Raw genomic sequence first — 115,343 nt, forward strand, 5'->3', positions numbered from 1 at the left:
CTTTGTGACAGGAGTCGCAGCGCATTCGGTCGCCCGTGATTTTCCCGGATGCGTAAATCTATGAGCCTTGTCGCGGTTAACAATCCCTAAAAAACCTTACTATTCCAGGTAATACATATTGGCTAAGGAGCAGTGAAATGCGTGTGAACAACAGTTTAACCCCGCAAGATCTCAAGGCTTATGGTATCAATGACGTTCAGGATATCGTTTACAATCCAGACTACGACACGCTTTTCCAGGAAGAACTTGATCCAAACCTGGAAGGTTATGAACGTGGCGTGTTAACGAATCTGGGCGCCGTTGCCGTTGATACCGGTATCTTTACCGGACGTTCGCCAAAGGATAAGTACATTGTCCGTGACGACACCACGCGCGACACACTCTGGTGGTCCGACAAAGGTAAAGGTAAGAACGACAACAAACCGCTCTCCCAGGAAACCTGGCAGCATCTGAAAGGATTAGTCACCCAGCAACTTTCCGGCAAGCGCCTGTTTATCATTGATGCTTTCTGCGGCGCTAACGCCGATACCCGTCTTTCCGTGCGCTTCATTACCGAAGTTGCCTGGCAGGCGCATTTTGTCAAAAACATGTTCATCCGCCCAAGCGACGAAGAGCTGGTTGATTTCAAACCTGATTTCATCGTGATGAACGGCGCTAAATGCACCAACCCGCAGTGGAAAGAGCAGGGTCTGAACTCCGAAAACTTTGTGGCTTTCAACCTGACTGAACGTATCCAGTTGATTGGTGGCACCTGGTACGGCGGCGAAATGAAAAAAGGTATGTTCTCCGTGATGAACTACCTGCTGCCGCTGAAAGGCATTGCCTCCATGCACTGCTCGGCAAACGTCGGGGAAAAAGGCGATGTGGCAGTCTTCTTTGGCCTGTCCGGCACCGGTAAAACCACGCTGTCCACCGACCCGAAACGTCGCCTGATTGGCGATGACGAACACGGCTGGGATGACGACGGCGTGTTTAACTTCGAAGGCGGTTGCTACGCGAAGACCATCAAACTGTCTAAAGATGCCGAGCCGGAAATCTACAACGCGATCCGTCGTGACGCGCTGCTGGAAAACGTCACCGTGCGCGAAGATGGTTCCATCGATTTCGATGATGGTTCAAAAACTGAGAACACCCGTGTTTCCTACCCGATTTATCACATCGATAATATCGTGAAGCCAGTGTCCAAAGCGGGTCACGCCACCAAAGTGATCTTCCTGACTGCTGACGCATTTGGCGTACTGCCGCCGGTTTCTCGCCTGACGGCAGACCAAACGCAGTACCACTTCCTGTCTGGCTTCACCGCCAAACTGGCCGGTACCGAACGCGGCGTCACCGAACCGACCCCGACCTTCTCTGCCTGCTTCGGCGCAGCGTTCCTGTCTCTGCACCCTACGCAGTACGCAGAAGTGCTGGTGAAACGTATGCAGGCGGCAGGTGCGCAGGCGTATCTGGTTAACACTGGCTGGAACGGTACCGGCAAGCGTATCTCTATCAAAGATACCCGTGCGATTATCGACGCCATCCTGAACGGTTCGCTGGATGACGCGGAAACGTTCCGTCTGCCGATGTTTGACCTGGCTATCCCGACCGAGCTGCCGGGCGTGGACACTCGCATTCTCGATCCGCGTAATACCTACGCGTCTCCGGAGCAGTGGCAGGAAAAAGCCAACGCACTGGCGAAACTGTTTATCGAGAACTTCGAGAAATACACCGACACCCCTGCGGGTGAAGCGCTGGTTAGCGCCGGACCGAAGCTGTAACGAAAAGTGCCGGATGGCGGTTTCGCCTTATCCGGCCTACAGCAACAAAAAGGGAGGCATTTCGCCTCCCTTTGTTATGCGTCTTTCGTATTGCCCGGCGCGCGTGTGAAGGGAACCGGAAGCCATGCACGAATCGACAGCCCACCACGTTCACTGGTACCAATCTCCAGCATCCCGTTATGGTTATCAATAATACGCTGCACAATCGCCAGACCCAGGCCCGTGCCGCTGGTACTGCGCGCGCTGTCGCCACGGACAAACGGCTGGAACAAGTGCTTGCGCTGCTCCGGCTTGATGCCAGGACCATCATCTTCTACCTGAAACCAGGCACGATGTTGCTCCATTCCGCTACTGACCTTAATCCAGCCGTTGCCGTAGCGGGCGGCGTTAACCACCATATTGGCAACCGCACGCTTGATCGACAGCGGGTGCATCTTCACCTGAATGCTGCCCGGCAGCAGTGCAGTTTCGATTTCACGTTCATAGCCGCTTTCTGCCGCAACCACTTCACCCAGCACCGAGTTCAGATCCGCCATCTCCATTGGCATCTCCTGACCGGTACGCAGGTAATCGATAAACTGCTCGATGATGGCGTTACACTCTTCGATATCCTTATTGATGGACTCCGCAAGATAACCATCCTCTTCGCCCATCATTTCCGTCGCCAGACGAATACGCGTCAACGGGGTACGTAAATCGTGGCTCACACCCGCCATTAACAGCGTACGGTCATCGGCCAGCTGCTTCACACCTGCGGCCATATGGTTAAAGGCTCGGGTTACGGAGCGCACCTCTGAGGCGCCATACTCACGCAACGGCGGCGGAATGATACCTTTCCCCACCTGCAACGCCGCATGTTCAAGATCCACCAATGGTCGGTTCTGGATACGGATAAACAGCCACGCCCCACCGATAGCCAGCAGCATAATCGCCAGCGTATAGCGGAACAGCGGTGAGAAATCGCCCTGATGAATTTCCGTAAGCGGCACGCGTACCCAGATATTGGGCGACAGCCAGGTTTTCAGCCACACGACCGGCGAGCTTTTGTTGACCTCAACGCGGACTTCCGTTGGGCCACCCAACTGCTGCGCCATCTGATGGCTTAAGAATTCATAGTGTTGCGCCCAACGCAGTCCGGCTTCTTCAGCGGCCTCGTTGGAATAGAGGGAAATACCCAGCTCACGATAAATTTCCCGGCGGAATGCGGGCGGCACCACCAGTTGCGTACCGTCCTCCAGTTGCAGTTTATCGGTCATCAGCATACGAACTTCGTACGCCAGGACCTTATTAAACTGCTGGAGGCTCGGCAGAATCGCGAAGTTCAGCACAACCAGGTAAGTCGTCACCAGGCTGGCAAACAGCAAGGTGACGATGAGCAATAACGTGCGGGCAAACGAACTTCGTGGCGAGAAGCGCATTCGCCTCATGCTTTAGAACCGTCCGGAACAAAGACGTAGCCCAGACCCCATACGGTCTGAATGTAGCGTGGATGCGCCGGATCTTCTTCCACCATACGACGCAGACGGGAAATCTGAACGTCGATAGAACGTTCCATCGCAGAATACTCACGACCACGGGCGAGGTTCATCAGCTTGTCGCGGGACAGCGGCTCGCGCGGGTGGCTTACCAGCGCTTTCAGTACCGCAAATTCCCCGCTGGTGAGCGGCATCGGCTCATCTTCGCGGAACATTTCACGCGTACCGAGGTTCAGTTTGAACTTACCAAAAGCGATAACCGCTTCTTCCTGAGAAGGTGCGCCCGGCAGTTCATTCGCCTGACGACGCAGGACAGCACGAATACGTGCCAGCAGCTCACGCGGGTTAAACGGTTTCGGGATGTAATCGTCGGCGCCGATTTCCAGCCCTACGATACGGTCAACTTCTTCACCCTTCGCTGTGACCATAATGATCGGCATTGGGTTGCTCTGGCTGCGCAGGCGACGGCAAATAGACAGGCCATCTTCTCCCGGCAGCATTAAATCCAGTACCATCAGGTGGAAGGACTCACGGGTCAGCAGACGATCCATCTGCTCAGCGTTTGCGACGCTTCGAACCTGGAAGCCCTGCTCGGTCAGATAACGCTCCAGAAGCGCACGCAAGCGCATGTCGTCATCGACCACCAGAATCTTATAGTTCTCTTGCATTGTTATTACTCCCAAAGGTTCGCAACAATTTAAGTGTATATTCTTAAGAAAGCTAACGTGACTCACCAGCGAATTCTGGTATGAATTCCAGGCTAAATTGTTACAAAGCATATTAAACAGCAGCTTAAGTATACAATGTTTCTCGCAATACATTATTTATTCTGTTGATATGCTCACGTAATACTAATTGTGCGCATCATCACAGAGTCGAAGGTAAAACAATAAGATGAAAACGCCCCTGATAACCCGTGAAGGGTATGAAAAACTTAAACAAGAGCTGAATTATCTCTGGCGTGAAGAGCGCCCGGAAGTCACCAAAAAAGTTACCTGGGCCGCAAGTCTGGGTGACCGCAGCGAAAATGCCGACTACCAGTATAATAAAAAGCGCCTGCGTGAGATCGACCGTCGCGTCCGTTATTTGACCAAGTGCATGGAGAATCTGAAAATCGTCGACTACTCCCCGCAGCAGGAAGGCAAAGTATTCTTTGGCGCGTGGGTCGAGATTGAAAATGACGATGGCGACATCCGCAAATTCCGTATTGTTGGCTACGATGAGATCTTCGGTCGTAAAGATTACATCTCAATCGACTCGCCGATGGCGCGGGCGCTGCTGAAAAAAGAGGTCGGCGATCTCGCGGTAGTAAACACCCCAGGAGGCGAAGCCAGCTGGTACGTGAACGAGATTGAATACGTGAAGTGAGACCGGAACAATCCGAAGCCCCGGCAGATGGCTGGCATTTTTGCCAGTCAATCCGTATAACTATCCCCTGATTTTTTATCCTATAGACGAAGCTATCCATGATGAATGATTCTTTCTGCCGCATTATCGCAGGTGAAATTCAGGCTCGTGCTGAACAGGTAGAAGCTGCCGTTCGCCTGCTTGACGAAGGGAACACCGTGCCGTTTATCGCACGATATCGTAAGGAAATCACCGGCGGTCTGGACGATACGCAACTGCGTAATCTGGAAACCCGTCTGGGATATCTGCGTGAACTGGAAGACCGCCGTCAGGCAATCCTGAAATCTATCGGCGAGCAAGGCAAACTGACCGACGATCTGGCGAAAGCGATCAACGGCACATTAAGTAAGACCGAACTCGAAGATCTCTATCTGCCGTACAAACCTAAGCGCCGCACCCGTGGGCAGATCGCCATTGAGGCCGGACTGGAGCCGCTGGCAGACCTGTTGTGGAACGAACCATCCCACGACCCGGAAACGGAAGCCGCAAAATATCTCAACGCCGAAAACGGCGTGGCGGATACCAAAGCCGCCCTCGACGGCGCACGCTACATTCTGATGGAGCGATTCGCAGAAGACGCCGCGCTGCTGGCGAAAGTGCGTGATTATCTGTGGAAAAACGCCCACCTGGTCGCCACCGTGGTAAGCGGTAAAGAAGAGGAAGGCGCTAAGTTCCGCGACTACTTCGATCACCACGAGCCGATTTCTACAGTACCATCCCACCGTGCGCTGGCCATGTTCCGTGGTCGTAACGAAGGCGTGTTGCAACTTTCACTGAATGCCGATCCGCAATTCGATGAGCCACCAAAAGAGAGCCACGGCGAGCAGATTATCCAGGATCACCTGGGACTGCGCCTGAACAACGCCCCCGCCGACAGCTGGCGTAAAGGCGTGGTTAGCTGGACCTGGCGCATCAAAGTGCTGATGCACCTTGAAACCGAGCTGATGGGTACCGTGCGCGAACGTGCGGAAGACGAAGCAATTAACGTCTTTGCTCGTAACCTGCATGACCTGCTGATGGCCGCTCCGGCCGGACTGCGCGCCACTATGGGCCTCGATCCGGGTCTGCGTACCGGTGTGAAAGTGGCTGTGGTTGACGGTACCGGTAAGCTGGTCGCGACCGATACCATTTATCCGCATACCGGTCAGGCTGCCAAAGCCGCCGTTGCCGTTGCGATGCTGTGTGAAAAACACAACGTTGAACTGGTGGCGATTGGTAACGGGACAGCGTCGCGCGAAACCGAGCGTTTCTTCCTCGACGTGCAGAAGCAGTTCCCGCAAGTGACCGCACAGAAAGTGATCGTTAGTGAAGCCGGAGCGTCGGTTTACTCCGCATCCGAACTGGCGGCGCTGGAGTTCCCGGACCTCGACGTATCTCTGCGTGGCGCGGTGTCTATCGCCCGTCGTCTGCAGGATCCGCTGGCTGAGCTGGTGAAAATCGATCCTAAATCTATCGGCGTGGGCCAGTATCAGCACGACGTAAGCCAGACTCAGTTGGCGCGTAAGCTGGATGCGGTGGTGGAAGACTGCGTGAACGCCGTCGGCGTTGATCTGAATACCGCCTCCGTACCGCTGCTGACCCGCGTTGCCGGCCTGACACGCATGATGGCGCAAAATATCGTTGCCTGGCGCGATGAGAACGGTCAATTCCAGAACCGTCAGCAACTGCTAAAAGTCAGCCGTCTGGGGCCTAAAGCCTTTGAACAGTGCGCGGGCTTCCTGCGTATCAACCACGGCGATAACCCGCTGGATGCCTCTACCGTTCACCCGGAAGCTTATCCGGTTGTGGAACGCATTCTGGCCGCTACCGAGCAATCATTGCGTGACCTGATGGGTAACAGCAGCGAACTACGTAATCTGAAAGCCGCTGATTTTACCGACGAACGCTTCGGGGTACCAACCGTCACCGACATCATCAAAGAGCTGGAAAAGCCGGGCCGCGATCCGCGTCCTGAATTTAAAACCGCGCAGTTTGCCGATGGTGTAGAAACCATGAACGATCTGCTGCCGGGAATGATTCTGGAAGGGGCAGTCACCAACGTCACCAACTTCGGCGCGTTTGTTGATATCGGCGTTCATCAGGATGGCCTGGTGCATATCTCTTCGCTGTCGAATAAGTTTGTCGAAGATCCACACACCGTGGTGAAAGCGGGCGACATTGTGAAGGTGAAAGTGCTGGAAGTGGACCTGCAACGTAAGCGTATCGCGCTGACCATGCGTCTGGACGAGCAGCCGGGTGAAACTAATGCGCGTCGCGGCGGCGGGAATAACGATCGTACTCAGGGCAATCGCCCGGCACCAAAAGCGGCGAAACCGCGTGGCCGTGAGGCACAGCCTGCGGGCAACAGCGCGATGATGGATGCGCTGGCGGCGGCAATGGGTAAAAAACGCTAAGTTTAAACCGTGTGCCGGATGGTGGTGTAAACGCCCTGTCCGGCCAGGCATACACAATTAATTTGTAGGCCGGATAAGACGCGTAAGCATCGCCATCCGGCATATTTAATCTATTTCCCGCTTTGCACCACAATATATTTATCACTTCATTAACAGATGAAACCTTAATTAAACATTAAGATCCCCAATAATTACTTCCACAAATCCTTCGTTCCCAACCAGAATAAATATTGAGGAATATCAAAATTGGCTCAAATTATTATCCAATTGTACATTCCGTCACATTTATTCTATTGATGATAGAAACCATTCTCATTATCATTGATTTGTTGATTATTTACTCTTTCCTTACGTTGGCTAATCATCTGGTCTCATGCCGCCCTGTCGCCCCATGAGGTAATCATCCAGTTAGCGAGATATAAGTAGGTCCCTATGCAATTCACTCCTGACAGTGCGTGGAAAATTACCGGTTTTGCTCGTGAAATCAGCCCGGCTTATCGTCAGAAACTGTTGTCACTTGGCATGCTACCCGGCTCCTCCTTCAACGTGGTACGCGTCGCCCCGCTCGGCGATCCTATCCATATCGAAACGCGTCGCGTAAGTCTGGTATTGCGTAAGAAGGATTTGGCGTTATTAGAAGTGGAAGCGGTTTCCTGTTAATACAGTGAGTCTATAAAAATGAAAAAACTAACCATTGGTTTAATTGGTAATCCTAATTCCGGCAAGACAACTTTATTCAACCAGCTCACCGGCGCGCGCCAGCGTGTAGGCAACTGGGCTGGCGTTACCGTTGAGCGTAAAGAAGGCCATTTCGCCACGACGGACCATCAGGTCACGCTGGTCGATTTACCCGGCACCTATTCTCTGACGACAATCTCATCCCAAACCTCTCTCGATGAGCAGATCGCCTGCCACTATATTTTAAGCGGCGACGCGGATCTGTTGATCAACGTGGTCGATGCTTCAAACCTTGAACGCAACCTCTACCTGACGTTGCAATTGCTTGAGCTGGGTATTCCCTGCATCGTAGCCCTGAACATGCTGGATATTGCTGAGAAACAGCAAATCCGTATCGATATCGACGCCCTCTCCGCTCGTCTTGGCTGCCCGGTAGTTCCGCTGGTCTCCACCCGCGCCCGCGGCATTGAAGCACTGAAGCTGGCGATCGATCGCTACAAAGAAAACGACACCGTCGAGCTGGTCCATTATGCCCAGCCGCTGCTGCAAGAAGCTGATTCCCTCGCCGACGCGATGGCCAAAGATATGCCGCTGAAACAGCGCCGCTGGCTGGGCCTGCAGATGCTGGAAGGCGATATTTACAGCCGCGCTTACGCCGGTGATGCAGCACAAAACCTGGATGCTGCTGTTGCTCGCCTGAGCGAGACAATGGACGACCCGGCGCTACATATTGCCGATGCCCGTTACCAGTGCATTGCCGCTATCTGCGATACCGTCAGTAATACCCTGACGGCAGAACCAAGCCGTTTCACCACCGCGGTAGATAAAATTATCCTCAACCGCTTCCTCGGTCTGCCGATTTTCCTGTTCGTGATGTACCTGATGTTCCTGCTCGCCATCAACATTGGCGGCGCGCTGCAGCCGTTGTTTGATGTTGGCTCTGTAGCGCTCTTTATCCATGGCATTCAGTGGATTGGCTATACGCTGCATTTCCCGGACTGGCTGACCATTTTCCTGGCCCAGGGCCTTGGCGGCGGGATTAACACCGTGCTGCCGCTGGTACCGCAAATCGGCATGATGTACCTGTTCCTCTCTTTCCTTGAAGACTCCGGCTACATGGCGCGCGCCGCGTTTGTGATGGACCGTCTAATGCAGGCGCTGGGACTGCCGGGCAAATCATTTGTCCCGCTGATCGTCGGCTTTGGCTGTAACGTACCGTCAGTGATGGGCGCACGTACACTGGACGCCCCGCGTGAGCGTCTGATGACCATCATGATGGCACCGTTTATGTCCTGTGGCGCACGTCTGGCGATTTTCGCCGTCTTTGCCGCCGCGTTCTTTGGTCAGAACGGCGCGCTGGCGGTCTTCTCACTGTACGTACTGGGTATCGTTATGGCGGTGTTGACCGGCCTGATGCTCAAACACACCATCATGCGTGGCGAAGCAACGCCGTTCGTGATGGAGCTGCCGGTATACCACGTACCGCACATTAAGAGTCTGATCATTCAAACCTGGCAACGTCTGAAAGGCTTCGTTCTGCGTGCAGGTAAAGTCATCATCATCGTCAGCATTTTCCTCAGCGCGTTTAACAGCTTCTCGCTGAGCGGAAAAATCGTCGACAACATCAACGACTCTGCTCTGGCTTCCGTTAGCCGCGTCATTACCCCAGTCTTCAAGCCAATTGGCGTGCACGAAGATAACTGGCAGGCAACCGTAGGTCTGTTCACCGGCGCGATGGCGAAAGAAGTGGTTGTCGGTACGCTGAACACGCTCTATACCGCAGAAAACATTCAGGAAGAAGAGTTCAACCCGGCAGATTTCCACCTCGGTGACGAGCTGCTCGGTGCGGTGGATGAAACCTGGCAAAGCCTGAAAGACACCTTCAGCCTGAGCGTGCTGGCTAACCCTATCGAAGCCAGCAAGGGCGACGGTGAAATGGCTACGGGTGCAATGGGCGTGATGGGCGAGAAATTTGGCAGCGCCGCCGCCGCGTACAGCTACCTGATTTTTGTCCTGCTGTATGTACCGTGCATTTCCGTGATGGGCGCTATCGCACGTGAATCCAGCCGTGGCTGGATGAGCTTCTCGATTCTGTGGGGCCTGAATATCGCCTACTCTCTGTCGACGCTGTTTTATCAGACGGTCAGCTACAAAGAGCACCCGACCTACAGCCTGGTGTGCATTTTAGCGGTCATCCTGTTTAACATAGTGTTGCTGGGGCTGCTGCGTCGGGCTCGTAGCCGCGTGGACCTCGCACTGCTGGCAACCAACAGAACGGCGAGTTCCTGCTGTTCCAGCACGACTGGCGATTGCCACTAAGGTTATCGACAATGGCATCACTTATTCAGGTTCGTGATTTATTGGCTTTGCGGGGGCGCATGGAGGCGACACAAATTAGCCACACGCTGCATACCCCGCAGCCCATGATTGACGCCATGCTGAATCAGTTAGAAAAGATGGGCAAAGCGGTGCGGATTCAGGAAGATGCCGACGGGTGTCTATCCGGAAGCTGCAAAAGTTGCCCGGAAGGTAAAGCCTGCCTGCGCGAGTGGTGGGCTTTACGCTAATCAGATGCTCTTTGCCGGATGGCGCTACGCTTATCCTGCCTACACAAAGCCACAGCCCCCGAGCCGGATAACGCGTTTACGCTGATATCCGGCTTTTTTGCGTAATGGATTCCACATAAGGATCTCTGTTTCAGCAAAAAAGATCTATCTTCCAGCCTCTTTGCAAAAACTATGCGATTTTAAAACGCTGCAACTGGAATCAGGCAGCTTTATTGAGGACGATTTGCGCGCATACTACTCTGATGTGCTGTGGTCGTTAAAAACATGCGAAGGCGATGGCTATATTTACACCATCATTGAGCATCAGAGCACCGCTGATAGCCATATGGCATTTCGGCTTATGCGTTATGCCATTGCGGTAATGCACCGTCATTTAGCTGCGGGCCACAAAAAACTCCCGCTGGTTATACCCATGCTTTTTTATCATGGCACAGCAAGCCCATACCCCTACTCACTTTGTTGGCTGGACGAGTTTGATGACCCGGAGTCCGCCAGACAATTTTATAGCACCCCGTTTCCACTGATCGATATCACCGTTATGCCTGATGACGAGATTATGCAGCATCGCCGGATGGCGCTTTTGGAGCTCATCCAAAAGCATATTCGTAAACGCGATTTGATGGGACTGGTAGAAAAACTGGCCATCCTGCTTGTTAAAGGACACGCTAATGACAACCAGTTGAAAGCCTTGTTTAATTATTTAATTCAGGCCGGTGACACCACACATTTTGGCGAGTTTCTTCATGAAGTCGCCGAACGTTTACCCCAACATAAGGAAAAGTTGATGACTATCGCCGAAAGATTACGACAGGAAGGGCATTTAAATGGTCTTCAGGAAGGCCATAGGAAAGGGCTAAAAGAGGGGTTACAAGAGGGGTTACAAACGGGTCTGCAACAGGGTAAACGAGAGGAAGCCTTACGTATTGCATCAACCATGCAAGCTGATGGTATAGACCCACTGACCATCTTCAGAATTACTGGCCTGACCGCTGGGGATCTGGCTACGCGTAGCCATTAATCTCAGGCCCGGCGAGCATGGCACCACCGGGCAACGCAACGGATTTATAGCCGCTGTTTTAACGCCAGCAGCGCTGCGCAAAACTCGGCTGGATGCGAAATAAACGGCGCATGCGCCGATTTGGCAAACACCAAAGACTCGCTCTGCGGCCACAGTGCATCCAGCATCGGGACGACTTTGCGCGGAACCAGCCCGTCAAGATAGCCGTACAACCGCAGGAAAGGCATTTCCACCGCGCACAGCGGTTCTCGCAGATCGACCGTTTTCAGAATCTCCAGCCCGCCATTGAGCACCTCGACGTCCGGCATGGATAAAGCCAGCACCGTTTTCTTTAACGCTCGCGCATCCTGACGCGCAGTTTCTGTGCCCATCGTTTGCAACGCCAGAAAACGCTCCACCGTACGCTGGAAATCTTCGCTCAGCTGCTGCTGGAAGCCTGCCAGCACTTCTGGCTTGATACCCGGCCACTCATCCCGCGCGCTAAAGCAAGGGGAAGACGCGACGGTCACCAGCGCCTGAACGCGCTCAGGATGCGTTAACGCGACCTGGCTCGCGACCAGCCCACCAAGACTCCAGCCGAGCCAGATAGCTTTCTCCGGGGCCTGTTTCAATACCCGCTCAGCCATCTCTTCCAGCGACATTGCACCGAAACCCTGGCTACGACCAAATCCCGGTAAGTCGACAAGATGCAGCGTAAAATGCGAGCTCAGTTCCTCGCTTATGCAATGCCACACTTGCGCATTCAGTCCCCATCCGTGCAGCAGCACAAGATGGCAATTTCCCGAACCCTGGGTCTGCCACCAGATGTCATTCATCAGTTATTGTTCTCTTTTAGCCTGAAAGGATGCATCTATGCTAACAGTACCGGGATTGTGCTGGCTATGCCGAATGCCCCTGACGTTAGGGCATTGGGGGATCTGCTCTGTCTGTACGCGGGCAACGCGTCAACACGTCAGCCTGTGCCCTCAATGTGGACTCCCTGCCGCTCATACCGTCATTCCCTGTGGGCGCTGCCTGCAAAAACCACCGCCGTGGCAACGACTGGTCACCGTCAGCGACTATGCTCCACCGTTGAGCGGGCTTATCCACCAGCTCAAGTTTTCGCGACGCAGCGAAACAGCCTCAGCTCTTTCGCGTTTGCTGTTGCTGGAGGTATTACAAGCTCGGCGTGTCTGCGGTCTTCCTCTACCGGACAGGCTGGTCAGCGTCTCGCTATGGCAACGCCGACACTGGCGCAGAGGGTTTAATCAGAGCGATTTATTGTGCCGTCCGCTGGCGCGCTGGCTGGGTTGCGACTGGGACAGCCGGACCATCTCACGAATTCGGGCAACCGCCACACAGCACCATCTCAGTGCCCGATTACGTAAACGTAACCTGAAAAATGCCTTTCGCCTTGAATTGCCAGTGCAGGGACTCCATATGGTTATTGTGGATGATGTCGTCACTACCGGAAGTACCGTCGCGGAAATCGCGCAGCTGCTTTTACGCAACGGCGCGGCGACTGTCCAGGTATGGTGCCTGTGTCGAACCTTGTAGAGCCTCGATGATGGGCGTATTATAACCAAGTAAAATAGTCAACTATTAGGCCATTACTATGATCCATATTTCCGATGCTGCACAAGCGCACTTTGCCAAACTGCTGGCAAATCAGGAAGAAGGGACACAAATCCGCGTATTTGTGATTAATCCCGGCACGCCTAACGCTGAATGCGGCGTTTCTTATTGTCCGCCGGACGCCGTGGAAGCAACCGACACCGCCATTAAATTTGACCTGCTGACCGCATATGTTGATGAACTGAGCGCACCATATCTGGAAGATGCAGAAATCGATTTCGTTACCGACCAGTTAGGCTCCCAGCTGACCCTGAAAGCACCAAACGCCAAAATGCGTAAAGTTGCCGATGATGCGCCGCTGATGGAACGCGTGGAGTACATGCTGCAATCGCAGATTAACCCACAGCTGGCAGGCCACGGTGGTCGTGTCTCCCTGATGGAGATCACCGATGAGGGCTACGCCATTCTGCAGTTTGGCGGCGGCTGTAACGGCTGTTCAATGGTAGATGTAACGCTGAAAGAAGGGATCGAGAAGCAGCTGCTGGCTGAATTCCCTGAACTGAAAGGCGTTCGCGATTTAACCGAACACCAGCGCGGCGAGCACTCTTACTACTAACGCCCGCACCTGTAGAGTATCCGTAGGCCCGATATGACGCACCCGCGTCGCTATCGGGCATTGCGGCTGAATTGCAGCATAAACGCTGTATCCGACCTACGGGCCTGCATTTCTTCGCATTTATCCCGCAACAATTCCCCGCATAATTTGACCGGCCTCTCATAATTTAAATTTTGCCTACCCAGGTGATTTTCAAGCGCTGCATGTTACCCGTATCATTCGCATCAGCACCTAACACACACATAATAGCCAACTAAACTGATTAGTTTTGCAGGCAACCAGCATTGGTGCTGAGAATACTCTGTTCCCGGTCGGGACAATCGGAATTTGTCATCTAAACACTGACGTTACCCATAACAAAGTAAAGGCCAGGTAAATCATGCCATTAGTCATCGTTGCTATCGGTGTAATCTTGTTACTCCTCCTGATGATCCGTTTCAAAATGAACGGCTTCATCGCTCTCGTCCTGGTGGCGCTTGCTGTCGGATTGATGCAAGGGATGCCACTGGATAAAGTCATCGGTTCGATTAAAGCCGGCGTCGGCGGAACCCTTGGCAGCCTCGCCCTGATTATGGGTTTTGGCGCCATGCTGGGCAAAATGCTGGCGGACTGTGGCGGCGCACAGCGCATCGCAACCACGCTGATTGCTAAATTCGGCAAAAAACACATTCAGTGGGCGGTGGTATTAACCGGCTTCACCGTCGGTTTTGCCCTGTTCTACGAAGTCGGCTTCGTGCTGATGCTGCCGCTGGTATTCACCATTGCCGCAGCTGCTAACATCCCACTGCTGTACGTTGGTGTGCCAATGGCTGCTGCGCTGTCCGTTACTCACGGCTTCCTGCCGCCGCACCCGGGTCCAACCGCGATTGCCACCATTTTCCACGCAGATATGGGTAAAACCCTGCTGTTTGGTACGATTCTGGCAATCCCGACCGTTATTCTCGCCGGTCCGGTATACGCGCGTTTCCTGAAAGGCATTGATAAGCCAATCCCGGAAGGTCTGTACAGCGCAAAAACCTTCACTGAAGAAGAGATGCCAGGCTTTGGCGTCAGCGTCTGGACCTCTCTGGTCCCGGTTATCCTGATGGCAATGCGCGCCGTGGCGGAGATGATTCTGCCGAAAGGTCATGCTTTCCTGACGGTTGCTGAATTCCTCGGCGACCCGGTCATGGCAACACTGATTGCAGTGCTGATTGCGATGTTCACTTTTGGTCTGAACCGTGGGCGTTCAATGGATCAGATTAACGACACGCTGGTGTCCTCTATCAAAATCATCGCGATGATGCTGTTGATCATCGGCGGTGGCGGAGCCTTCAAACAGGTCCTGGTTGATAGCGGCGTGGACAAATACATCGCTTCAATGATGCACGGCTCTAACGTGTCTCCACTGTTGATGGCATGGTCTATCGCTGCGGTACTGCGTATCGCACTGGGTTCCGCGACCGTTGCAGCGATCACCGCTGGTGGGATTGCGGCACCGCTGATTGCAACGACCGGCGTAAGCCCTGAGCTGATGGTTATTGCGGTTGGTTCCGGTTCCGTCATCTTCTCCCACGTGAACGACCCTGGATTCTGGCTGTTCAAGGAGTACTTCAACCTGACCATCGGTGAAACCATCAAGTCATGGTCAATGTTGGAAACCATTATCTCCGTCTGCGGTCTGGTAGGGTGTCTGCTGCTGGGTATGGTCGTCTGATAAAACAGTGCCTGATGGTGCTATGCTTATCAGGCCTACGTGCTACGAGCCATCACCATAAAAAAGCCGGGGAAATCCCCGGCTTTTTTACTTCTTCTTCGCGGCCGCTTTTCGGCGCTTATCCAAATCCTTAATCAGCTTATTCACGCCTTCATCGGCAAACATCTGCTCCAGCGTGGCGGTGAGTTTTCGCCGCCAGTTTTTGTACTCGTCGCTGGTCCCCGGAATGTTGACCGGCTCAGCCATGTCCAGCCAGTCTTCCGGCTGCAGGCCCAGCAGCGCACTGTTGCTGTCAGCAATGTAGCGTTGCATGCCGCGATTCAGAATCGGCGTCATCGACATCAGGGACGCCTTGTGACCGGCACGTTTTGGCAGGCAGCCGTATTTGTGCAGCGCATCCAGCAGCCCCTGTTTCGCCAGTTCTCGGTCCTGATACAACCCACGCAGCACGACTTCATCCGGGTACAGGCCCAGTGCTTTACCCAGCGTCAGATCGCCGCTATCCCAATAACCTTTAAGCGTAGGAAGGTCATGCGTCGCCGCGACTGCCATTGATTGTTCCGGGTACGCTTTCGGCGCACGGAAATTTTTCTCATGGTCATTCTCAAAATAAAGCACTTTGTAGGAGTAGACGCCGCTGTCACGCAACTTGCTGACGATCTCCACCGGCACAGTACCCAGATCTTCACCAATCACCATGCAGTGGTGACGTTTACTTTCCAGCGCCAGAATTGACAGCAGATCGTCAACCGGATAATGCACGTAGGCACCGTGATCGGCAGTTTCTCCGTAAGGGATCCACCACAAACGCAGCATCGACATAACATGGTCAATACGCAGCGCGCCGCAGTTTTGCATATTGGCGCGCAGCAGTTCGATAAACGGTTCGTAAGCACGTGCCGTGATGATGTGCGGATCCATCGGCGGCAGTCCCCAGTTTTGCCCAAGCGGACCGAGAATATCCGGTGGCGCGCCAACCGAAGCTTTCAGGCAATACAACTCGCGGTCACACCAGGTTTCCGCCCCGCCTTCGGCCACGCCAACGGCCAGGTCGCGATACAGTCCAATTGGCATTGCAAACCCCTGGCTGGTTTTCCAGCAGTCAGCAAACTGGGTATACGCCAGCCATTGCAACCACAGGTAGAAATCTACGTCATCACGATGTTCTTCGCAGAAGCGTTTTACCTCTGGCGAGTCCACTGACTGGAAAGCTTCTGGCCACACCGGCCAGCCCCAGCGCAATGCGTCCTCTTTCACCTGATGCGCATGCAGTGCATCAAAGGCTGCCTGCCAGTAGAGGCTATCCCCTTCCTGAGCCACAAACTGGCGAAATGCCGCCATCTGCTCATCATCACGCGCAGAGAAGCTTTTCCACGCCATACGTAGCGCCGTCATCTTCAGTGCGGTAACAGCAGAATAATCAACCCACTCGGCATCGCGCGCGCGTTGCAGAGCTTGCTGAGTCGCAGGTTTCTGCCACCACGCCTGCGCCTCTTTACTCAGACGGAAATCATCAACTGCGTTCACATCAATATAAATAATGTTCAGCCAGCGACGTGACGACGGGCTGTACGGGCTGGCGCTCTCCGGATTCGCCGGATACAGCGCGTGAATCGGATTAAGCCCGATAAACGCGCCGCCGCGTTGCGCCACATCCACCAGCATGGTGCGGAGATCGCCAAAATCGCCGATCCCCCAGTTCTTTTCCGATCGCAGGGTGTAGAGCTGAACACATGCCCCCCACAGCTTCTGCCCGGCTAACAACGCCTGCGGTTCGTAGCAGCGCTTTGGTGCCACGATGATACGACAATGGGTACGCAGCTCGCCCTGGGTCAGGGTCAACGTGTGATACCCCTCCGGCAGCTTCGCCGGAAGGTTAAAAGATTTACCGCCGACGGCATGCCCTTTGTGCTGCACGCCCTCTTCGGTGGTCAGCAGCCAGTTAAACTCTCCGCTTCCCTCAACCGCCAGCGGCATTTTCTTGCCAGCGGTATAGACCATGACGTTCGGCACCGGGGTTACCGCCACCTGAGTGGCAGCGGTGGTGCGATGCATGGCGTCAAGCAAACGCCGTTTGGTTTCGGCACCAATAGACTGCGGTTTACCGTGGGCATTAATGTAATTGGGGCTGATCCCCGCCGCCAGCGCGGCATTATCCAGACGTTTGCTTTCCATCGCGATTCCTTAACGTTTCGCCTGCCAGATACGAGCCTGATAATCGCGGATGGAGCGATCCGAGCTGAACATGCCGCAACGCGCGGTATTCAGAATCGCCGCCCGGGTCCAGGCGTCCTGGTCACGATACAACACGTCAACCTGCTTCTGAGCTTCAACGTAGGCCGCGAAGTCCGCCATCACCAGATACGGATCGCCGCCCTGCTTGCCGATACTGTGCAGCATCTGGTCAAAGGCATGCTTGTCGCCGTCGCTGTATTTCCCGCTTTCCAGCTCTTTCAGGACAGCATCCAGCACTTTGTCTTTTTTACGCCATTTCACCGGATCGTAGCCTTTGGCTTTGAGCGCCTTCACCTCTTCCACGGTATGACCAAAGATGAAGATATTCTCGTCACCCACCTTCTCAGCGATTTCGACGTTTGCGCCATCCAGCGTACCAACGGTTAACGCGCCGTTCAGCGCCAGCTTCATGTTACCGGTGCCGGAAGCCTCTTTCCCTGCGGTTGAAATTTGCTCAGAAATATCCGCCGCCGGGATCAGCATTTCCGCCGCCGAGACACAATAATCCGGCAGGAAGACGACCTTCAGCTTGTCGCCAACTTTCGGGTCGTTATTGATGGTTTGCGCAACCTTGTTGATGGCGAAGATGATATTTTTCGCCAGGTAGTAACCCGGTGCGGCTTTTGCACCAAACAGGAATACGCGCGGCACGCGATCGGCCTGCGGGTTCTCACGGATTTCTTTGTACAACGCCAGAATATGCAGCAGGTTCAGGTGCTGGCGCTTGTACTCATGCAGACGTTTAATCTGAATATCAAAGATAGCGTTAGTCGTTATTTCAATACCGGTACGCGCTTTAATAAACTTCACCAGGCGCTCTTTGTTCGCCAGTTTGATGTCACGATACTGCTGGCGGAACTTCGCGTCGTCGGCGTATTTCTCCAGGTTGATCAACTGGTCGAGATCGTTAGCCCACTCTTTTTTCAGCGATTTATCCAGCAGCGCGGCAAGCGCCGGGTTGCACTGCTTAATCCAGCGGCGCGGAGTAATCCCGTTGGTGACGTTATGGAATTTGTTCGGCCAGAGCTGGTGATATTCCGGGAACAGATCTTTTACCACCAGATCGGAGTGCAGCGCCGCCACGCCGTTAACCGCAAAACCGCTGACCACACACAGGTTAGCCATACGCACCTGTTTGTTGTGCACCACTGCCAGTTTCGCCCAGACTTCAGCGTCACCCGGCCAGGTTTTATCGACCAACGTCTTAAAGCGGTCGTTAATCTCTTTGATAATTTGCATATGACGCGGCAGCAGTGCTTTCACCAGTTTCTCATCCCAGCACTCTAACGCTTCCGGCATCAGGGTGTGGTTGGTGTAAGCGAAGGTCTTGCTGGTAATCGCCCACGCATCATCCCAGCTCATCTGGTGCTCATCAATCAGCACGCGCAGCAGTTCAGGGATGGCGATAGTCGGGTGAGTATCGTTAAGTTGAATGACTTCGTAATCAGCCAGTTCGTGCAGCTTACGCCCTACCAGATGATGACGACGCAGAATGTCGGCTACGGAGCAGGCGCACTGGAAGTACTGCTGCATCAGGCGCAACTTTTTACCCGCGGTGTGATTATCGTTTGGGTACAGCACTTTCGTCAGTTTTTCGGCGTCGATGCCCTGCTGCTCTGCGCGCAGGAAATCGCCGTCATTAAATTTGGTCAGGTTAAACGGGTGCGCATGGCTGGCCTGCCACAGACGCAGCGGTTGCGCTACGCCGTTACGGTAGCCGAGAACCGGCAGATCCCAGGCCTGGCCGGTGATGATAAACCCTGGCTCCCAGTGCCCTTCTTTTGTGACCTTGCCGCCAATACCGACCTGCACATCCAGCGCCTCGTTGTGACGGAACCACGGGTAGCTGCCGCGATGCCAGTCATCCGGGGCTTCCATCTGTTGCCCATCGGCAAACGACTGACGGAACAGGCCGTACTGGTAGTTGAGGCCGTAGCCCGTCGCCGACTGGCCGACTGTCGCCATCGAGTCAAGGAAGCAGGCCGCCAGGCGTCCCAGTCCACCGTTACCCAACGCCGGATCGATCTCTTCTTCCAGCAGGTCAGTCAGGTTGACATCATGCGTTTTCAGCTCATCACTCACCGCCTGATACCAGCCAAGGTTGAGTAAGTTGTTGCCGGTCAAACGACCAATCAAAAACTCCATCGAGATGTAGTTAACATGACGCTGATTTTTTGCCGGTTTCGCCGCAGGCTGGGCGCTGAGTAACTCAGCCAACGCCCCACTCACTGCCTGCCACCACTGGCGCGACGTCATTTCTTGAGCCGACAGTAAACCGAAGCGCTGCCACTGACGCGTCAGGGCAGCCTGAAATTGATCTTTGTTGAAAGTAGGCTGTGACATAGGGGTTCCAGATCCTTAGGTAATAAAACAACGTTATCGCTAGTTTGCCTGGCTCGTTGTTGACATTCCTCATCCTGGCACGGATTAGGGAGGGAGGAGGAGCGGGGATGAGCATAAAAGTGTGATCGCTGCCACTTAAAGGGAGCGTAATCACCCGTAAATTCGCGCAATCCCCACATAACGCCCCTGTAGCGCCCAACAGACGGCGCATTAATAACAAGGGATACATCGACAATATCAAATAGTGGAGTGACGATGGGAAACAATATGTAAACAGAGAAATAGTTTCTAACCTGAAATATCTGTGCCGGATAAGATGATTCATATAGAACTTTTAAGTCGGCCACAAAATTCGGTGATTTTAATTAGCTGTTCGAGTAACCCTCTAAAAAAGAGATTTTTTCGACACAGTTAAAATAACGACGGATCCAGTCGCCACGCCTGTTGCGACTCTTTAAAGCATTTATTGCAATAGATGTATAGATTTGTGACATAGTGCAAAATCAGACACACAAAAAGTCCGCTTAGCTTGCATAAAACACCAATCTGGCCGACCTTATATCTATTAATTACGAAGCGCAAAAAAAATCATTCTTCCCCATTTTCACACAGTGAAGTGACTAACTTATGTTGATTCCGTCTAAATTAAGTCGTCCGGTTCGACTCGACCATACGGTGGTTCGTGAGCGCCTGTTGGCTAAACTTTCCGGCGCGAACAATTTCAGGCTTGCCCTGATAACAAGTCCTGCTGGTTATGGAAAAACGACGCTGGTTTCACAATGGGCGGCAGGGAAAAATGATTTAGGCTGGTACTCTCTGGATGAGGGCGATAATCAGCAAGAGCGCTTTGCCAGCTATCTGATCGCCGCTATCCAACAGGCAACAGGTGGACACTGCACCACCAGCGAAGCAATGGTGCAAAAACGTCAGTACGCCAGCCTGACATCACTGTTTGCCCAGCTATTTATCGAACTGGCCGAGTGGCACCGCCCGCTCTACCTGGTGGTGGATGATTATCATCTGATCTCTAATCCGGCCATTCACGAAGCGATGCGTTTCTTCCTGCGTCATCAGCCTGAGAACCTCACGTTGGTCGTGCTGTCGCGCAACCTGCCGCAGTTGGGTATTGCCAACCTGCGGGTACGCGATCAACTGCTGGAGATAGGCAGCCAACAGTTAGCCTTTAACCATCAGGAAGCCAAACAATTTTTCGATCGACGTTTGTCCTCCCCTATCGAAGCGGCAGAAAGCAGCCGGATGTGCGATGACGTTGCTGGCTGGGCCACTGCGTTACAACTGATCGCCCTTTCCGCCCGTCAGAACAATCATTCCGCGCACCAGTCGGCACGACGCCTTGCGGGGATCAACGCCAGCCATTTGTCCGATTATCTGGTTGATGAAGTGCTGGACAGCGTTGACCTCGGCACCCGTCACTTCCTGCTGAAAAGCGCCATTCTGCGTTCCATGAACGATGCGCTGATCGTCCGCGTTACCGGGGAAGAAAACGGCCAGATGCGGCTGGAAGAAATTGAGCGCCAGGGGTTATTCCTGCAACGGATGGACGACGTTGGCGAGTGGTTCAGCTATCACCCGCTGTTTGGCAGCTTTTTACGCCAGCGCTGCCAATGGGAGCTGGCGAACGAACTGCCCGAAATACACCGCGCCGCCGCCGAAAGCTGGATGGCGCAAGGCTTCCCCAGCGAAGCTATCCACCACGCGCTGGCGGCCGGCGACGCCCATATGTTGCGCGATATCCTGCTTAATCATGCGTGGGGACTGTTTAACCATAGCGAACTGACGTTACTGGAAGAGTCGCTGAAAGCCCTGCCGTGGGAAAGCCTGCTGGAAAATCCGCGTTTGGTTCTTTTACAAGCCTGGCTGATGCAAAGCCAGCACCGCTACGGAGAGGTTAACACCCTGCTGGCGCGCGCAGAGCAGGAAATGAAAGGCGACATGGAACCGACGCTGCACGCTGAATTTAACGCTCTACGCGCACAGGTAGCGATTAATGATGGAAATCCTGACGAAGCCGAACGCCTGGCGAAACTGGCGTTGGATGAGTTACCCATCGCCTGGTTCTATAGCCGTATCGTCGCTACCTCGGTGCACGGCGAAGTCCTGCACTGTAAGGGCGATCTCACGCGCTCTCTGGCGTTGATGCAGCAAACCGAGCAAATGGCGCGTCATCATGACGTCTGGCATTACGCGCTGTGGAGTCTTATCCAGCAAAGCGAAATTTTGTTTGCCCAGGGCTTTTTACAGGCCGCCTGGGAAACTCAGGAAAAAGCGTTCCAGCTGATCAAAGAGCAGCACCTGGAACAGCTGCCGATGCACGAATTCCTGGTACGTATTCGCGCGCAGCTACTGTGGGCATGGGCACGTCTGGATGAATCAGAAGCTTCTGCCCGTAGCGGTATTGAACTGCTTTCCACTTTCCAGCCGCAGCAACAGCTACAGTGTCTGGCGCTGCTGGTTCAGTGTTCACTGGCACGGGGCGATCTCGATAACGCTCGCAGCCTGCTCAACCGTCTGGAAAACCTGTTGGGCAACGGTCACTATCACAGCGACTGGATCTCAAATGCCGATAAGGTGCGGGTGATTTACTGGCAAATGGTGGGTGACAAAAACTCGGCCGCCAACTGGCTGCGCCACACGCCGAAACCGGAATTCGCCAATAACCACTTCCTGCAAAGCCAGTGGCGCAACATCGCTCGCGCACAAATCCTGCTCGGCGAGTTTGAACCGGCTGAAATTGTACTGGAAGAGTTGAATGAAAATGCGCGCAATCTGCGCCTGATGAGCGATCTGAACCGTAACCTGCTGCTGCTTAATCAGCTCTACTGGCAGGCAGGGCGCAAAAATGACGCCCAGCGTGTGTTACTCGACGCCCTACAGCTGGCGAACCGCACCGGGTTTATCAGCCACTTTGTTATCGAAGGCGAAGCCATGGCGCAACAACTGCGTCAGCTGATTCAGCTTAATACCTTACCGGAGCTCGATCAGCACCGCGCCCAGCGCATTTTGCGTGAGATTAACCAGCACCACCGCCATAAATTCGCCCACTTCGATGAAGGGTTCGTTGAGCGTCTGCTTACTCACCCGGAAGTGCCGGAGCTTATCCGCACCAGCCCGCTGACCCAGCGCGAATGGCAGGTTCTGGGACTGATTTATTCGGGTTACAGCAACGAGCAGATCGCCGGAGAGCTGGCCGTCGCGGCCACGACCATCAAGACGCACATCCGCAATTTGTACCAAAAACTTGGCGTCGCACATCGCCAGGATGCGGTGCAACATGCGCAGAAGCTGCTGAAGATGATGGGGTACGGCGTTTAGTTAATGCCTGATACGCAACGCTTATCAGGCCTGGAATTACCTTAGCACAGCTCTAACTGGATATGATGGTCAGCAATCACCTGCATCACGCCAGCAGGCGGCAGCGTGTCGGTATACACCGCATCCACCATGCTGATGCTGCCCATATTCACCATCGCGTTACGCCCAAACTTCGAGTGGTCCACCACCAGCATCACATGCCGTGAATTCTCAATGATCGCGCGTTTGGTGCGAACTTCGTGATAATCAAACTCCAGCAGAGAACCATCGCTGTCGATGCCGCTGATCCCTAAGATGCCGAAGTCCAGACGGAACTGAGAAATAAAGTCGAGGGTCGCTTCACCCATAATACCGCCGTCGCGGCTACGTAGTTCACCACCGGCGAGGATTATGCGGAAATCCTCTTTCGCCATTAGCGTATTCGCCACATTGAGGTTGTTGGTCACAATGCGTAAATTGCTGTGATTAAGCAGCGCGTGGGCCACCGCTTCCGGCGTGGTTCCAATATCAATAAACAGCGTTGAGCCGTTCGGGATCTGCGTGGCAACTTTGCGGGCAATGCGCTCTTTTTCCGCCGTCTGCGTCGCTTTACGGTCATGCCACGGGGTGTTGACCGAGCTGGATGGCAGCGCCGCGCCGCCGTGATGGCGCAAAATCATGTTCTGATCGGCCAGATCGTTAAGATCGCGGCGAATCGTCTGCGGGCTAACGGAGAAATGCTCCACCAGCTCTTCAGTACTGACGTATCCCTGTTTTTTTACCAGCTCGATGATCGCGTCATGTCGTTGTGTTTGCTTCATTGTTGTTCCCTGAAATTTTGCCGGATGCGCTGTCGCTTATCCGACCTACAAATTGGTCCAAACGCACATCGCCTTCCGGCACCACAAAACTTGAATCAAGTTCGTTTCCGTACATTTATAGTATCGGCAAACGCCATTGCCAGACCCACGGCCAACCCGGCGATATGAGCGCCATTCGCCATCGACATGCCGAATAGATCAAACCAGCCGGCAACAATCCAGATCAAAGCAAAGATAATCAAACCACGCTGCAGGAAAATACCGCTTTGCGGATCGCGCTCACCGCGCAACCACACGTAGCCCATCAGCGCATAAACCACGCCAGACAGGCCACCAAACCACGGACCGCTAAATTTCTGCTGAACATAGCCGCTCAACAGGGCGCTGATCACGGTAATAACAATCAGCTTTCCACTGCCCAGACGCTTTTCAACCGCACCGCCGAGATACCACCACCACAGCAGGTTGAACAGAATATGCATCAGCGAGAAGTGCATAAAAGCGTGGGTGAAATAACGCCAGAATTCAAATTTCAGCGAAGGGTCAAACGGCCATGCCAGCCAGAGCATCACCGCCTGGTCGCCCAGCACGTTCATCGCGATAAACACCAGCACACACGCGGCCATCACCAGCCAGGTTACCGGGCCTGCGCGTTCGCGCAATGTGGCCAGGAATGGATAACGCTGGTAGCGCAGACCGCTGTCGGTCTGGCCCGACTGCCAGCTTGCCGCGAGGTAGCGCGGATCGCCCGGATTCTCCAGAAATCGCGCCAGTTCAGCATGCACGCGCTCGGCCTGGGACTCATCCGCCAGCCAGACATCCGTTTGCTGATGTTGTTGAATCGTCAGGATAACGCCCTGTGTCGCCATATAATCAACAAATGCCTGCGCCACGCGGGGGTTAGCAAAAGAGGTAATCATCAACATGGTTGCTGTCGCTTATTCCACACAAAAGAGGACAGTATATATACCCTTCTTACTTCGAGCTGCATCTTTGTTGGCTTTCCTCGCTCACTTCGGTCACGTACTATTCGTACGCTCCCGGAGATTCGCTGCGTCGCCGTCGCGATGCAACTCGAATTAATTTGGGTATAGCCTTACGAACCGTATGTCACTTCTGCCGGAAAATGTCGATGCCAGGCGTCGAAGCCGCCATCAACGCTGTAAACCGCGTCATAGCCCTGCTGAAGAAGATATTGCGCCGCGCCTTTACTGCTGTTGCCGTGATAACACATCACCAATACGGCGGTGTCGAAATCATGCTCGCGCATAAATGTCCCCAGCGTGTCGTTCGTCAGATGAAACGCCTGCGGGGCATGACCCATGGCATAGCTTTGCGGATCACGGATATCCACTAATACCGCGCTCCCCTGATGCAGCTTCTGATGCGCTTCTTCGACATTAATACATTCAAACTGATCCATTGCTCTCTCTTCTTTATATGGCAGGTGACGCTTTTCGGACATGTTACTGCTTAGTGTACGTCCCGACGGCAGTTAAACGCCATAATGTTATATGTATCACTGTAAATTGTTTATCCGATGTTACCAATGGCGCGATTCTTTGCTATTATGCTCGATAACGAACATTAATGAGCTATAACGAAAGTGCGAGAGGCCAGCATGGAAACCAAAGATCTGATTGTGATAGGTGGAGGCATCAACGGTGCCGGTATCGCGGCAGATGCCGCTGGACGCGGTTTATCCGTGCTGATGCTGGAAGCGCAGGATTTAGCCTGTGCCACCTCTTCCGCTAGCTCCAAACTCATCCACGGTGGCCTGCGCTACCTGGAACACTACGAATTTCGTCTGGTAAGCGAAGCGCTGGCCGAACGTGAAGTGCTGTTGAAAATGGCACCGCATATCGCCTTCCCGATGCGCTTTCGTCTGCCCCACCGCCCGCACCTGCGTCCGGCGTGGATGATCCGCATTGGTTTGTTTATGTACGATCATCTGGGCAAACGCACCAGTTTGCCAAGTTCTACAGGTTTGCGTTTTGGCGCAGATTCCGTAATGAAACCTGAGATTGTGCGCGGTTTCGAATATTCTGACTGCTGGGTAGACGATGCACGGCTGGTTTTGGCAAACGCCCAAATGGTCGTACGCAAAGGCGGAGAAGTATTAACCCGCACTCGCGCCACCTCTGCTCGCCGTGAAAACGGTTTGTGGATTGTTGAAGCTGAAGATATCGATACCGGCAAAAAACACACCTGGCAGGCGCGTGGCCTGGTCAACGCCACCGGTCCGTGGGTGAAAGAGTTCTTCGACGACGGTATGCACCTGCCATCGCCGTACGGTATTCGCCTGATCAAAGGCAGCCACATCGTAGTGCCGCGCGTACATACCCAGAAGCAAGCTTATATTCTGCAAAACGAAGATAAACGCATTGTGTTTGTTATCCCATGGATGGACGAATTCTCGATCATCGGGACGACAGACGTTGAATACAAAGGCGATCCGAAAGCGGTGAAAATTGATGAAAGCGAGATCAATTACCTGCTGAAGGTTTACAACGCGCACTTTAAGAAGCAGCTGGGCCGTGATGATATCGTCTGGACTTACTCGGGCGTGCGTCCGCTGTGCGATGACGAGTCTGACTCACCGCAGGCGATCACCCGTGATTACACGCTGGATATCCACGACGAAAACGGCAAAGCGCCGCTGCTGTCGGTCTTTGGCGGTAAGCTGACGACCTATCGTAAGCTGGCTGAGCACGCGATGGAAAAACTGGCATCGTACTATCAGGGAATTGGTCCGGCGTGGACGAAAGAGTGCATTCTGCCAGGCGGTGACATTGGCGGCGATCGCGAAGATTACGCGGCCAAACTGCGCCGTCGCTACCCGTTCCTGACCGAGTCGCTGGCACGCCATTATTCTCGCACCTACGGCAGCAACACCGAATGGGTCATCGGCGAAGCCACCTCGCTTGCCGAGTTAGGTGAAGACTTTGGCCATGAGTTTTATGAGGCCGAGCTGAAATATCTGGTCGATCACGAATGGGTTCGTCGTGCGGAAGATGCGTTGTGGCGTCGCACGAAAGAAGGTATGTGGCTGAACGCTGAGCAGCAGTCGCGCATGACCCAGTGGCTGGCGGAGTATATCGAGAAACACCAGCTGTCGCTGGCCTCCTGATAAAAATGCCGGATGGCGGTTAGCGCCTTATCCGGCCTACAAGAGTGCATAAACGTAGGCCGGGCAAGCGAAGCGCCCCCGGCATCGTGTGTTACAAGCGCACCGAATGTGTTACAAGCGCACCGAATCGATATGCCAGATATTTTCGGCGTACTCTTTGATCGTCCTGTCCGACGAGAAGTAGCCCATGTTGGCGATATTAATCATCGACCTGGTGGTCCACTCTTCCGGATGACGATAAAGTTCGTCTACCTTATCCTGGCAATCAACGTAGCTGCGATAATCCGCCAGAACCTGATAATGGTCGCCAAAGTTGATCAGCGAATCCACCAGGTCGCGATAGCGTCCCGGCTCCTCAGGGCTGAACACCCCGCTGCCAATCTGCGTTAGCACCTGGTGCAGCTCTTCGTCTTTCTCGTAATACTCACGCGGCTTGTAGCCCTGGCTGCGTAAAGCCTCGACCTCTTCCGCCGTATTACCAAAGATAAAGATATTTTCTGCGCCCACATGCTCCAGCATCTCAACGTTGGCACCGTCCAGCGTCCCGATGGTCAGCGCACCGTTGAGAGCAAATTTCATATTACTGGTACCGGAGGCTTCGGTCCCGGCCAGAGAAATCTGCTCAGACAGGTCGGCAGCAGGAATAATCACCTGCGCCAGGCTGACGCTATAGTTGGGGATAAACACCACTTTCAGCTTGTCGCCAATTTGCGGATCGTTGTTGATCACTTTGGCGACGTCGTTGATCAGGTGAATGATATGTTTCGCCATGTAATAAGCGGAAGCCGCTTTACCGGCGAAGATATTCACACGCGGCACCCACTCAGCGTCAGGATCGGCCTTAATACGGTTGTAGCGGGTGATCACATGCAGCACGTTCATCAACTGCCGTTTGTATTCGTGAATACGCTTGATCTGCACATCAAACAGCGATTTCGGGTTCACCACCACGTTCAACTGCTGGGCAATGAGCGTAGCCAGACGCTTTTTATTCTCCAGCTTCGCACGGCGTACCGCCTGATTTACCAGCGGGTAATCGCAGTGCTGCTCAAGCTCGCTGAGCTGGCTGAGATCGGTTCGCCAGGTGCGGCCAATATTCTCATCCAGCACTTCAGAGAGCGACGGGTTAGCCAGCGCCAGCCAACGGCGCGGCGTCACGCCGTTGGTGACGTTGCAGAAGCGAGTCGGGAAAATCTTCGCAAAATCAGCAAACAGCGACTGCACCATCAGGTTGGAGTGCAGCTCGGAAACGCCGTTAACCTTGTGGCTCACCACCACCGCCAGCCACGCCATACGCACGCGACGGCCGTTAGACTCATCAATAATCGACGTCCGCCCCAACAGAGCGGTATCGTTCGGATACTGTTCCTGCAACGTCTTCAGGAAGTAGTCGTTGATCTCAAAGATGATTTGCAGATGGCGCGGAAGAATTTTGCCCAGCATATCGACAGGCCAGGTCTCCAGCGCTTCGCTCATCAAGGTGTGATTGGTATACGAGAAGACCTGGCAGCAGACCTCAAACGCATCGTCCCAGCTGAACTTATGCTCATCGATCAGCAGTCGCATCAGCTCAGGGATCGACAGCACCGGATGGGTGTCGTTGAGGTGAATGGCGATTTTATCCGCCAGGTTGTCGTAGGTTTTGTGCAGCTGGTAATGGCGGCTCAGGATGTCCTGCACCGTGGAGGAGACCAGGAAATACTCCTGGCGTAAACGCAGCTCGCGTCCTGAATAGGTGGAGTCATCCGGGTACAGTACGCGGGAAACGTTCTCGGAGTGGTTTTTATCTTCCACCGCCGCAAAATAGTCGCCCTGGTTAAATTTACCGAGATTAATCTCGCTACTGGCCTGGGCATTCCACAGGCGCAGCGTGTTGGTGGCGTCGGTGTCGTAACCGGGGATAATCTGATCGTAAGCGACCGCGAGGATCTCTTCGGTTTCTATCCAGCGCGTTTTCTTGCCTTCCTGCTGAATACGCCCGCCAAAGCGCACTTTGTAGCGCGTATTGTGGCGTTTGAATTCCCACGGGTTACCGTATTCCAGCCAGTAGTCCGGCGACTCTTTCTGTCGGCCATCAACAATGTTCTGTTTGAACATGCCGTAGTCATAACGAATACCGTAGCCGCGTCCCGGCAGACCCAGCGTTGCCAGAGAGTCCAGGAAGCAGGCAGCCAGACGTCCTAGACCACCGTTGCCAAGACCCGGGTCGTTTTCTTCGTCGATCAGATCTTCAAGATCCAACCCCATACCTTCCAGCGCATTTTTGACATCGTCATAAATACCCAACGATAACAGTGCATTGGAAAGCGTGCGGCCAATCAGAAACTCCATAGACAGGTAATAGACCTGGCGAGTTTCCTGGGATAATTGCGCACGGTTAGAACGCAGCCAGCGCTCCACGAGACGATCGCGCACCGCGAACAACGTGGCGTTCAGCCACTCATGTTTATTGGCAATGACCGGGTCCTTACCAATCGTGAACATCAGCTTATAGGCAATAGAATGCTTAAGTGCCTCTACGCTGAGTGTGGGCGATGCATAAGTAAATGGAGCATTCATATAGGTGATTCCTGGATATCTATTTCAAGCGATAGTAAAGCTCACGGTATGACTTCGCCGCGACTTGCCAGCTAAAATCCATAGTCATGGCCTGACGTTGTACAAACCGCCACAGCGAAGGCCGGGACCACAATACGAAAGCACGCCGGATCGCGCGTAACAGCGACCAGGCATTACTATCTTCAAATACAAACCCACTGGCGATACCGTCCGCCAGGTTTTCTAGCGAACTGTCAGAGACTGTATCAGCCAGCCCACCGGTGCGCCGCACCAGCGGCAGCGTACCGTACTTCAGTCCATACAACTGCGTTAAGCCACATGGCTCAAAACGGCTGGGAACCAATATCACATCGGCCCCACCCATGATGCGGTGCGAGAAGGCTTCGTGATAACCGATCTGCACACCCACCTGTCCCGGATGTTCCGCCGCCGCGGCGAGGAATCCTTCCTGTAATACCGGATCGCCCGCGCCTAGCAATGCCAGCTGTCCACCCTGCTCTAACAACCCCGGCAGCGCTTCCAGCACCAGATCCAGCCCTTTTTGACTGGTCAGACGGCTGACTACCGCAAACAGCGGCGCTTTATCGTTGACCTTAAGTCCCATCGCTATCTGAAGCTGACGTTTGTTTTCCGCCTTCTCCTCCAGCGAGTCGCGCGTATATCGCGATGCCAGCAGCAGATCGGTTTCCGGGCTCCAGATTTTTTCATCAACGCCGTTCAGCACGCCGGAAAGACGTCCTTCACGATGGCGTTGCTGCAACAGACCTTCCATCCCGTAGGCAAACTGCGGCTCGGTAATTTCCCGCGCGTAGGTTGGACTCACCGCCGTAATGTGGTCGGCGTAGTACAACCCTGCCTTCAGAAACGAAATCTGCCCGTTAAACTCCAGTCCGTGCACATTAAAGAACGACCATGGCAATTGGATGTCATCCATATGCTTTGCATAAAACATGCCTTGATACGCCAGGTTGTGGACGGTGAACACCGATTTCGCCGGATGGCCGCGCGCCGCCAGATACGCCGGGGCCAGACCTGCATGCCAGTCGTGCGCATGCACCACGTCCGGGCGCCAGAATGGGTCAAGGCCACAGGCCATTTCACAGCCAACCCAACCCAGCAATGCAAAACGCTGTACGTTATCGGTATACGCAAACAGGTTAGTGTCGTGATACGGGCTACCGGGGCGGTCATAGAGATGCGGCGCGTCAATCAGGTAAATACCCACGCCGTTAAAATGCCCGAACAGCAGCGTGATACGTCCGGCGAAGGTATCCCGACGCGTCACGACCTGCGCATCGGGAATGCCGCGACGAATATCAGGAAACGCCGGGAGCAACACGCGGGCATCCACGCCATCGGCAATTTGCGCGGCTGGTAACGCCCCAATAACATCCGCCAGTCCCCCGGTTTTTAACAGGGGGAACATCTCTGAACAAACGTGTAAAACCTGCATTATCGCTCCTGTTTGATCTGCAGTTTGCGCAGCATTTCACGCGTGACCAGTACAATACCTTCCTCTGAACGGTAGAAACGACGTGCATCTTCTTCCGCGTTTTCACCAATTATCATGCCTTCGGGAATAACGCAGGCACGGTCGATAATGCAACGACGTAAGCGGCACGAACGTCCCACCCACACTTCAGGTAACAACACTGCCGAATCAATGTTACAGAATGAATTCACCCGCACTCGTGGGAACAGAACGGACTGCACCACCACTGAACCCGAAATAATGCATCCGCCAGAAACCAGCGAGTTCAGCGTCATTCCGTGGCTGCCGGAACGGTCCTGAACAAATTTTGCCGGTGGCAGCGATTCCATATGCGTACGGATTGGCCAGTCCTGGTCGTACATGTCCAGTTCAGGCGTCACTGAAGCCAGATCGAGGTTCGCCTTCCAGTAGGCTTCCAGCGTCCCCACGTCACGCCAGTACGGTTCGGATTCCGGGTCAGACTGTACGCAGGACAACGGGAATGGGTGTGCATACGCCATGCCAGCTTCGGTGATTTTCGGGATAATGTCTTTACCGAAATCGTGACTGGAGTTTTCATCGAGATCATCTTCCGCCAGCAATTCATACAGATAATCGGCGTTGAAAACGTAGATCCCCATACTGGCAAGAGATTTGGTCGGGTCGCCTGGCATAGCCGGCGGGTTGGCGGGTTTCTCTACGAACTCGATAATTTTATCGGTGTCGTCCACGTCCATCACGCCAAACGCGCTGGCCTCTTCAATAGGCACTGGCATACAGGCCACGGTGCAACGCGCGCCTTTCTCGACGTGGTCGATCAGCATGCGTGAGTAGTCCTGCTTGTAGATATGATCGCCCGCGAGGATCACCACATATTCCGCTTTATAGCGTCGAATGATGTCCAGGTTTTGGGTCACCGCATCCGCCGTACCGCGATACCAGTTTTCACCCTGCATTCTCTGCTGGGCAGGCAGCAGATCGACGAACTCGTTCATCTCTTCGCTAAAGAACGACCAGCCACGCTGAATATGCTGGACCAGCGTGTGGGACTGGTACTGGGTGATCACGCCAATACGGCGGATCCCGGAGTTAATACAGTTGGATAAGGCAAAATCGATAATGCGGAACTTACCGCCAAAGTGCACGGCAGGTTTGGCACGTTTGTTGGTTAAATCTTTTAAGCGGGTACCGCGGCCACCGGCCAGGATCAGGGCAACAGATTTTAATGGCAGCTGGCGCGCCAACATTACACGATCGTTCTTCTCTAAACTCACCATGACTAACTCCTTTTTTATCTTCTCTGGAACACACACAGTCCGTGCGCAGGTCCCTGCCAGACAGCCGTAAGCACCGGATTATCCTCTCCGGCAAATGGGGGAACGGCACACCATTCCCCTTCAGGTAAAACGATATCTGTCACCTCAAGCGTGGCATTTATTGCAATCAGAAAACGGTCTGAAAGCAGGATTTGCATCTGCCTCGGGCCGTTTTGCCACTCATCCGCACTTAAGGGTTGTGCGTACTTATTCAGCCAACGAACATTGCCATCGCCCTCTTCCCACCAGCGATCGTCCGTTAATGCAGGAATTTGCTGACGAAGATGGATCAGGGCAGCGGTAAATGTGGTTAGCCCGCTGTTTGCCTGCTGCCAGTCCAGCCAGGTCAGGGCGTTATCCTGGCAGTAAGCGTTATTGTTGCCGTGCTGGCTATGACCATGCTCATCGCCCGCCAGCAACATCGGCGTCCCCTGGGAGAGCAACAGCGTGGTTAACAGCGCATGAATGCTGTCGCGCCGCCGCTCAATCAGGTCCAGCGTGCCGCCTAATCCTTCTTTACCATGATTGTCGCTGTAGTTATTGCTAGTGCCGTCGCGATTTTCCTCACCATTCGCTTCATTGTGCTTATTTGTGAAGCACACACAGTCGCGTAGCGTAAAACCGTCGTGCGCAGTCACCAGATTGACCGTCGCGCTGGGTTGGCGACCATTGCGTTTAAACACGTCGCTGGATGCGGCAAAACGCCCGGCAAACTCGCCCAACGAGAGATTACGCTGGAGCCAGAAGCGTCGCGTCGCATCGCGGAAATGGTCATTCCACTCGGCAAACGGCGGAGGGAAATTCCCCACCTGGTACCCGCCTTCACCAATATCCCACGGCTCCGCAATCAGCTTAACGCGTGAGAGCAGCGGACAGTTTTGGATCGCGGTAAACAGCGGCGCATCCTGACGAAACGCAGGTGTACGCCCCATGACGGAAGCCAAATCAAAACGAAAACCATCCACATGACAGGTTTCAACCCAGTAACGCAGGCATTCACATGCGTATTCCACAACGCCCGGATGACTCAGATTGAGGGTGTTCCCACAACCGGTCCAGTTGTAGTAATCACCATCGTCCCTGATCCAATAATAGCTACGGTTATCAATTCCGCGCAGCGAGAAGACGGGCCCTTCGAGATCCAGCTCGGCGCTGTGGTTCAAAACGATATCGAGAATGACCTCAATCCCCGCTTTGTGCAGCGCTTTTACCGCATCGCGAAACTCATCAAGCGCACTCTCCGGCGAACAGGCATAGGCCGGATGCAGCGCGAACATCGCTACCGGGTTGTAGCCCCAGTAGTTCGACAGCCCCAGCCGCTGAAGCCGTGGTTCGCTGGCAAAATGCGCCACCGGCAGCAGCTCCAGCGCGGTAATGCCGAGGCGCTTGAAGTAATCGATCATCACTGGATGGCCCAGCGCTTTGTAGGTTCCGCGAATCTCTTCCGGCAGGTCAGGATGCAAATACGTCAACCCTTTGACATGCGCTTCGTAAATCACGGTATTGCCCCACGGCGTGCGCGGCGGGGCATCATCCTCCCAGTCATAATGATCGGACACCACCACGCCCTTCAGCGCGATGGTGGCATTATCATGATGATCCGGTTCATTTAGTCCGCCGTGCAGCAGCGGGTTATCTTTTAACTCGCCATCCACCCGACGGGCGCAAGGGTCAAGCAGCAGCTTGGCTGGATTAAACCGATGGCCCTGCTGCGGTTGCCATGGGCCATGGACGCGATAGCCATAGCGCAGACCGGGCCGGGCGTTGGCCAGATAGCCGTGCCAGACATCACCGCTACGCCCCGGCAGGTCATAGCGAAGTTCGCACCCTTGCTCATCGAATACGCATAATTCAACGCGTTCAGCATGGGCCGAAAAGAGTGTGAAATTGACGCCATGGCCGTCATACGTTGCACCATGGGGGGTGGCGTTGCCGGTTGCCAGTTGCGTCATTACCCCTCCCGAACCAGCCAGATCGTGGCCAACGGCGGCAACGTGAGGCTCAGTGAGTGCTGACGACCATGACTGGCGATTTCATCGCTGTGCACCGCACCACCGTTGCCGGTATTGCTGCCGTGGTAATGCATCGAGTCAGTATTGAGGATCTCACGCCATTTGCCTGGCTGGTTGATACCGAAGCGATAGCCATGGCGGGGCACAGGCGTAAAGTTACTGACCACGATGATTTCATTGCCGACCTTGTCACGACGGACGAACGCCAGCACCGAACGTTCGTTGTCATCCACCACCAGCCACTCAAAGCCATAAGCGTCAAAGTCGAGCTCGTGCAGCGCTTTGTGATGCCGGTAGGTGTGGTTCAGATCGCGCACCAGTCGTTGTACGCCGTGGTGCCAGTTATCGCCGCCTTCCAGCAGATGCCAGTCGAGGCTGGCGTCATGGTTCCACTCACGTCCCTGCGCAAACTCGTTGCCCATAAACAGCAGTTTCTTGCCCGGGAAGGCCCACATCCAGCCGTAGTAGGCGCGCAGGTTGGCAAACTTCTGCCATGCGTCTCCCGGCATGCGGTCGAGAATGGATTTTTTACCGTGTACCACTTCATCGTGCGACAGCGGCAGGACAAAGTTTTCGGTGTAGTTGTACAGCATGCCGAAGGTCAGCTTGTCGTGATGGTGCTGGCGATGAATCGGATCCAGCTTCATGTAGTCCAGCGTGTCGTGCATCCAGCCCAGGTTCCACTTATACCAGAACCCTAAACCGCCCATGTCCTGCGGTCTGGAGACGCCAGCAAAATCGGTGGACTCTTCCGCCATGCTCACCGCACCCGGCACCTGTTCGCCAAGAATGCGGTTGGTATTGCGCAAAAATTCAATGGCTTCGAGGTTTTCACGACCGCCAAATTCGTTCGGGATCCATTCCCCTTCTTTACGGCTGTAGTCGCGATAAATCATCGACGCCACGGCATCCACGCGCAGCGCGTCGATCCCAAAACGTTCAATCCAGTACAGGGCATTACCCACCAGGTAGTTGCTGACTTCACGGCGACCGTAGTTGTAAATCAGCGTGTTCCAGTCCTGGTGATACCCTTCGCGCGGGTCGCTGTGCTCATACAGATTGGTGCCATCAAACTCTGCCAAACCAAAGTCGTCCGATGGGAAATGGCCCGGCACCCAGTCGAGAATGACGTTCAGCCCCGCCTGATGCGCGGCATTCACGAAATAGCGGAAATCATCGCGCGTCCCGAAGCGACGGGTCGGCGCATACATGCCAGTAGGTTGGTAGCCCCAGCTACCGTCGAACGGATGCTCGTTAATTGGCAACAGTTCGAGGTGGGTAAAACCCATCCACTTGGCGTAAGGCACCAGCTGATCCGCCAGTTCGCGGTAGCTCAGCCAGAAGTTGTTATCGGTATGGCGACGCCATGAACCCAGATGTACTTCATAGATAGAGATCGGCGCATCAAACTGGTTGGCTTTTTTACGCTCCTCGCTTTGCACTACTTTTTCCGGCAGACCGCAAATAAGTGACGCGGTTTCCGGGCGCATTTGCGCTTCGAAGGCGTAAGGGTCCGCTTTGATTCGCAGCTTACCGTTCGCATCGATCATCTCGTATTTATACAGCTGACCATTATGCGCACCGGGGATAAACAGCTCCCAGATACCGCTTTCTTTACGCAGGCGCATCGGGTGGCGACGGCCATCCCAGTAGTTGAACTGACCAACCACTGAAACACGCTGGGCGTTGGGTGCCCAGACGGAGAAACGCGTACCGGTGACGCCATCCATGGTATCCGCATGCGCACCCAGCGTTTCGTAAGGTCGCAGATGCGTACCTTCAGATAACAGCCATGCATCCATATCCTGGATCAGCGGACCAAAACGATAGGGGTCATCAATCAGGTTCTGCTGTCCATGCCAGACAACGGCCAGCTGATAGCGAAAGAAATTTTTACGGCGGGGAAGTACTGCACAGAAAAAACCGCGAGAGTCGAGGCAATCCAGCTTGCCGACTTTGCGTCCGGTTTTGGGTTCGATCACCCACACTTCGGTGGCGTCAGGTAATAGGGCGCGGACTTCAAGTCCAGCATCAGTTTGGTGCATACCGAGTACGGAAAAAGGATCCGCAAAATGGCCTGCAATTAGCGCATTAATCACGTCTCTATCGATACGAACGGACATGGTTGTCATCCTGTTTTATGGTGTCACCCCTTCCAACTGATTTTCGACATCAGGTAGTGACACTTTTTTTGACCTGAACGGCGCAGCACAATTGTGCATCCTCTCTGCGTCGTCCCACCTTCAGGCAACAACTTAATACCTCCGGTACTAAGTCACCCTTAAAGAATAGCCAATGCTTTATCTTACTCCTGGTAAAAAATGAAACATCTGCGCTTACTCCTGTATTACGCAAAAAAAGGGGTGATTCCTCACCCCTTGATCGTTAACAAACTATTACGCCAATTGGCGCAGCATACGGCGCAATGGCTCCGCAGCCCCCCACAGCAACTGGTCGCCCACGGTAAAGGCTGACAGGAACTCCGGTCCCATATTCAGCTTACGCAGACGGCCTACTGGCGTGGTCAGCGTGCCGGTAACGGCCGCCGGGGTTAACTCACGCATGGTGATATCCCGATCGTTTGGTACAACTTTGGCCCACGGATTGTGCGCCGCCAGCAGTTCTTCCACGGTCGGAATAGACACATCTTTTTTCAGTTTAATGGTGAACGCCTGGCTGTGGCAGCGCAGCGCGCCGACGCGCACGCACAGACCATCAACCGGGATCACGGAAGACGTGTTGAGAATTTTGTTGGTTTCCGCCTGTCCCTTCCACTCTTCACGGCTCTGACCGTTATCGAGCTGTTTGTCGATCCACGGAATCAGGCTACCGGCCAGCGGTACGCCAAAGTTATCAACCGGCAGTTCACCGCTACGGGACAGGGTCGTCACTTTACGTTCGATGTCGAGAATAGCAGAGGAAGGGGTCGCCAGTTCATCGGCCACATGGCCATACAAATGACCCATCTGGGACAGCAGTTCGCGCATATGACGCGCGCCGCCGCCGGAAGCCGCCTGATAGGTCGCCACGGAAACCCAGTCGACCAGGTCATTGGCAAACAGACCACCAAGGGACATCAGCATCAGGCTAACGGTACAGTTGCCACCGACAAAGGTCTTAATACCTTTGTTCAGGCCGTCGGTGATGACATCCTGGTTAACCGGATCGAGAATAATGATGGCATCGTCTTTCATACGCAGCGAAGAGGCTGCGTCAATCCAGTAACCCTGCCAACCGCTTTCACGAAGCTTTGGATAGATTTCGTTGGTATAATCGCCGCCCTGACAGGTCACGATGATATCGAGCGCCTTCAGCGCATCCAGATCAAAAGCGTCCTGAAGTGTGCCGGTCGCGGTGCCACCGAACGTCGGTGCCGCCTGCCCGAGCTGGGAAGTAGAAAAGAAAACAGGGCGAATGGCGTCGAAGTCACGCTCCTCAACCATGCGTTGCATGAGAACAGAGCCGACCATACCGCGCCAGCCGATAAAACCAACATTTTTCATAGCGTTTTTTTCCTGCAGAGATGTGTGCTGTGTATGCTAACCAGTATCCTACTGGCCTATCCTTCACCATACAAAAAGCAGCCAAAGTCGCAAGTGAAATTAATCAATGATAGCGAAGCCATCAGTAATGCGACTTATCCCGCTGCGCAAGCAAGCAGAAAGTCCGCGGTAATTATCAGGGAATTTGAGTTATGAATGAAATCATTTCAGCGGCAGTTTTATTGATCCTGATTATGGATCCGCTCGGAAATCTGCCCATTTTCATGTCCGTATTGAAACATACCGAACCAAAACGTCGCCGCGCGATTATGATTCGCGAGCTGTTTATTGCGCTGTTGGTGATGCTGATCTTCCTGTTTGCGGGCGAGAAAATTCTGGCCTTTCTTAACCTGCGTGCAGAAACCGTATCGATCTCCGGGGGCATCATTTTGTTCCTGATCGCCATTAAGATGATTTTCCCCAGCGCCACCGGGAATAGCACCGGGCTTCCGGCTGGTGAAGAGCCGTTTATCGTACCGCTGGCGATTCCGCTGGTAGCCGGTCCGACAATCCTGGCCTCATTAATGCTGTTGTCGCATCAGTATCCGAACCAGATGGGGCATCTGGTGATTGCGCTGCTGATCGCCTGGGGAGGTACATTCGTGATTTTGCTGCAGTCTTCGCTGTTTTTACGCCTGCTGGGCGAGAAAGGGGTTAACGCGCTGGAGCGCCTGATGGGGCTGATTCTGGTAATGATGGCAACCCAGATGTTCCTCGACGGCGTGCGGATGTGGATGAAGGGGTAACAGAATTTTCATTGATTTTGTAGGCCCGGTAAGCGCTAGCGCCACCGGGCAATACCATCAGCTCAACAGCTGGAAGGCAATCATACCAACAATCGCGCCGACCGTACCGAGGATGGTTTCCATCATCGTCCAGGTCTTCAGCGTTTGCGCTTCGGTCGCGCCGGTAAATTTACCGAACAACCAGAAACCGGCGTCATTAACGTGACTGACCACGATAGACCCGCCCGCGATACAGATAGACAGTGCCGCCATCTGAGCACCGGAGTAGTTCAATTGCTCAATCACTGGCATCACCAGACCGACCGCCGTTAAGCAGGCTACTGTCGCTGAACCCTGAATGATACGCACCGCCGCCGCCAGCACGAAGCAGGTGATGGCAATCGGCAGGCCCATACCGGTTAACGCTTCGCCCAGCGCCGGACCGACGCCGGAATCTACCAGCACCTGTTTGAACACACCGCCCGCACCAATCACCAGCAGAATAATCCCCGCCGGTTGCAGCGCATGGCCGCAGATTTCCATCACGCGGTCTTTTGGCATGCCCTGGCGCACCGCCAGACCGTAAATCGCCACCAGACAGGCAACCAGAATCGCGGTAAACGGATGACCGATAAACTCGAACCATTCGTAGGTTGAAGAACCGACCGGAACAAAGCGTGCGGCGATGGTTTTCAGACCAACCAGCACCAGCGGCAGCAGGATAAGCGATAAGCTGAAACCAAAGGAGGGCATTTTGCCTTCACCCAGATGCGGCTCGGTAATGTCTTCCGGTACGTGCAGCTCAACGTAACGGCTGATGAAATTACCCCACAGCGGTCCGGCGATAATCATGCCCGGAATCGCGGCGCACAGGCCAATCAGGATCATCCAGCCAAAGTCGGCGTGCATCTGAGAGGCCAGCAGCATCGGCGCAGGCCCCGGCAGCAGGAACGCTGCGGCAGCCGCCACGCCCGCGAACAGTGGAATGACCAGCTTCACAAGGTTAGTACCGGTGTGGCGCGCCATTGAGAACGCCACGCTAATCAGCAGCACAATCGCCACCTCAAAGAACAACGGTAGTGCGCAAATCAGGCCGGCCAGGCCAATCGCATAATGCGCACGGCTGTGACCGAAAGATTTCAGCATCTTGACGGCAATCTGATCGACCGCGCCGGTCTCATGCAAAATCTTGCCAAACATCGCCCCCAGCGCCACCACAATCGCCAGGAAACCGAGCGTGCCTCCCATCCCTTTTTCCATGGTCGCCGCGATTTTATCGAGCGGCATACCGGAAAAGAGACCTGCACCAATGGATACCACCATCAAAGCAACGAAGGCGTGCATACGCGCCTTCATCACTAAAAACAGCAGTAACAAAACGGATCCTACTGCTGTTAAAACAAGCGTTAATGTGCTCACTACTTACTGCCCTGGTTAATAACCTCAATGGTGCTGGCGACCACACCGTCCAGTGGTTGATCGATATCGACCACCAGTACATCGTTTTCATTCGCACCCGGTTCTTCCAGCGCTTCAAACTGGGTAACCAGCATCTGCGTTTTGAAGAAGTGGCCTTTACGCGCCTTCAGACGGCTTTCGATAACGTCAAAATCCCCTTTCAGATAGATGAAAGAGAGGTTCGGGTTACCGTCGCGCAACTGGTCGCGGTAGACTTTTTTCAAGGCAGAACAGACGATCAGCGAAACCTTGTTGGTACGCTGCATCGCAAAAGCGGCGTCATTCAGCGCCTGTAACCACGGTTTACGGTCGTCATCGTTGAGTGGCTCACCGGAAGCCATTTTCATGATGTTGCTGCGCGGATGGAGAAAATCGCCATCAAGAAACGCGGCCTGCAGTTGATGCGCCACTTCGCTGGCGACAGCAGATTTACCGCTGCCCGATACGCCCATCAGAACGTAAACGTGGTGATCATGATTAGTCGTGCTCAAAGCGTTGCCCCCACTGGTACAAGAATCAGGAAATTGTTACGGGTAACTGTTATCGGTAACATTGTCCAGCCGGATAAATAGAGAAGCAATATCCATTCGTGCTCGAAGTGTATAAGTGTGAGCTACTTCAAAGTTGTTGGCTTAAATAGATCCGCCCGGTGACAAGGTGAAACCTAAATCTAACATTTTAGGCGTGACTGCTTCACCGCGAATGCGCGCCAGCAGGCGTTCTGCACCAATGCTGCCCATCCGTTCACGCGGCGTGAGCACACTCGCCAGACGCGGCTCCATCACCTGCCCGATGTCGTGACCGTGGAATCCGGCAATCGCCATGTCATCCGGGATTTTCAGCCCTAAACGCTGACATTCGAAGGCCGCCCCTACCGCCAGGTCATCGTTGGTACAGAAAATGCCGTCGAGCTGCGGGTATTCGCGCCGCGCCTGACGGATGAGTTCAATACCGGAGGAGTAGGAAGAAGACTGCTCGACCATCACGCTGTACGGCACCAGGTTGGCATCGCGCATTGCCTGCTCGTAGCCCCTCTGTTTGATGATCGTACGTTCATCAAGACGTGCGCCAAGATAGGCAACATGACGATGCCCGCGGGCGATGATAGCGGCAGTCATCTGGCGCGCGGCTTCGAAGTTGTCGAAACCGACGGCGATATCCAGACACGGAGACTGGCTGTCCATTAGTTCAACCACCGGGATACCAGCAACCTCAATCATTTTCAGCGTACGGGGCGTATGGCTACGTTCGGTGAGGATCAGACCATCGATATTCCACGACAGCATCGATTCCAGACGCTCTTGTTCCATTTCAGGCTTATAGCCGTAGTGCGCGAGCATAGTTTGATAACCATGGGCGTCAGTGACGGCCTCAATGCCGCGTAGCACTTCAGCAAAAACCTGGTTAGTGAGAGACGGTAACAGTACGCCGATAGCGCGGCTGGTGGCGTTAGAAAGGATATCAGGAGCGCGATTGGGAATATAACCCAGCTCATCAAGTGCAGCGGCAATTTTGCCCCGCAGCGCCACGGAGACCTGCTCCGGGTTACGCAAAAAGCGACTGACCGTCATTTTGGTCACGCCCACGCGGTCGGCTACATCCTGAAGTACGGGTCTTTTCTTTTTCATCGTCCTGAAGCGTTAAAAAGGGATAGATTCCCCCAGTTTACCACGGACGCATGGAATTAATGACAAACGATGAAAAGCCGGATGGCAACGCTTTCGCGTCTTATCCGGCCTACAAAGGGTTACAGCACGTTATACTGGCGGCAGGTCAAACAACAACACTTCGCTGTCGCTGTCGGCATGAATCGAAATTGCCTGTTCATCCCAGATTGCCAGACCGTCGCTGGTGGTCGCTTTGGTCCCGTTAATCGTCACGTTACCTTTTACGACCTGGATCCAGACGCGGCGTTCGGCAGCAATTTGATGCACCGACTGCTCATCTTTGACCAGCGCCCAACGGTACAGCTCCATATCCTGGTACACTTTCAGCGAGCCATCACGGGCATCCGGCGACAACACCAGTTGTTTACCCTGAGCGGCATCGAAACGGCGCTGTTCATAGCGCGGCGTAATACCGTTTTCCTGCGGCATGATCCAGATCTGATACAGATGCAGCTTCTCAGTATTGCTCGGGTTGTACTCCGAGTGACGGATCCCCGTCCCGGCGCTCATGATCTGGAACTCACCAGCCGGAACCTGCTCTTTGTTGCCCATGCTGTCCTGATGCTCCACCGCACCTTCCAGCACGTAGGTCAGGATTTCCATGTCTTTATGGGGGTGAGTACCAAATCCCTGACCTGCGTCGATCACGTCATCGTTAATCACGCGCAGTGCCGAGAACCCCATAAAGTTCGGGTCATAGTAGTTGGCAAAAGAGAAGGTATGCCAGGAATCAAGCCAGCCATGATTAGCGTGGCCACGGTCGTTAGCTTTGCGTAAGTAGATCATTGTGTTCACCCCCAGATGTTTTCGATGGAGTAAGTGTGGACTCAATCCGCCTGGGATCATAGAGGGTGAAAATTGACTCCTCTGTTCAAAAAATATGAACAAACCCAGAGGAGTCTGTGCAGGCTATTTGGCAAGGGCTATCGTGGCAGGCGTTGCCTGTTCAAAGGCGCGTTCGAGGATCTCCAGGTTGGTAAGAACTTCAGATTCCTTGACGTAATTAGGCGTACCGGTGGTCAGCGTCTGGTACAGCGCATCATACACGCGACCGTAATCGCCCACTTCCGGATTTACCTCTTCTTTTACCGTGATGCCGTCATCGTTGACGTACTCCAGCACCCCAACAGAATCGTCAGCGGCGAAACCTGGCTCACCCGGCATGATATTGGCCTTCAGGCTGGTTTCCTGCTGGTCGATGCCGTATTTCACAAACGAGCCTTTGGTGCCATGCACGATAAACTTCGGATAGTCGATTTTCACCAGATGACTGGTTTTAACAATGGCTTTCAGGTCGCCGTAAAACAGCTGCGCTTCAAAGGTATCGTCCGGGTTCGCTTTGTTGCGCAGGCTGCGGATGTCGTAGGCCACATGATCGGGGCGTCCGAACAACGAGATAATCTGATCCATGGTGTGTACGCCCAGACCATAAAACGCGCCGTCCTGCGGCAGTCCCGGCTTGGTTTCTGCTTCAGGACGGTAGTAATCGAAATGGCTTTCAACCTCAACAATCTTGCCGAGCTTGCCGCTCTCAATGGCTTTTTTCGCGGTGAGGAAGCAGGAGTCAAAACGGCGGTTCTGATACGGTGTAACGGTCAGCCCTTTGCTTTGCGCCAGTTCAAACAACTCTGTTGCTTGCGCAAGTGTCGGCGTGAAGGGTTTCTCAACCAGCACATTCTTACCCGCTTCCAGCACGCGTTTAGCGTATTCAAAATGGCTGTCAGCATGGGTACAGACGATCACCAGTTTCACCTGCGGATCGTTTAAGATCTCGTCGAGGTCGCTGGTGAAGTGAATATGTGAATACTGCGGCGCCTGCTCTTCCGGCTTGGCGTGGCGGCGGAAAATGTGCGCGACGTGCCAGCTATTTTTGCGGTTAAGGACGTACGGCAAATGGTAGCGGGTGGTGCTTTTACCAAAACCAATAAATGCGCAGTGTAAGGTCATGAGACGATCCTTTTGAAGGTGATTGTCTACACCATAGCGCAAAGCGGCTGGAGACTGAATCCATCCTGTCATCGTGCCGGATGCGGCGTTGCCTTATCCGGCCTACAAAACCCAGGTCTCAGCTGTAGGCCGGATAAGCGTAAGCGCCATCCGGCATCACTCGCCCTACTCAGGGACAAAATGACAAGTAAGCCAGGCAGAAACAAAACCCAAAAAAAAGCCAGCGCAAGGCTGGCTAAAGTAATACTGGAAGCAATGTGAGCAATGTCGTGCTTTCAGGTTCTCCGTAGGGGTTCCCCTGAACGCAGAGCAATAATAATCATTCTCATTCGCACTTGTCTACTTCTTTTTGCAAAAAAATGCAGTTGACGGATTTTTCTTTCTCAGCGAGTGTAAATACACAATTAACCCTGCAGGAGATAAGGAATGAGTGAGATAGTGATACGCCACGCTGAACCAAAAGATTACGACGCAATTCGTCAGATCCACGCCCAGCCGGAGGTGTACCACAACACGCTACAGGTTCCTCATCCTTCCCTCGAAATGTGGCAAGCGCGGCTAACCGAGCAAGCCGGGGTTAAACAACTGGTTGCCTGCATTGACGATATCGTCGTGGGGCATCTCTGTATTGAGGTCGCGCAGCGCCCACGCCGCAGCCACGTAGCCGATTTTGGTATCTGCGTGGATGCCCGGTGGCACAACCGCGGTGTTGCCAGCGCGCTGATTCGCACAATGATCAACATGTGCGACAACTGGCTACGCGTCGATCGTATTGAGCTGACCGTATTTGTTGATAATGAGCCTGCCGTGGCGGTGTATAAGAAATACGGCTTTGAAATCGAAGGTACCGGTAAGAAATACGGCCTGCGCAATGGTGAGTATGTTGATGCCTACTTTATGGCGCGCGTGAAATAAATTTAAGGGCGAGTCATATCGCCCTGCTTATTGAAAGGACGCAATAGTGAAAAAGTTGTTTCCCCTGGTTTTGCTGGCCTCGCTCTCCCCTGCTTTTGCCACTACCGTACAAAATCTCGATTCCGTACCCAGTGCCATCCAACATCCGGAAGGCAAACAGATTTTTGCTGAGCAAATGGCGGGAGCAACCCCTGCGAAAGGATTTGGCGAGCTTCCTCAGGGCTTATCTGAAAAGCAGTGGATTGCCTGGGTTGCACCGAATGAAGAGCCTGACAACCTGATCCTGAGCGGTGCTAAACCTTGGGGAAAAGACGGTAAATATATTGGCATTGCCTGTTTTGCCGATAATAAGGCTAACGCTGAGCAAGCAAAAAAATACGCGGATAACACCTGCCCGGAAAACTACAGCAACGGGCGCGCTAATAAATTGTATCTCGGCGTTTTTTCCTGGCAGAACCCACAGCTAACGCCGATTGCACGCTCAGAAAAACCGTTAAACCAGCTCTCAGAGTGGAATAAAGCCGCTGAAAAAGAGAGTGATGATGAGTCCGTCAGACCACTGGCATATTATACAAAGCTGGATCTGGCACCGTACCGGATAGCACCTGATACCCTGGCATTTGGGGTGCGGGGTGGATACTCCGATGCCTACTCCGGCGGCGGCGCATTTTATGAAGTGCTTGAACTCTACACCATCAAAGACAGCAAGATAATCAACGTGTATTCCGACCTTGTTTATCAATATACAGACATCGCCGGAGACTGGAATAAAGACGGCACAAGGCAGCACGACATCAGCGAAAGTAAGTACATTCTCAAAATGCGCTCGGCAAAGACGCACGGATTTTATGATTTAGAACGCGTTAACCTGCAGGATAAAAGCAGCCAAATATTCCGCTGGTCCGAATCACTGCAGGGATATGCGCCATAACCAACCCGTCAGGCCTACACCGCTTAGAACGCTGTAGGCCATTCTCTTTTATATCCCACCGAAAAATTCAGGAACGGAAGCGCCATCCAGTCCTGGCATAGAGTTGTTGATTACGGCTTATCGTCTCCCCCCACCGTCATGTTCAGTCCTGGCAACCACCTGAATTATATGGTTATTCAACTTTCTATCTTCATCGCTATTTTTAGTAACTTTAATAATATTAATATTACATTTTTGTTTTTTTTTGGTTTCTGCCATCACTTTATGGTGACAATCACAACAATATACTTCCCCTGGGACTAACTTAACCACGGTGAGGTAAAAAATGAAATTTGAACGCCATCATAGAATATTGAAAGAAATCAGTATTTCGGGAGTTGTAAAAGTTTCAAATCTGGCGAAAAGTCTCAAGGTAACAAAGGAAACTATTCGCTCAGATCTCAATGAGCTTGCCGGACAGGGATATCTCACTCGCTGTCATGGTGGTGCATTTATTACCCTTGACTCTCTTGATAACGTTGCAAAAAACGAAATTGCTTATGTGCTGGAAAAATATGAATCAGCGCAGAAAATAAAAAAAGGTCTCTCTGCCATGAAGAATAATGTATGTGTTATTGGCTCGTTCAATGTTGATATTATCAGTTACCTACCGAGGCTACCCTCGACAGGCGAATCATTACTTGCCGATAAATTTATTTTTTCGCCCGGTGGTAAAGGATGCAATCAGGCATTAGCAGCAAGCTATGCCGATTCTGATGTGCATTTTATTACTAAAGTAGGGTCAGACCATTTCAGTGATTACGCCATTAATTTTATAAACTCATCAAAAATCCATAAAAGCGTTATCTATCAGACCAGAGAAACACAAACAGGTACAGCGACTATTATGGTGAATGGAGATACCGGGGATAACGTCATCGCTATCTATCCCGGTGCTAACATGACAATTTCACCTGATGAAATCACCATACAAAAAGAAGCCATCGTTCATTCAGATATTGTTCTCGTCCAACTGGAGACAAATTACGAGGCACTTCAACAAACCATTCGTCTCGCACAGAAAAATGATATCCCGGTCATTATCAATCCAGCGCCATATAATGAAATGGTTAATACCATCATTGATGATATCGATTATATCACGCCAAATGAAACCGAAGCTGGCCTGCTGGCAAATATGTCCGTCAACGATATTGAATCAGCCAAATGTGCAGCGAAGATTATTCATCAAAAAGGTGTCAAAAATACCATTATCACATTGGGTAGCAAAGGTTCTCTCGCTTATGACGGAACGCAATTCATCTATTCTCCGGCATTTCCGGCCGTTGTAAAAAATACGGCTGGGGCTGGCGATGCCTTCAATGGCGCACTCGCGTCTGGCCTTGCTAAAGGAAAATCACTGGCATCTGCATTGTGCTACGCCAGCGCATTCGCCTCGCTTGCTGTTGAAACACCCAATGCCTCTGACATGCCAGAAAACGAATCCGTTCTTCATCGCATTCAGGGCTCACATTACAAACAAACTATCTCTACACACTAAATCAAGGAGCAGACTATGAACAATACGCAGAAAAAACTAAAGGTGCTCTTTATTGGAGAATCCTGGCATATTCACATGATTCATTCAAAAGGCTATGACAGTTTTACCTCGAGTAAATATGAAGAAGGTGCTACATGGTTGCTGGAATGCTTAAAGAAAGGTGGCGTAGAAATTGATTATATGCCGGCTCACACCGTGCAAATTGCATTTCCAGAGAGCATTGATGAACTAAACCGTTATGATGTCATTGTCATTAGCGATATCGGTAGCAATACGTTCCTGTTGCAAAACGAGACGTTCTATCAGCTAAAAATAAAGCCCAATGCTCTGGAATCAATTAAAGAGTATGTCAAAAATGGTGGTGGATTACTCATGATTGGCGGCTATCTGTCATTTATGGGTATTGAGGCTAAGGCTAATTACAAGAACACCATTCTTGCCGAGGTTTTGCCAGTTATTATGCTTGACGGCGATGACCGGGTAGAAAAACCAGAGGGTATCTACGCTGAGGCTATCTCCCCTGAACATCCTGTCGTTAACGGATTCTCAGACTACCCGGTATTTCTTGGATACAACCAGGTTGTCGCCAGAGAAAATGCCGATGTCGTTTTAACAATAAATAATGACCCGCTGTTAGTGTTCGGTGAATACCAACAGGGTAAAACCGCCTGCTTCATGAGCGACTGTTCGCCGCACTGGGGAACACAGCAATTTATGTCCTGGCCGTTTTATACCGACCTGTGGGTTAACACGCTTCAATTCATCGCCAGAAAATAAAAAACAATGGAGTAACGAAAGTTACTCCTTTTATAAAATTTAAGGATTGATGTATGAACAAAAATAAGTACTCAACTCCCTTACTGATGCTTGCAACTATCTTAGCCGGTATGCTTTCCCCAATGCAGTCTGCCGTTAATGGGCAATTGGGACACTGGTTGCAAGATGGTAATGCTTGCGCAGTAATCTCGTTCGCCAGCGGTCTGGTTGTCATGTTTTTCATTATTATTGCGCGTAAAGAAACACGCCAGCAATTCGCGTCGATCCCGATGCTGATTAAAAAGAGAAAAATCCCGCTGTGGAATTGGTTTGCCGGATTATGTGGAGCGATGGTTGTATTTTCGGAAGGGGCATCAGCCAGCGCGTTGGGCGTTGCCACGTTTCAAACTGCATTAATTTCCGCCCTGCTCCTTTCCGGCCTACTGTGCGACCGTTTTGGTGTCGGTGTGGATGAGAAGAAATACTTCACGCCATGGCGCGTTGCTGGCGCATTGTTCGCGGTTATTGCCACGATTTTTGTCGTGTCGCCACAGTGGCATTCAACCTCCTTTATTCTGCTCGCCATCCTCCCATTTTTGGCAGGATTACTCGCTGGCTGGCAGCCTGCTGGAAATGCCAAAGTCGCCGAGGCAACGGGCTCCATGCTGGTTTCCATTACCTGGAACTTCATTGTCGGCTTTTGTGTGCTGGGTGCTGCACTGGCGATACGTGTCGCATTAGGCCATGTCACCGTCCAGTTACCCGATACGTGGTGGATGTATCTCGGTGGCCCGCTGGGTCTGCTGTCCATCGGGCTGATGGCGATTCTGGTCAGAGGCTTAGGTCTGCTGATGCTGGGTGTAGCGTCTACCGCAGGCCAGTTGCTTGGGTCGGTATTGATTGATGAATTGATCCCATCCTTAGGCAATACGGTCTATCTGGTCACTATCATCGGCACGTTGTTCGCGTTAGTGGGCGCAATTGTTACCACCATTCCTGAATACAGAGCATCCAAAATGGCGCAAAAAATGGAGGTGTCAGGATGAAAGGTTTCCTGCAAACCGTGACAGGCCCAGTGGCGCAAACTGATATGGGTCTAACGCTCCCGCATGAGCATCTGTTTAACGATCTGTCATCTGTTGTTGATGAACCACATTATACTTTTTCACAACAACTGGTAGGGAAAAAAGTCAGTGCTGACCTTCAGTGGGGACTGAAACACGATCCATACTGCTGCGCCGATAACATGGACAGAAAAGAGATTGATGATGTCATCTTTGAAATCAATAATTTTATGTCACTGGGAGGCAGGACTATTGTCGACGCGACGGGTTCTGAGTCTATCGGCCGGGACGCTTCATCGTTACGGGAGGTGGCAATAAAAACCGGTTTGAATATCGTTGCTTCATCAGGACCTTATCTGGAGAAGTTTGAAAGCGCCAGGATCCATAAACCTGTCGATTTATTAGCCGCACTAATTGATAAGGAACTGAATCAGGGGATTGGCGAGACGGATATTCGCGCCGGTATGATCGGTGAAATTGGCGTATCACCCGCATTTACCCAAGCGGAGCGTAACAGTCTGCGGGCAGCGTCTCTGGCACAACGTAATAATCCCCATACGGCGATGAATATCCATATGCCAGGGTGGCTGCGACTGGGTGATGAGGTACTGGATATTGTCCTTGAAGAGATGAACGTCTCTCCGGCAAAAGTTTCGCTGGCACACTCGGACCCATCAGGAAAAGATGTTGCCTATCAACGTAAAATGCTCGACCGCGGCGTGTGGCTTGAATTTGACATGATTGGTCTGGACATTACCTTCCCTAAAGAAGGTATCGCCCCTGGCGTTCAGGAGACCGCTGATGCGGTAGCACATCTGATTGAACTGGGTTACGCCGATCAGATAGTTTTAAGCCATGATGTTTTTCTCAAACAGATGTGGGCAAAAAATGGGGGGAACGGTTGGGGATTTGTCCCGAATGTTTTCCTCGCCTATCTGGCTGCCCGTGGAGTAGACAACGATACTCTGCGCAGGCTCTGTATTGATAATCCAGCGCGGTTGCTCACGGCATAGCCAACAAAACGCCCGGTGCCTGACACCGGGCTATTAATCAAAAATCAGTACCCCGCCGTTAAATCATCCACGGAACGCGGGTCAGACGCGCCATACAGTGCGCCATCCGGTCCAACCATAATGCTCTGGGTGCTACCCATCGCCTCTTTCAGCGCCACTTTCTGTCCTTTTTGCTCCAGCAGCTTGATTGTATCCGGGCTGAAGCCCTTCTCGATGCGCAGTTCATCCGGTAACCATTGATGATGGAAGCGCGGCGCGTTAGTCGCTTCGGCGACGTTCATCCCGAAATCAATGCTATTGACTACCATTTGCAGCACGGTAGTGATAATTCGGCTTCCGCCAGGGCTGCCGGTAACCAGCCAGGTTTTCCCGTCTTTTACCACGATAGTCGGCGACATTGATGACAGCGGACGCTTCTTCGGCCCAACCGCGTTGGCATCACCGCCCACCAGTCCATAAACGTTTGGTACACCCGGCTTAGCGGAGAAATCATCCATTTCGTTATTGAGCAGAATACCGGTGTTGCCCGCCACGATGCCAGTTCCGAAGGTGGTATTCAGGGTATAGGTCACCGCCACGGCATTGCCGTCTTTATCTACCACCGAGAAGTGAGTGGTCTGGTTGCTTTCATACGGGGCGAGCTTGCCAGGTTTGATCTGACTGGAAGGCTTAGCCTTGTTGATATCAATCTGATCGGCAAGCGTTTTAGCATAGGCTTTGTTGGTCAGCGCTTGCCATGGCACTTTCACAAAATCCGGGTCCCCCAGATACTCTGAACGGTCGGCGTAAGCATATTTTTCCGCTTCAGCCATGACCTGCATGGCATCGGCACTGCCAAACCCGTACTTCTTCATGTCGAAGTTTTCGAGAATATTGAGGATCTGCACGATGTGAATACCACCAGAGGACGGCGGTGGCATGGAGAAGACCTGATACCCGCGATAGTCACCGCTAATCGGCGTACGCTCCACGGCTTTATAGCTGGCTAAATCCTCTTTGGTCATCAGCCCGCCGTTCTTCTGCATTTCCCCGGCTATCTGATCGGCAATCGCCCCTATATAAAACGCATCCGGGCCATTCTCGGCAATCATTTCCAGGCTCTTCGCCAGATTCTTTTGCACCAGCTTGTCGCCTTTTTTCAGCGGCTCGCCGTCCTTCCAGAAAATAGCTTTGCTGTTCTCGTGATTGGGGATCACTTCGCTGCCATAGGTTTTCAGATCGTCGGCCAGCGCGTCATTAACCACAAAGCCCTCTTCCGCCAGCTTCATCGCCGGGCGCACCACTTTGTTCAGCGGCATCGTGCCGTATTTCTCCAGCGCCAGCGAGAAACCCGCCACGGTACCCGGCGTACCGGATGCCAGATGCGACGTCAGCGACTTTTTCGCATCGGCGTTGCCCTGTTCATCAAGGAACATGTCGCGGGTCGCGCCAGCGGGAGCCATTTCACGAAAATCGATCGCTGTGGTGTTACCGTCTTTGGTACGCAGCAGCATAAAACCACCGCCGCCCAGATTGCCCGCCTGGGGATGCGTCACCGCCAGCGCATAGCCAACGGCCACGGCGGCATCGACGGCATTCCCGCCCTGTTTAAGAATGTCCACCCCAACCTGGGTAGCTAAAGCATCCACGGAGGCCACCATCCCTTGCTTAGCGCGTACGGGATGGAACACATCTTCCTCGACTCCGTAAGATACCGGCGGTGGCGCAGCCGGCGCGGCAGCAACGCTAAAACAACTTCCTGAGAGCAGAGCAGCAATGGCTACCCGGCGTAAAAACGTCGGTTTTATCATCGTTATTCTCCAGATGTATGGGGGTCGGCCCCCACTAAGCCTGGTGCATAACTCTGAAATAATCATCGTAACGGCGAGAAAGGAGTAAACTTAAGAGATCCCCGAGAGGAGAAAAGCGATGAAACGACTCTTACTTTTAGCCATGCTGTTGCCGTTTGCAGGCTTTGCACAGCCCATCAACACCATGAATAACCCGAACCAACCCGGTTATCAGATCCCGAGCCAGCAGCGTATGCAAACCCAAATGCAAACGCAGCAAATTCAGCAGAAAGGGATGCTCAACCAACAGTTGCAAACGCAGACGCGTATGCAGCAACAGCATATGGAAAATCAAATCAACACCAACTCCCAGCGAGTCCTTCAGTCTCAGCCTGGTGAGCTGAATTCCGGTCAGCAGCAAATGCTGCCCAACAGCAACGGCGGGATGTTGAGTGGAACTCGTAACCCGGACAGCGCGCTGAATAAGCAACATATGCTGTCGGAGAAAAAGAATGGCGACATGCTGAAGCCCTCCAGCACGCCGCAGCCTAACGTTCCGTTAAAAACGATTGGGCCTTAAAAAGGTTGGAAATCCGGACCAATCGTATCAATAGCATCGGTACAGATGCAGTCCACTCCCCAGCGCAGCAGTTCCGCCGCGCGCTGGGGTCGGTTGACGGTATACACCAGAATACGTAGCCCAGCGTCGCGCAGCGCATCCACGCGCGCCTCATCCAGCAGCTTATGATTAAGATGAATAGAGACGCAGCCAAGCCGTGTGGTCAGCTCGCGCCAGTCCTCGCGCCATTCATCCAGCAGCAAGCCTATCGGCAGTTCAGGCACCGCCTGCTGCGCCGCTTCAAGCGCATCAATTTCAAAGGATGACAACAGTGGTGGCGTCATTCCCGCCCACAGTTCCCGCGCAGCCAGCGCCACGACTTTGCCGGTTAGTGTTCCGGAGCCGGTTGTAGGTTTAATTTCAATATTTGCCATCATTCCGTGCTGACGGCAGCGCTCGGCCACTTGCGACAGCAGTGGCAGCGGTTCACCTTTAAACTCACCGCTAAACCAGCCTCCGGCGTCCACGCGCAATAAATCCTGCCAGTTCAGATCGCCGGCCACGCCCCAGCCATTGCTGGTTCGCTCCAGGTTGTCGTCATGCAGCAAGAAGATCTCACCGTCTTTCGACAATTTAGCGTCAAACTCGATCATGGTATGCCCATATCGCGCCCCCACGTCGATCGCCGCCAGGGTGTTTTCCGGGGCCAGCTTACCGCCGCCACGATGGGCGACAATATGGGGGTAAGGCCAGTTACTCATACGCGTTGTCCTGTTTCGCCATCAAAAAGATGCAGATGATTTTCTGGCAGATGCAGCCACAGCGTGCTGCCTGCCGTCGGGCGATGCTGATGCGCCAGTCGCACCACCAGCTTTTGCTCACCCCAGCGTCCGTGTGCAAGGTTGTCTGCACCCAGCATTTCCAGTGTATCAACAACCAACGGCACGCCGCCTTCGGCCTGCGAGCTTAGCGTAATATGCTCTGGGCGGATACCCAACGTCATGTTACGCCCAATAGACTCTCTCGCGCTTCTGCCGATGGGTAACGTCATGCCGCCCTCCAGTTCGAAATGGGTGCCCGCAGCGCTGATGCGCCCGTCCAGCAGGTTCATCGCCGGGCTGCCGATAAAGCTCGCCACAAAGCGGCTGGCAGGTTTTTCATACACCTCAACCGGCGTACCTACCTGCTCGGCAATGCCTTTGTTCATCACCATCACCCGTTGGGCGAGGGTCATCGCTTCAACCTGGTCGTGCGTCACGTATAGCGAAGTGGTTTTCAGGCGGCGATGCAGATGTTGTAACTCCAGACGCATCTGTACGCGCAGCTTGGCATCAAGGTTAGAAAGCGGCTCATCGAAGAGGAATACCGCTGGGTCGCGCACAATCGCTCGCCCCATCGCCACGCGCTGACGCTGGCCACCGGAAAGTTCGCGCGGACGACGTTTGAGCAATTCACCCAGCTCAAGAATACGCGCCGCCTCATTTACCCGCTCAGCAATGTGCTCCTTACCCATCCCGCGGATTTTCAGCCCCCAGGCCATGTTTTCTTCCACGCTCATATGCGGGTAGAGCGCGTAGTTTTGAAAGACCATCGCAATACCGCGATCCTTCGGCTCCATCTCGGTGACGCGTTTATTATCAATCCAGATATCGCCGCCGCTCACCCGCTCCAGCCCGGCGACCATCCGCAGCAGCGTAGACTTTCCGCAGCCGGATGGGCCAACCATCACGATAAATTCCCCGTCCGCGACGTCCAGCGTCAGCGGTTTAATTACCTGGGTTTTGCCGTCCCAGCTTTTGGTTACTGCTTGTAGTTTTAAACCAGCCATTTTTATTTCTCACTATCGACCAGACCGCGTACGAAGGCGCGCTGCATGGCTAACACGATGATTACCGGAGGGATGAGCGTCAGCAGCATGGCGGCCATTACCTGGTTCCACTGCGTGGTACCTTCACCGGTGGCGATCATGCCTTTGATACCCGCTACCGCAGTGCCCAAATTGACGTCGGTAATAATTAACAACGGCCACAGATACTGGTTCCAGCCGTAGATAAAGGTAATAACAAACAGCGCCGCCAGATTGGTTTTTGACAGCGGTAGTACGATATCGCGGAAAAAACGCATCGGTGATGCGCCGTCAATACGCGCTGCCTCAACCAGTTCATCCGGCAGGGTCATAAAGAACTGTCGGAACAGGAAGGTCGCAGTAGCCGATGCCATCAACGGCAGCGTCAGACCCGCGTAGCTGTCGAGCATTTTCAGGTTGGCGATAACCTCCACCGTCGGAAAGATTCGCACCTCAACCGGCAGCATCAGGGTGATAAAAATCATCCAGAAGAACAGATTGCGCAGCGGAAAGCGGAACCAGACGATGGCGAATGCGGAGAGCATGGATACGGTGATTTTCCCTACCGTAATACTGAACGCCATGATGAAGCTGTTAAGCATCATCAACCAGAACGGCGCGCTGTTGACGCCGACACCATTGACCCAGATGAATTTCATGTTCTCCAGCAGCTGCGTGCCGGGAACCAGCGTCATCGGCGTTTCAAACACCGCTTTGTTGTCCAGCGTCGCCGCGACAAACGCGACGTACAGCGGAAACAGGATCACCATGATCCCCATAATCAACATGGCATGGCTGAATATTGTCAGCCCACGACGGTTCTCAATCATTGGTAACGCACCTTACTTTCCACATAGCGGAACTGCACCACCGTCAAAATAATAACCAGGAACATCAGCACCACCGATTGCGCGGCCGAGGCGGAGAGATCCAACCCAACAAAGCCTTCGCGATAGATCTTATAAATCAACGTCGTGGTCGCCTGTACCGGTCCACCCGCCGTGGCGGCATCGATCACCGGGAAGGTATCAAAGAAGGCGTAAACCAGATTCACCACCAGCAGAAAGAAGCTGACTGGGGCTATCAGCGGCAGCGCCAGCTTAAAGAAGCGACGAACCGGCCCCGCGCCATCAATCGCAGCGGCTTCGATCAGCGACCGCGGGATAGACTGCAGTGCGGCAAAGAAGAACAGGAAGTTGTAACTAATCTGCTTCCAGACCGACGCGAACACCACCAGGAACATGGCCTGACCGCTGTTTTGCGCATGGTTCCAGTCATAGCCAAACTCACCGAGAAAATGGGTAATCAACCCACGTCCTGGGTTAAAAAGAAAGATCCACAATACGGCGGCGACGGCGGGCGCGACGGCGTAAGGCAACAGCATCAGCGTCTGGTAGAAACGGCTGCCGCGCACCACGTAATTCACCAGCGCCGCAAAAAATAACGACACCAGCAGACCGCTTACCGTGACTAACGTACTGAACTTAATGGTGGTCCAGAATGAGTCGAGGTAGTACGGGTCATGAAACAGCGCGACAAAGTTTTCCAGTCCGACAAACTGGCTGGAAAGACCAAACGGATCAACGGATTGTAGCGAGTACCACAGCGCTTCACCGGCAGGCCAGATAAAGAAAATAACGGTGATAACCAGCTGCGGAGCCACCAACAAATAGGGAAGCCAGCGCGAGCGGAATACCGGACGGGATGAAGACATGTAGGTTCTTTTCCTGGAAGGTGCCGGATGGCGGTGCAAGCACTTTATCCGGCCTACAAACTACGGACTTGTAGGCCTGATTAGCGCAGCGCCATCAGGCACTTATACACTTAAGACTTGGTCGATTGCTCAAAGCGACGCAGTAACTGATTGCCACGCTCAACAGCGGCATCCAGTGCCTGCTGCGGGGTTTTCTTCCCGGTCCAGACGCTTTCCAGCTCTTCATCCACAATGGTGCGGATCTGCGGCATATTGCCCAGACGCAGTCCTTTGGTGAACGGCAACGGCGGCTTGTTCAGCATCTGGCGGGTGGCGATATCTGCCCCAGGATTCTTCTCATAGAAGCCCTGCTCACGGGTCAGGTCGTAGGCAGCGGTGGTGATCGGCAGATAGCCGGTCTTCTGGTGCCATTCGGCAGCAATTTCAGGCTTCGCCAGGAAGTTGAGGAACTGCGCCACGCCTTCGTAGGTTGCTTTGTCTTTACCCTGCATAACCCACAGGCTGGCCCCACCGATAATCGCGTTCTGCGGTGCGCCCTTCACATCGGCATCGTACGGCATCATCCCGACACCATAGTTAAATTTAGCGTAGTGACGGATGTCGGCCAGAGACCCGGAAGAGGCGGTGGTAATGGCACAATCCCCGTTATAAAACTTCTCTGTGGATTCGTCCTTACGACCGAAGTAGCTGAAATCACCTTTTTTGTTCAGCTCTTCCAGCAGAGCGATATGTTTCACTTGTTCCGGTTTATTGAACTCCAGCACCGCGTCAGTACCGTCAAAGCCGTTGTTTTTGGTTGCTACCGGCAGACCGTTCCAGGCGCTGAAGTTTTCAATCTGAATCCATCCCTGCCAGCCGCTGGCGTAACCGCACTTCATGCCTGCGGCTTTCAGCTTCGCGGTGTACTCCGCCAGATCCTGCCAGGTTTTCGGCGGCTGCTCAGGGTCTAAACCGGCTTTTTTGAAGGCATCTTTGTTGTAGTACAGCACCGGAGTGGAGCTGTTAAATGGCTGGGAGAGCAAGTGTCCACTTTTAGAGTCGGTGTAGTAACCGGAAACCGTCGGTACGAACTGAGACTCATCGAAGTTAATGCCAGCCTCTTTGAATACTTCATAGACCGGTTTAATGGCTTTCGAGGCCATCATTGTTGCCGTACCCACTTCATAAACCTGCAGCAGAGCAGGCGCGTTTCCGGTACGGAAAGCGGCAATTCCTGCACTCAGGCTCTGCTCGTAGTTGCCTTTGTACTGCGGAACAATTTTGTAGTCGGGATTGGCTGCATTAAAACGTTGCGCCAGTGAATCAACTTCTTTACCCAGTTCGCCTTCCATTGAGTGCCAGAACGGGATAGTGGTAACCGCCAGTGCCTGACCTGCAAATGCCAGGCTAAGTGCCAGTCCTAAAGCTGTATGTCGTAACGATATCATCGGTTATCTCTCTTGTTGTGCCGGATGCGCGATATCACGCGTTTTATGCTCGCGGGGGTAACATGACATGCTCGAATGACAGAAAAATAACTTTTTTATTACAAAAAAAAGATAGTAAGGCGACAAACAGATGGCAAGGCGGTGACTGTGCTAAGGAAGGAAAGTGGGAGCTGTGACACGTACAGCGAAAGTGCCTACGAACCGCCGGAAGGCGATGCTAACGCATCTTATCCGGCCTACAAAGGCTTCCGCCGGGGTTATCCACGCAGGCGGGAGGCTATTTGTTCCAGCGTCAACTGGCCCGCAGCCGCTTCAACCGTCATGGCGACGAAATCCGGGTTTGCAGGCAAAGCTATCCCGTTACGCTTTAAAAACAGTAACGTAATAAACAAAGCGGTACGTTTGTTACCATCATTAAAAATATGCCCACGTGAGATAGCCAGTAAATGCATTGCGGCAAGCAACCACACGCCGGTCACACCTTCGTATTCAATTTGATTTAACACCCGATACATCAGCGCTTCAGCACGACCTGGATCAGGCATGCCCGCAACGCCAGGCGTTACACGTAGCAGCCTGTCGTGAAACTGGATTATCTCTTCCGCTGAGATAATTTGTAGAGTCATTTATCAGCCAGCTCCCTGATTTCATTACCATGTACCATCATGATATCGGCAAATTCATCATCAAGTCTTGCGGTCTGATAGCGTTCGAACTCTTCCGCGCTGATGATTACGGCAGGCTTATGACCACGACGTGTAATAGTGACAGGAACGCCGGTGACAGCGCTCTCCAGTACTTCCGCCAGATTTTGTCGGGCTTCGCTATAGTTCATGGTACGCATCAAAACCTCCTCACATGTACAACTCAATTGTACATCTAATATGTACAAAAAAGAAGCATCACTCAGGTTGTGCGAACATAAACACCGGTAAAATTAATCTCTGCGCCAGCGTCGTTCATATTCATTCTGTAAACGCTGCTGCTCTCGTCGCTCACGTTCACGCTGGATATCTGATTTATCCTCTTCCCAGCCAGGGCATACCGAGCTGGTAAACACTTCGCAGGGCGAATCAGATTGCGCTAACGGGTTGTCCGGCTTCTCTTCCCAGATAGCGGGGTCGCGGGGGTCGAACGTTTGCGGTATTGAGGCCAGTGTATTGAATGAAAGCGTCAATAACAGACTTCCAATCATCATGCAGGTGCCTGAACGTATCATCCTTTCTCCATGTTCATTTTTATTATTGATAACTATTCTCAATAATAACATAGAGCAATAAAAAGGGGCCACAGCGGCCCCTTGTCTATTCAAGGAATGATTAACCGCCCAGATACGCGCTACGCACCGCTTCGTTAGCCAGTAACGCATCACCGGTGTCTTCCAGCACCACATGACCGTTTTCCAGCACGTAGCCGCGATCGGCGAGCTTCAGCGCCTGGTTGGCGTTCTGTTCGACGAGGAAGATGGTCATCCCCTGCTCGCGCAGCTGTTCGATGGTGTTAAAAATCTGCTGGATGATAATCGGCGCCAACCCTAGCGACGGCTCATCAAGCAGCAGCAGCCTCGGCTGGCTCATCAGCGCACGGCCTATCGCCAGCATCTGCTGTTCACCGCCGGACATCGTTCCCGCACGCTGAATACGACGCTCATGCAGACGGGGAAACAGGTCATACACCCATTTGATGCGTTCCTGAAACTGGTCTTTTTCGGCAAAGAAGCCGCCCATAGCCAGGTTCTCTTCCACCGTCATGCGGGAAAACACGCGACGCCCTTCCGGCACAATCGCTACCGCTTCGCGCATGATTTTCGCCGTCTGCCAGTCGGTAATGTCTTTACCATCAAAGACGATTCGCCCGCTGGTCGCTCGCGGGTCGCCACACAATGTGCCGAGCAGCGTGGTTTTTCCCGCGCCGTTGGCACCGATAAGCGTCACGATTTCACCCTGGTTGATATACAAGCTGACGTCGTGCAGCGCCTGTATCTTGCCGTAGTGGGCGTTGACTTTGTCGAACGATAACATCGCCTTATCCATATTAATCCTCGCCTCCATTATGCTTCACCTAAATAGGCGCGGATAACATCCGGGTTATTACGAATCTGTTCCGGCGTCCCATTCGCCAGCGGCGTGCCCTGGTTCACCACGTAAATACGGTCGGAAATCCCCATCACCAGCTTCATATCGTGCTCAATCAACAAAATGGTGGTGTTGTGATGGTTACGCAGTTCAGCTATCAGCTCGTCCAGCTCTTTGGTCTCTTTCGGGTTGAGGCCCGCGGCGGGTTCGTCGAGCATCAGGATTTCCGGCTGGGTCACCATACAGCGGGCAATTTCCAGACGGCGCTGGTCGCCGTAGGCCAGGTTACTGGCCTGACGGTTGGCATGCTCCAGCAAGCCAATACGCTCCAGCCAGGTGGCGGCACGATCTAACGCTTCACTCTGCGCACGACGGAACGACGGAGTTTTCAACAGGCCGGAGAAGACGCCGGTTTTCAGTTGCTGATGTTGCGCCACCAGCAGGTTTTCAATCACCGTCATTTCGCGAAACAGACGCACGTGCTGGAAAGTACGTACCACGCCCATACGCGCGATTTGCTGACCCGGCAGCCCTTCCAGGTGCTGGTCGCGCAGCTTAATCGTCCCGCCTGTCGGTTTATAAAAACCGGTCAGGCAGTTGAAGACCGTGGTTTTCCCCGCGCCGTTCGGGCCGATTAACGAGACTATCTCCTGCGGTCGCAGTTCCAGTTCAACGTTGTTTACCGCCAGCAGACCGCCGAAGCGCATCATCAGGCCGTTAACGGATAATAATGGCTGACTCATGCCTGCTCTCCTTTTGCTTCCCCGTTTTTCAGCTTCAACTGTGGACGGGTCATCGGCAACAAGCCCTGCGGACGCCAGATCATCATCAGTACCATTAAACCACCCAGCATTAACATGCTGTATTCGTTGAAATCACGCATCAGCTCGCGTGACACTACCAGCAGGATGGCCGCGAGGATCACCGCAAACTGTGAGCCCATTCCGCCCAATACCACAATCGCCAGCACAAAGGCCGACTCGGCAAAGGTAAAGGATTCCGGGCTGACGAAGCCCTGGCGCGCGGCAAACAGCGTACCAGCAAAACCGGCAAACGCGGCGCTGATGGTAAAGGCGGTCAGCTTGATGCGCGTGGGGTTAAGGCCCAGAGAACGACAAGCAATTTCATCTTCACGCAGCGCTTCCCACGCACGGCCCAACGGCATACGCAACAGACGGTTAATAACAAACAGCGAGAAGACCACCAGCAGCAGCGCCACCAGATAGAGGAAAATGACGCGGTCAGACGGATCGTACTTGACGTTAAAGAAGTTGCTGAAGGTATCCCAGCCGCCTTCACGGGCGGTACGGCTGAACTCCAGACCGAAAAAGGTCGGTTTCGGGATCTGGCTAATACCGTTTGGACCACCGGTTACTTCGGTGTTGTTGAGCAGCAGAATACGGACGATTTCGCCGAAGCCTAAGGTCACAATCGCCAGATAATCACCGCGCAGGCGCAGTACCGGGAAGCCAAGCAGGAAGCCCGCAGCAGCTGAAACCAGCCCCGCCAGCGGCAGACAGGTCCAGAAGCCCAGACCGTAATAGTGGTTCAGCAGCGCGAAGGTGTAAGCGCCGATGGCATAGAAGCCGCCGTAGCCCAGCACCAGCAGGCCGGAAAGCCCCACCACCACGTTTAAGCCGAGGCCGAGGATGATATAAATCATCGTCAGCGTGGCGATATCCACCGTACCGCGCGACACCATAAACGGCCACGCCACGGCAATCACCAGCAGCGCCACCAGGAACAGCTTCTGTTTAACGGTGGAGCCGTCAATCGCCGGCAGAATAAATTTCGGTCCAGAGACGCTCTTCAGGCCTTTCTGGAAGGCTGGACGCAACAGCTGGAAGAGAAAGACCACACCAGTGCCGATAAACACCCACTGCCAGCGGATATCCGCGGCGGTATCGACCACCAGTTTGGTGCCGTCAAGCTCCAGTTGGACACCCATAAAGACGCCCGCCAGGACGAAGAACATAGCGGCAGAGAGCAGCGCCATTGCAAAATGCATCGGTTTCATACTTTCTCTACCTCCGGGCGACCCAGAATACCGGTTGGCATCACCAGCAGCACCAGAATCAGCAGCGCGAATGAAACCACGTCTTTGTATTCAGTACTCAGATAAGCAGAGGAGAGCGCTTCCGCGACGCCCAGAATCAGGCCGCCGATCATCGCCCCAGGGATGCTACCGATTCCGCCCAGTACCGCCGCGGTAAAGGCTTTCATCCCGGCCATAAAGCCGATGTACGGGTTAATTACGCCGTAGAACTGACCGAGCAGCACGCCCGCTACCGCCGCCATAGCCGCACCAATCACAAAGGTCAGCGCAATCACGCGGTCGGTGTTAATCCCGAGCAGGCTGGCCATTTTCAGGTCTTCAGCGCAGGCGCGACAGGCGCGGCCCATACGCGAATAGCGGATGAAAATCGTCAGCGCCAGCATCGCCAGGAAGGTTACAATCCAGATAACCGCCTGCATGGTGGTGATGGAAGCAGAGAAGTTTTCGCTACTGCCGACAGTCCACTGGCCATTAAACAGGCTGGGCAGCGCCACGTCGCGCGAACCTTCCGTCAGGCTGACGTAGTTTTGCAGGAAGATCGACATCCCGATAGCGGAAATCAGCGCGATCAGACGCTTGGAGCTGCGCACGGGCCGATACGCCACACGTTCAATGCTCCAGCCGTAGGCGCTGGCAATCACAATCGCGCCGACGAAGCCCGCCGCGACCAGTAGCCAACTGGAATCAATGCCCATCATCATTAGCGCTGCGATGATCATAAAGGAGACATAGCTGCCGATCATATACACCTCGCCGTGGGCGAAGTTGATCATGCCGATAATGCCGTACACCATCGTGTAACCGATGGCGATCAGCGCGTAGGTGCTTCCCAGCGTGACGCCGTTAAACATCTGCTGCAAGAAATAGAGGAACTGCTCGGACATAAGGTAACCTTTCTTAACCCGCCCGTTTTGCACGGGCGGTGGGATAACTCGTCTTCAGGTATTACTTCGCAACGGTCGATGAACCGTCTGCGTGCCACTGGAAGACACCAAACTCAAATCCCTTCAAATCGCCTTTTTCGTCCCATTTCAGCGGCCCAATCACGGTATCAGCCCCGTGTGCTTTCAGATCTTTCACCAGGTCCAACGGATCTTTGCTACCGCTGCGATCCATCGCTGTCGCCAATGACTGGACGGCTGCATAAGTGATCCACACGTACGGACCGGTTGGATCTTTCTTGTCAGCTTTGAGCGCATCGACGATAGCCTTATTCGCCGGATCCTGGTCATAGCGTTTTGGCATAGTTACCAGCATGCCTTCAGCAGCATCACCGGCAATGTTAGACAGCGACGCATTGCCGACGCCCTCTGGTCCCATAAACTGGGTTTTCAGCCCGACGGAACGCGCCTGGCGCAGCATTTGCCCCATTTCCGGGTAGTAGCCGCCATAATAAACAAAGTCGATATTTTCTTTTTTCAGGCGGGCGATCAGCGCAGAAAAATCTTTTTCTCCGGCGGTAATCCCGTCAAAGAAAACGATGTTGCCTTTGCCCGCTTTCAGGCTGTCCTGCACTGAACGCGCCAGGCCTTCACCGTATTGCTGTTTATCGTGAATGATGGCGATACGCTGCGGCTTTACCTTCTCCAGAATGTATTTCGCGGCGGTCGGCCCCTGAGAGGAGTCCAGACCCGCTGTACGCATGATGTGTGCGTAACCGCGCTGGGTCAGTTCCGGGTTAGTGGCACCCGGAGAAATCATCAGAATGCCTTCATCTTCATAAATATCTGATGCGGGCTGCGTGGAAGATGAGCACAGATGTCCAATAACGTACTGAATGCCGTCATTGACGATTTTGTTCGCTACCGCAACGGCCTGTTTCGGATCGCAAGCGTCGTCATATTCCACAGCGACCAGTTTGTCGCCTTTGACCCCGCCTTTGGCATTGATATCTTTAATGGCCTGACGTGCGCCATTAAATTCCATATCACCCCACTGCGCGACCGGGCCTGACATCGCGCCGACAACAGCGACCTTGATATCTTCCGCCATGACCGCGTGTGACATTGCCAGTGCTATCACCCCTGCGATGATTGTTTTCGCATTCCGTTTCATTACCTGAATCCCCATTCGTGACGTAATTAATATTTTGTATTTATGTGGTTAAAAAGCAGTCTGTGCTTTTTTTGAACTGCACTATTTTTACCAGTCTCATTAATGGTTTAGCGCAGCTTTTTAAGCAAAATCAGGCTAAAATCTCTATTTTTCAGTCGATTAAGAAAAGATAATATTCTGCTTTTCACTATAGATAAACAAAAAAAAGTACATTTGTCAGCATAAAATAACGGTACAAAGAGCCGAATAAAATGCTGCATTCCAGGGTATTATTCTGCCTATTTTTCAATCTCTACGGTTTCAAACTGTCATTACCGTTGTTACAAAATTATTAATCTGGTTATTCACATAAAAAAGAGAAAGCATCCGGGCGAATTATTTCGGTACACTCATTCCATCTTTTGTGATTTGGACATGCTGTTAATGAAGCTGACCATCGTTCGTTTAGATAACTTTAGCGACCAGGACCAGATTGATCTGGGCAAAATCTGGCCGGAATATTCCGCCTCATCGTTAAGCGTAGATGAAACGCACCGAATCTACGCCGCACGCTTTAACGAGCGTCTGTTAGGCGCAGTTCGCGTAACCCTGAGCGGCACGCAAGGCGCATTAGATTCATTACGCGTACGCGATATCACCCGCCGTCGCGGTGTCGGGCAGTATTTGATCGAAGAAGTCATCCGGGAAAACCCTGACGTGAGTTCATGGTGGATGGCCGACGTCGGCGTTGAAGATCGCAGCGTGATGGCCGCGTTTATGCAGGCGTTAGGGTTTACGGCTCAGAAAAATGGCTGGGAAAAAAGATAAAAAAACGCCTCGCAATTTTCCAGGAATTTCACGTTGCTGGAAGACGGCAAGTTATGAAGTCCCCGGTCACTTACATAAGTAAGTGACCGGGGTTGAATAACGTAGCCAACGCATCTGCAGCGCGAAAGGCGCCAGGTAAATTATTTGGCGTCTGTCGCCGTACCATTAGCATGCCAGTCAAACACGCCGAACTCGAAGCCTTTCAGATCGCCCTTCGCATCCCATGACAGCGGCCCCATTACGGTTTCCACTGAGTTGGCTTTCAGGTATTTGGCAATTTCAGCCGGATCGTCAGACTGGTTCAGACCAGCCTGCAAGGATTGCAGCGCGGCGTAGGTGGTCCATACGAATGCACCGCTCGGATCCTGTTTCTTGGCTTTGATCGCGTCCACAATCGGTTTGTTCGCCGGAACCTGATCGTAGTTCTTCGGTTTCGTTACCAGTAAGCCTTCTGCAGACTCACCCGCGATGTTAGACAGCGACACGTTCGCTACCCCTTCTGGTCCCATAAACTGGGTTTTCAGACCCGCAGCGCGAGCCTGGCGCAGGATCTGCCCCATTTCCGGGTGGTAACCGCCGTAGTAAACGAAATCGATATTCTCTTTCTTCAGACGCGCCACCAGCGTAGAGAAATCTTTCTCACCAGCGGTGATCCCGTCGAAGAACACCACGTCAGCGTTAGCTTTCTTGAGGTTGTCCTGTACGGAACGCGCCAGGCCTTCACCGTACTGTTGTTTGTCGTGAACGATCGCAATGCGCTTCGGCTTCACTTTTTCAACGATATATTTGGCAGCAGTCGGGCCCTGATCGGAATCCAGACCGGTGGTACGCATCACCAGGTTATAGCCGCGTGCGGTCAGCTCCGGCGCCGTTGCCGCTGGGGTGATCATCAGAATGCCTTCGTCTTCATAGATATCTGACGCAGGCTGAGTGGAAGACGAGCACAGGTGGCCGATAACATATTTAATCCCGTCGTTGACCACTTTGTTAGCTACCGCTACCGCTTGTTTCGGGTCACAGGCATCGTCATATTTCACCATGACCAGTTTGTCGCCTTTCACGCCGCCTTTGGCGTTGATATCTGCAATCGCCTGCTCTGCACCAGTAAATTCCTGATCGCCATACTGCGCTACCGGACCGGACATCGCGCCGACGACAGCAACTTTAATATCCTTAGCAAACGCCATATTGCTCAAAGACAGGGCGATACATCCTGCCAATAACGCTTTACCCTTCATATTCATCCTGACAATCCCCATTATTGTGGTTATTACGTGTGTTGTGATGTTGTTGTTCAGCACTTTATTTCGATTATTGGATAGCCACCCGTGCTTTAGCAGCATACTCTGCTAAAACATACCCGATTTTTATTATTTTGGAATAGCTAAATTTGACATGCAGATAACAACTTGATGACAAAAAGCATAAACGTCAGGAGAGGAGGGGAGAGATAAAAACAAAAAACCCCGGATTTTCATCCAGGGTTTATCAGCATTTCCAGGTCGGCTGGAAGATTACGCTTCGATCGCCGCACGCAGTTTTTTCATGGCGTTCTTTTCAAGCTGACGAACACGTTCAGCGGAAACGCCGTAGCGATCGGCCAGTTCCTGCAACGTCGACTTGTTGTCTTCGTCCAGCCAACGGGCACGAATGATGTCCTGGCTACGCTCGTCCAGACCTTCCATTGCGTGGGTCAGTTTGTTCGCGGCCTGATCTTCCCAGTTATCTTCTTCAATGCCGTCGGCAAAGTTAGAAGATTTATCCTGCAGATACAGCACCGGGGCCATCGGCTGGCTGTCAGACTCGTCGTCTGAAGACATGTCAAACGTCATGTCCTGCGCCGCCATACGGGATTCCATTTCGCGCACGTCTTTGCTGGAAACACCCAGCTCGCGAGCAACCATCTCAACTTCGTCCTGGTTAAACCAGCCCAGACGCTGCTTGGTTTTACGCAGGTTAAAGAACAGCTTACGCTGTGCTTTGGTGGTCGCGACTTTAACGATACGCCAGTTACGCAGAACGTATTCGTGGATCTCAGCTTTGATCCAATGCACGGCGAAGGAAACCAGGCGCACACCCACTTCCGGGTTGAAACGGCGCACGGCTTTCATCAGGCCGATATTACCTTCCTGAATCAGATCCGCCTGCGGCAGGCCATAACCCGCATAATTACGAGCAACATGAACAACAAAGCGCAGGTGAGACAGGATCAGCGTTTTAGCTGCTTCCAGATCGCCCTGGTAATGCAGCTTTTCAGCCAGTGCCCGCTCCTCGTCAGCCGACAACATCGGCCACGCGTTCGCAGCCCGGATGTAAGATTCCAGGTTACCAACAGGGGCTAAAGCTAAATTTTGCATTTCTTTGGTCATTCAAATCCTCTCAATCTTTTCATCTGGCGCATTGGCTAAAAACTAATTAACAAAAACCAGTAGCAACAACCATGCCAGAGCTTATGAGCAACGAGAATATCATTCAATCTTTTATCAGACAGTGATTTTATCCACAAGTTCCATGTCGTAATGTGTATAGATTACGCACAAAATGTGACATCACAATGAATACGCCGGGAAGAGACAACAGGGACTCTTTCCCTGCAGAGCGAACTACTCAGTGCAGGGAAAGATTATACCAGAGATTTTTTAATCGGGGGTAAAGTGGCGTAAATGTTGAACCGTGGCAAGCCAGGCTGCCACCCAGCCAATCATTGAGCACACCAGCAGCAATAACAGGCACTCATCGAACGATAACCCATTGATATCAAACTTAGTTCCAAATACCTGTGCCACCTCAGTCACCGCTGACGACAGACGCATCACCAAAATTTCTGACAAAATCAGTGAAAGAAATGCACCGGAAAAACCGAGCAGTGCACCGCCGTAGAGGAACGGACGCAGGATAAATCCATCCGTCGCGCCAATCAGTTTTTGCACGTTAATGGTATCGCGACGCGCAAAAATACTCAGGCGCACGCTGTTACCGATGACGAGGAAGACCGCCGCCACCATCAGCACGCCAATCATCGCGGAAACGCGTCCGACAAGGCCTGTCAGCGCCGCCAGACGGGCGAACCAGCTGTCATCCATCCGCACTTCGTCAATACCGTTGATTTGTGCGATGCGGTCACGCAGCGTGTTCAGCGACTCCGTACCCTGGAAGTCCAGTTTCGGAATAACAACCGCCACTGCCGGCAGCGGGTTCTCTTCCAGCATATCCAGCGCGCCGCCAAAGCCAGACCAGTTACGGAATTCGCCCAGCGCGTCGTCACGGGAAAGATAATTTACTTTCTCCACGCCCTGCTCGGCCTGCAACTGACCAACCACCCGTGCCGCCGCATCATCATCCAGCGTTTTTTGCAGGTAAACGGTGATCTGCGGGGACGGATAATACTGGCTTGCCGCATGGTTTACGTTCTTATATACCATGTAGCACACGCTTGGCAGCGTCAGGGAGATGGCAATAACCATCACCGTCAGAAACGTCGCCAGCGGTTTGCTTTTCAGGTCCTGTAACGCGCCCTGAAACGCATAACGTACCTGCTCGTTAAAGACATTGGTTTTACGCGAGTTCGGCTTTGGCGCGGCTTTCGCACGCTTTGGCGCGTTGCGACCGCCGTCACCCGGCGCACCGCCCGATTTGCGAAAGCGATCCAGTCGGCCACCGAACTGTTTGATTTGGTTAATAGCGTCACGTCTATTCATGCGCCAGGCCTCCATGCAGATGTCCATCGCTCAGAACCATTTGGCGATAGGAGCGACGGGAGATCAGGCCAATATCGTGCGTGGCCATTAATACCGTGACCCCGACGCGGTTAAACTCTTCGAACAGGCGCAGGATCCCTTCTGACAGCGCGTCATCCAGGTTCCCCGTTGGTTCATCCGCCAGCAGTACCGCAGGTTTATTCACCACCGCGCGGGCAATGCCGACGCGTTGTTGTTCACCGCCGGAGAGTTGAATCGGGAAATTTTTCGCTTTGTCCAACAGCCCGACTTTATCCAGCGCCGCTGACACGCGACGACGAATATCGTCCCCGCTGGCACCCGCGATGATCAGCGGAATTGCCACGTTGTCAAACACGGTTCTGTCCATCAACAGGTGGTGATCCTGAAAAATCATGCCAATCTGACGACGCAGAAACGGCACTTCACGGTTTTTCAAACGGCTGATGTCATGCCCGCTAAAGTAGATTTTCCCGGCGCTGGGCCGTTCAATTCCACAAATCAGCTTCAGCAGGGTACTTTTCCCCGCGCCGGAGTGGCCGGTCAGAAACGCCATCTCGCCAGGCTGCATATGGAAGGTCACTCCCTGCAGCGCTTGTCTCCCACCGAGATAGGCCTTGCTGACATGTTCAAAGCGAATCATTGTTAATCCTCTCGGGCAAAAAGTGCCTCTATAAAATCGTCCGCTTTAAACGGACGTAAATCCTCGATACGTTCGCCCACACCGATATAGCGGATAGGGATGCCAAACTGATCGGCAACCGAGAAGATAACCCCGCCCTTCGCCGTACCGTCCAGCTTGGTCAGGGTGATACCGGTTAAGCCCACCGCTTCATGGAACAGTTTGGCCTGGCTTATCGCATTCTGCCCGGTGCTGGCGTCGATAGTCAGCATAACTTCATGCGGCGCATCTTCGTCCAGCTTCTTCATGACGCGAACGATTTTTTTCAATTCTTCCATCAGGTGCGATTTATTCTGCAAACGCCCTGCGGTATCAGCAATCAGCACGTCCACATTACGCGCCTTCGCCGCCTGGATAGCATCAAAGATAACGGACGCGGAATCCGCGCCGGTATGCTGAGCAATCACCGGGATGTTGTTACGCTGACCCCAGACCTGCAGCTGTTCTACCGCTGCCGCACGGAAAGTATCGCCCGCCGCCAGCATGACCGATTTACCCTGCTGCTCAAACTGACGCGCCAGCTTACCGATAGTGGTGGTTTTGCCCACGCCGTTGACGCCAACCATTAAGATAACAAATGGTGTTTTGCCATCAACATTCAGCGGTTCGTCAACCTTCGCCAGAATCTCGCCCATCTCTTCTTTCAGCAGACCGTACAACGCTTCCGCATCTTTAAGCTGCTTGCGGCTGGCGCCTTCCGTCAGATTCGCAATGATTTTGCGGGTGGTTTCTACGCCCACGTCAGCGATCAGCAGCTGCTCTTCCAGCTCTTCAAACAGATCATCGTCGATCTTTTTACCGCGGAACAGACTGATAAATCCGGAACCGAGGTTTTCTTTTGTTTTCAGCAGGCTGCGTTTCAGACGCGCAAAGAAACCTTCTTTGGTTGGTTTTTCCTGCTCCTGAACCACCTCTTCTTCTACCGGTTCTTCTACCGGCACCACCATAACCGCTTCTTCAGCAGCCTCAGCGGCCAGCGCCTGCGCTTCCAGTTCTTCGTCGGTCAGTTGCGGTTCGTTTTCGGCTTCTTCTTCAGCCGCCTCAACGATTTCCACGGTTTCCGCTTCGGCCTGCCACTCTTCGGCAGAAACTTCCTCGGTTTTCACCTCTTCCGGCAGCGGCAATTCTTCGCGTTCGATAACCACCGCTGCTGGCGTTTCCACTACAGTTTCAGCAACCGGCTCAATCTCCGGCTGCGCTTGTTCGGCGACAGGTTCTTCTTCCGGCTGCAGTTTTTCGATTTCCGCAACCTGTTCAGTTACTTCAACGACTTCAGCTGCAAAGGCTTGCGTTTCAGCCTCGCTACGGGCTTCCTCGACGTGCGGTTGTTCGTCAACGACGGTAGTTTCTTCAGCAACCGGTTGTTGTTCTTCGTTTTTTACTTCTGTCTCGTTTTCCGGTGCCTGCTCTTTTTGACCAAAGCCCAGCCAGGAAAAAAAGCCACGTTTTTTCTCTTTCGCCATTTGCGACTACACTCCCCCGCTGTTGCTTCATGGCACAGCGTCAACGCTATGTACATAGCAGCTAAAAAAATGATGAAATAGTCTATCACTTAACTTAACTCACATCACCGCCTGGAATGACATGCTATAGGCGGATTGAGCAATAATAGAAATGAAAAAACCGAATCACTCTGGTAGCGGCCAGATCCGCATTATTGGCGGGCAATGGCGTGGCCGTAAACTCCCGGTTCCGGACAGCCCCGGCCTACGTCCGACCACTGACCGTGTGCGCGAAACGTTGTTTAACTGGCTGGCCCCGGTAATGGTCGATGCTCACTGTCTGGACTGCTTTGCCGGCAGCGGCGCGCTGGGGCTGGAAGCCCTCTCTCGCTATGCGGCAAATGCGACGCTTCTGGAGATGGATCGCGCGGTATCTCAGCAGCTACAAAAGAATCTCGCCACCCTGAAAGCCTCCCATGCCCGCGTCGTCAATACCAATACGCTGACATTTTTGGCTCAGGCAGGTACGCCGCATAACGTGGTATTTGTTGACCCGCCGTTTCGCAAAGGATTACTGGAAGAAACATTAACTCTTCTGGAAACTCATGGCTGGCTGGCAAATGAAGCGTATATTTACGTTGAAAGCGAAGTAGAAAACGGCTTGCCACAGGTTCCGGTGAACTGGTCGCTATACCGTGAGAAAGTCGCCGGACAGGTCGCCTATCGCCTGTACCAACGTGAAGCACGAGGAGAACACGATGCTGATTAACCTGGGACGCCTGCTGATGCTGTGCGTCTGGGCATTTTTACTACTGAATATTTTCCAACCCTTTCCACGCCCGCTTAACATCTTCGTTAACGTCGCACTGATATTTATGGTGCTGATGCATGGTATGCAACTGGCGCTGCTAAAAAGCACCATGCCAAAAGATGGCCCGCAGATGACCAGCGGAGAGAAAATCCGTATTTTTCTGTTCGGCGTCTTTGAGTTGCTGGTGTGGCAGAAGAAGATTAAAGATCAGTTGAAGAAGTAACTGTGATCTTATCGCCCGGCGGCGCGTTGCGAGCCGGGGCGAAAAATCTGTAGGCCGGATAAGGCGTAAGCCGCATCCGGCATCAGTCAGATGACACCTTAGCGTTCAAGCGTAAAATCAACAAATCGCGAACCTTTGTAACTCAGCGTGCCTTTATCCCCGACCGTTAACGCGTGGTACTGCTGGGCATCCAGACGAAACGTCTGCTCCATACCCCCGTTTTGTGGCTTAAAGCTGGCTTCATAGCGCATGCTGGTTCCTGCCGGGCTCACTTCCTGCTGACGGGATCGTCGATCGTTAAGCGGTTTTTCCCGTTTGTTACTCACCACCACCTGCTTTTGCACCAGCGGCGCCGCATCATTATCGGCTTTTTCTCGCCGCTGCTGAACAAAGCGAAACGACGCAGCAACGACTATTAAGATAATGATAACAATGAAAAAAAGTGGTGGCTTACTCATATTATTAACCCATCAGAAAATGCGGAAATAAGCATACATCGCCTGTTATGGTGTTGTCATCTGGCAGTGTCGACCTCTACACTGGACAGTAGAGCCGTGAGCACCCCGCTCACGAAAAAATAACGAATTCAAGGAACTAAGATGCTTTGGTCGTTTATCGCTGTCTGCCTTTCCGCATGGTTGTTCGTGGATGCTTCCTATCGTGGGCCCGCCTGGCAACGCTGGGTCTTTAAGCCCCTGACGTTACTCCTGCTGGCGCTGCTGGCCTGGCAGGCGCCAATGTTTAACGCTATCAGCTATCTGGTGCTGGCTGGCCTGCTTGCCTCGCTGCTGGGCGATGCGCTGACGTTATTGCCGCGCCAACGCCTGCTGTACGCCGTGGGGGCATTCTTCCTGTCGCATCTGCTGTACACCATCTACTTCGCCAGCCAAATGACGCTGTCGTTCTTCTGGCCTTTGCCGTTGGTACTGGTGGTACTGGGTGCGTTGCTGATCGCCGTGATCTGGACGCGTCTGGAAGAGTTGCGTGTCGCTATCTGCACATTTATTGGCATCACGCTGATGATGGTCTGGATGGCAGGTGAGCTGTGGTTCTTCCGCCCGACAGCCCCGGCGCTGTCGGCATTTATGGGCGCATCGCTCCTGTTCATCGGCAACATTGTCTGGCTGGGTAGCCATTATCGTCGCCGCTTCCGCGCCGATAACGCAATTGCCGCCGCCTGCTACTTCGCCGGGCATTTCCTGATTGTTCGTTCGTTGTATCTTTAAAACGCTTGACTCTGGAGTCGACTCCAGAGTGCATCCTCCGGTTAATACGAAATGATTATCAACCGGAGGATGCCATGTCGACACCTGATACCAGTGGCAAAAAGGCCCCACAATTCTCTTCTTTTAAGCCAGCGCCTGCGCCACAAAAGGCGGATGACTGCTGCTGCGAAGGAAGCTGCTCTACCCCACCACCCGTATCCGATACCGTACAAGGTACCCGCTATTCCTGGAAAGTGGCGGGCATGGACTGTGCGGCTTGCGCCCGCAAAGTAGAGAATGCGGTCCGCCAGGTCAGCGGCGTTAACCAGGTCCAGGTTCTGTTCGCCACTGAAAAACTGGTGGTCGATGCGGGTTCCGATATCCGCCAGCAAGTTGAAAACGCGGTGCAAAAAGCAGGCTATACCCTGCGCGATGAGCACGCGACGGACGCCGCCCCCGAGTCACGTTTTAAAGAAAACCTGCCGCTGATTTCGCTGATTATCATGATGGCGGTTAGCTGGGGGCTGGAGCAGTTCAATCATCCCTTCGGTCAGATAGCGTTTATCGCCACCACGCTGGTCGGCCTGTATCCCATTGCCCGTCAGGCTCTGCGCCTGATGAAAACCGGCAGCTACTTTGCCATTGAAACGTTGATGAGCGTCGCCGCCATTGGCGCACTGTTTATCGGCGCGACAGCGGAAGCCGCTATGGTGCTGCTGCTGTTTTTAATTGGCGAACGCCTGGAAGGATGGGCCGCCAGTCGCGCCCGTAAAGGGGTCAGCGCGCTGATGGCGCTCAAGCCGGAAACCGCCACGCGCCTGCGTAACGGCGAGCGCGAAGAGGTGGCTATCAATACTCTCCGGCCTGGCGATGTTATTGAAGTTGCCGCAGGCGGGCGTTTACCTGCCGACGGCAAACTGGTCTCCGGGTTTGCCAGCTTTGATGAAAGTGCCCTGACCGGCGAATCGATCCCGGTTGAACGCGCCACCGGCGAGAAAGTCCCGGCAGGCGCCACCAGCGTGGACCGTCTGGTAACACTGGAAGTGCTCTCCGAACCGGGTGCCAGCGCCATTGACCGTATTCTGAAGCTGATTGAAGAAGCGGAAGAACGCCGCGCCCCCATTGAGCGCTTTATTGACCGTTTCAGCCGGATTTACACCCCAGCAATTATGGCGGTTGCGCTGCTGGTCACCCTCGTTCCACCGCTACTGTTTGCCGCATCATGGCAGGAGTGGATTTATAAAGGGCTGACGCTGCTGCTGATTGGCTGCCCTTGCGCACTGGTGATATCTACCCCCGCAGCCATTACCTCTGGTCTTGCCGCCGCGGCGCGTCGTGGTGCGTTAATCAAAGGCGGGGCCGCGCTGGAACAGTTAGGTAGAGTCACGCAGGTGGCATTTGATAAAACCGGCACCCTGACCGTCGGTAAACCGCGCGTCACAGCGATTCATCCAGCGAGTGGTATCGGTGAGGCTGAACTGCTGGCGCTGGCGGCAGCGGTAGAGCAAGGCGCGACACACCCACTGGCACAGGCGATTGTCCGGGAAGCACAAACGCGCGAACTGGCTATTCCTGTCGCAAAAGAGCAACGGGCTTTGGTTGGCTCTGGAATTGAAGCGCTGGTCAACGGCGAGCGCGTACTGATTTGCGCGGCCGGTAAGCAGCCTGCCGACGCCTTTGCCGGGCAGATAAGTGAGCTGGAAAGCGCGGGCCAAACGGTGGTGCTGGTGCTGCGTAACGATAACGTTCTCGGCGTGCTGGCCCTGCAGGACACACTTCGCGACGACGCTCGCAGCGCCATCAGCGAGCTTAATCAGATTGGCGTGAAAGGGGTGATCCTGACCGGTGATAACCCACGTGCGGCCGCCGCCATTGCCAGAGAACTGAGTCTCGAATTCAAAGCGGGACTCTTGCCGGAAGATAAGGTGCAGGCCGTTACCCATCTTAACCAACAGTCGCCGCTGGCGATGGTTGGCGACGGTATCAACGACGCTCCGGCAATGAAAGCGGCTACCATCGGCATTGCAATGGGAAGCGGGACCGACGTCGCGCTGGAAACCGCCGATGCCGCCCTGACCCACAACCGTCTGCGTGGCCTGGTGCAAATGATTCAGTTGGCGCGGGCCACCCACGCCAATATTCGCCAGAACATTGCGATTGCGCTAGGCCTGAAGGGGATTTTTCTCGTCACCACGCTGCTCGGGATAACCGGACTGTGGCTGGCAGTGCTGGCGGATACGGGGGCGACGGTACTGGTGACTGCCAACGCGCTGCGGTTATTGCGCAAAGGGTAATATGTGTGCCGGATGCGGCGTTGCCTTATCCGTCCTGGATGTTACACAGGCTTTGTAGGAGCGCCATCCGGCATAACAAGATTACTGGCCTTTGCGCACCAGATAGCGGTACGGCAGCGAGTCGGTCTCTTTGGCCACCAGCTCATGTTCCATAAAGGTACAGAAGCCAGGAATATCGCGGGTTGTTGCCGGATCGTCGGCGACAATCAGCAGCGTTTCACCGGCCTGCATGCCGCGTACGGTTTTACGCACCATCATTACCGGTTCCGGGCAGCGCAGCCCCTGGGCATCAAGAGTATGGTCGGGGGAAGTAAACAGGTCGCTCATCGTCATCTCATTCATACAAAAACGGCGTTATTTTACGCTCTGTTGTGGCGTAAGCCAATCAGGTTAACGATTGCGTGAAAAACAACCATTGCAATGTGCTCTTAAAGCAGTATCATGCGACGGTTTTTTATTGGGTTCCCTCACCCCATCCAACAAAAAGGTCACAATATGACTCCGTTTACACAAACTCAGCGCGTAAAAGCGTTGTTCTGGCTATCGCTATTTCATCTGCTGGTGATCACCTCCAGCAACTATCTGGTGCAGCTTCCAATCTCCATTTTTGGTTTCCATACCACATGGGGCGCGTTTAGCTTTCCGTTTATTTTCCTCGCGACCGACCTGACCGTGCGTATTTTTGGCGCACCGCTGGCACGACGTATCATCTTTGCGGTTATGATCCCCGCATTGCTGATCTCCTATGTCGTTTCATCACTGTTCTATATGGGATCATGGCAGGGATTCGGCGCGCTGCTGCACTTTAATCTGTTTGTCGCCCGTATCGCCGCCGCCAGCTTTATGGCTTACGCGCTGGGACAAATTTTGGATGTGCATGTCTTTAACCGCCTTCGTCAGAACCGTCGCTGGTGGCTGGCACCGACGGCGTCCACGCTGTTTGGCAACATCAGCGATACGTTGGCCTTCTTCTTTATCGCCTTCTGGCGCAGCCCGGATGCCTTTATGGCCGAGCACTGGATGGAAATCGCGCTGGTAGACTACTGCTTCAAAGTGCTGATCAGCATTATTTTCTTCCTGCCGATGTACGGCGTGTTGCTGAATATGTTACTGAAAAGGCTGGCAGATAAATCTGAAATCTCTGCATTGCAGACGAGTTAAAGGTTCATTTTCCGAGTTGTGATAAGATGGACGAATGAGCCGTTATGGCCGTTTATTGAAAGGAAGAAGTCAATGCGCAATCTGGTTAAATATGTCGGTATTGGCCTGCTGGTTATGGGGCTTGCGGCCTGTGATAATAGCGATACAAAAGCGCCAGCCGAGGGTGCTGCCGCAGAAAGTAACGCCACCGGACAACCGGTCAGCCTGCTGGACGGCAAACTCAGTTTTTCCCTGCCAGCTGATATGACCGATCAGAGCGGCAAGCTGGGCACCCAGGCGAACAATATGCACGTATATTCTGACGCAACCGGCCAGAAAGCGGTGATTGTGATTGTTGGCGACAACACCAACGAAGATCTGGCCGTGCTGGCAAAACGTCTGGAAGATCAGCAGCGTAGCCGCGACCCGCAGCTGCAGGTCGTCACCAATAAATCTATTGAGCTGAAAGGCCACACGCTGCAGCAGTTAGACAGCATCATCTCGGCCAAAGGCCAGACCGCATACTCTTCCGTGGTGTTGGGTAAAGTGGACAACCAACTGCTGACGCTGCAAATCACGCTGCCTGCTGACGATCAGCAAAAAGCGCAGACTACCGCAGAAAACATCATTAACACGCTGGTTATCCAGTAACGGTTAAGACGATGACGCGGCCTCCGGTGACACCACCTGAGGCCGTTTTTTTAACCGCCAGGTCAGCAATAACGCCACCGCTACCAGCCCTGCCGCCGCCAGATAGATAACCGGCACACCCGCCCACGTCATGACCAACCCGGCCAGCGGCCCGGTCACCCCCAGCGATAAATCCATAAACACCGTATAGGTCGCCAGCGCAGCGCCCTGATTTTGCTGTGGAACAGCTTTTACCGCCACCACGCCCAGCGCCGGGAAGACTAGCGAGAACCCGGCCCCGGCGAGCAGAACGCCGATTTTCGCCATCCACGGCATCGAAGCCATCCCGACCAGTAACAGCCCGACGATCTCGACGCTAAAGCAGATCATCGCCACATTTAGCCCGCCTAAACGGTTGATACCGTTTGGGAACAACAAACGAGTGCCGACAAACGTGCAGCTAAAAAGCGTCAGCGCGAAAGCAGCGCCGTCCCAGCCTTTGGCATCATAAAACAGGGTAATAAAGGTGGCGATCACCCCGAATCCAGCGGAGGCCAGGGCCAGCGCCATACCGTACAACCAGACCCGCCCGAGCACCGCGCGAAACGGCAACGGTTTGCCTTTGCTGGCCTTCACCGCAGGACGAGGGAGCGCCAGCAGTATCGCCAACAGCGCCACGCCCATCACGGTCAGCGCCAGTCCCTGTAAGCCACCCCAGGCATAAAACAGAACGCCCAGCGGCGCGCCTATCGCCATCGCGCCATAGGTCACGATGCCATTCCAGGAAATCACCCGTCCGATGTGCATTGAGCCAACCACCCCTACTCCCCACAGCGTAGAGCCGGTCCCGGCAAAGCTTTGCCCGATCCCGAGAATCACCCGCCCCAGGCATAACAGCAGCAGACTGGCCAACGGCCAGCCGTTCGTTGAGCCCGCCAGTAAATAACCCAGCCCACTTAAAAAGCAGCCGCACAGCCCAAATACCACAATTTTCTTTGGCCCCAGCAGATCGGCATAGCGACCGGCGTGCGGACGGCTCAGCAGCGTAGCGAAATATTGCAGGCTGATGACCAGCCCGGCCCAGAAAGCGCTAAATCCCATTACATCATGGACGTAGCCAGGCAACACCGCGAGCGGCAGGCCGATGGTCAGGTAGCTGGCGAAGTTAAACATCACCACAGAGACAATACGCAGGTTCAGGCGTAAACCGCTAAGCGTCGGTTCAGCGACGGGTTCGGGCATGGAGGGTCACCACATTTTCACAACAGTGTTTCATTTCTACCATGTTGCAGAGCAGAAATCAGTAGCCAGTTTAGGAGTTTTAGTCGCAAACCAGCCGCTACACTTAATGCAAAAACGCAGGCAGGAAGAAAACATGACAACCCCTCAACCCGATAAAACGGGTTTGCACATTTTGCTCAAACTGGCCGCCCTGGTGGTGATCCTCGCCGGTATTCATGCCGCGGCGGATATCATTGTACAACTGCTACTGGCCCTCTTTTTTGCCATCGTATTGAATCCGCTGGTCACCTGGTTTATTCGCCGGGGGGTACGTCGCCCGGTAGCTATTACGTTAGTGGTCGTGGTGATGCTGATCGTTCTTACCGCGTTGGTCGGCGTTCTGGCGTCATCAATCACTGAATTCATGGACCTCCTACCAAAATACAATAAGGAACTGACGCGCAAGATTCTGTATTTGCAAGAGATGGTGCCGTTTCTGAATCTGCATATGTCTCCGGAGCGCATGCTGCAACGCATGGATTCCGACAAGTTGATGACCTTCACAACCACGCTGATGACGAGCCTTTCTGGCGCCATGGCCAGCGTCTTTCTGCTGGTGATGACGGTGGTCTTTATGCTATTTGAAGTGCGTCATGTCCCCTATAAGCTGCGCTTTGCGCTGAACAACCCACAAATCCATATTGCAGGGCTGCATCGGGCGTTAAAGGGCGTATCTCACTATCTGGCGCTGAAAACGTTGCTCAGCCTATGGACCGGCGCTATCGTCTGGCTGGGGTTGGCGCTGATGGGGATTCAGTTTGCTCTGATGTGGGGCGTACTGGCATTCCTGTTGAACTACGTGCCCAACATTGGCTCAGTCATTTCTGCCGTCCCGCCCATGATCCAGGCACTGCTATTCAACGGCGTTTACGAATGCGTACTGGTTGGCGCGCTGTTTCTGGTGGTGCATATGGTGATTGGCAATATCCTCGAACCCCGCATGATGGGGCACCGGCTGGGATTATCAACGTTAATCGTCTTTCTCTCTCTGTTAGTGTGGGGATGGCTACTTGGTCCGGTAGGTATGTTGCTCTCCGTGCCGTTAACCAGCGTGTGTAAAATCTGGATGGAAACGACCACAGGCGGCAGCAAACTGGCAATTTTGCTGGGGCCAGGCAGGCCTAAAAGTCGGCTTCCTTGAAAAACTACCAACCGAGGTAGTTTTTATATTTTTATATGACCGTTAAAATGACGCCAACGTAGTTATATATAGAATCTTATCTTAAATAAAGAGTGAAAGGGATTTCATTCTTTATAAAGAAAATACATAAGCCAAGATGATGGTTTCTTTGTCAAAACGCATAAAAAAAATGAATCCCCCCAAAGCATTTAACGTAAACTATCTACTTATCTTTAAAGGTTATTTTATTTGATACATTTTCTCTAAAAATCTATACTTCTCGCCAATGATGATACTGAAAAATTCCGTTGAAGAAAGTCCTGGGATATTACTATCCGGTTATCTCATTACTTTTCTACCAACCATATGAAATAAAATGCTAATTTAGCTTAAATATAATCACAGGCAATACAAGGTGCCCATGATTTCGGAGTTTATTATTTAACACGTATAAACGGTACTTTGATAGGGAGCTTTAATGAAACAGTATATTAAGTGGTTTGCGGCCATTGCCGTTGTCGGTGCCCTGGCGGGTTGTGCACGCACTGCGCCGATCGATCAAGTTCACACCAGTGTGAGCGCGGGACATACTCAGGACCAGGTTAAAACCGCTATCCTGAAAGCCGGTATTCAACGTCAATGGGTCATGTCAGAAGCCGGACCAGGTGTTATTAAAGCTCGCCAACAAACCCGCGATCATGTGGCTGAAGTCCGTATCACTTATACCGCCACCAGCTATGACATCAAATACGACAGCAGCCTCAACCTGCAGGCCTCTGGTGGAAAAATTCACAAAAACTATAACCGCTGGGTACGCAATCTGGATAAAGACATCCAGCTTAATCTGTCAGCCGGTGCCAATCTGTAATTATGCCTAAAGTCGGGTCGAAAAGGCCCGATACTCTTATTATCTGCCATTTAACAGGTTGTCCCCACATGTACGAACAGGATTCGCTAAGCGCACTGGATGCCATTACTGAAGCACAACGTATCGCCTTTGCCCCTATGCTTTTTCAAACCGCGTTGTGTCTGCGAAATGCGGGAGTACTCACCTGGCTAGACAAGCAAGGTAAACGCGGCGCTACGCTCGACGAAATTACCAAGAACAGCACCATCAACGAATATGCCGCCAGTATCCTGTTGGATATGGGGTTAAGTGGGCGAATCATTACCCACAAAGAAGGATACTATTACCTCGCTAAAGTCGGTCATTTTCTTTTACATGACACGATGACGCGCGTGAATATGGACTTCACTCAGGATGTTTGTTACCAGGGACTGTTTTATCTGGAAAATGCGCTGAAAGATGGAAAACCCGCGGGATTAAAAATTTTTGGCGACTGGCCAACAATCTATCCTGCGCTATCACAATTACCGCTGGCTGCGCGTGAAAGTTGGTTTGCTTTTGATCATTACTATTCAGATGGCGCATTTGATGCCGCATTGCCATATGTATTCGCCAGCGCCCCTGCAACCCTGTACGATGTCGGCGGAAATACCGGAAAATGGGCATTACGTTGTTGTCAACATGATGACAATATTACAGTCACCCTCTTAGATTTGCCGCAACAAATTGCACTTGCCCGCGAAAATATAGAAAATGCAGGATTATCTCATCGCATAAATTTCCATGCTGTGGATATGCTTAGCGACTCGCCTTTACCTGACGGCGCTGATATCTGGTGGATGAGTCAATTCCTGGACTGTTTTTCCCCGGAACAAATTATCGCTATGCTAAGCAACGTTGCTCGGGTGATGAAACCAGGCGCGAAGCTGTGCATTATGGAACTGTTTTGGGATGCCCAAAAATTTGAGGCGGCCTCATTTAGCCTGAATGCGTCTTCGCTTTATTTTACCTGTATGGCGAATGGCAACAGCCGTTTCTACAGCGTAGAGAAGTTTTATCACTATCTGAATCAGGCAGGTTTTCAGGTAGATGAACGCCACGATAACTTAGGTGTTGGGCATACTTTATTGATATGTCAGAAGAAAAAATAAGAAACAATCGGAAAAACCGATTTACCGCGGATACGCGTTGATGAAATTTGCTTTCAATATTATCGACTGGCAGGCCAGGGCGCCTGGGTTAAGCGAAACAGAACAGTGGCATGAATGGTCACGGCTTTCGCACGCCATCGATCCCACCGCGCCGTTGGCTAAGCTCAATGAGTTACCGATGATGACAGCTCGCCGCCTCAGTTCCGGCAGCAAACTGGCCGTCGATTGCGGTCTGGCGATGCTACGTCGTCATGATATCAATGCCGTTTTGTATACCAGCCGCCATGGTGAACTGGAGCGTAACTACAGGATCCTGCACGCCCTGGCGACTGAGCAGGCGCTCTCACCGACCGATTTTGCCCTCTCTGTCCATAACTCTGCTGTGGGTAACCTGACCATCGCCGCGAAAAAACCGATTGTCTCCTCCTCGCTTTCTGCTGGCAGGGATACATTCCAGCAGGGGTTATGCGAAGTCATCGGGCTGTTGCAGGCGGGGTATCAGCGCGTATTGATGGTCGATTTCGACGGTTTTCTGCCCGAGTTTTATCACCCACAGTTACCACCAGACATGCCAACATGGCCGTTTGCCGTCGCACTGGTCATTGAATCCGGTGATAGCTGGCAATGTGAAACCCGTCCACACAGCGCGCAGGGCGAGACAACGTTGCCGCAAAGCCTGTTGTTTTTACAACATTACTTACAAGATGCCAGGGCGTTTACCCTGACTGGCGAACGCGTACAGTGGCAGTGGAGTCAGGGATGAACACGATGCTCCTGCGGCTTAACCGGGTATGGCGACTGGTGATGACCGGTTTTTGCTTTGCCCTGTTTGGCCTCGGCGGGCTCCTCCTGTCTACGATTTGGTTTAACGTCCTGCTGATCGCGGTATGGGATAAAGCCCGACGTCGACGTATCGCCAGACGCAGTATCGCTGCCAGTTTTCGTCTCTTCTTAACCGTGGCGAAGCGGCTAGGCGTGCTGGATTACCAGATTGAAGGACGAGACATTTTACGCAACGAGCAAGGGTGTCTTGTCGTCGCCAACCACCCGACGCTCATCGACTATGTCCTACTGGCCTCGGTCATGCCAGAAACCGACTGTCTGGTGAAAAGTGCACTACTCAAAAATCCGTTTCTCGGCGGCGTAGTCCGGGCCGCAGATTATCTGATTAACAGCCAGGCAGATGCGCTATTGCCCGCTTGCCAGCAACGTCTGGAGCAAGGCGATACCATTTTAATTTTCCCCGAGGGAACCCGTACACGCCCCGGAGAAGCAATGACGTTACAGCGTGGTGCGGCGAATATCGCCGTGCGCTGCAGCAGTGATTTACGCATTGTGACTATTAACTGCAGCGAACAAATGCTGGATAAAGAAAGCCAATGGTACAACGTCCCATCGGTAAAACCGATGTTTACCGTTTCAGTACACGAACGGGTTAAGATCGACCAATTTTACGACGCAAACTCACAAGAACCGGCGCTGGCCGCAAGGCAGTTGAACCGGCATCTTTTGCTTCAATTACAACCAGGTACTTTACCTCTTTCAGGAATTAATGATGCAAGCGCTTTATCTTGAAATCAAAAATCTCATTATAACGACATTGAATCTCGACGAACTGACAGCTGATGATATTGAAACCGAAGCGGCACTCTTTGGCGATGGCTTAGGTCTGGACTCAATCGATGCTCTGGAGCTGGGTCTGGCGGTGAAAAACGAGTATGGCGTGATCCTCTCAGCAGAGAGCGAAGAAATGCGCCAGCACTTCTTCTCCGTCGCCACGCTGGCATCTTTCATTCACGCGCAACGTGCCTGAGGATAGTCCGTTATGACCGAACAAAAAGCCATTTACGCAGAAGTCTCCTCGCTGCTGGTCAAGCTGTTTGAAGTTGACCCGCAAGATATTAAGCCTGAGGCGCGCCTGTACGAAGATTTGGAACTCGACAGCATCGACGCCGTCGACATGATCGTGCATCTGCAAAAGAAAACCGGTAAGAAAATCAAGCCGGAAGAGTTCAAAGCAGTACGCACCGTACAAGATGTCGTCGATGCGGTAGAACGCCTTCTAAAAGAAGCGTAATTCTCCGTGTCGGGCACACGCTCGTTGCCAGTCGTACAACTGCTGACAGGTCTACTGTTGCTGGCCTGGCCGTTTTTGATCTGGTTTGGCCTGGCGCATAACAGTCTGCACTGGTTGCTACCGTTGATGGCGCTACTCCTTTTTTTACGCTTTCGCCAGACCAGGCGACAGGCGGGGCCGCTGCGCGTCGTGACACAGGTAGTGGCGGTCGCGGGTATCACCTTGTGCATTGCCAGTTATCTGCTCAAAACGCACCAGCTGCTGCTGTTTTATCCGGTAGTGGTAAACGCCGTTATGCTGTCGGTTTTTGGTGGATCGTTATGGTCTGCAATGCCCATTGTTGAACGCCTGGCACGACTGCGCGACCCAAATCTGCCCGATGCGGGCGTGCGCTACACCCGCCGTGTGACACAAATCTGGTGCGCCTTTTTCATCATCAATGGCAGCGTTGCGCTCTTTACTGCACTGAATGGCGATATGACCCTGTGGACGACCTGGAACGGTATGGTTTCCTATCTGCTAATGGGAACATTGATGGTAGGCGAGTGGTTAGTTCGCCAACTGGTGATAAAACGAGATACCCAATGAATCAGCCCCTCACACTTGCTCAATGGCTCTGTGACCCACGCCCCAACGACGTTCCTGTTGCGTGGCAGGAAGAGCATACCTGGACGCTGGGTCATCTGCGCCACGATGTGGCCCAGTTGGTAACATATCTGCGGCAGCAGGAAGGTGAGCGCTGGGCATTGTGCTTCGAGAACAGCTACTTATTCATCGTCGCGCTGCTGGCAACGCTCCATGCCGGCAAAACACCGGTGATCCCTGGACATTGTCGCGTTTCGTTGTTAAACGAGCAGCACTTGCTGTTTGACGGCGTACTGAGCGATAAAGCGATGGACTGGCAGGGAACGCTGCGGGTGGTCAGCTCCGCCATGACATCCGTGGCCCACGACATCACGTTCCCGGCAATACGCAGTGACGCCTTTGTGGAGCTATTCACTTCCGGTTCAACCGGCCAGCCGAAACGCGTGATCAAACCGATCGCTCGTCTGGATAGCGAAGCGGCATTGCTCGCAACGCGCTTTGCCGATCGTCTGGCAGGTTGCCGGGTGGTCGCGTCAGTGGTACCGCAACATCTGTATGGCCTGACGTTCCGTATCTTTTTGCCGATGGCCTTAGGCCTGCCGCTGCACGCGGCGATGCTTTGGTATGCCGAACAATTGGCGGCACTGAGTTCTGAGCATCGGTATGCGTTTATCAGCAGCCCGGCGTTTCTGAAACGCCTCGACCACAACCTGACACCGCCGCCGGTCGAACTGATTCTGTCTGCGGGCGGCATGCTGCCCTGGCAGGACGTCACGCAGGCTGCTGACTGGCTAAATGTCTGGCCCGATGAGATCTACGGCAGTACTGAAACCGGGATCCTTGCGTGGCGCTATCGCCACCAGGATGATGTGGCATGGCTGCCCTTTCCCGGCGTCAGATTCCAGTCAGAAGACGACGCGTTTCGTGTGTTTTCACCGCTAATTAACGCTGATGATGGCTTGTTACTCGATGATGTTCTGCAGTTTATCGAAAACGGACAGTTCCGCCTGATGGGCAGACGCGGGCGGGTGGTCAAAATTGAAGAAAAACGCATTTCACTCAGCGAAGTGGAGCAACGTTTACTGGCACTGGATGGTATCTGTGAAGTCGCGGCATTGCCCGTCTCACGTGGGGGACGTCAGGGCGTTGGCGTCCTGCTGGTACTGGATGACGAAGCCCGGCAACGCTGGCTTGAGTGCGGTGGTAAACCGCAAGAGCTGACCTGGCGACGTTCGCTGCTGCCCTGGCTGGAGCCTGTCGCGGTTCCCCGCTACTGGCGGGTGATTGATGAGATTCCGGTCAACAGTATGAATAAGCGTGTCTATGCGCAATTACAGGAGTTATTTCATGAAACCCCATGAAATCGAGCGCCATCAGGCACTGCCTCATCAGGCTGAGATTGTTTTACAACTCGACCCGTCTCTGTTTTGGTTCAGCGGGCATTTTAGCGTGCAGCCACTGCTGCCGGGCGTTGCACAGCTGAACTGGGCGATGGATTACGCCACCACGCTGCTGGTACCAGGCTGGCGTTTTCACAGTATTCAAAACGTGAAGTTCCAGTCACCGCTATTGCCAGAGGCCACCGTCACCCTGAGTCTGAGCTGGCAGGAAGCGCGTCAGATGCTCTCTTTTAGCTACCAGCGCCACGACGGTGACGTGCGCCATACCGCCAGCAGCGGGAAGATTCGGTTATGCCGCTGACCTTTTCCCCGTGCGTGTTGATCCCCTGCTACAACCACGGCGCGATGATGTCGGACGTGTTGGATCGTCTTCGGCCGTTCAATCTCCCCTGCATTGTGGTGGACGATGGCAGCGACGAGACTACACGAGATGAACTGGCACGCCTGGCGGCAGAATACAGCAATCTGACGTTAATTCGCCTGCCCATCAACGCAGGCAAAGGCGCAGCGGTTATTCGCGGAATGCAGACGGCGGCAGATGCCGGGTTCAGTCATGCCGTGCAGGTCGATGCCGACGGGCAACATGCCATTGAAGATATTCCCAGGCTGCTTGTATTGGCAAAAGAACATCCGACAGCACTGATTTCCGGACAACCGATTTACGATGATTCGGTTCCTCGCTCGCGCCTGTACGGTCGTTGGGTAACCCATATCTGGGTGTGGATAGAAACCCTCTCGTTGCAGCTCAAAGACAGTATGTGTGGCTTCCGGGTATATCCGGTGGCCCCCACGCTGCAACTGGCACAGCGCGTAACGCTCGGCAAACGGATGGATTTTGATACTGAAGTGATGGTGCGCCTCTACTGGCAAGGCAACACCAGCTATTTTATCCCCACGCGAGTCACCTATCCGCAGGACGGGCTATCCCATTTCGACGCGCTTAAAGACAATCTGCACATTTCATTGATGCACACTCGCCTGTTCTTTGGCATGTTGCCACGCATCCCCTCCCTGCTTTGTCGTCGTTCATCGACACACTGGGCGCAGCAGCAGGAAGTCAAAGGGTTGTGGGGAATGCGCCTGATGCTGCTGGTCTGGCGTGTACTGGGTCGCAAAGCCTTCTCCCTGCTGCTGTATCCGGTCGTCGGCGTTTACTGGCTCAGCGCTTCAACTGCCCGAAAAGCCTCTCAACGCTGGATTAGCCGCGTAAGGGCGCAACTGATCACGCGCCGGATGCCAGTACCGCCAAACCTGACCAGTTATCAGCATTTCCTGCGTTTTGGCGGCGCGATGCTGGATAAGATTGCCAGCTGGCGTGGTGAGCTGCACTTCGGTCGCGATGTGATTTTTGCACCGGGTGCAGAAACGGCGCTGAATATCAGCGAGCCTCGGGGAAAACTGCTACTGGCTTCACATCTTGGCGATGTCGAAGCCTGTCGGGCACTGGCCCAGATACAGGGCAGTAAAACAATCAATGCGCTGGTATTTAGCGATAACGCCCAACGCTTTAAACAGATCATGCAAGAGATGGCCCCGCAGGCTGGATTAAATCTGCTCCCGGTGAACAGTATTGGTCCAGATACTGCCATTCTGCTCAAAGAGAAACTGGAGCGCGGTGAATGGGTAGCCATCGTAGGCGATCGCATCGCAGTCAATCCCCAACGCGGCGGCGAGTGGCGTGTGTGCTGGAGCCGCTTTATGGGGCAAAATGCGCCATTCCCTCAGGGCCCGTTTATTCTTGCGTCTATTTTACGCTGCCCTGTAGATCTGATTTTTGCCCTGCGCCAGCAGGAGAAACTCCACATCTACTGTGAACCATTTGCCGACCCGCTGCTCTTACCGCGCGCCACACGACAACAGGCATTACAGAATACTGTCGATCGCTACGCCGAACGCCTTGAGCACTATGCGCTTCAGTCGCCCCTCGACTGGTTTAACTTTTTCGATTTCTGGCAACTGCCGGACACCAATGACAAGGAGTAAAGGGTGCTTAACGATCCCCGTTTTACGGCTGAAGTCGAGCTAACTATTCCGTTTCACGACGTCGATATGATGGGCGTAGCGTGGCATGGTAACTACTTCCGTTACTTCGAGATTGCCCGTGAGGCACTGCTGAACCAATTCGATTATGGCTATCGGCAGATGAAAGAATCTGGCTATCTGTGGCCCGTGGTCGACACGCGGGTGAAGTATCGCAATGCGCTGACTTTCGAGCAGCGTATCCGTGTACGCGCCCAAATTAAAGAGTACGAAAATCGCCTGCGTATCGGCTACGAGATTTTTGATGCCGAAACAGGTAAACGCGCCACTACAGGCTACACCATCCAGGTCGCCGTTGACGAAAAAAGCCGTGAACTGTGCTTTGTCAGCCCGGATATTCTGTTTGAACGGATGGGAGTGACACCATGAAATTATGGCCATTGCTCGTGCTGCTCGTCAGCCCTTTTGTCAGTGCCTTGACGCTCGACTCCCTACAACAGCGTTTTACCGAACAACCGGTGGTTCGCGCCCACTTCGATCAAACCCGGACGATAAAGGATCTGCCGCAGCCGCTGCGATCTCAGGGCAAGATGTTGATCGCCCGCGACCAGGGGTTGCTGTGGGATCAAACATCCCCGTTCCCGATGCAGCTGCTGCTGGATGACAAACGGATGGTTCAGGCAATTAACGGTCAACCACCGCAGACCGTTACCGCTGAGAATAACCCGCAAATGTTCCAGTTTAATCATCTGCTACGGGCGTTATTCCAGGCGGATCGTAAAGTGCTGGAACAAAACTTCCGCGTGGAGTTCGCTGACTTAGGAGAAGGTCGCTGGACGCTACGCCTGACGCCAATCACCACACCGCTGGATAAGATTTTTGCGACGATTGATTTAGCAGGAAAGACCTACCTGGAGAGCATTCAGCTCAATGATAAGCAGGGCGATCGCACCGATATCGCGCTTTCCCAACACCAACTAACGCCAGCGCAACTGACCGATGACGAACGCCAACGCTTTGCCGCCCAGTAAACGTCCCGCGCTGTTATGGGGAGTCATCTGCCTGCTTCTGCTGGGCATCTTTCTGACGCTGCTACCTCAGGCCCGCCTTAACAGCAGCGTGCTGGCCATGTTGCCAAAGCAGACGCTGGGCGCTATACCTTCGGATCTGAACGAGGGATTTATGCAGCGCCTTGACCGTCAGGTGGTCTGGCTGGTGAGTCCCGGTAAGCAACCGGACCCAGCGATAGCCCGGAACTGGCTGGCTTTACTGCAAAAATCGCACGCGCTAGCCCAGGTAAAAGGTCCAATGGATGCCGACAGCCAGCAGGCCTGGGGGGCATTCTTCTGGCAACATCGTAACGGCCTGATAGATAACGATACCCGCGCCCGGCTGCAAAACGGCGGCGAAGCGCAGGGCCAGTGGATCCTGTCCCAACTTTACTCCGCATTCTCCGGCGTCAGTGGCAAAGAGCTACAAAACGATCCCTTCATGCTGATGCGTGGCTCGCAGTTGGCCATGGCCAAAACCGGGCAGCGTCTGCGCCTGATGGACGGCTGGCTGGTCACCCAGGACGAGCAAGGCAACTATTGGTATCTGTTACATGGCGAGTTGACCGGCTCATCGTTTGATATGCAACAGACGCACCAATTGGTCACCACGCTGAATACGCTGGAAGGTGAGCTCAAAGCCCACTATCCACAGGCTCAACTGCTGTCCCGCGGGACGCTGTTCTATAGCGATTACGCCAGCCAGCAGGCGAAACAAGATATCTCTACTCTCGGCATAGCTACTATGCTCGGGGTGATCCTGCTCATCGTGGCTGTATTTCGTTCGCTGCGTCCACTGCTGCTGTGTCTGATTTCAATTGGCATTGGTGCGCTGGCGGGGACCGTCGTCACGCTGCTGATTTTTGGCGAGCTCCATCTGATGACGCTGGTGATGAGCATGAGCATCATCGGTATTTCCGCCGACTATACGCTCTACTATTTGACCGAACGAATGGTACACGGTGCGGAAACATCGCCATGGCAAAGCCTTGCAAAAGTGCGCAATGCCCTGCTCCTGGCGCTACTCACCACCGTAGCGGCTTATCTGATTATGATGCTGGCCCCCTTCCCCGGTATTCGCCAGATGGCGGTATTCGCGGCGGTAGGTCTGAGCGCCTCCTGCCTGACGGTCATTTTCTGGCACCCGTGGTTGTGTCGTCGGTTGCCGGTACGCCCGGTGCCGGCAATGGTACTCATGCTACGCTGGCTTGCTGCATGGCGACGCAATAAAAAACTCTCTGTTGGCCTGCCGGTGGCACTGGCGTTGTTCTCGCTGGCAGGAATAGCGACGCTGCGCGTAGATGATGATATCTCCCAGTTACAGGCGCTGCCGCAGGACATTCTCGCTCAGGAAAAAGCGATTACCGCCCTGACCGGGCAAAGCGTCGACCAGAAGTGGTTTGTGGTGTACGGCAAATCCGCTCAGCAAACGCTGGAGCGGCTGGAAACCTTTACCCCCGCGCTGGAACAGGCAAAAAAAGACGGGTTACTCAGCGGATATCGCACCATTCCGCTCAATTCACTCGCCCGGCAACAGCAGGATCTGCCTCTGCTAAAAGATGCTGCGCCCGCCATCACGAAAGCCTTAAACAACGCCGGACTGGCAACGGTGAACCCCGATCTTAGCGCCATGCCCGTAACCGTCGATGCCTGGCTTACCAGCCCGGCCAGTGAAGGCTGGCGCTTGCTATGGCTGTCTCTGGCTGATGGCGAAAGCAGCGTACTGGTTCCCGTTGAAGGGGTGAAACAAAGTGATGCTTTAAATACGCTCAGCGCAAAATATTCCGGCGTGGCGTGGGTGGATCGTAAGAGCAGCTTTGACAACCTGTTTGCCCTTTATCGCCATATTCTGACCGGCCTGCTGTGCATTGCGCTGGCGGTGATTGCCTGTGGCGCCGTCATTCGGCTTGGCTGGCGTAAGGGCTTAATTAGCCTGGTCCCCTCAGTGCTGTCTTTAGGTTGTGGTCTGGCAGTACTGGCCCTGAGCGGTCATGCGCTCAACCTGTTCTCGCTGCTGGCACTGGTGCTGGTACTGGGAATTGGCATTAACTACACGCTGTTTTTCAGTAATCCACGCGGTACGCCACTGACGTCGCTGCTGGCCATCACGCTGGCGATGATGACCACGCTCCTAACGCTCGGCATGCTGGTCTTTAGCGCCACTCAGGCAATCAGCAGTTTTGGCATTGTGCTAGTGAGCGGTATTTTCACCGCCTTCCTGCTGTCACCGCTGGCGATGCCAGGGAAAAAAGAGAAAAAAAGAAGATGATTAAACAGACATTCTGGCGCACCGCTGCGCTGGTCGCCACGTTGCTGCTGGCCGGTTGCAGCCACTCGCAGCCGGAACAGAAAGGCCGCCCGCAAGCCTGGTTAGAGCCGGGTACTCGTGTAACGCTACCTGCCCCGGGGATTTCTCCCGCGGTGAATTCACAACAGCTACTAACCGGAAGTTTTAACGGCAAAACTCAGTCACTGTTGGTCATGCTCAATGCTGATGACAAGAAAATCACACTTGCCGGGCTGTCATCAGTCGGCATTCGCCTGTTCCTCGTGACTTACGATGAAAAAGGACTGCACACCGAGCAATCGATCATCGTTCCACAATTGCCGCCAGCCAGCCAGGTGCTGGCCGACGTGATGCTCAGCCATTGGCCGATTAGCACCTGGCAACCGCAATTACCCACAGGCTGGACGCTCGTCGATACGGGTGATAAGCGTGAGCTGCGCAATACCCGCGGCAAAGTGGTCACGGAAATCACTTATCTGAATCGAAAAGGAAAACGCGAACCGATCAGCATTGAGCAGCACGTTTTTAAATACCACATCACCATTCAATATCTGGGTGACTGAGATGATCTACATTTCTGCCGTTGGCATGATTAACGCGTTGGGCAATAACACTGATGAAATCGCAGCCAACCTCACTCGTGGCATAGCGCCGGGAATGCGCCCGCGCACGGGCTGGCTGCAAGGACACCCATCCGCCGTGTTAGCCGGCGTTGACGGCGAGCTGCCCGCTATTCCTCAGCAATTTAGCGCTCATTGTTCGCGCAACAACCAGCTACTGCTGGCAGCACTGATGCAAATCCAGCCGCAGGTGGACGACGCTATCGCCCGATTTGGTCGCGATCGTATTGCTGTTGTTCTCGGCACCAGCACCTCCGGTCTGGATGAGGGTGACGTTCACGTTGATTTGATGCTCAACGGCAAAGAGAGCACTGACTGGCGCTATCCACAACAGGAACTGGGCGATCCGTCACGTTTTCTTAGCCACTGGCTGGCGCTGGATGGCCCGGCCTTTACGCTCTCAACCGCCTGCTCGTCCAGTGCAAGGGCTATCATGAGCGGACGTCGTTTGATCGAATCTGGTCTGGTCGATATCGCCATTGTCGGCGGTGCGGATACGCTAAGCCGAATGCCAATCAACGGATTTCACAGTCTGGAATCACTCTCCCCAACGCTGTGTCAGCCGTTTGGCCGCGACCGTTGTGGGATCACCATTGGCGAAGGCGCCGCCTTGATGGTATTAACCCGCGAGCCACAGCCTATCGCGCTCCTTGGCGTCGGCGAATCCAGCGACGCGTACCATATTTCGGCTCCCCATCCACAGGGGGAAGGTGCCATTCGCGCCATCGGCCAGGCGCTTAACGACGCAGGAATGACGCCGGAACACGTGGGCTATATCAATCTGCACGGTACCGCCACTCCGCTAAACGATCAGATTGAGTCCAACGTCGTGAACGCGCTATTTGGCGAAACGGTCCCGTGCAGTTCAACCAAACACCTGACCGGGCACACACTGGGCGCCGCGGGGATCACCGAAGCAGCGATCAGTATGCTGATTCTGCAACGCGAACTGCCGCTGCCTCCGCAGGACTTTAGCCAGTCACCGCGCGATGAAACATTGCCAGCCTGCGGCATCATTGAACAGCCGCAGTCGCTAACTCGCCCGGTTATCTTGTCTAATTCGTTCGCCTTCGGCGGTAATAATGCCAGCATCCTGATCGGGAGAATCTCATGAGCCACTATTTATCACCGGGCGATTATTTACCGCATGATGCGCCGATGCTGCTCCTTGAAGAGGTCGTCAGTGTGGCGGACGAAACCGCCACCTGCCACGTGACGGTATCAGCAAACAGCGTACTGGCCCCCTTCCTCGACCCCGACGGCAATCTACCTGGCTGGTTCGCACTGGAACTGATGGCGCAGACCATTGGCGTCTGGTCTGGCTGGCACCGCCAGCAACAAGGTCAGGCGAGTATTACGTTAGGCATGGTACTGGGCGCACGTGAGTTAGTCTGTGCCACAGGTGTTCTGCCTGCCGGGAAGACGCTGAGCATCCATGTCAAATTGCTGATGCAGGATGCACGATTCGGTAGCTTTGAATGTGCCATCCAGGCAGACAACGAGACGCTGGCAACCGGTCGCGTCAACACCTTCCAGCCGACATCAGAAGAAATTAACACGCTATTTCAACAAGGAGCGTCCACATGAGCCGTTCAGTTTTAGTTACGGGTGCCAGCAAAGGTATCGGTCGCGCCATCGCCAGACAACTGGCCGCGGACGGTTTTGTGGTCGGCGTACACTATCATCGCGATGTGCAAGGAGCACAAGAAACGCTGGATGCTATCCTCGCCGCTGGCGGCGCAGGGCGCCTGTTGACATTTGATGTTGCCAATCGCGAGCAGTGCCGTGAAATACTGTCGCAAGATATTGAGGCAAACGGCGCATGGTACGGTATTGTCAGCAACGCTGGGATCACTCGTGATGCCGCTTTCCCTGCACTCAGTGATAACGACTGGGATGCGGTGATCCATACCAACCTCGACAGCTTTTACAACGTCATTCATCCGTGCATTATGCCGATGATCAGCGCACGCCAGGGGGGTCGTATCATCACACTGTCTTCGGTTTCGGGCGTGATGGGCAACCGCGGTCAGGTCAATTACAGTGCGGCAAAAGCCGGAATCATTGGTGCCACCAAAGCGCTGGCTATCGAACTGGCAAAACGCAAAATTACCGTAAACTGCATTGCACCGGGACTCATTGATACCGGGATGATCGAGATGGAAGAAGCCGCATTGAAAGAGGCGATGTCGATGATTCCCATGAAACGAATAGGTCAGGCTGAAGAAGTGGCCGGGCTTGCCAGTTATTTAATGTCGGATGTGGCGGGCTATGTAACTCGCCAGGTGATTTCCATCAATGGAGGGATGTTATGACACGTCGTGTCGTGATTACAGGCATGGGCGGCGTCACCGCCTTTGGGGAAAACTGGCAGGCTGTCTCCGCCAGGTTATTGGCATATGAAAATGCGGTACGCAAAATGCCGGAGTGGCAGGTTTATGACGGACTGCACACACTGCTGGGTGCGCCGATCGACGACTTCACTCTACCAGAACACTATACCCGCAAGCGAATTCGCGCCATGGGCCGCGTATCGCTGATGTCCACCCGCGCAACAGAGCTGGCGCTTGAGCAGGCCGGACTGATTGGCGATCGGGTACTGACTAACGGTGAAACCGGGATCGCTTATGGTTCATCAACCGGTAGTACCGGTCCAGTGAGCGAGTTCGCAACCATGCTGACCGAGAAACACACCAATAACATCACCGGCACGACCTACGTGCAAATGATGCCGCATACCACTGCCGTTAACACCGGATTGTTTTTCGGCCTGCGTGGGCGAGTCATCCCGACATCGAGCGCCTGCACATCCGGTAGCCAGGCAATTGGTTACGCATGGGAAGCCATTCGACACGGTTATCAAACGGTGATGGTCGCCGGCGGTGCAGAAGAGCTGTGTCCTTCCGAAGCCGCCGTGTTTGATACGCTATTCGCGACCAGCCAGCGCAACGACGAACCGAAAACAACCCCCTCCCCGTTCGATGAAAAACGCGATGGTCTGGTCATCGGAGAAGGCGCAGGTACGCTAGTGCTGGAAGAGCTGGAACACGCTAAAGCGCGCGGAGCAACGATTTATGGTGAAATCGTTGGCTTTGCCACTAACTGCGATGCTGCTCATATCACCCAGCCACAGCGCGAAACAATGCAGATTTGCATGGAAAAATCTCTGAATATGGCAGGTATTAGCGCCCGGGATATCGGCTATATTTCAGCGCACGGTACCGCAACCGATCGCGGTGATGTTGCAGAAAGTCAGGCAACCTCTGCAATTTATGGTGATAATGTTCCGCTATCCTCGCTTAAAAGCTATTTTGGACATACCCTTGGCGCTTGTGGCGCACTAGAGGCCTGGATGAGTCTGCAAATGATGCGTGAAGGCTGGTTTGCGCCTACGCTAAATTTGAGTCAGCCAGATGCCAATTGTGGCGAGCTGGATTACATTATGGGTGAAGCCCGCAAGATTGATTGCGAGTTTTTGCAGAGCAACAACTTTGCGTTTGGCGGCATAAATACTTCTATCATCATTAAACGTTGGCCGTGATATGTACCGGATCGTTCTTGGGAAAGTTTCTGTTTTAAGCGCTGGCGCACTGCCTGCCGCACTGAGTGAGCAAGCACCGCAAGGTGTCCGCCGTGCGCGCTGGTTGGCAGGTCGCGTGCTGCTTTCCCATGCCCTTTCGCCATTACCAGACATCGTATATGGCGAGCAAGGAAAACCGGCCTTTTCTGCTGACACGCCGCTGTGGTTCAATCTCAGCCACAGCGGTGATGATATCGCCTTGCTGCTCAGCGACGAAGGGGAAGTCGGCTGCGATATTGAAGTCGTGCGCCCGCGCGATAACTGGCAGACACTGGCAAACACAGTGTTCAGTCTCGGGGAACATGCCGAAGTCGAGGCCGAACGCCCGGAGCAACAGGTGGCGGCGTTCTGGCGCATCTGGACGCGTAAAGAAGCTATCGTGAAACAGCGCGGCGGCAGTGCCTGGCAAATCGTCAGCGTCGACAGCACCGCGCTAACTTCCTCACTCTCCGTCAGCCAGTGCCAGCTCGATACCCTGAGCCTGGCGGTGTGTACCCCCACGCCGTTTACCCTGACCGCAGACGCCGTGCAGCGCCTGTAACGCCCTCATTCCCGTGCGCTACCGCGCCATATCGTAAGGTTACAATCGGATGCAACGAGTCACCATTACCCTCGATGACGATTTACTGGAAACGCTCGACGGCCTGAGTCAGCGCCGTGGCTACAACAACCGTTCCGAAGCGATCCGCGATATTCTGCGCGGCGCACTGGCGCAGGAAACCACGCAGGAGCACGGCACTCAGGGCTTCGCGGTGCTCTCGTATGTTTATGAGCATGAGAAGCGTGACCTGGCGAGCCGCATTGTTTCTACCCAACACCACCACCATGATTTATCGGTCGCCACGCTGCATGTACACATCAACCATGACGACTGCCTGGAAATCGCCGTGCTTAAAGGCGACATGGGCGATGTGCAGCATTTTGCCGATGACGTGATTTCCCAGCGCGGCGTGCGCCACGGTCATTTACAGTGCCTGCCGAAAGAAGAGTAATTGCCTGTTTCGTTGCCGGATGACGGCTGCGCCTTATCCGGCCTACGTCCGATACCGTCTGTAGGCCGGGCAAGCGAAGCGCCCCCGGCAATGATGATTACGCCATCGTACCAATCGTCTTTCGAAAGCGTAGTAGCGCTATCAAGAAGAACGCGCTGCCAATCGCCAGCAGCGTCAGAAACTGCGGCCAGACAATGTCAAACCCTGCGCCGCGGTAAAGTATCGCCTGCGCGAGGCTGACAAAATGGGTCGTTGGCATGGTCAGCATAATGTCCTGCACCGCCTGCGGCATGCTTTCACGTGGTGTAGAACCACCAGAAAGCATCTGTAACGGCAGCAGCACCAAAATCATCAGCAGTCCCAACTGTGGCATGGAGCGCGCCAGCGTGCCCATAAAAATGCCGATCGAGGTGGTGGCGAACAGGCTCAGCGCCACGCCCAGCATAAACAGCGGTATCGAACCTTCAATCGGTACGCCGAGCACGCCTTTTACCATCAGCATCAGCGACAGACCGGAAACTACCAGCACCACCAGCCCCATCGACCAGATTTTTGCCATCATGATCTCAAACGGCGTCACCGGCATCACCAGCAGATGCTCAATGGTCCCGTGCTCGCGCTCGCGGATCAGCGCCGAACCGGTAAGCACAATCGCCAGCATGGTGATGTTATTGATGATCGCCATCACCGCGCCAAAACGGGCGGGTTCCAGATTAGGGTTAAAGCGCATGCGCATTTCCAGCGCCACCGGCGGCTCATTGTTATCGCGGTAACGCGCCACAAAGCTGTTCACCTCGCCGCTGATGATATTCTGGATATAGCTGTTGCCGGTAAACGCCTGGCTCATCCGCGTGGCATCGACGTTAACCTGTATATCCGGTTGTCGTCCGGCCAGCACATCACGCTGAAAATCAGGCGGAATGTTTACGGCGAAGGTATAGCGCCCGGCGTCCAGCCCGGCATCCATCTCATCGGCAGTGATCATCTCCGGCGGTAAAAACCACGGGCGATAAAAGCTGTTCACAATCCGATTCGACAGCTGCGACTGGTCCATATCGGCAATGGCAATCGGCGCCAGATGCAGCGAACCTGGCAGGACTGTCGCGGAAGAATAAACCGAAATCGTGAAGGCGAAAACGATCAGCGTCAGCATCGCTTTGTCACCCAGCAGGCTGCGCAACTCTTTGATGCCGAGGTTATAAATATTGCGTAATCGGCGCATCACCCCTCCTGTTTTTTCAGCAGTAATACGCTCAGACCAATCACCACCGGAATGGCTACCGCCAGCGGAATAAACAGCTGCCAAAGATCGGTCAGATCCAACGCTTTAGAGAATGTTCCGCGCGCGATGGTCAGAAAATGGCTGGTCGGGTAAATTTCACCAATCCACCGTCCTGGCCCTTCCAGCGAAGCCACCGGATCGATCATCCCGGAAAACTGCGTCGCGGGGATCAGCGTAATAATCGCCGTACCAAAAATGGCCGCGATCTGGCTTTTCATAAAAGTGGAGATTAACAGCCCCAACCCGGTGGCAATGGTGACGTACAGCAGCGCGGCCAGCGTCAGGGTCACAAAGCTCCCCTTATGCGGGACGCCGAACACAAACACCGACAGCGCGCACAACAGCAGGAAGTTCAGCATGCCCAGCACGATGTACGGCAACTGTTTGCCGAGTAAAAACTCGCTGCGGGTCGTGGGCGTAACGTACAGGTTGATAATCGACCCCAGCTCTTTCTCACGCACTACGCTGAGGGCGCTGAGCATGGAAGGGATCATCATCAACAGCAGTGGGATCACCGCCGGAACAATCGCCGGCAGACTCTTCACATCCGGGTTGTAACGATAGCGAGTTTCAATGGTCATCAGCCCGTTTTGCCCACTGGCATTGGGTTGACGCGCCATCACATCCTGCAGCCAGGTCTGGTGCATCGCCTGCACGTAACCCCTGACCGTTTCAGCGCGGCTTGGCATTGCGCCATCGACCCAGACGCCGATCTTCACCGGCGTTCCACGCGCGATATCGCGACCAAAATTTGGCGGAATTTCAATTGCTACCGCGACTTCTCCCGAACGCATCCGTTTGTCCAGCTCTTCATAACTGGTGAGCGGCGGTTGCTCGATAAAATAGCGCGATCCCGCCAGATTTAGCGTCCACGCCTGGCTACTGACGGTCTGGTCACGATCGAGGACCGAAAAACGCAGGTTCTCCACATCCATGCTGATGCCGTAGCCCATGATCAGCATCAGGATCACCGTGCCCATCAGCGCCAGCGTGGAGCGTACCGGATCGCGTCGTAGCTCCAGCGCCTCGCGGCGGCTGTAGCTGAACAAGCGCCGCAGGCTAAAACCTTGCCTCGGCGGTTTACTGTTTTCATGCACTGTCGGGACATTGGCTGGCGCTAACTGCGCTTCCGGCGCCGGGCCTGCCGCTTCCTGCAACCAGGAGATAAACGCCTCTTCCAGACTGGCAGCTCCACGCTGTTTCACCAGCTCCTGCGGCGTGCCGCTGGCCAGCACTTTTCCGGCGTGCATCAGCGACATGCGGTCGCAGCGCTCCGCTTCGTTCATAAAGTGGGTGGAGATAAAAATGGTCACTTTGTCCTGACGCGATAGATCAACCATCAGTTGCCAGAACATATCCCTCGCCACCGGATCGACCCCGGAGGTCGGTTCATCAAGAATGAGCATCTCCGGACGATGGATCACCGCCACCGCCAGCGACAGGCGTTGACGGATCCCCAACGGTAGCGCACCGGGCAACGCATCTTCGACATCGGTCAGTGAAAAGCGCTCGCTCATCTCCTGCACCCGCCCAGGGATTTCTGCTTCGGGGATATGGAACAACCGCGCATGTAATTCGAGGTTTTGCCGGACGGTCAGCTCGCTGTAGAGCGAAAATGCCTGCGACATATAGCCTACCCGGCGGCGGGTATCGATATTTTTCGGGTCAACCGCTTGCCCAAACAGCCACGCCTCGCCCTCGCTTGCGGGCAGCAGCCCGGTGAGCATTTTCATGGTAGTGGATTTACCGCAGCCGTTGGAGCCGAGAAAACCAAAGATTTCCCCGCGCGGAATGCGGAAGTTAACGTGGTCCACCGCCACAAATTTACCGAAGCGCATGGTCAGGTCTTTCGCCTCGATGGCAATCTCTTCCTGCTCAGCGTGATACGGCGGGATCACGACCGGTTTATGCGCCTGGCGCTGAGCTTCAGGTAACAGCGCGATAAACGCCTGCTCCAGCGTGTTGCTGTTGGTTTTTTCGCGTAGCTGCTGCGCGCTCCCGGTGGCTAACACCTCCCCGGCGTTCATCGCCACCAGCCAGTCAAAGCGCTCGGCTTCTTCCATGTAAGCGGTCGCCACCAGCACGCTCATGTTGGTCTGTCGCTGGCGAATGCTGTTAATCAGATCCCAGAACTGGGCACGGGACAGCGGGTCGACCCCGGTGGTGGGTTCATCGAGAATTAACAGCTCCGGGTCGTGGATTAACGCGCAGCACAGCCCCAGTTTTTGCTTCATCCCGCCCGAGAGTTTCCCGGCAGGACGGTCGCGAAACGGTGCCAGTCCGGTGCTATTCAGCAGCTCGGTAATCCGCGCCTCACGCTCCGCTTTGTCATGCCCAAACAGGCGAGCAAAGAAATCGACGTTCTCATATACCGACAGCGTGTGATACAGGTTTTTCCCCAGCCCTTGCGGCATCCAGGCAATGCGCGGGCAGACATCCCGGCGATGTTTTGGGTCGCGCATATCGCCGCCCAGCACCATCACGTTGCCGTGTTCAATGACCCGCGCGCCGGAGATGAGCGACAGCAGGCTCGATTTTCCGACGCCATCCGGGCCAATCAGTCCCACCATACATCGGGCAGGGATATCCAGCGTGATATTGTTCAGCGCTACCGTTTTCCCGTAATGCTGACTCACGCCGTCAAGGTGCGCCACGGGAGGAACGGGAACCAGCGCCAGATGCGTCATTGCGGCAACCTCACTACCAGGTCGTCAGGCCAGGCTCGACTTTCATCAACACGTACCCACGCCATGCCCGGCAGACCGGTTTTCACGTACTCAAGATGCTGCTGCAACAGCTCTGGCGGGATACGCGCTTTGACGCGGAACATCAGTTTCAGCCGCTCATCGCTGGTTTCGACCGTTTTCGGCGTGAACTGCGCGACGCTAGCCACAAAGCTGATGGTCGCTGGAATACGCAGATCCGGCGCGGCATCCAGCACCAGGCGTGCTTCGCCGCCAATCTTCAGTAAACCAGCCTGTTCGGTAGGTAAGAAGAACGTCATGTAGACATCGCTGAGATCGACCATATTCAGCACGCGACCGCCCGCGGAAAGCACCTCGCCCGGTTCGGCGACGCGGTACTGCACGCGACCATCGCGCGGGGCTTTCAGCTCGCTGTCATCAATATCAGCAGCGATACGACGTTCAGTGGCCTGCGCGGCTTCTACACGGGTTTGCGCCTGAATAATGCTGGTACGAGCGGCTTCAATGGCGGCTTTTGCCGCAGAGACCTGCGCCTTTGCAGATTCCAGCGCCGCACGAGCGCTTTCTGCCGCAGCCCTGTCGTCATCCAGCTGTTGCTCAGACACCGCTCCACGCTGGGATAACGAACGGGAACGTACATGGCGTTTAGAGACCGATTGCAGTTCCGCCTCGCGCTGTTTTACCACCGACTGCGCGGCACGCATTTCACTTTGCCGCTGCTCTAACAGCGCTCGCGCCGCCGCCACCGCGCTTTCCGCTTCTTTGATTTGGGCGACCGCTTCCAGCCGCTGCTCCTGCAGCACGCGGGTATCCATTTTCGCCAGCACCTCGCCCTGACGAACAAACTGCCCTTCCGACACGAGAATCGTGTCAATTCGCCCGGCAATCTTGGTGGCAATATCCACTTCGGTGGCTTCAATTCTGCCATTGCTGGCTGCAAACCCTTCCGGTATTCCCGCAGGACGGAGCATCCACCATGCTATCGCGGCCACCACAATCAGGATGCCCGCCCCCCACCACATCAGATGACGTTTTAACTTATCCATATTCGACCCGCCGTAATCCCTGTTATCAAACAATGCGTGTCACAAAGCCCACTGAACAGCTATTCAGCGGGAGATTCCATCCGGGATGAGAAGGAATGAGAAATATTGGCCAGAGAGCGGACAGGCGCGAAGGCAACCTGCGCCGCGCAGGAAGTGAATGACGAAAATGCTGTGAAATCGGGTAGTAATGTTGTCATCATCAGCGTTCCTGGCCGGAAATGAAACACGCATACTCATAACTGCTGTCTATTGAATACTAACACCTGGATTCAATATGTCTATTCGGTTGTAGCAGGGATGTTGCAGGAAAAAAAATCGTGCCCGGCAATTCCTTCACCGGACACCTATAGTGCTTAAAAAGCCTGCTGATAAAGTCGCAACGCATCGTCTTCAGTAAGCGTCACGGGATTGTTATCCAGTAAACGGGTCTGCTGCATAGCATCGTGGGCCAACAGCGGCAGGTCCTTTTCAGGTACATCGACGTCACGCAGCCTGTTCGGTGCGCCGGTTGCGGCAATAATCTTCACCATCGCGGCAATAAACGACAGGGCATCATTTTCCACGTCCCCTGTCACCTTCGCCCCAATGACGGCTGCCAGCTCACCATAAAGTGGAGCCGCCGCTGACGCGTTAAACTGCAGCACTGGAATCAACATCAGCGCATTCGACAATCCATGTGGAATATGGTGTCGTGCGCCCAAGGGATAAGCCAGCGCATGCACCGCCGCCACAGGGGAATTGGCAAAAGCCTGGCCTGCCAGCATCGCGCCCAGCAGAACATTTTCTCGTGCCTCACGGTTGTTCCCGTCACGACATGCGGTCACCAGATGGCGACTGATTAAACGTAACGCCTCTCGGGCCAACGCATCCGAAAGCGGGTTCTTCTTATGCTTGCCGGTATAGGCCTCTATCGCATGCACCATCGCATCTATCCCGGCGGCAGCGGTGTGGACCGGCGGTAACCCCAGCGTCAGTTGCGCATCCAGCAGCACCAAATCACCATACAGCTGCGGGGAGACAATGCCCATTTTGCTGTCATCATGCGTCGTTAAAATGGCAATATTGGTGACTTCAGACCCCGTACCTGCCGTAGTGGGAATATTTACCAGCGGCAAACGTTGGCCGATAACCTTGCCAATCCCGTAAAGCTCCGGCAGCTCTTGTTCAGAGTTGATTAACACAGCCACCAGCTTCGCGACATCCAGCGAGGAGCCGCCGCCCAGGCCAATAACCATGTCACAGTGGCCATCGCGTGCTACCTGTATGGCTTCGCGAACAAGGTGTTCATGCGGATCGGGTTGAACCCGAGCATAAACCGTCACCTGAAATCCTGCGTCTTGCAGGCTATGCAGAACAGGCGGCAGAATCCCTGCTTTGACCAGTCCTGGGTCGGTTACCAGCAATACACGACGCGCGCTAAAACGCTGCTGAAGGATCTCTCCTAATCGTGCCGCACCCGCCCATTCGACGATGATCTCCGCTACCGTCGTAAACGCAAAATCCTTCATAACATGGTTCATTGATGTATTCCTTGTAGTAAGAAAGACAGCGTTTACCTACGCGGTTCATCGGGAAGAATGTGAAAGCTTTTCACCTCTTTACGTTCCAACAGCGGAGTAATAATTCCAACGCCAATACGTTGAAAATGTTCCGTTTGTCGGTGAAGTTCAAGACCTTGTGCGCAACGATAAGTCTCAACAATCACAAAGCGATCGCCGTCTTCCGTGGAACGGAAAAACTCATAGGTGATATTTTCAGGCTCGTTACGCGTCGCCTCCGCCAGCATGCTGAGCGCATCGTTTACCTTGTCGCCCATCGTCGGTTGGGCAAAATAATGTGCGACAACAAACAGCTGCGTATTTTCCATTTTTGGCTCCAGGTGGTTAACGTAGAAGATTCACATCCCATAACGCACTGTCGCTGCTTGAGACGGCTATCGCGCCGTGCAACAGTGCTGTCTGAGCATGCTCCTCATTGCAGACAAACCCGGACGCCACAATCGGCGGCAACACATTACGATCGGCCTGCGGAAGCAACGGCAGCATCTGCGCGGGCATCAGTTGCACATAATCAGGTTCGCTTTGCTCCACCGCTTTCAGGCTGCGTAGCCAGGTGGAACGGTCAGTGACAAAGATTTTCTGCATGGTCACCAGCCCGCATTTTTTCGCACGCTGTACGGTTTGCAAACGCGTAGAGAGCAGCCCCATCGCCCCTGTTTCAGCCACATAATCGATGCCACCTTTATCCTGCGACAGCCCATTACAACTGTCGATATTGACGATGACGTACTTTCCCGCCTTCGACAGCAGTTCGATCACTGGCTGGAGCTTAATCAGATCGATATTAGCAATAATGCAGACTTCAGCTTTGCTGGACAGCGCGGTTTTCAGTTGCTCAATGCCGTAAATCGCCATGATGATGGGATGGCGTGCCAGAAGCACGCCAAGGTTTTTGATCATGATTGACCTGCCTGATATGAGTGCAGCTCAGCGCTTAACCCCAGTTTTCCCGGGTTCAGGATATTCTGCGGATCCAGCGCCTTTTTAATGCCGGCCAAAACCGAAAGCGATTCACCTAAAGAGGCCTGCATATAGGGGGAACGAAGCAGCCCAACGCCATGGTGATGGCTGAGGGAGGCATTGTGTTTAATCAGCACCGCATTTGCCGCGTCCCATGCCGCACGATACCATGCCCCGCGTTGCTCAACCGCCACATCGCCACGCAGCGAGAAGTAAAGGCATGCGCCATCGACGTAGGCGTGGGACTGGTGCGCTGAACCAGCCAGCGTCCCCGGTACAGCGTTAATCGCAGCCACCACATCATCATATACCGCGCTGAGATCGCGCCAGCGTCCCACCATTTCCAGCGTGTCCGCCACCAGACCGGGGCTTTTCTTAAAGCCTTCAGCGCTTTTGCCCGTCAGATACCGGGTATCCAGCCAGCGTTCAAAGATGGCCTCACCGTCAAGTTCCTCTCCGCTCTGCTTACAAACACGCTCACTGATAGCCAGCACCGCGTCGACCATATCTGGCTCTCCTTCGTCCGCAATTAGCAGGACATTGGTCTCTGGCAGACCAAACTGCACACCGCTTTCCAGATTATCGTACAAACGTAGTGCCGCCGGATTCGCGCCATGCTGTAAGATTTCGCGACATGCCTCCAGTCCACTGGCGAAACTGGAAAAACCCCAGGCGATGGCGCGGCCATAATCCGGCAGGCGATGCAGCTTCAAACGCACACGCACAATCACACCCAGCGTGCCTTCCGAACCAATGAACATTTGCTGTAAATCCGGTCCGATAGCGCTGCGTGCATAACCGCCCACGGTGATTAAGCGCCCATCGGCAAGTACCACATCCATCCCAAAAACCATATCTTCAATTTTGCCATAGCGGGTAGAAAGCTGCCCCGCGCCACGACAGGCGACCCACCCACCCACGGTACTAATGCCAAACGAAGACGGCCAGTGGCCCATCGTCATACCGTACTCTTTTTGGATGATTTGTTCGAAAACATCGCCAAACATGCCGGCTTCTACCTCAACAATCTGACTTTGCGGGTCAAAATCGATAAATTTATTGAGTTCGCAAACATCCAGCACGATCCCCCCACGCAACGGCAAGGCGGCTCCGGTAACGTTACTGCGCCCGGCAGAAACCGTGACCGGGATGGCGGATTCACTGGCAAGACGCATCACGTCCTGAATCTGTTCCACGGTGGAAACGCGCACAATCCCCCCTTTTGAGGTGGCGGGGGTGCCCTGGGTTTCCGCAATCATCGAACCGGCCCACCAGTCGCGGGTCCAGGAAATCACATCGGCCTCAGACGTCAGCACTTCATCGGCAATGACCCGTAGACGGTCAAACGTCGCTTCGGTTATTGCAACGGGATCAACCTGCATTCCTTTTGCGCCACCGCTGCGGGTGATATCCGTTGCCCATGCGGGACGAGTATGTGCGCCAACGGTATAATTTCCACGGTTGTAACCACGTTTAATCGCTTCTTTACTGATCATTCTGATGTCCCCATAAGCATTGATTTTTCATGTTTAATTGCGGCCTGATAGCTGGCGACCTGTTTAGCCACGTGCTCAGGATGTAATCGGAGTTCTTGCTGCAGTATTTCCCCAACGCGTTCAGCGGCAGCGGCTGATGCATCGCGCGCCATCAGGCGAGCACGAATTCGGCGCGACAGCACATCGTCAACAGTGCTGGCAAGCTCATGGCGCACGGCGTACACCACTTCCGCTTCGGTATAGGGAAGTCCTGCGACGATAGGCTTCATGAGCGACGGATCGGCCTGGATAATGTCACTGACAAAATGGGCTTCAGTACCGTAGCGCTCGCCCAGATGTGCAGACAGACCACCTGAGGCCAGAATGGCCTGCGGGTCATAGCCAGCCGCGCCAAGCAAATACGCAGTTTTCGTTGAGCAGGCCTTCTTACGACCCAGTATTTTGCTGGCCGCATCGATGGTTTCTTCCGCCATATGACGTGATGTCGTCAGCTTGCCGCCGACGATGGTAATGAGCCCGTCCGCTGAAACCCGGATCTCATGGTTACGCTTCATCTCAACGGTCTTTCCACCCGCCACGCCCACCAGAGGACGGCAACCGGCGATACTTCCCACCACATCTTCCGGGCGCAGATCCGTTTTCAGCGCTGAGTTGGCCCCTTCCAGCAGAAAGTCCAGCTCAGTGCGATTACAGTGAACATCGTTCAGATCGCCCTGATAGTCCTCATCCGTAGTGCCCAGATAGGAGACGTTGCCCCAGCGCGTTATGGTCGCGCGTCGGCTGCGTCCGGCAACCGGGATGGTCACCGTGCAATCATTGCGAATCTTCATCCATGGGATCGCGACGTGGACCCCCTTCGCCGGGCGAATATTCAGAGGAGATGCCTCCCCTTTTTTCAACCCGTTCCAGTCACGTAGCCAGACGCCCGTCGCCATAATGACCACCCGCGCCTTAACCTGAATTTCTCGGGCATCGGCATACACAATGGCCCCATTGACTTTACCGTGCTGATCACGAGTGGTTTCAATGACTTCTGCATGGTTCGTCACCGTCGCCCCATGAAACGCCGCCGTGCGCACCAGGGCCAGCGTTAATCTGGCATCATCAACGCGGGCATCGAAATACATAAAACCGCCGGAGAGTTGCTCTTCTTTCAGCGTTGGGCAGTGCGACAGTACTTCCGCCGGAGTCAATTTTTGGTGAAGGATACCTTCCCGCCATCCGCCGGCGAGATCGTAGGTCCAGAGCAGACTTTCAAACGCCGAAGACATGCGCTTATCAAACACGCCATTCTTATCAAGCACCGGAAATAAAAAAGGAAGCCGCTGCACCAGATGGCGAGCGTTCCGGCGCATACGCTGGCGTTCGAGCAAAGAGTGGCGCACCAGCCCCAGGTTCCCCTGCTCGATATAACGCAAACCACCGTGCACCATTTTTGATGACTTGGATGACGTCCCCGAAGCGAAATCGCTTTTTTCAATCAGCGCGACCCGATAGCCACGCAGGCTGGCATCCAGCGCCGCATAGGCTCCCGTCACGCCGCCGCCGACAATCAGGATGTCGTAGGTTTCGCTTTCGAGTCGGTCCAGTTGCTCAGGTCGCTGTAGACGCAACGGCTCTGCGCCGTACATTTCACTACGTGTTTTATTGGGCTTTCGCGAAGGGAAAAACTTCATGAGTGGGTACGCTCCTGATTAGCTGAAGTGAAGCTGCTGGCGGCATCTATTTCGAGCGCAATACGCATCTCCCAGCGGTTTATTTTTTGTTCGCGAAGGTCATGACTAATTTTGGGTTCAAACAGGCGCGCTGTTTTCAGCGTGGCGCAGGCATCGGGCAACGAGTCCCACAGCAGCCCATCGGCCCCTGCCAGAAATGCCGCACCACGTAAGCTGGCCCGTGCTGTTTCGGCCATCCGCCGTACGGGGATCCCGCTAACATCAGCCTGGATTTGCAATAACGTATCGCTATTGGATAACCCGCCCCCAACCACCAGTTCTTGTGCAGGTATGCCGGTTGCCGCTTCATTCGCACGAATACAGGCAGCGACCGAATGCGCGATACCTTCCAGAATGGCGTAAGCCACCTGCGGGCGCGTGGTCGAGATTGAAATACCGTTAAGGGAGGCGCGGGCCTGCGGTTGCAGATGAGGAACACGCAGACCCGTCAATGCCGGAATGAAACTCACGCCGCCAGAATCACTGGCCTGCGCAGCCAACTCGCTAATTTGTTCGGGCGAGTCAAACCAGTGCAGCTTTTCGCACACCCAGTTCAAAGCCGAACCGGTAGTTGGAACGAAAGTTTCTACAGAGAAGTGTGAACGCCCTTTTTGGCGGCGAGCTGTCATTGTGAGCGTGCTTTCACAACTCTTATTCAACGTCGGTACCGTCGGCCCCATCATCAAGTCGACAAAGCTGCCGGTCCCATGCATACAAAAAGCCTGTCCGCGTTCAGTACAGCCAAGGCCGATAGCCCCCGCAAACTGATCTCCGGCACAGGCCCGGATCGGGACGCTAATTCCGAGGATATCCTCACGCGTGGTGCCAAAATCATCAGCATCATCATGTAATGATGGCAGCAATGACGCCGGGAAATTCAACGCCTGCAGCCAGGACAAGTGATACTGATGCTCGTTAAGGCAATACGCCCCAGCAGACGTGGCGTTAGTAGGGGTAGTGACACATTTTTTTTCTTGCGCCAGATGCCAGAGTAACCAGCTGTCAACGGTGCCAAACACCAGCGTTCCGGCCTGGTGCGCCTTCTTCACTGCCGATGTGTTGGCGATATGGTATGACGCCCAGAGGTAAGGAGAGCGTATCCCAACCGGCCGGCCAATGATCGGCAGCAGCTTCGCATCCCATTGTGGGGCGAGTTGCGCCAGTTCATCCGTAAAACGAGCATCCTGCCAAACCATCGCAGGTGCCAGCGCCTTGCCAGTGCCTGCATCCCAGAGCACCGCTGTTGAACGTTGCGTAGCAATCGCCAGCGCCACAATGCGCATCTTGCTACGCTGGGCGTTGGCAATCGCAGTGCGACACACGGCAATGGTGGCCTGTAGTATTTCATCAGCATCTTGTTCAACAACGCCATGGCGCTGGCTACTGACCTGAAGCGGTTGGTATTCCAGGCAGTGGACCTGGCTATTTCGCGCCACCACTGCCGCGCGCGTACCAGATGTCCCTTCATCTATCGCCAGAATGACATCTTCATATTCAATCATTTCGTGCTCCTGTTTGACTCGGGGGCCATCGACTCTGGATAAGACGACTGTGATGGTGCGAACTGCGGAGCACCAGGCTCGTTATCCGGCTGGATGGTCGTGCGAGTGGGATCCCACGGGATCGCAAAACAGACGATGCTCGCAAATAGCGGAACTGCGGACATGATCAGGAAAGTTGTTTGCAGACCGTACAGATCGCGGAAGACGGGGAAAATAAACAACCCAAGCGCCGCACCGATTGCGCCAAGTGCCCCCACCACACCGTTGGCACCTGCTCGCAGTTCACTGCGAAAAGAGAGTGATGAAAGGCTTTTCCCATTTGCGCCAGGCCCGCCAGAGTGACAAAGAATAAACAGCGCAGGGACCAGCAAAGAGGCCCACAGCGGCATACTGTCGCTAAACAGCCCCAGCGTAAGCAGTACGAGAAAAGCCACGGCAAAACCGATCGCCGACGAACGGCGCAGGCCCAGGCGGCGACCTATAGCGGGCGACAGGAAGCCGCCAACGATACCGAAAACGTTAAAAAACAGTGAACACAATGTTGCGTATACAAAGTTCTTACCGAACATCGCAGCGCTAATAACCGGTAAATACCAGCCGACACCAAAATATTGTATTGACTGGCAGATCTGAACCGTAGAAGCCAGAATCGTACGCGGCAAATAAACGCCACGGAATATTAGCAGCACATTTTTCGCACCTTTTTCCGCTTGCCCAATGACCGGTTTTTGCTCCGCCTTTGGTGCCAGAATAAAATTCTCACCATATATTTTATTCATAGCGATCACGGCCTCAGAAAGACGTGATTTTCTCGCCAGCCATACCGGGCTTTCAACTAAATAACGAAACTGGAAGAACAGGACAATCAGTCCGCATAATGCTGTTACGGCAATAGAATAACGCCAGATAGCATCTCCAACATCCCAGGAATAAAACATCAGCGCCAAGACCAGGTTTAAACACACCGCGACATACCACACCCCTTGCCAGGTGTTTAAACGGCTTTTTAGTTTCACCGGGGTGAACTCCGCTAACATCGCCATGGCCACGGCAAAATCCATTCCGTAAGAGACGCCAACGAAGAAGCGGCCTATGATAATGGTGCTGAAACTGGAGGACGACATCACCAGCAACGCACCGATCACCGCCATTATTTTGGCAATAATCAGCGGCGGAACACGCCCCCAGCGATCGGCAATCCAGCCGCCGATGGGGTTAAATAATATGGCAACCCACGATGAGAATGAGGTCAGCAGCGCAACTTCAGTCGCGCTCAGATTTAAATTGCGGGTCATTGGATTTAATCCAGCGCTGAGAGCTGAATTTGAAAAAGCGTCAAGAAACAGGCCGCCTAGCGCTAACCACCAAATAACACCGGCTCTGCCATTGATTTTTCCGCGTGAGTCGATGCAATGAATAACATCATCAACACCACGGATTTTTATCGGATTCGAGAATGAGCATGCGGACATGGCTTTCCCCTTCATAATATTCGGAAGAAGGTCGCCATTAGCTAAAAAAATGCAATAAGAGACCATCTTAATTTCACAGATAGTCTCTTATCTAAAATCTGTATTTTTCCACTCTAGAAGGTAACGGAAAGCGTGTCAAAGCGACTTTATCGGTTGACTTTGATTTTGTGATATGTAGCACAATTGTTAATAGGAGATTACATTAACAACGTTTGGCGCGGCATTTCTGGCTGATGCCTGCATGCCTCTATGCGATGGCTGGACATCCCCCTCAGCGCTAATACCAGATGTATGCTGAACATACGTCGTTTCCTCGGCGCATCGTTAATGCAAACCCGCAATAAATAGACTTTGAGTATGCGATTAGATTTATCACAAATTACCAGATTAAAATAAAGTCATTTAAATTCATTGAATTACGATTAACTCTCTTTGCTTATTGTTATTTTCAACGTTGATTTTTCGTTATGTTGATCACATTAACATCAAAATGATGGTGATCTTAAAATAGGATTTAAATATTGTGGTCAGGCCGCTAGACCACAATAAGAGGATATATCATGAAAAGAAAAACAATGGGATGGCTTATCGTTTTTCTTCTATTTATAGTTTACATGCTTAACTATATGGATCGTTCAGCATTGTCGATCACCGCTCCACTCATTGAAAAGGAATTAGGATTTAATGCCGCTGAAATGGGTATGATTTTCAGCGCATTCTTTGTTGGCTACGCACTGTTTAACTTTATCGGTGGCTGGGCCAGCGACAAGTTTGGTCCTAAGACAGTATTTTTGGTCGCCGCATTACTTTGGTCAGTATTTTGTGGGATGACCAGTTTAGTTACCGGTTTATGGACCATGCTGGCCGTACGCGTATTATTTGGTATGGCCGAAGGACCAGTTAGCGCAGCCGGCAATAAAATCATCAATAACTGGATTTCGCGTAAAGAATCCGCCACTGCGATTGGTATTTTTAGCGCCGGTTCACCGTTAGGTGGTGCAATTTCTGGTCCGGTCGTTGGCCTGTTGGCTCTTTCATTAGGCTGGCGTCCGGCATTTGGGATTATTTTCCTGTTTGGTTTAGCCTGGGTCATTCTCTGGTACTTCATTGCCAGTGATAAACCGTCCAAAAGTAAACACCTTGCCCCGGAAGAGCGTGTCGATTTTGAAAACCATGACGACATTATTTTAGCGGATGACGGTAAAGCAATGCCTTCTCTTGGCTACTACATGAAACAGCCGATGGTGTGGGCAACGACGCTGGCCTTCTTTAGCTATAACTACATACTCTTTTTCTTCCTGACCTGGTTTCCAAGCTACCTGAATCACTCATTACATCTTGATATTAAAGAAATTAGCATTGCAACCGTGATCCCGTGGGTGATAGGCGCAATCGGCATGGTTCTGGGCGGCGTATGTTCTGATTTTATCTATCGCGTTACAGGAAATGCCCTGCTTTCTCGACGTCTTATTCTCGGCGTGTGCCTGGCTGGTGCGGCGATTTGTGTTGGTGTTTCAGGCACAGTCACCACCATCAGCAGCGCCGTTGGACTGATGTCTGTCTCGCTCTTCCTGCTGTATCTGACCGGGCCAATTTATTGGGCTGTTATTCAGGATGTAGTGCATAAAGATAAAGTCGGTAGCGTCGGCGGAGCCATGCATGGGCTAGCGAATATTTCCGGGATTATTGGCCCACTGGTCACCGGATTCATCGTTCAGTTCAGCGGTAAATATGATTACGCATTCTATCTTGCTGGTGCTATTGCGATTGTTTCCAGCTGCCTGGTATTCGTATTTGTCAAAAATAAAGGATTGAAAGAAAATGAAAGTCAAAGCTGTTTACATCAATAAACCTGGTGAAATTGAAACCCGCTGGGTTGATTATCCTGAAAAGAAAGATAATGAAGTGCTGATTAAAGTCGATGCTGCCGGAATATGTGGTTCTGATATTGGTGCATTTCGCGGAACTAATCCTTTAGTAACCTACCCACGTATTATTGGTCACGAAGTTACCGGCGTAGTTATTAAAGAAGGCAATGGTATGCCGGCCAACATAAAAGAAGGAGACCGCGTAATTGTTGACCCTTATATCTATTGTGGTCACTGTTATCCCTGCTCGGTAGGCAGAACAAATTGTTGTGAGAATCTAAAAGTAATTGGCGTGCATATTGATGGCGCAATGCAGGAGGTGGTTGCTCACCCTGCGCATTTGATTCACAAAATCCCTGATGACGTGGCCTCCGAGATGGCACCGCTGGCAGAACCGCTGACCATTGCGCTACATGCGCTACATCGGGCCAAACTCACCGCAGGGGAACATATCGCCATCATTGGGGCGGGTGCGATAGGTCTGATGGCGGCACTGAGCGCATTACGTTATGGCGCGACACCTATCCTGATCGATATCGTGGAAGAAAGACTCCAGTATGCCAAATCGCTGGGCGTCCCGTACGTTATCAATCCCTCGAATACGCAGGTTATTGACGCGATAAAAGATATTACGCAGGGCACGATGGCCCAGGTCGTGGTTGAAGCCTCTGGCGCTAACAGCGCGATTCGCGAAACGCTGGATCTGGCCTCTTTTGCTGGTCGTATTGCTTTCACCGGCTGGCCAAAACAGGAAACATCGTTACCCACCAATCTGATCACGTTTAAGGAACTGGATCTTCGCGGATCCCGTACCAGCGCAGGCGAGTTTGAAGAAGCATTACAGATGCTTGCAACGCTGAACATCAATCCTGCGGATGTTGTCAGCAAAGTAGTGAGTATTGATGAGGTTCCTGCCGCTGTAAAAGAACTCGATCAATACCCGGAACGCTATCTGAAGATCAATGCGACCTTTCATTAATTTTCCCAGGAGATAAAACAATGGAACAAACCTGGCGTTGGTATGGCCCGAACGATCCCGTGTCGTTGTCCGATGTTCGTCAGGCCGGAGCAACCGGCGTAGTAACAGCGCTTCATCATATTCCAAACGGTGAAATCTGGTCCGTAGAAGAAATTCTCAAACGCAAAGAGATCGTAGAGAAAGCCGGTCTGGTCTGGTCCGTCGTGGAAAGCGTGCCGATTCATGAAGATATCAAGACCCATACAGGGCAATACGATCTCTGGATTAGCAATTATCAGCAGACGCTGCGTAATCTTGCCCAATGTGGCATCTATACCGTGTGTTACAACTTCATGCCGGTTCTGGACTGGACGCGCACAGACCTGGAATATGAATTGCCCGATGGCTCAAAAGCCCTGCGCTTTGACCAGATTGAGTTTGCCGCCTTTGAGCTGCATATTCTCAAACGTCCGGGGGCCGAAGCAGATTACACCGCGGATGAGATAGCTCAAGCGGGTGAGCGTTTCTCCACCATGAGCGAAGAGGACAAGGCGCGACTGACACGAAACATTATTGCCGGTCTGCCAGGCGCCGAAGAAGGTTACACGTTGGACCAATTCCGTAGCCACCTGGCGACTTATCAAAATATCGACAAAGCGGCCCTGCGCGAGCACTTTGCCTTTTTCCTGCGGGCCATCATCCCGGTTGCGGAAGAGGTTGGCGTACGTATGGCCGTGCACCCAGACGATCCGCCGCGCCCAATTCTTGGTCTGCCGCGTATTGTCTCCACCATCGAAGATATGCAGTGGATGGTAGAAACCGTCAACAGCATGGCGAATGGCTTCACAATGTGTACAGGCTCTTATGGGGTGCGCGCAGACAACGATCTGGTAGATATGATTAAACAGTTCGGCCCACGGATTTACTTTACGCATCTGCGCTCCACGCAACGCGAAAATAATCCCAAAACCTTCCATGAAGCGGCACATCTTTCCGGTGATGTCGATATGTACAACGTGGTGAAAGCGATAGTCGAAGAAGAAGAGCGCCGTAAAAATGAAGGTAACGCCGTCTTGATCCCCATGCGACCAGACCATGGTCACCAGATGCTTGACGATCTGAAAAAGAAAACCAATCCCGGTTATTCCGCTATTGGGCGTCTGAAAGGTCTGGCTGAAGTACGTGGTGTTGAGCTGGCTATCCGGCGCGCCTTTTTCAGTTAATCAGATTATTGCCGCATGGTGTCCATCGCTATGCGGTTTTTCATTCCGTCAGGACCGGTCTTTGATAGCACATCATCAAAGAAGATCTTCAATGACAGGAGGTTGTCATGGAACAAAATCTCGCCAACGCTCAGATTTCCACCCCGCGCCCATGCTGGGATCGTTCACGCCTGGTTTCCCGAATCGTACATCTTGGCTGCGGGGCCTTTCACCGCGCCCACCAGGCACTTTATACCCATCATCTGCTGGAAAGCAGCGACAGCGACTGGGGTATCTGCGAGGTTAACCTGATGCCCGGAAACGATGCCACGCTGATTCAAAATCTAAAGGCGCAGGATCTGCTTTATACCGTTGCCGAGCGTGGGGCGCAAAATACAGAACTTAAAATCATCGGTTCGATGAACGAAGCTCTGCATCCAGAATTCGATGGCGGAGATGCAATTATCCGCGCAATGGCGCGCCCGGAAACCGCCATTGTTTCACTGACAATTACCGAGAAAGGTTATTGTACCGATCCCGCCAGCGGCGAACTGGATCTGAATCACCCGTTTATCCAGCATGACATTGTAAACCCGCAGTCACCAAAATCGGCGATTGGCTATATTGTCGAAGCTCTGGCGTTGCGTCGCAAACAGGGATTAAAGGCCTTTACCGTGCTGTCCTGCGACAACGTGCGAGAAAACGGCCATGTCGCGAAAGCAGCTGTCCTGGGGCTGGCAGCGACCCGCGACCCGCAACTGGCCGATTGGATAGCCGCGCATGTTACGTTTCCTTGTACGATGGTGGATCGCATTGTCCCAGCGGCAACGGATGAGACATTAGCGCAAATCGCCGAACAGCTTGGCGTGTACGATCCCTGTGCCATTGCCTGCGAGCCGTTCCGCCAGTGGGTTATCGAAGATAACTTTGTTAATGGTCGTCCGGACTGGGATCGGGTTGGCGCGCAGTTTGTGGAAGATGTAGTGCCGTTTGAAATGATGAAGCTGCGTATGCTCAACGGCAGTCACTCTTTCCTCGCATACCTTGGTTATCTGGGTGGCTACGAGACGATTGCCGATACGATGACAAACCCGGCGTATCGCAACGCTGCGCTGGCGTTAATGCTTGATGAACAGGCTCCAACGCTGTCGATGCCTGAAGGTACAGACCTGGCAGGTTATGCGGAGTTGCTGATCGCAAGGTTTAGCAATCCATCGTTGAAGCACCGAACCTGGCAAATTGCGATGGATGGCAGTCAGAAATTACCGCAACGCTTGCTGGACCCCATTCGGCTTCATCTTGAACAAGGAGACAACTACCGTCGCCTGGCTCTGGGCGTTGCAGGCTGGATGCGCTACGTCAGTGGTATAGATGAAAAAGGCAATCCAATTGAAGTGGTCGATCCTTTGGCGGAACAGTTTCGGGCTATTTATCAGCACTATCCGTCAACTGGGGAACGTGTCAGGGCACTACTGGCAATTGACACCATCTTTGGGCGGGATCTGCGCGATAACACCGACTTTGTTGAGCATGTCACCGCTGCCTGTCAGCAATTGCACAGCTTAGGCGCCCGTGCAGCGGTAGCCGATCTGAGTCATTAACGCTTGTGTTTCAAAGACCCACGATCTGCCTGACGTAAGCCAGATGTTCCAGCGATTTTTGATAAGCACCGTCAGCATCCGCCTGGCGAATCGCATCCACAATTGCTTTATGTTGCTGATTCATACTGGTTAACACATCCCGGTTGCCGGAGCGTTTGTCCAGTCCGGCATACGGGATGTTAACGCGTTGCTCCCACAACATACGCGACATATCTAGCAAGACGCGGTTCTGACTGGCTTCAGATACCGTTAAATGGAATTGCTTATCGAGAGAGTAAAAACCATGGACATTGTTTTCACTAATGGCTTTTTCCATGCTGAGGTGCAGCGCTTCAAGCTGGCTAATTAGCTCATCTTTGCCTGCTTCTGCAGCAAGACGCGCACAATGGCTGTCGACCAACTCTCGCGAATAGAGTATTTCTTCAACCGTATAATCACTGGCAGAATGCTTTTTATCAGTAACAATCACGCCATTACCGGACTGGATGGTGATCCACCCTGAGATCTCAAGCACAATCAACGCTTCTCTGAGCGATGCCCGACTCACGCCAAGTTGCTTCGCCAGTTCACGTTCAGGGGGCAAGAAGCTTCCCGGCGGAAAAATACTATCGTTGATGAGCTTAATGATGAGATTGG

General features: G+C 53.5%; 104 protein-coding genes (1 of these 104 only partly in view). 52 read left to right on the top strand and 52 right to left on the bottom strand.

Translation table 11 applies throughout. The features are described from left to right. Nucleotides 1-137: 137 nt before the first annotated feature. The gene (pckA, locus tag BZK41_RS10455; RefSeq protein WP_079938112.1) at nt 138-1,760 is read left to right on the top strand and encodes a phosphoenolpyruvate carboxykinase (ATP); all 1,623 of its coding nucleotides are present in this window, start codon (nt 138-140) and stop codon (nt 1,758-1,760) included. 74 nt (nt 1,761-1,834) lie between these two features. Here pckA and envZ read toward each other — a convergent pair whose 3' ends face one another. After that, complete coding sequence (gene envZ / locus BZK41_RS10460; protein ID WP_003827658.1) at nt 1,835-3,187, bottom strand: two-component system sensor histidine kinase EnvZ; 1,353 nt, start codon at nt 3,185-3,187, stop codon at nt 1,835-1,837. After that, nucleotides 3,184-3,903, bottom strand: coding sequence for a two-component system response regulator OmpR (gene ompR, locus BZK41_RS10465; protein WP_001157751.1), 720 nt, complete (start codon nt 3,901-3,903; stop codon nt 3,184-3,186). Before ompR ends, envZ begins: the two co-directional genes overlap by 4 nt. A 226-nt stretch (nt 3,904-4,129) precedes the next feature. On the opposite strand from ompR, the gene greB reads away from it, so the two are divergent. The 6 genes from greB to BZK41_RS10495 all read left to right on the top strand — a co-directional run bounded on the left by greB (nt 4,130) and on the right by BZK41_RS10495 (nt 11,298). After that, on the top strand, nt 4,130-4,603 hold the full coding sequence (gene greB / locus BZK41_RS10470) for a transcription elongation factor GreB (protein ID WP_003023524.1): 474 nt from the start codon (nt 4,130-4,132) through the stop codon (nt 4,601-4,603). A 98-nt stretch (nt 4,604-4,701) separates the two neighbouring features. Beyond that, on the top strand, nt 4,702-7,035 hold the full coding sequence (locus BZK41_RS10475) for a Tex family protein (RefSeq protein WP_079938113.1): 2,334 nt from the start codon (nt 4,702-4,704) through the stop codon (nt 7,033-7,035). Nucleotides 7,036-7,467: 432 nt separating this feature from the next. Continuing rightward, on the top strand, nt 7,468-7,695 hold the full coding sequence (feoA, locus tag BZK41_RS10480; protein ID WP_003023519.1) for a ferrous iron transporter A: 228 nt from the start codon (nt 7,468-7,470) through the stop codon (nt 7,693-7,695). 18 nt (nt 7,696-7,713) lie between these two features. Then, the gene (feoB, locus tag BZK41_RS10485) at nt 7,714-10,032 is read left to right on the top strand and encodes a Fe(2+) transporter permease subunit FeoB (protein ID WP_003827652.1); all 2,319 of its coding nucleotides are present in this window, start codon (nt 7,714-7,716) and stop codon (nt 10,030-10,032) included. Between the two features lie 11 nt (nt 10,033-10,043). Continuing rightward, the gene (gene feoC / locus BZK41_RS10490) at nt 10,044-10,280 is read left to right on the top strand and encodes a [Fe-S]-dependent transcriptional repressor FeoC (RefSeq protein ID WP_003023516.1); all 237 of its coding nucleotides are present in this window, start codon (nt 10,044-10,046) and stop codon (nt 10,278-10,280) included. 97 nt (nt 10,281-10,377) lie between these two features. Next, nucleotides 10,378-11,298 carry an Rpn family recombination-promoting nuclease/putative transposase gene (locus BZK41_RS10495; RefSeq protein ID WP_079938114.1) on the top strand — a complete coding sequence of 307 codons (921 nt, stop codon included), beginning with the start codon at nt 10,378-10,380 and terminating at the stop codon, nt 11,296-11,298. 44 nt (nt 11,299-11,342) lie between these two features. Here BZK41_RS10495 and bioH read toward each other — a convergent pair whose 3' ends face one another. Continuing rightward, entirely contained in the window at nt 11,343-12,113 is a 771-nt protein-coding gene (gene bioH, locus BZK41_RS10500; RefSeq protein ID WP_079938115.1) for a pimeloyl-ACP methyl ester esterase BioH, read from the bottom strand. A 37-nt stretch (nt 12,114-12,150) separates the two neighbouring features. Between bioH and gntX the strand changes: the two genes are divergently transcribed. The 3 genes from gntX to gntT all read left to right on the top strand — a co-directional run bounded on the left by gntX (nt 12,151) and on the right by gntT (nt 15,164). After that, the gene (gntX, locus tag BZK41_RS10505; RefSeq protein WP_079938116.1) at nt 12,151-12,834 is read left to right on the top strand and encodes a DNA utilization protein GntX; all 684 of its coding nucleotides are present in this window, start codon (nt 12,151-12,153) and stop codon (nt 12,832-12,834) included. A 58-nt stretch (nt 12,835-12,892) separates the two neighbouring features. Next, nucleotides 12,893-13,468 carry a Fe-S biogenesis protein NfuA gene (nfuA, locus tag BZK41_RS10510; protein ID WP_003023509.1) on the top strand — a complete coding sequence of 192 codons (576 nt, stop codon included), beginning with the start codon at nt 12,893-12,895 and terminating at the stop codon, nt 13,466-13,468. A gap of 379 nt (nt 13,469-13,847) precedes the next feature. After that, nucleotides 13,848-15,164 (top strand): gluconate transporter, encoded by a 1,317-nt coding sequence (gntT, locus tag BZK41_RS10515; RefSeq protein WP_079938117.1) that lies wholly within the window; start codon nt 13,848-13,850, stop codon nt 15,162-15,164. 87 nt (nt 15,165-15,251) lie between these two features. Here gntT and malQ read toward each other — a convergent pair whose 3' ends face one another. Further along, nucleotides 15,252-17,339: a 4-alpha-glucanotransferase gene (gene malQ / locus BZK41_RS10520; RefSeq protein ID WP_079938118.1), complete on the bottom strand. Its 2,088-nt coding sequence runs from the start codon at nt 17,337-17,339 to the stop codon at nt 15,252-15,254. A 9-nt stretch (nt 17,340-17,348) separates the two neighbouring features. Continuing rightward, entirely contained in the window at nt 17,349-19,742 is a 2,394-nt protein-coding gene (gene malP / locus BZK41_RS10525) for a maltodextrin phosphorylase (protein WP_079938119.1), read from the bottom strand. A 627-nt stretch (nt 19,743-20,369) separates the two neighbouring features. On the opposite strand from malP, the gene malT reads away from it, so the two are divergent. Continuing rightward, on the top strand, nt 20,370-23,075 hold the full coding sequence (gene malT, locus BZK41_RS10530) for an HTH-type transcriptional regulator MalT (protein WP_003827634.1): 2,706 nt from the start codon (nt 20,370-20,372) through the stop codon (nt 23,073-23,075). A 41-nt stretch (nt 23,076-23,116) separates the two neighbouring features. On the opposite strand, the gene BZK41_RS10535 is transcribed toward malT, so the two are convergent. From BZK41_RS10535 to glpE, 3 genes are all read right to left on the bottom strand, one after another. Further along, the gene (locus BZK41_RS10535; RefSeq protein WP_003023499.1) at nt 23,117-23,875 is read right to left on the bottom strand and encodes a DeoR/GlpR family transcriptional regulator; all 759 of its coding nucleotides are present in this window, start codon (nt 23,873-23,875) and stop codon (nt 23,117-23,119) included. Between the two features lie 95 nt (nt 23,876-23,970). Continuing rightward, on the bottom strand, nt 23,971-24,801 hold the full coding sequence (gene glpG / locus BZK41_RS10540) for a rhomboid family intramembrane serine protease GlpG (RefSeq protein WP_079938120.1): 831 nt from the start codon (nt 24,799-24,801) through the stop codon (nt 23,971-23,973). A gap of 170 nt (nt 24,802-24,971) precedes the next feature. Next, nucleotides 24,972-25,298, bottom strand: a complete 327-nt coding sequence (glpE, locus tag BZK41_RS10545) for a thiosulfate sulfurtransferase GlpE (RefSeq protein WP_079938121.1) — start codon at nt 25,296-25,298, stop codon at nt 24,972-24,974. Between the two features lie 198 nt (nt 25,299-25,496). Between glpE and glpD the strand changes: the two genes are divergently transcribed. Next, nucleotides 25,497-27,005 (top strand): glycerol-3-phosphate dehydrogenase, encoded by a 1,509-nt coding sequence (gene glpD / locus BZK41_RS10550; RefSeq protein ID WP_003023494.1) that lies wholly within the window; start codon nt 25,497-25,499, stop codon nt 27,003-27,005. A 111-nt stretch (nt 27,006-27,116) separates the two neighbouring features. Here glpD and glgP read toward each other — a convergent pair whose 3' ends face one another. The 6 genes from glgP to asd form a co-directional block, all read right to left on the bottom strand. After that, nucleotides 27,117-29,564, bottom strand: a complete 2,448-nt coding sequence (glgP, locus tag BZK41_RS10555) for a glycogen phosphorylase (protein WP_079938122.1) — start codon at nt 29,562-29,564, stop codon at nt 27,117-27,119. A 19-nt stretch (nt 29,565-29,583) separates the two neighbouring features. Next, a complete protein-coding gene (glgA, locus tag BZK41_RS10560) occupies nt 29,584-31,017 on the bottom strand; it encodes a glycogen synthase GlgA (protein ID WP_079938123.1) in 1,434 nt (477 codons plus the stop codon). Beyond that, nucleotides 31,017-32,312: a glucose-1-phosphate adenylyltransferase gene (gene glgC / locus BZK41_RS10565; protein ID WP_079938124.1), complete on the bottom strand. Its 1,296-nt coding sequence runs from the start codon at nt 32,310-32,312 to the stop codon at nt 31,017-31,019. Before glgC ends, glgA begins: the two co-directional genes overlap by 1 nt. Nucleotides 32,313-32,326: 14 nt before the next feature. Continuing rightward, complete coding sequence (gene glgX, locus BZK41_RS10570) at nt 32,327-34,303, bottom strand: glycogen debranching protein GlgX (protein ID WP_079938125.1); 1,977 nt, start codon at nt 34,301-34,303, stop codon at nt 32,327-32,329. After that, nucleotides 34,303-36,486, bottom strand: coding sequence for a 1,4-alpha-glucan branching enzyme (gene glgB / locus BZK41_RS10575; RefSeq protein ID WP_079938126.1), 2,184 nt, complete (start codon nt 36,484-36,486; stop codon nt 34,303-34,305). The genes glgX and glgB overlap by 1 nt, the downstream gene beginning before the upstream one ends. A 273-nt stretch (nt 36,487-36,759) precedes the next feature. Continuing rightward, nucleotides 36,760-37,866, bottom strand: coding sequence for an aspartate-semialdehyde dehydrogenase (gene asd / locus BZK41_RS10580; protein ID WP_016157652.1), 1,107 nt, complete (start codon nt 37,864-37,866; stop codon nt 36,760-36,762). Between the two features lie 191 nt (nt 37,867-38,057). On the opposite strand from asd, the gene yhgN reads away from it, so the two are divergent. Next, complete coding sequence (gene yhgN / locus BZK41_RS10585; RefSeq protein ID WP_003023480.1) at nt 38,058-38,651, top strand: NAAT family transporter YhgN; 594 nt, start codon at nt 38,058-38,060, stop codon at nt 38,649-38,651. Nucleotides 38,652-38,708: 57 nt separating this feature from the next. Here yhgN and gntU read toward each other — a convergent pair whose 3' ends face one another. From gntU to BZK41_RS10610, 5 genes are all read right to left on the bottom strand, one after another. After that, nucleotides 38,709-40,049 (bottom strand): gluconate transporter, encoded by a 1,341-nt coding sequence (gntU, locus tag BZK41_RS10590; protein ID WP_003827609.1) that lies wholly within the window; start codon nt 40,047-40,049, stop codon nt 38,709-38,711. Then, nucleotides 40,049-40,579: a gluconokinase gene (gntK, locus tag BZK41_RS10595; RefSeq protein WP_003023475.1), complete on the bottom strand. Its 531-nt coding sequence runs from the start codon at nt 40,577-40,579 to the stop codon at nt 40,049-40,051. The genes gntU and gntK overlap by 1 nt, the downstream gene beginning before the upstream one ends. 141 nt (nt 40,580-40,720) lie before the next feature. After that, entirely contained in the window at nt 40,721-41,716 is a 996-nt protein-coding gene (gntR, locus tag BZK41_RS10600; protein WP_003023473.1) for a gluconate operon transcriptional repressor GntR, read from the bottom strand. A gap of 129 nt (nt 41,717-41,845) precedes the next feature. Next, nucleotides 41,846-42,541 carry a quercetin 2,3-dioxygenase gene (yhhW, locus tag BZK41_RS10605; RefSeq protein ID WP_003023472.1) on the bottom strand — a complete coding sequence of 232 codons (696 nt, stop codon included), beginning with the start codon at nt 42,539-42,541 and terminating at the stop codon, nt 41,846-41,848. Between the two features lie 123 nt (nt 42,542-42,664). Further along, nucleotides 42,665-43,702, bottom strand: coding sequence for an oxidoreductase (locus BZK41_RS10610; protein ID WP_079938127.1), 1,038 nt, complete (start codon nt 43,700-43,702; stop codon nt 42,665-42,667). Nucleotides 43,703-44,128: 426 nt separating this feature from the next. On the opposite strand from BZK41_RS10610, the gene yhhY reads away from it, so the two are divergent. From yhhY to BZK41_RS10640, 6 genes are all read left to right on the top strand, one after another. Then, on the top strand, nt 44,129-44,617 hold the full coding sequence (gene yhhY / locus BZK41_RS10615; RefSeq protein ID WP_079938128.1) for an N-acetyltransferase: 489 nt from the start codon (nt 44,129-44,131) through the stop codon (nt 44,615-44,617). 46 nt (nt 44,618-44,663) lie between these two features. Further along, nucleotides 44,664-45,548 carry a hypothetical protein gene (locus BZK41_RS10620; RefSeq protein WP_079938129.1) on the top strand — a complete coding sequence of 295 codons (885 nt, stop codon included), beginning with the start codon at nt 44,664-44,666 and terminating at the stop codon, nt 45,546-45,548. Between the two features lie 325 nt (nt 45,549-45,873). After that, nucleotides 45,874-47,088 carry a PfkB family carbohydrate kinase gene (locus BZK41_RS10625; protein ID WP_079938130.1) on the top strand — a complete coding sequence of 405 codons (1,215 nt, stop codon included), beginning with the start codon at nt 45,874-45,876 and terminating at the stop codon, nt 47,086-47,088. A gap of 15 nt (nt 47,089-47,103) precedes the next feature. After that, nucleotides 47,104-47,865 (top strand): glutamine amidotransferase, encoded by a 762-nt coding sequence (locus BZK41_RS10630; RefSeq protein ID WP_079938131.1) that lies wholly within the window; start codon nt 47,104-47,106, stop codon nt 47,863-47,865. A gap of 53 nt (nt 47,866-47,918) precedes the next feature. After that, nucleotides 47,919-48,890 (top strand): DMT family transporter, encoded by a 972-nt coding sequence (locus tag BZK41_RS10635; RefSeq protein WP_079938132.1) that lies wholly within the window; start codon nt 47,919-47,921, stop codon nt 48,888-48,890. Further along, a complete protein-coding gene (locus tag BZK41_RS10640; RefSeq protein ID WP_079938133.1) occupies nt 48,887-49,921 on the top strand; it encodes a phosphotriesterase in 1,035 nt (344 codons plus the stop codon). The genes BZK41_RS10635 and BZK41_RS10640 overlap by 4 nt, the downstream gene beginning before the upstream one ends. A gap of 44 nt (nt 49,922-49,965) precedes the next feature. Here BZK41_RS10640 and ggt read toward each other — a convergent pair whose 3' ends face one another. After that, on the bottom strand, nt 49,966-51,711 hold the full coding sequence (gene ggt, locus BZK41_RS10645) for a gamma-glutamyltransferase (protein ID WP_079938134.1): 1,746 nt from the start codon (nt 51,709-51,711) through the stop codon (nt 49,966-49,968). Between the two features lie 118 nt (nt 51,712-51,829). Between ggt and BZK41_RS10650 the strand changes: the two genes are divergently transcribed. After that, nucleotides 51,830-52,270 carry a DUF2756 family protein gene (locus BZK41_RS10650; protein ID WP_079938135.1) on the top strand — a complete coding sequence of 147 codons (441 nt, stop codon included), beginning with the start codon at nt 51,830-51,832 and terminating at the stop codon, nt 52,268-52,270. Here BZK41_RS10650 and ugpQ read toward each other — a convergent pair. The 13 genes from ugpQ to livK all read right to left on the bottom strand — a co-directional run bounded on the left by ugpQ (nt 52,267) and on the right by livK (nt 63,422). Beyond that, nucleotides 52,267-53,010: a glycerophosphodiester phosphodiesterase gene (gene ugpQ / locus BZK41_RS10655; RefSeq protein ID WP_079938136.1), complete on the bottom strand. Its 744-nt coding sequence runs from the start codon at nt 53,008-53,010 to the stop codon at nt 52,267-52,269. The two genes, BZK41_RS10650 and ugpQ, sit on opposite strands and share 4 nt — an antisense overlap. Then, nucleotides 53,007-54,077, bottom strand: a complete 1,071-nt coding sequence (locus BZK41_RS10660) for a sn-glycerol-3-phosphate import ATP-binding protein UgpC (RefSeq protein WP_079938137.1) — start codon at nt 54,075-54,077, stop codon at nt 53,007-53,009. The genes ugpQ and BZK41_RS10660 overlap by 4 nt, the downstream gene beginning before the upstream one ends. Nucleotides 54,078-54,079: 2 nt before the next feature. After that, nucleotides 54,080-54,925 carry a sn-glycerol-3-phosphate ABC transporter permease UgpE gene (gene ugpE / locus BZK41_RS10665; RefSeq protein WP_079938138.1) on the bottom strand — a complete coding sequence of 282 codons (846 nt, stop codon included), beginning with the start codon at nt 54,923-54,925 and terminating at the stop codon, nt 54,080-54,082. After that, nucleotides 54,922-55,809, bottom strand: coding sequence for a sn-glycerol-3-phosphate ABC transporter permease UgpA (gene ugpA, locus BZK41_RS10670; RefSeq protein WP_048215384.1), 888 nt, complete (start codon nt 55,807-55,809; stop codon nt 54,922-54,924). The genes ugpE and ugpA overlap by 4 nt, the downstream gene beginning before the upstream one ends. A 110-nt stretch (nt 55,810-55,919) precedes the next feature. Next, complete coding sequence (ugpB, locus tag BZK41_RS10675) at nt 55,920-57,236, bottom strand: sn-glycerol-3-phosphate ABC transporter substrate-binding protein UgpB (protein ID WP_003827583.1); 1,317 nt, start codon at nt 57,234-57,236, stop codon at nt 55,920-55,922. A 257-nt stretch (nt 57,237-57,493) separates the two neighbouring features. Further along, the gene (locus BZK41_RS10680) at nt 57,494-57,862 is read right to left on the bottom strand and encodes a type II toxin-antitoxin system death-on-curing family toxin (protein ID WP_079938139.1); all 369 of its coding nucleotides are present in this window, start codon (nt 57,860-57,862) and stop codon (nt 57,494-57,496) included. Further along, nucleotides 57,859-58,080 carry a type II toxin-antitoxin system Phd/YefM family antitoxin gene (locus tag BZK41_RS10685; protein ID WP_079938140.1) on the bottom strand — a complete coding sequence of 74 codons (222 nt, stop codon included), beginning with the start codon at nt 58,078-58,080 and terminating at the stop codon, nt 57,859-57,861. The genes BZK41_RS10680 and BZK41_RS10685 overlap by 4 nt, the downstream gene beginning before the upstream one ends. 93 nt (nt 58,081-58,173) lie before the next feature. Further along, nucleotides 58,174-58,455, bottom strand: a complete 282-nt coding sequence (locus BZK41_RS10690; protein WP_079938141.1) for a hypothetical protein — start codon at nt 58,453-58,455, stop codon at nt 58,174-58,176. A gap of 100 nt (nt 58,456-58,555) precedes the next feature. Next, nucleotides 58,556-59,269 carry a high-affinity branched-chain amino acid ABC transporter ATP-binding protein LivF gene (livF, locus tag BZK41_RS10695; protein ID WP_003827581.1) on the bottom strand — a complete coding sequence of 238 codons (714 nt, stop codon included), beginning with the start codon at nt 59,267-59,269 and terminating at the stop codon, nt 58,556-58,558. 17 nt (nt 59,270-59,286) lie between these two features. Continuing rightward, nucleotides 59,287-60,054: a high-affinity branched-chain amino acid ABC transporter ATP-binding protein LivG gene (gene livG / locus BZK41_RS10700; protein ID WP_003023438.1), complete on the bottom strand. Its 768-nt coding sequence runs from the start codon at nt 60,052-60,054 to the stop codon at nt 59,287-59,289. After that, nucleotides 60,051-61,328: a branched chain amino acid ABC transporter permease LivM gene (gene livM / locus BZK41_RS10705; protein WP_048215381.1), complete on the bottom strand. Its 1,278-nt coding sequence runs from the start codon at nt 61,326-61,328 to the stop codon at nt 60,051-60,053. The genes livG and livM overlap by 4 nt, the downstream gene beginning before the upstream one ends. Next, nucleotides 61,325-62,251 carry a high-affinity branched-chain amino acid ABC transporter permease LivH gene (gene livH / locus BZK41_RS10710; RefSeq protein WP_079938142.1) on the bottom strand — a complete coding sequence of 309 codons (927 nt, stop codon included), beginning with the start codon at nt 62,249-62,251 and terminating at the stop codon, nt 61,325-61,327. The genes livM and livH overlap by 4 nt, the downstream gene beginning before the upstream one ends. A gap of 61 nt (nt 62,252-62,312) precedes the next feature. Beyond that, on the bottom strand, nt 62,313-63,422 hold the full coding sequence (gene livK, locus BZK41_RS10715; RefSeq protein WP_079938143.1) for a high-affinity branched-chain amino acid ABC transporter substrate-binding protein LivK: 1,110 nt from the start codon (nt 63,420-63,422) through the stop codon (nt 62,313-62,315). Between the two features lie 423 nt (nt 63,423-63,845). Here livK and panM point away from each other — a divergent pair, with 423 nt between their 5' ends. Beyond that, entirely contained in the window at nt 63,846-64,229 is a 384-nt protein-coding gene (panM, locus tag BZK41_RS10725) for an aspartate 1-decarboxylase autocleavage activator PanM (protein ID WP_079938207.1), read from the top strand. Nucleotides 64,230-64,369: 140 nt separating this feature from the next. Here panM and livJ read toward each other — a convergent pair whose 3' ends face one another. From livJ to ftsY, 5 genes are all read right to left on the bottom strand, one after another. Then, nucleotides 64,370-65,473 carry a branched chain amino acid ABC transporter substrate-binding protein LivJ gene (livJ, locus tag BZK41_RS10730; protein WP_139153507.1) on the bottom strand — a complete coding sequence of 368 codons (1,104 nt, stop codon included), beginning with the start codon at nt 65,471-65,473 and terminating at the stop codon, nt 64,370-64,372. Between the two features lie 270 nt (nt 65,474-65,743). Further along, nucleotides 65,744-66,598, bottom strand: a complete 855-nt coding sequence (rpoH, locus tag BZK41_RS10735) for an RNA polymerase sigma factor RpoH (RefSeq protein WP_003023425.1) — start codon at nt 66,596-66,598, stop codon at nt 65,744-65,746. 270 nt (nt 66,599-66,868) lie between these two features. Then, the gene (gene ftsX / locus BZK41_RS10740; protein WP_003837835.1) at nt 66,869-67,927 is read right to left on the bottom strand and encodes a permease-like cell division protein FtsX; all 1,059 of its coding nucleotides are present in this window, start codon (nt 67,925-67,927) and stop codon (nt 66,869-66,871) included. Continuing rightward, nucleotides 67,920-68,588 (bottom strand): cell division ATP-binding protein FtsE, encoded by a 669-nt coding sequence (ftsE, locus tag BZK41_RS10745; RefSeq protein ID WP_003023420.1) that lies wholly within the window; start codon nt 68,586-68,588, stop codon nt 67,920-67,922. The genes ftsX and ftsE overlap by 8 nt, the downstream gene beginning before the upstream one ends. Before the next feature lie 2 nt (nt 68,589-68,590). Continuing rightward, nucleotides 68,591-70,090, bottom strand: a complete 1,500-nt coding sequence (ftsY, locus tag BZK41_RS10750; protein WP_079938144.1) for a signal recognition particle-docking protein FtsY — start codon at nt 70,088-70,090, stop codon at nt 68,591-68,593. A gap of 151 nt (nt 70,091-70,241) precedes the next feature. On the opposite strand from ftsY, the gene rsmD reads away from it, so the two are divergent. Continuing rightward, entirely contained in the window at nt 70,242-70,838 is a 597-nt protein-coding gene (gene rsmD, locus BZK41_RS10755) for a 16S rRNA (guanine(966)-N(2))-methyltransferase (protein ID WP_079938145.1), read from the top strand. Next, nucleotides 70,828-71,103 (top strand): DUF1145 family protein, encoded by a 276-nt coding sequence (locus BZK41_RS10760; protein WP_042311836.1) that lies wholly within the window; start codon nt 70,828-70,830, stop codon nt 71,101-71,103. Before rsmD ends, BZK41_RS10760 begins: the two co-directional genes overlap by 11 nt. A gap of 98 nt (nt 71,104-71,201) precedes the next feature. Here the strand turns inward: BZK41_RS10760 and BZK41_RS10765 are convergent, their stop codons facing one another. Further along, on the bottom strand, nt 71,202-71,561 hold the full coding sequence (locus BZK41_RS10765) for a DUF2500 domain-containing protein (RefSeq protein WP_079938146.1): 360 nt from the start codon (nt 71,559-71,561) through the stop codon (nt 71,202-71,204). A gap of 141 nt (nt 71,562-71,702) precedes the next feature. Here BZK41_RS10765 and BZK41_RS10770 point away from each other — a divergent pair, with 141 nt between their 5' ends. Further along, nucleotides 71,703-72,329 (top strand): lysoplasmalogenase, encoded by a 627-nt coding sequence (locus BZK41_RS10770; RefSeq protein WP_003827558.1) that lies wholly within the window; start codon nt 71,703-71,705, stop codon nt 72,327-72,329. Nucleotides 72,330-72,403: 74 nt separating this feature from the next. Next, nucleotides 72,404-74,602, top strand: a complete 2,199-nt coding sequence (gene zntA, locus BZK41_RS10775) for a Zn(II)/Cd(II)/Pb(II) translocating P-type ATPase ZntA (protein WP_079938147.1) — start codon at nt 72,404-72,406, stop codon at nt 74,600-74,602. An 81-nt stretch (nt 74,603-74,683) separates the two neighbouring features. Here zntA and tusA read toward each other — a convergent pair whose 3' ends face one another. Next, nucleotides 74,684-74,929, bottom strand: coding sequence for a sulfurtransferase TusA (gene tusA / locus BZK41_RS10780; protein WP_003827551.1), 246 nt, complete (start codon nt 74,927-74,929; stop codon nt 74,684-74,686). Between the two features lie 168 nt (nt 74,930-75,097). Here tusA and BZK41_RS10785 point away from each other — a divergent pair, with 168 nt between their 5' ends. Further along, nucleotides 75,098-75,763 (top strand): 7-cyano-7-deazaguanine/7-aminomethyl-7-deazaguanine transporter, encoded by a 666-nt coding sequence (locus BZK41_RS10785; RefSeq protein WP_003827549.1) that lies wholly within the window; start codon nt 75,098-75,100, stop codon nt 75,761-75,763. Between the two features lie 72 nt (nt 75,764-75,835). Further along, on the top strand, nt 75,836-76,393 hold the full coding sequence (locus BZK41_RS10790) for a DcrB family lipoprotein (RefSeq protein WP_003827547.1): 558 nt from the start codon (nt 75,836-75,838) through the stop codon (nt 76,391-76,393). Nucleotides 76,394-76,396: 3 nt separating this feature from the next. On the opposite strand, the gene BZK41_RS10795 is transcribed toward BZK41_RS10790, so the two are convergent. Further along, on the bottom strand, nt 76,397-77,614 hold the full coding sequence (locus BZK41_RS10795; protein WP_003827545.1) for an MFS transporter: 1,218 nt from the start codon (nt 77,612-77,614) through the stop codon (nt 76,397-76,399). 133 nt (nt 77,615-77,747) lie between these two features. On the opposite strand from BZK41_RS10795, the gene BZK41_RS10800 reads away from it, so the two are divergent. The 21 genes from BZK41_RS10800 to nikR all read left to right on the top strand — a co-directional run bounded on the left by BZK41_RS10800 (nt 77,748) and on the right by nikR (nt 95,341). Continuing rightward, nucleotides 77,748-78,794, top strand: coding sequence for an AI-2E family transporter (locus BZK41_RS10800; protein ID WP_079938148.1), 1,047 nt, complete (start codon nt 77,748-77,750; stop codon nt 78,792-78,794). A gap of 469 nt (nt 78,795-79,263) precedes the next feature. Then, nucleotides 79,264-79,641, top strand: coding sequence for a hypothetical protein (locus BZK41_RS10805; RefSeq protein WP_122973906.1), 378 nt, complete (start codon nt 79,264-79,266; stop codon nt 79,639-79,641). Nucleotides 79,642-79,709: 68 nt separating this feature from the next. Then, nucleotides 79,710-80,771 (top strand): class I SAM-dependent methyltransferase, encoded by a 1,062-nt coding sequence (locus tag BZK41_RS10810; protein WP_079938149.1) that lies wholly within the window; start codon nt 79,710-79,712, stop codon nt 80,769-80,771. A 40-nt stretch (nt 80,772-80,811) separates the two neighbouring features. Next, nucleotides 80,812-81,534, top strand: coding sequence for a beta-ketoacyl synthase chain length factor (locus BZK41_RS10815; protein WP_079938150.1), 723 nt, complete (start codon nt 80,812-80,814; stop codon nt 81,532-81,534). Continuing rightward, nucleotides 81,531-82,346, top strand: a complete 816-nt coding sequence (locus BZK41_RS10820; RefSeq protein WP_079938151.1) for a lysophospholipid acyltransferase family protein — start codon at nt 81,531-81,533, stop codon at nt 82,344-82,346. Before BZK41_RS10815 ends, BZK41_RS10820 begins: the two co-directional genes overlap by 4 nt. After that, nucleotides 82,327-82,584: a phosphopantetheine-binding protein gene (locus BZK41_RS10825; RefSeq protein ID WP_003827537.1), complete on the top strand. Its 258-nt coding sequence runs from the start codon at nt 82,327-82,329 to the stop codon at nt 82,582-82,584. The genes BZK41_RS10820 and BZK41_RS10825 overlap by 20 nt, the downstream gene beginning before the upstream one ends. Nucleotides 82,585-82,596: 12 nt before the next feature. Then, complete coding sequence (locus BZK41_RS10830) at nt 82,597-82,848, top strand: acyl carrier protein (protein ID WP_003827536.1); 252 nt, start codon at nt 82,597-82,599, stop codon at nt 82,846-82,848. A 6-nt stretch (nt 82,849-82,854) separates the two neighbouring features. Further along, entirely contained in the window at nt 82,855-83,436 is a 582-nt protein-coding gene (locus tag BZK41_RS10835) for a hypothetical protein (protein ID WP_079938152.1), read from the top strand. Next, nucleotides 83,433-84,794 (top strand): AMP-binding protein, encoded by a 1,362-nt coding sequence (locus tag BZK41_RS10840; RefSeq protein ID WP_079938153.1) that lies wholly within the window; start codon nt 83,433-83,435, stop codon nt 84,792-84,794. The genes BZK41_RS10835 and BZK41_RS10840 overlap by 4 nt, the downstream gene beginning before the upstream one ends. Continuing rightward, nucleotides 84,781-85,134: a hydroxymyristoyl-ACP dehydratase gene (locus tag BZK41_RS10845; RefSeq protein WP_003827533.1), complete on the top strand. Its 354-nt coding sequence runs from the start codon at nt 84,781-84,783 to the stop codon at nt 85,132-85,134. The genes BZK41_RS10840 and BZK41_RS10845 overlap by 14 nt, the downstream gene beginning before the upstream one ends. Next, a complete protein-coding gene (locus tag BZK41_RS10850; protein ID WP_079938154.1) occupies nt 85,125-86,816 on the top strand; it encodes a glycosyltransferase in 1,692 nt (563 codons plus the stop codon). Before BZK41_RS10845 ends, BZK41_RS10850 begins: the two co-directional genes overlap by 10 nt. A 3-nt stretch (nt 86,817-86,819) precedes the next feature. Continuing rightward, nucleotides 86,820-87,242, top strand: coding sequence for a thioesterase family protein (locus tag BZK41_RS10855; RefSeq protein WP_003827529.1), 423 nt, complete (start codon nt 86,820-86,822; stop codon nt 87,240-87,242). Further along, nucleotides 87,239-87,844 carry an outer membrane lipoprotein carrier protein LolA gene (locus tag BZK41_RS10860; protein WP_079938155.1) on the top strand — a complete coding sequence of 202 codons (606 nt, stop codon included), beginning with the start codon at nt 87,239-87,241 and terminating at the stop codon, nt 87,842-87,844. Before BZK41_RS10855 ends, BZK41_RS10860 begins: the two co-directional genes overlap by 4 nt. Next, nucleotides 87,813-90,131 (top strand): MMPL family transporter, encoded by a 2,319-nt coding sequence (locus tag BZK41_RS10865; RefSeq protein ID WP_079938156.1) that lies wholly within the window; start codon nt 87,813-87,815, stop codon nt 90,129-90,131. Before BZK41_RS10860 ends, BZK41_RS10865 begins: the two co-directional genes overlap by 32 nt. After that, nucleotides 90,128-90,712 (top strand): DUF3261 domain-containing protein, encoded by a 585-nt coding sequence (locus BZK41_RS10870; protein WP_079938157.1) that lies wholly within the window; start codon nt 90,128-90,130, stop codon nt 90,710-90,712. The genes BZK41_RS10865 and BZK41_RS10870 overlap by 4 nt, the downstream gene beginning before the upstream one ends. A 1-nt stretch (nt 90,713) precedes the next feature. Next, nucleotides 90,714-91,883 carry a beta-ketoacyl-[acyl-carrier-protein] synthase family protein gene (locus tag BZK41_RS10875; protein ID WP_079938158.1) on the top strand — a complete coding sequence of 390 codons (1,170 nt, stop codon included), beginning with the start codon at nt 90,714-90,716 and terminating at the stop codon, nt 91,881-91,883. Further along, on the top strand, nt 91,880-92,356 hold the full coding sequence (locus tag BZK41_RS10880) for a 3-hydroxy-fatty acyl-ACP dehydratase (protein ID WP_057067185.1): 477 nt from the start codon (nt 91,880-91,882) through the stop codon (nt 92,354-92,356). Before BZK41_RS10875 ends, BZK41_RS10880 begins: the two co-directional genes overlap by 4 nt. Then, complete coding sequence (locus BZK41_RS10885) at nt 92,353-93,084, top strand: 3-ketoacyl-ACP reductase FabG2 (RefSeq protein ID WP_079938159.1); 732 nt, start codon at nt 92,353-92,355, stop codon at nt 93,082-93,084. The genes BZK41_RS10880 and BZK41_RS10885 overlap by 4 nt, the downstream gene beginning before the upstream one ends. Further along, on the top strand, nt 93,081-94,310 hold the full coding sequence (locus BZK41_RS10890) for a beta-ketoacyl-ACP synthase (RefSeq protein WP_079938160.1): 1,230 nt from the start codon (nt 93,081-93,083) through the stop codon (nt 94,308-94,310). The genes BZK41_RS10885 and BZK41_RS10890 overlap by 4 nt, the downstream gene beginning before the upstream one ends. Nucleotide 94,311: 1 nt before the next feature. Beyond that, a complete protein-coding gene (gene acpT / locus BZK41_RS10895; RefSeq protein WP_079938161.1) occupies nt 94,312-94,890 on the top strand; it encodes a 4'-phosphopantetheinyl transferase AcpT in 579 nt (192 codons plus the stop codon). 49 nt (nt 94,891-94,939) lie between these two features. Beyond that, complete coding sequence (nikR, locus tag BZK41_RS10900; RefSeq protein WP_006687486.1) at nt 94,940-95,341, top strand: nickel-responsive transcriptional regulator NikR; 402 nt, start codon at nt 94,940-94,942, stop codon at nt 95,339-95,341. A gap of 97 nt (nt 95,342-95,438) precedes the next feature. On the opposite strand, the gene BZK41_RS10905 is transcribed toward nikR, so the two are convergent. The 10 genes from BZK41_RS10905 to BZK41_RS10950 all read right to left on the bottom strand — a co-directional run bounded on the left by BZK41_RS10905 (nt 95,439) and on the right by BZK41_RS10950 (nt 109,093). Further along, nucleotides 95,439-96,563, bottom strand: a complete 1,125-nt coding sequence (locus BZK41_RS10905; RefSeq protein WP_079938162.1) for an ABC transporter permease — start codon at nt 96,561-96,563, stop codon at nt 95,439-95,441. Continuing rightward, on the bottom strand, nt 96,563-99,310 hold the full coding sequence (gene rbbA / locus BZK41_RS10910; RefSeq protein WP_079938163.1) for a ribosome-associated ATPase/putative transporter RbbA: 2,748 nt from the start codon (nt 99,308-99,310) through the stop codon (nt 96,563-96,565). Before rbbA ends, BZK41_RS10905 begins: the two co-directional genes overlap by 1 nt. After that, entirely contained in the window at nt 99,307-100,374 is a 1,068-nt protein-coding gene (locus BZK41_RS10915) for an HlyD family efflux transporter periplasmic adaptor subunit (protein WP_079938164.1), read from the bottom strand. Before BZK41_RS10915 ends, rbbA begins: the two co-directional genes overlap by 4 nt. Nucleotides 100,375-100,727: 353 nt before the next feature. Next, nucleotides 100,728-101,894, bottom strand: coding sequence for an iron-containing alcohol dehydrogenase (locus BZK41_RS10920; protein ID WP_079938165.1), 1,167 nt, complete (start codon nt 101,892-101,894; stop codon nt 100,728-100,730). A gap of 32 nt (nt 101,895-101,926) precedes the next feature. Then, complete coding sequence (locus BZK41_RS10925) at nt 101,927-102,241, bottom strand: putative quinol monooxygenase (protein WP_079938166.1); 315 nt, start codon at nt 102,239-102,241, stop codon at nt 101,927-101,929. A 16-nt stretch (nt 102,242-102,257) separates the two neighbouring features. Continuing rightward, entirely contained in the window at nt 102,258-102,833 is a 576-nt protein-coding gene (locus tag BZK41_RS10930; protein WP_003827492.1) for a glycerol-3-phosphate responsive antiterminator, read from the bottom strand. Further along, nucleotides 102,830-104,389 (bottom strand): FAD-binding oxidoreductase, encoded by a 1,560-nt coding sequence (locus BZK41_RS10935; RefSeq protein ID WP_079938167.1) that lies wholly within the window; start codon nt 104,387-104,389, stop codon nt 102,830-102,832. Before BZK41_RS10935 ends, BZK41_RS10930 begins: the two co-directional genes overlap by 4 nt. After that, nucleotides 104,386-106,065, bottom strand: a complete 1,680-nt coding sequence (locus BZK41_RS10940; RefSeq protein ID WP_079938168.1) for a glycerol-3-phosphate dehydrogenase/oxidase — start codon at nt 106,063-106,065, stop codon at nt 104,386-104,388. Before BZK41_RS10940 ends, BZK41_RS10935 begins: the two co-directional genes overlap by 4 nt. Further along, complete coding sequence (locus BZK41_RS10945; RefSeq protein ID WP_079938169.1) at nt 106,062-107,606, bottom strand: FGGY family carbohydrate kinase; 1,545 nt, start codon at nt 107,604-107,606, stop codon at nt 106,062-106,064. The genes BZK41_RS10940 and BZK41_RS10945 overlap by 4 nt, the downstream gene beginning before the upstream one ends. After that, complete coding sequence (locus tag BZK41_RS10950) at nt 107,603-109,093, bottom strand: MFS transporter (protein WP_366557269.1); 1,491 nt, start codon at nt 109,091-109,093, stop codon at nt 107,603-107,605. The genes BZK41_RS10945 and BZK41_RS10950 overlap by 4 nt, the downstream gene beginning before the upstream one ends. 545 nt (nt 109,094-109,638) lie before the next feature. On the opposite strand from BZK41_RS10950, the gene BZK41_RS10955 reads away from it, so the two are divergent. The 4 genes from BZK41_RS10955 (at nt 109,639) to BZK41_RS10970 (ending at nt 114,707) form a co-directional block, all read left to right on the top strand. Continuing rightward, a complete protein-coding gene (locus BZK41_RS10955) occupies nt 109,639-110,928 on the top strand; it encodes an MFS transporter (protein WP_063941413.1) in 1,290 nt (429 codons plus the stop codon). Next, on the top strand, nt 110,900-111,925 hold the full coding sequence (locus BZK41_RS10960; RefSeq protein WP_079938171.1) for an alcohol dehydrogenase catalytic domain-containing protein: 1,026 nt from the start codon (nt 110,900-110,902) through the stop codon (nt 111,923-111,925). The genes BZK41_RS10955 and BZK41_RS10960 overlap by 29 nt, the downstream gene beginning before the upstream one ends. Before the next feature lie 20 nt (nt 111,926-111,945). Next, a complete protein-coding gene (gene uxuA, locus BZK41_RS10965; RefSeq protein WP_079938172.1) occupies nt 111,946-113,127 on the top strand; it encodes a mannonate dehydratase in 1,182 nt (393 codons plus the stop codon). A 107-nt stretch (nt 113,128-113,234) separates the two neighbouring features. Further along, nucleotides 113,235-114,707 carry a fructuronate reductase gene (locus tag BZK41_RS10970; protein WP_079938173.1) on the top strand — a complete coding sequence of 491 codons (1,473 nt, stop codon included), beginning with the start codon at nt 113,235-113,237 and terminating at the stop codon, nt 114,705-114,707. A gap of 10 nt (nt 114,708-114,717) precedes the next feature. Here BZK41_RS10970 and BZK41_RS10975 read toward each other — a convergent pair whose 3' ends face one another. Beyond that, on the bottom strand, nt 114,718-115,343 hold the 3' portion of the coding sequence (locus BZK41_RS10975; RefSeq protein WP_079938208.1) for a FadR/GntR family transcriptional regulator. Its footprint extends 46 nt past the window's final position; 626 of the gene's 672 nt are visible here — the last part of the coding sequence; the start codon falls outside the window, past its right edge; its stop codon occupies nt 114,718-114,720.

This window comes from Citrobacter sp. A316, assembly GCF_002042945.1.
Taxonomy (GTDB): Bacteria; Pseudomonadota; Gammaproteobacteria; order Enterobacterales; family Enterobacteriaceae; genus Citrobacter; species Citrobacter portucalensis.

Bases quoted from the DNA above. Each gene is read 5' to 3' on its own strand.
- BZK41_RS10535 (WP_003023499.1), bottom strand. From the start codon at position 23,875: ATGAAGCAAACACAACGACATGACGCGATCATCGAGCTGGTAAAAAAA.
- ggt (WP_079938134.1), bottom strand. From the start codon at position 51,711: ATGATAAAACCGACGTTTTTACGCCGGGTAGCCATTGCTGCTCTGCTC.
- malQ (WP_079938118.1), bottom strand. From the start codon at position 17,339: ATGGAAAGCAAACGTCTGGATAATGCCGCGCTGGCGGCGGGGATCAGC.
- BZK41_RS10960 (WP_079938171.1), top strand. From the start codon at position 110,900: ATGAAAGTCAAAGCTGTTTACATCAATAAACCTGGTGAAATTGAAACC.
- panM (WP_079938207.1), top strand. From the start codon at position 63,846: ATGAAGCTGACCATCGTTCGTTTAGATAACTTTAGCGACCAGGACCAG.
- glgB (WP_079938126.1), bottom strand. From the start codon at position 36,486: ATGTCCGTTCGTATCGATAGAGACGTGATTAATGCGCTAATTGCAGGC.
- BZK41_RS10810 (WP_079938149.1), top strand. From the start codon at position 79,710: ATGTACGAACAGGATTCGCTAAGCGCACTGGATGCCATTACTGAAGCA.
- uxuA (WP_079938172.1), top strand. From the start codon at position 111,946: ATGGAACAAACCTGGCGTTGGTATGGCCCGAACGATCCCGTGTCGTTG.
- BZK41_RS10925 (WP_079938166.1), bottom strand. From the start codon at position 102,241: ATGGAAAATACGCAGCTGTTTGTTGTCGCACATTATTTTGCCCAACCG.
- BZK41_RS10940 (WP_079938168.1), bottom strand. From the start codon at position 106,065: ATGAAGTTTTTCCCTTCGCGAAAGCCCAATAAAACACGTAGTGAAATG.
- ugpA (WP_048215384.1), bottom strand. From the start codon at position 55,809: ATGTCTTCATCCCGTCCGGTATTCCGCTCGCGCTGGCTTCCCTATTTG.
- gntT (WP_079938117.1), top strand. From the start codon at position 13,848: ATGCCATTAGTCATCGTTGCTATCGGTGTAATCTTGTTACTCCTCCTG.
- feoB (WP_003827652.1), top strand. From the start codon at position 7,714: ATGAAAAAACTAACCATTGGTTTAATTGGTAATCCTAATTCCGGCAAG.
- feoC (WP_003023516.1), top strand. From the start codon at position 10,044: ATGGCATCACTTATTCAGGTTCGTGATTTATTGGCTTTGCGGGGGCGC.
- BZK41_RS10915 (WP_079938164.1), bottom strand. From the start codon at position 100,374: ATGGATAAGTTAAAACGTCATCTGATGTGGTGGGGGGCGGGCATCCTG.
- BZK41_RS10800 (WP_079938148.1), top strand. From the start codon at position 77,748: ATGACAACCCCTCAACCCGATAAAACGGGTTTGCACATTTTGCTCAAA.
- BZK41_RS10880 (WP_057067185.1), top strand. From the start codon at position 91,880: ATGAGCCACTATTTATCACCGGGCGATTATTTACCGCATGATGCGCCG.
- BZK41_RS10930 (WP_003827492.1), bottom strand. From the start codon at position 102,833: ATGATCAAAAACCTTGGCGTGCTTCTGGCACGCCATCCCATCATCATG.
- glpD (WP_003023494.1), top strand. From the start codon at position 25,497: ATGGAAACCAAAGATCTGATTGTGATAGGTGGAGGCATCAACGGTGCC.
- pckA (WP_079938112.1), top strand. From the start codon at position 138: ATGCGTGTGAACAACAGTTTAACCCCGCAAGATCTCAAGGCTTATGGT.
- yhgN (WP_003023480.1), top strand. From the start codon at position 38,058: ATGAATGAAATCATTTCAGCGGCAGTTTTATTGATCCTGATTATGGAT.
- BZK41_RS10955 (WP_063941413.1), top strand. From the start codon at position 109,639: ATGAAAAGAAAAACAATGGGATGGCTTATCGTTTTTCTTCTATTTATA.
- BZK41_RS10820 (WP_079938151.1), top strand. From the start codon at position 81,531: ATGAACACGATGCTCCTGCGGCTTAACCGGGTATGGCGACTGGTGATG.
- ugpE (WP_079938138.1), bottom strand. From the start codon at position 54,925: ATGATTGAGAACCGTCGTGGGCTGACAATATTCAGCCATGCCATGTTG.
- BZK41_RS10475 (WP_079938113.1), top strand. From the start codon at position 4,702: ATGATGAATGATTCTTTCTGCCGCATTATCGCAGGTGAAATTCAGGCT.
- livJ (WP_139153507.1), bottom strand. From the start codon at position 65,473: ATGAATATGAAGGGTAAAGCGTTATTGGCAGGATGTATCGCCCTGTCT.
- BZK41_RS10825 (WP_003827537.1), top strand. From the start codon at position 82,327: ATGCAAGCGCTTTATCTTGAAATCAAAAATCTCATTATAACGACATTG.
- BZK41_RS10840 (WP_079938153.1), top strand. From the start codon at position 83,433: ATGAATCAGCCCCTCACACTTGCTCAATGGCTCTGTGACCCACGCCCC.
- livK (WP_079938143.1), bottom strand. From the start codon at position 63,422: ATGAAACGGAATGCGAAAACAATCATCGCAGGGGTGATAGCACTGGCA.
- BZK41_RS10885 (WP_079938159.1), top strand. From the start codon at position 92,353: ATGAGCCGTTCAGTTTTAGTTACGGGTGCCAGCAAAGGTATCGGTCGC.
- BZK41_RS10970 (WP_079938173.1), top strand. From the start codon at position 113,235: ATGGAACAAAATCTCGCCAACGCTCAGATTTCCACCCCGCGCCCATGC.
- rpoH (WP_003023425.1), bottom strand. From the start codon at position 66,598: ATGACCAAAGAAATGCAAAATTTAGCTTTAGCCCCTGTTGGTAACCTG.
- BZK41_RS10690 (WP_079938141.1), bottom strand. From the start codon at position 58,455: ATGATACGTTCAGGCACCTGCATGATGATTGGAAGTCTGTTATTGACG.
- BZK41_RS10770 (WP_003827558.1), top strand. From the start codon at position 71,703: ATGCTTTGGTCGTTTATCGCTGTCTGCCTTTCCGCATGGTTGTTCGTG.
- BZK41_RS10760 (WP_042311836.1), top strand. From the start codon at position 70,828: ATGCTGATTAACCTGGGACGCCTGCTGATGCTGTGCGTCTGGGCATTT.
- BZK41_RS10795 (WP_003827545.1), bottom strand. From the start codon at position 77,614: ATGCCCGAACCCGTCGCTGAACCGACGCTTAGCGGTTTACGCCTGAAC.
- BZK41_RS10790 (WP_003827547.1), top strand. From the start codon at position 75,836: ATGCGCAATCTGGTTAAATATGTCGGTATTGGCCTGCTGGTTATGGGG.
- livF (WP_003827581.1), bottom strand. From the start codon at position 59,269: ATGGATAAGGCGATGTTATCGTTCGACAAAGTCAACGCCCACTACGGC.
- bioH (WP_079938115.1), bottom strand. From the start codon at position 12,113: ATGAATGACATCTGGTGGCAGACCCAGGGTTCGGGAAATTGCCATCTT.
- rsmD (WP_079938145.1), top strand. From the start codon at position 70,242: ATGAAAAAACCGAATCACTCTGGTAGCGGCCAGATCCGCATTATTGGC.
- BZK41_RS10610 (WP_079938127.1), bottom strand. From the start codon at position 43,702: ATGACCTTACACTGCGCATTTATTGGTTTTGGTAAAAGCACCACCCGC.
- BZK41_RS10905 (WP_079938162.1), bottom strand. From the start codon at position 96,563: ATGCGCCGATTACGCAATATTTATAACCTCGGCATCAAAGAGTTGCGC.
- BZK41_RS10765 (WP_079938146.1), bottom strand. From the start codon at position 71,561: ATGAGTAAGCCACCACTTTTTTTCATTGTTATCATTATCTTAATAGTC.
- malT (WP_003827634.1), top strand. From the start codon at position 20,370: ATGTTGATTCCGTCTAAATTAAGTCGTCCGGTTCGACTCGACCATACG.
- malP (WP_079938119.1), bottom strand. From the start codon at position 19,742: ATGTCACAGCCTACTTTCAACAAAGATCAATTTCAGGCTGCCCTGACG.
- glgC (WP_079938124.1), bottom strand. From the start codon at position 32,312: ATGGTGAGTTTAGAGAAGAACGATCGTGTAATGTTGGCGCGCCAGCTG.
- livG (WP_003023438.1), bottom strand. From the start codon at position 60,054: ATGAGTCAGCCATTATTATCCGTTAACGGCCTGATGATGCGCTTCGGC.
- asd (WP_016157652.1), bottom strand. From the start codon at position 37,866: ATGAAAAATGTTGGTTTTATCGGCTGGCGCGGTATGGTCGGCTCTGTT.
- BZK41_RS10860 (WP_079938155.1), top strand. From the start codon at position 87,239: ATGAAATTATGGCCATTGCTCGTGCTGCTCGTCAGCCCTTTTGTCAGT.
- nikR (WP_006687486.1), top strand. From the start codon at position 94,940: ATGCAACGAGTCACCATTACCCTCGATGACGATTTACTGGAAACGCTC.
- ugpB (WP_003827583.1), bottom strand. From the start codon at position 57,236: ATGATATCGTTACGACATACAGCTTTAGGACTGGCACTTAGCCTGGCA.
- ftsE (WP_003023420.1), bottom strand. From the start codon at position 68,588: ATGATTCGCTTTGAACATGTCAGCAAGGCCTATCTCGGTGGGAGACAA.
- gntR (WP_003023473.1), bottom strand. From the start codon at position 41,716: ATGAAAAAGAAAAGACCCGTACTTCAGGATGTAGCCGACCGCGTGGGC.
- BZK41_RS10850 (WP_079938154.1), top strand. From the start codon at position 85,125: ATGCCGCTGACCTTTTCCCCGTGCGTGTTGATCCCCTGCTACAACCAC.
- BZK41_RS10630 (WP_079938131.1), top strand. From the start codon at position 47,104: ATGAACAATACGCAGAAAAAACTAAAGGTGCTCTTTATTGGAGAATCC.
- acpT (WP_079938161.1), top strand. From the start codon at position 94,312: ATGTACCGGATCGTTCTTGGGAAAGTTTCTGTTTTAAGCGCTGGCGCA.
- BZK41_RS10635 (WP_079938132.1), top strand. From the start codon at position 47,919: ATGAACAAAAATAAGTACTCAACTCCCTTACTGATGCTTGCAACTATC.
- BZK41_RS10935 (WP_079938167.1), bottom strand. From the start codon at position 104,389: ATGATCAGTAAAGAAGCGATTAAACGTGGTTACAACCGTGGAAATTAT.
- ugpQ (WP_079938136.1), bottom strand. From the start codon at position 53,010: ATGAGTAACTGGCCTTACCCCCATATTGTCGCCCATCGTGGCGGCGGT.
- zntA (WP_079938147.1), top strand. From the start codon at position 72,404: ATGTCGACACCTGATACCAGTGGCAAAAAGGCCCCACAATTCTCTTCT.
- BZK41_RS10640 (WP_079938133.1), top strand. From the start codon at position 48,887: ATGAAAGGTTTCCTGCAAACCGTGACAGGCCCAGTGGCGCAAACTGAT.
- envZ (WP_003827658.1), bottom strand. From the start codon at position 3,187: ATGAGGCGAATGCGCTTCTCGCCACGAAGTTCGTTTGCCCGCACGTTA.
- BZK41_RS10870 (WP_079938157.1), top strand. From the start codon at position 90,128: ATGATTAAACAGACATTCTGGCGCACCGCTGCGCTGGTCGCCACGTTG.
- BZK41_RS10650 (WP_079938135.1), top strand. From the start codon at position 51,830: ATGAAACGACTCTTACTTTTAGCCATGCTGTTGCCGTTTGCAGGCTTT.
- BZK41_RS10785 (WP_003827549.1), top strand. From the start codon at position 75,098: ATGACTCCGTTTACACAAACTCAGCGCGTAAAAGCGTTGTTCTGGCTA.
- glpE (WP_079938121.1), bottom strand. From the start codon at position 25,298: ATGGATCAGTTTGAATGTATTAATGTCGAAGAAGCGCATCAGAAGCTG.
- ftsY (WP_079938144.1), bottom strand. From the start codon at position 70,090: ATGGCGAAAGAGAAAAAACGTGGCTTTTTTTCCTGGCTGGGCTTTGGT.
- glpG (WP_079938120.1), bottom strand. From the start codon at position 24,801: ATGTTGATGATTACCTCTTTTGCTAACCCCCGCGTGGCGCAGGCATTT.
- BZK41_RS10845 (WP_003827533.1), top strand. From the start codon at position 84,781: ATGAAACCCCATGAAATCGAGCGCCATCAGGCACTGCCTCATCAGGCT.
- tusA (WP_003827551.1), bottom strand. From the start codon at position 74,929: ATGAGCGACCTGTTTACTTCCCCCGACCATACTCTTGATGCCCAGGGG.
- livH (WP_079938142.1), bottom strand. From the start codon at position 62,251: ATGTCCGAGCAGTTCCTCTATTTCTTGCAGCAGATGTTTAACGGCGTC.
- ftsX (WP_003837835.1), bottom strand. From the start codon at position 67,927: ATGAATAGACGTGACGCTATTAACCAAATCAAACAGTTCGGTGGCCGA.
- livM (WP_048215381.1), bottom strand. From the start codon at position 61,328: ATGAAACCGATGCATTTTGCAATGGCGCTGCTCTCTGCCGCTATGTTC.
- BZK41_RS10680 (WP_079938139.1), bottom strand. From the start codon at position 57,862: ATGACTCTACAAATTATCTCAGCGGAAGAGATAATCCAGTTTCACGAC.
- glgP (WP_079938122.1), bottom strand. From the start codon at position 29,564: ATGAATGCTCCATTTACTTATGCATCGCCCACACTCAGCGTAGAGGCA.
- BZK41_RS10660 (WP_079938137.1), bottom strand. From the start codon at position 54,077: ATGGCTGGTTTAAAACTACAAGCAGTAACCAAAAGCTGGGACGGCAAA.
- nfuA (WP_003023509.1), top strand. From the start codon at position 12,893: ATGATCCATATTTCCGATGCTGCACAAGCGCACTTTGCCAAACTGCTG.
- BZK41_RS10815 (WP_079938150.1), top strand. From the start codon at position 80,812: ATGAAATTTGCTTTCAATATTATCGACTGGCAGGCCAGGGCGCCTGGG.
- feoA (WP_003023519.1), top strand. From the start codon at position 7,468: ATGCAATTCACTCCTGACAGTGCGTGGAAAATTACCGGTTTTGCTCGT.
- BZK41_RS10625 (WP_079938130.1), top strand. From the start codon at position 45,874: ATGAAATTTGAACGCCATCATAGAATATTGAAAGAAATCAGTATTTCG.
- ompR (WP_001157751.1), bottom strand. From the start codon at position 3,903: ATGCAAGAGAACTATAAGATTCTGGTGGTCGATGACGACATGCGCTTG.
- BZK41_RS10830 (WP_003827536.1), top strand. From the start codon at position 82,597: ATGACCGAACAAAAAGCCATTTACGCAGAAGTCTCCTCGCTGCTGGTC.
- yhhW (WP_003023472.1), bottom strand. From the start codon at position 42,541: ATGATCTACTTACGCAAAGCTAACGACCGTGGCCACGCTAATCATGGC.
- BZK41_RS10920 (WP_079938165.1), bottom strand. From the start codon at position 101,894: ATGAACCATGTTATGAAGGATTTTGCGTTTACGACGGTAGCGGAGATC.
- BZK41_RS10950 (WP_366557269.1), bottom strand. From the start codon at position 109,093: ATGAAGGGGAAAGCCATGTCCGCATGCTCATTCTCGAATCCGATAAAA.
- glgA (WP_079938123.1), bottom strand. From the start codon at position 31,017: ATGCAGGTTTTACACGTTTGTTCAGAGATGTTCCCCCTGTTAAAAACC.
- greB (WP_003023524.1), top strand. From the start codon at position 4,130: ATGAAAACGCCCCTGATAACCCGTGAAGGGTATGAAAAACTTAAACAA.
- BZK41_RS10890 (WP_079938160.1), top strand. From the start codon at position 93,081: ATGACACGTCGTGTCGTGATTACAGGCATGGGCGGCGTCACCGCCTTT.
- glgX (WP_079938125.1), bottom strand. From the start codon at position 34,303: ATGACGCAACTGGCAACCGGCAACGCCACCCCCCATGGTGCAACGTAT.
- BZK41_RS10945 (WP_079938169.1), bottom strand. From the start codon at position 107,606: ATGATTGAATATGAAGATGTCATTCTGGCGATAGATGAAGGGACATCT.
- BZK41_RS10875 (WP_079938158.1), top strand. From the start codon at position 90,714: ATGATCTACATTTCTGCCGTTGGCATGATTAACGCGTTGGGCAATAAC.
- gntX (WP_079938116.1), top strand. From the start codon at position 12,151: ATGCTAACAGTACCGGGATTGTGCTGGCTATGCCGAATGCCCCTGACG.
- BZK41_RS10685 (WP_079938140.1), bottom strand. From the start codon at position 58,080: ATGCGTACCATGAACTATAGCGAAGCCCGACAAAATCTGGCGGAAGTA.
- yhhY (WP_079938128.1), top strand. From the start codon at position 44,129: ATGAGTGAGATAGTGATACGCCACGCTGAACCAAAAGATTACGACGCA.
- rbbA (WP_079938163.1), bottom strand. From the start codon at position 99,310: ATGACGCATCTGGCGCTGGTTCCCGTTCCTCCCGTGGCGCACCTTGAC.
- BZK41_RS10865 (WP_079938156.1), top strand. From the start codon at position 87,813: ATGACGAACGCCAACGCTTTGCCGCCCAGTAAACGTCCCGCGCTGTTA.